The sequence below is a fragment of the Asticcacaulis sp. AC460 genome (assembly GCF_000495795.1).
In the GTDB taxonomy this organism is placed as follows: domain Bacteria; phylum Pseudomonadota; class Alphaproteobacteria; order Caulobacterales; family Caulobacteraceae; genus Asticcacaulis.
In genome coordinates this window covers 1-115343 of the sequence record NZ_AWGD01000019.1, presented here as the reverse complement: position 1 = coordinate 115343, position 115343 = coordinate 1, and the positions used below count along the sequence as shown (strand labels likewise).

Below are 115343 nucleotides of genomic sequence, written 5' to 3'. Positions count from 1 at the left end.
AGGGACGGGATCAGGATGACGGCCTCGACGATCAGGATAAAGCCGAAGGTCATGACCAGAAGCTGGCCCGACAGGCTGACGGCGAAACGGCGGGCGGCGTCGAAGGCGGTCAGGCTGTATTTCAGCGACAGCGCCGCCAGAAGGTTCAGAGCGCGCGCCAGGCGATCGGCATAGAAGCCCATCCGCTCCTTACGGTTGGCAGGCGGCTTACCGCCGCCGCGCCGCGAAGGACCGGTATCGAACTTTCCCGATTTGCCTTGATCGAACACTAAACCTTGTTCCCGTAAACATGGACCGTGACTCGGGTGGCCCCAACATACTATAACTGAATTAGGGCGCAAAACGTGCAAATAAGATTGACAAGCCGGATAGGCTGGATTATCCACCCGCCTCTTTGCAATTTTCGGCGTCTGCACGGGCGCCCCGATATCATCCGGAGTTACCCTCATGGGAACGAAGCGTACCTATCAGCCGAGCCGCCTGGTCCGCAAGCGCCGTCACGGTTACCGCAGCCGCATGGCCACCAAGAACGGCCAGAAGATTGTCGCCCGCCGCCGCGCCAAGGGCCGCAAGCGCCTGACCGCCTAATCAGAGGCTGAGATTCCGAATCTGTTTGAGAAGGGCCCTTGAGTTCGCTTGGGGGCCCTTCTTGCATGTCCGCACAGCCACCCTATTTCTCTCGCCAATGATCCACCTCCAGCACCGCGCCGATTTTCTCAGGGCCGCCAAGGCGCCCTACGCCGCCCGCACCGGCGTGGTGGTCCAGGCGAGGCCGCGCGAAGACGACAGCAGCGACATCCGGGTGGGCTTCACCGCGACGAAGAAGGTCGGCAATGCCGTGGTCCGTAACCGGGTCAAGCGGCGCCTGCGCGAGGCGGCACGAAGCTTGCTGCCCGATCTGGGCCGTCCCGGCCACGACTATGTCTTCATCGCGCGCGCCGGTACTTTCGACCGCCCCTGGCAGGCTTTACTTGACGATGTCAAAGCCGCCCTGATAAGGCTCGGCGCGAATAAACCGGCCCGCGCGGAGCCTTGAGTAACATCCGTCCCGCCATCAGGAAAAAGACGTTCTAATGAACAACAACGCGCCCGACACCAGGAACATGATCTATTTCCTGATAGCCAGCATGGTTCTGCTGTTCGGCTATCAGTACTTCGTCACCGGTCCGCAGCAAAAGAAGCTGGAAGCCCAGCGCGCCGTCGCGGCGTCGCAGTCGGCCTCCTCGTCCAGCGCCGCGGTCGCCGCCGGCCTGCCGGTGGGCGCTCCTGCCACCCTGACGCGGGAACAGGCGCTGGCGGCAGCGCCACGCGTCGCGATCGACACCCCCTCCCTGCGCGGCAGCCTGTCGCTGAAGGGGGCGATCATCGATGACCTGTACCTGAAGAAGTACAAGGACTCCACGCAGCCCAACTCGACCGATGTCGAACTGCTGCTGCCGCGGGGTTCGGAGCGCGCCTACTATATCCAGTCCGGCTATCTGGGGCAGAACATCCCGGGTCTTCCGGATGACAATACCGTCTGGACCGTGGCGTCCGGCGATGTCCTGGCCCCGGGCAAGCCCGTCGTCCTGACCTACGACAGCGGCGCCGGCCTGGTCTTCACGCGCAACCTGACCATCGACGACAACTACATGATCACCGTCGAAGATGCCGTCGCCAATACCGGCCCGGGCGCCGTGGCCTTCTCACCCTATTCGACGGTCATCCGTTATGACATGCCGCTGCACCCGGAACGCACCGGCGTCGTCCATGAAGGCGCCATCGCCACCTTCCCGAACAAGATCGAAAACGGCAAGGTCGACCGTTACAAAACCCAGTCCCTGAAGTACAAGGACATGGTCAAGAAGCCGGACGAAAAGCTGCTCAAGGACAAGCCGTCACTGGGTGGCTGGTTCGGGCTGACCGACCGCTACTGGATGGCCGCCGTCATTCCGGCCCAGGACCAGGCCGTCCAGTTCACCGCCAAGACGACCGTCCAGAACGGCAAGCCGATCTTCCAGTCCGGTTACCAGGACCAATCGGTTACCGTCGCCCCCGGCCAGACCTGGAAAAGTCAGTCGCATATCTTTGCCGGCGCCAAGCTGAACGCCCAGCTCCAGGCCTATGAAAAGGACCTGAAGATCCCGCGCTTCGGTTATGCCACCGACTGGGGTTCCCTGCAGTTCCTGACCTATCCGATGTACTGGCTGCTGGACAAGCTGTACGGCTTCCTCAAGAACTTCGGTTTCTCCATCCTGGCCCTGACCGTTATCGTCAAGCTGGTCTTCTACCCGCTGGCCCACCGCGCCTACGAGTCGATGACCAAGATGAAGCAGGTGCAGGACCGCCTGAAGCCCAAGCTGGACGACATCAAGAAGCGCTATCCTGACGATCAGCAGAAGCAGCAGGAAGCAACCATGAAGCTGTACCAGGACGAGAAGGTCAATCCGATGGCCGGCCTGGGCGGATGTCTGCCGATGCTGCTGCAGATCCCGGTCTTCTGGGCGCTGTATAAGGTCCTGCTGCTGGCCATCGAAATGCGCCACGCGCCGTTCTTCGGCTGGATCAAGGACCTGTCGGCGCCGGATCCGAGCTCCTTCGTCAACCTGTTCGGTCTGCTGCCCTTCACCCCGGCCGACGTCCCGCTGATCGGCGGCATCCTGGCCGGACCGCTGCACCTGGGCGTCGTCGCCATCCTGTACGGCGGCTCGATGTGGCTGAGCCAGCAGATGACCCCGACCGCCAATGTCGACCCGATGCAGAAGAAGATGCTGGCCTTCATGCCGGTCATCCTGACCTTCTTCATGGCCCAGGTCGCGGTCGGCCTGATCATCTACTGGATCTGGTCGAACATCCTGACCATCTTCCAGCAATGGACCATCATGCACCGCCTGAAGGTCGAAAACCCGATCGATAACGGTGTCGCCAAGATCAAGGCGCTGCTCGACAAGAAGAAGGCGGCGTGACCGAGTCCCCTTACGACGACGAAACCCTGGAGGCGGGCCGGCTGCTGTTTGCCCGCCCCGCCACCTTCGTCATGGGCGCCGCCAAGGTCGAGCAACTGCCCGACACGTCGCAGCCCGAAGTCGCCTTCGCCGGCCGGTCGAATGTCGGCAAGTCGTCGCTGATCAACGCCGTGGTCGGCATGAAGGCCCTGGCGCGGGCCTCGAACGAGCCCGGCCGCACGCGCGAGGTCAACTTCTTCAACGTCAACGGCCAGCTCCACCTGGTCGACCTGCCCGGCTACGGCTGGGCCAAGGCGTCGAAGGTAACGGTCAAGAAATTCCAGAATTTGGGCCGCGACTATCTGCGTGGCCGGCCGAACCTGAAGCGGGCCTATCTGCTGATCGACGCCCGTCATGGCCTGAAAGAGGTCGACAAGGAGCCGATGGACGCCCTGGACGTGGCGGCGGTGTCCTATCAGATCGTCCTGACCAAGGCCGACAAGATCAAGCCGGCGGAACTGGCAAAGGTCATCGAAGCCACCCAGGCCGGGGTCAAGAAGCGTCCGGCGGCCCACCCGCTGGTGCTGGCGACCTCATCGGAAGCCGGCTTCGGCATCGCCGAGCTGCGCGCCGAGATCATGCGGGTGTGCGAGGTTACACCGTAAATGGGCCTGGAAGCCGACAGCGTGTTGCTCACCGCTGACGGTCAGGTCGCCGTCAAAGCCCTGCTGGAAACCCATGAACTGATCCTGCGCGGTGCGTTTCGCAAGACCTTCGCCCGCAAGGATATCCTGCATCCCCGCGTCGAAGGCGACCGCCTGCTGTTCGAACACGGCGGCGAAACCTGGACGCTGAGCCTGCCGCCCGGCAAGGTCGGGGCCTGGGTGAAGAAACTGACGACACCTCTGCCGACCCTGGCTGCCAAGCTGGGCGTGGATGCAGCGCATAAGGTGCTGGTACGCGGCGATATTTCTGACCCGGCCCTGGCCGAAGCGCTGTCCGACGCCATAGCCATCGAGCCGGCGCAGGCCGTGCAGGGCGTCATCGTGGCGGACGGCGAAGACGCATTGACCACGGGGCTGGGCGACGTGATCGCCTTGCTGCCGGCGGCCCCGCTGTGGATCGTATATCCAAAGGGCGCCCGGTCCCCACTGCCTGAGGCCACAGTGCGCCGTCACCTGCATGCGCGGGGCTATGTCGATACGAAGACCAGTGGTGTTTCCGGCACCCTGACCGCCCTGCGCTTTTCGAAGCGGAAATAAAGCCCGCCGCCTACCAGACCATATGCGCCAGGACGTCGGCGGCGACGGCACTGCTCACCGTAATGACGTTGCCGCTGCTCAAAGAGATCAGCACATTCAGGCCCGACTGGGTGACCAGGCCGGCATTGGCGACGCCGTTGGTATAGGCGTGGACATTGATGCTGTCGTTCTGGGCCGCGCTGAAGTCGGTGACCGTATCGAGGCCGCTGGCGGCGTCGAACAGGAAGATGTCCGCCCCCAGCCCGCCGGTCAGGATATCCGCCCCGCCCTTGCCGTTCAGCGTATTGACGCCATCATTGCCGGTCAGGGTGTTGGCCAGGCTGTTGCCCGTGGCGTTGATATTGGCCGATCCGGTCAGGATGATGGTCTCGGCGTAACGGGCATTGAGGTTATAGGTCACGATCGAATAGATGACATCGGTCCCCGCCCCGCCGGCTTCGACGACATTGTCCGTCGCGTTCTGGACATAGTAGGTGTCGTTGCCGAGACCGCCGCTGAGGACGTTGACGCCGCCATTGCCGGTCAGGACGTTGTTGAGGTCGTTGCCCGTGCCGTTGATGGCGCCGCTCCCGGTCAGGTTCAGGTTCTCGACATTGGCGGCCAGGGTCCAGGTGACCGACGACTCGACCAGATCGCCGCCGCCGCCGGCGCCTTCGGTGATCGTATCGCCGGCATCGTCGACGATATAGGTGTCGTTGCCGGTACCGCCGATCAGACTGTCGGCGCCTGCACCGCCGTCGAGACGGTCATGGCCGGTGCCCCCATCCAGGGTGTTGACCGCGCCGTTACCGATAAGCACGTTGGCCAGGCCATTGCCCGTGGCGTTGATGGCGGCGGCCCCGGTCAGGGTGATGTTCTCGACCTGCTTGCCGGCCAGGCTGTAGGTGACCGACGCAAAAATGGTGTCGGTGCCCTCGCCCGTCAACTCGGTGACGACATCGCCGGTCGCGCCGACATAGTAGGTGTCGTCGCCCAGGCCACCGATAAGGGTGTCGTTGCCGGCGCCGCCATCCAGGACGTTATTGCCACCGTTGCCGGTGAGCACGTTGCCCAGGGTGTTGCCGGTGGCGTTGACGTTGCCGCCGCCCGTCAGGGTCAGGTTTTCGATCACCTGGCCGGCCAGCGAGAAGCTGACCGAGGCGCGGACCAGGTCTGTGCCGTTGCCCGAAATTTCGGTGATCACAACGCCCGTAGAGTTGACGATATAGGTGTCGTCGCCCGCGCCGCCGGCCAGGGTATCGGCGCCGCCACCGCCATCCACGACGTCGTTGCCGCCCAGACCGCTCAGCAGGTTGTTGCCGCTGTTGCCTTCCAGGACGTTGGCCAGATCATTGCCGGTGCCCGACGCGCCACCGTTGCCGGTAAGGATAAGATTTTCCAGATTGGCGCCCAGGATATAGTTGAAGCCAGCGTAGACGAGGTCATCCCCTTCGCCCGTCTGCTCGGTTATCGTATCGCCGGCATCGACGACATAGGCGTCGTTGCCAAGTCCTCCCAGCAAGCTGTCATTGCCGGCGCCGCCATCGAGATAGTCGTCTCCGGCCAGGCCGCTCAGGACATTGTTGCCCGCATTGCCGAACAGGAAGTTGTTCAGCCCGTTGCCGGTGCCATTGATATCGCCGTTGCCGGTCAGTTGCAGGCTTTCGACATGGTCGGTCAGGGTATAGCTGACCGAAGCCTCGACGCGGTCGTCGCCGTCGTCGCCCTGTTCCGTCACCACATCGCCGGCGGCATCGACGATGTAAGTGTCGTTGCCTTCACCGCCGATCAGGGTGTCGTTGCCGGCGCCGCCGTCCAGCCGGTCGTGGCCGCCACCGGTGGAGATGGCGTTGTTGCCGGCCGTCCCGGTCACCGTATCGGAGCCGTCACCGGTGATCGCGTTTTCGAAATTGACGTAGCTTTCGCTGGGGTAATCGGTGAGACCGGTGACCAGGTTGAGGGTATAGCTTCCTGAGAAAGAGGTGGTATCGATGGTATCTATGCCATCGCCGCCGTCCATGACTTCAAAAAAGTCCGTCAGGCCGGCATAAAGGGTGTCGTTGCCGATGCCTCCATTATAGGTGCCGTCACCCGAGGAGGTGATGACGTCATTGCCGTCGCCGCCTTCGACCGAGTCCATCCCGCTACCGGCAAGAAGCGTATCGTTGCCGCTGCCGCCGATCAGGGTATCGCTGCTCGCCCCACCGGAGATCGAATCGTGGCCCGCGCCGCCGTCCAGGACATTGCCTCCGCTGTTGCCGATGAGGACATTGGCCAGTCCGTTGCCGGTGCCGTTGATATGGCCAGCCCCTTCGGCCAGGGTCAGGTTTTCCACCTGCTTGCCCGACAGGCTGTAGGTGACGCTCGAGACGATCAGGTCGGTGCCGGCATTGCTGGCTTCGACGACGCTGTCGGCCGTGTTCTGGATGTAATAGGTATCGTTACCCAGGCCGCCGGTCAGGATGTTGGTCCCGGTGTTGCCCGTCAGCACATTGTCGAGCGCATTGCCCGTCCCGTTGAGATTGGCAGAGCCTGTCAGGGTCAGGTTTTCGACATAGTCTCCGAGGGTGTAGGTGATGGAGGATTCGACCAGGTCGATCCCCGTGCCGTCGATGAATTCCACCACGACATCTCCGGCCGCATCGACAACATAGGTGTCGTTGTAATTGCCGCCTTCCAGGGTGTCGTTGCCGGTGCCGCCATCCAGCCGGTCCTCGCCGCCATACCCCGTCAGCATGTCGTGGCCACCGCCGGCGGACAGCGTATTGTTGCCCTCCGTTCCGCGGATGTCATTGGCCAGGCCGTTACCGGTGCCGATAAGCGCACCTCCCGTCAGGTACAGGTTTTCAGCCTGCCTGCCGGCCAGAGAATAGTCGACCTCGGCGAAGATCAGATCGGTCCCGGCGCCGGCGGCTTCGATGACATTGTCTCCGGTATGCTGGACCGTGTAGGTATCGTTGCCCAGGCCGCCTGCCATCGTATCGGCGCCCGCCACGCCCTCGATATAATTATCCTGGTCGTTGCCGGTCAGGCTGTCGTTACCGGCGGATCCGGTCAGGTTACGGAAGTTGACCAAGGTATCCGTGCCGCCGCCCCCGGTGTTTTGCGCCGTGATCAGCGCCAGGGACACGGTGACACCGCCGGGGCCATCGACATAGCTTACGGTATTGATGCCACTGCCGCCATCCAGGCTGTCATCGCCGCCGCCGCCGAACAGGAAGTCGTCACCGGCACCGCCGAACACGGTGTTATTGCCCGCTCCGGCATAGATGGCATCGTTGCCGTCGTTCGGGTCCAGTTCCAGCGGCGGTGGTGTATTGCCCTTCAGCGAGACATGCAGGTTATAGGCCTGGCCCGTGGTCAGAGCCGAGGCGGTTGTGGCGGTCGCAAATTGGCCGACACGGATATAGTAGGTCCCGGCGGCGGCGAACTGATAGGTCAGGAAGGAATCCGCGGGGGTAAAGCTGCCGCTGGCGCCGTCGCTGACGGAGGAGTCATCGCTGAAGGCGATCCGGGTCCCCGACGCGTCGAACAGTTCGATGAACGAATCCAGACTGATTGACGTATCGATATCGAAGGTGCCGACAACGCCGGCAGCATCGACGGTGAAGCTGTACATATCGAAGGCGCCGCTGCCCCTTCCGAAGACCGTCGTGTGCGGGAACCAGGTCGCGTCGGCAACATCGGCATGGCCGGTCGTGCCGAAAGCGGTTGCCGCCAGGTTGAGAGCCGTGGCGATGGTGTCATGCACAGGCAGGACGGACTCGTTGATGCTCTGGGCGGTTCTGGTCAGGACGGCGCCATAGATGATATCATCGCCGCCCTGGCCGTAGAGGGCGTTGAAACCCGTGTTGCCGATGATGATGTTGGCCAGGCCGTTGCCGATGCCGTAGGCTGTCTCGGTGGTTGCCAGGGTCAGGTTTTCGACATGGTCGCCCAGGGTATAGGTGCTCCAGGCGACGACCAGGTCGGTGCCTTCGCCCGCTGCTTCGATCACGCTGTCGCTGGCGCTGTCGACGATATAGGTATCGTTACCGATGCCGCCTTCCAGGATATCCGGGGAGACATCGCTATAATCCTTCGTGCCCGCCGGGAGGGGGTTGTTCATCGTCAGGTGCAGGGTGTAGGCGCTGCCGGCGTCCAGCGGCGCTGAAGTTGTACCCGAAAGCCACTTTCCGACCCGAATGTAGTAGGTCCCCGCCTCGATGAAGACGATGTTCAAAAACGGATCGTCCTGGGTCGCGCTACCTGCGCCACCTTCGGTAATCGAGGCCTGATCGTCAGAATTGAAGCGCGTGCCCGCGGCATTGAAAAGTTCGATGAACGCGTCGAGATTGGCCGACTGATCGATGTCGAAAGTGACGACGGTGCCGGGTTGAGCCACGACGAAACTGTACATATCGTATGTACCATTGCCGGTGCCGGTAATCGTGGTGTGGGCCTGGCTGTCCGAGCGGAAGACATTGTCGTCCGGGTTCAGTCCGAAAACGGACGGCGCCAGGTGAATGGCATTGGCAAGGGTATCGTGTTGCGGAAGGCTGCTTTCGTCCAGGACCTGGGCCTGTTTCGGGACCAGGCTCGCTGCCACCAGCAGGTCGTCCCCGCCCATGCCCTTCAGGTAGTTGCTGGCCGTATTGCCGATGATGATGTCGTTACCGGAACCAGCGATGACGTTTTCAATCAGCGAACGCCCGTCGCCCTGATACAGCAGGGCATTCGCGACATTGCCGGGTTGCCCGCTAAAACCCTCCAGCTTCGGAATCGAGTCGCCCCGTTGCGCCTGGCTGAAGGTCGAGAACGCTCCCGGTTGCAGGTTGATCCTCTGGTTATCGCTGAAGTTGGAGAGGTCGTAGGTATCGACGCCGTTGCCGTCCCAGATGGTGCGGAAAATCTTGCCGATGCCGGCGACGCTGTCGAATTCCGGTGTGCCCTGGCCGATGCCATTGATGAACATTTCGCCGGTCAGGGCATTGAAGGTGTAGACCGAGTCCGTGGCGTTGCTGTTGAAATTGGCGCCGTACAGGAACTGCAAGGCCGCGATGTCCGACTGCATGTAGGTCTGCGGCTGGTTGAACTGCTCGCCCTGGAAGCCGCTGGTACCCGGCGTCGAATTGTAGGTCATGAGCGACCACGCCCAGCCGTCGTTGAACTGCGGCAGGGCGCGCGTGCCGTAATGCGGCCCTGGCCCGTCGAGATAACCGCCCGGCACCAGGTCGCTTGTCGTCAGGTCGCTCATGCCGTGCTTCAGCCCCATGGTATGGCCGATCTCGTGCATCACGGTCGCCATGCCCCAGTTGCCGATGGCCGGGGTCAGGTAGAAGGGCTGGTTGTTGTCACCGAACCAGATGTCGCCGTCCCCAGGGTCTGAGCCAGGGAACATGCCCTGCGCCGAGGGCAGGTTGGTATCGTCATTGGCCTGTGACATCCGGATGATGCCATGGGTGTCGGCGCTTTCCGTCACCTCGGTAAAGGTCAGGTTGGTATAGCTGGCCAGCAGGGCAAAGGCGTAGCGCGCCGCGGTCTGTTGCGCCGCGTTGAACGGGATGTGGTTGGCCAGGAAGGTGGGTTCGGCGTAAGGCGTGTCGTAGAATTCGGCCGTCGCCGGGAAGCTGTAGGTGATGTTGCTGACCGTCCAGCGTGAACCGAAGATCGTGGCGTCGACCAGTTGGTTGCCGGTATATTCGTAGCGCACATTGACCGGGTCGTAGGTGTAGGTCAGCACCTCCGAGATGCCGGGATGCGAGCCTTCGCGGATGCCGGCAGAGGACGAGGTTCCGGAAGCGCCTCCGGCATGAACATGACCGCCGCTCGTCGTACCTTCGGTGGCCGGAGCCGACTTGATATCTTTCAGGACCGTCGGCGTCAGAGTGACGGCGGCGGTAAATTTCTGTGCGACGGTATGCGATTCAAGGGGGGCCGTGATCTTGACGGCCGTCAGGACCGGCACCCCGGAGTCGGCCCGCAAGGCCACCCGTGCTTCCGATTCGTCCAGCCAAACGGCATCCTTATCGGCCTTGCGAAATAATCCCACGACACAGCCCCTTAAAAATATGGCGGCTCTTCGGCAGCCGTTAAAAAAGGGTAAAGTGGCACAGTCGTGAAACTAAGTCACGGTAAAGATTTGCCGCGCCACACACCGGCTATCCAGGGAGGATAGCCGGTGCGGGCAAATAGCCGGCTACCACACCATATGGGCAAGAACGTCGGCCTGGAGGGCACTGGTCACCGTAATGACATTGCCGCCGCCCAGCGAGATCAGCACGTTCGCGCCGGATTGGGTGACGAAGCCATTATTGGCCACGCCGCCGGTATAGGCATTGACGTTGATGCTGTCGTTCTGGACCGCGCTGAAGTCGGTGATCGTGTCCGTACCGCTGGCGGTTTCGAACAGGAAGATGTCCGCCCCCAGGCCGCCGGTCAGGATATCCGCTCCACCCTTGCCGTTCAGCGTATTGATGGCGTCATTGCCGGTCAGGGTGTTGCCCAGGCTGTTGCCGGTTGCGTTCACATTCGCCACGCCCGTCAGGATGATGGTTTCGGCAAATCGGGCGTTGAGGCTGTAGGTCACCGTTGAATAGATGACGTCGGTACCTTCACCGCCCACTTCGACGACATTGTCGCCGGTGTTCTGGACGTAATAGGTGTCGTTGCCCAGGCCGCCGGTCAGGATGTTGTTGCCGCCATTGCCGGTCAGCACATTGTTGAGCCCGTTGCCGGTACCGTTGATATTGGCTGCGCCCGTCAGGGTCAGGTTTTCGACCTCGGCGCCCAGGGTAAGGGTGATCGCCGATTCCACCAGGTCGGTGCCGGACGCGGCCGCCTCAGTGACCGTATCTGCAGCATCGTCAACGACATAGGTGTCGTTGCCCGTGCCGCCGATCATGGTATCGGCACCCGCGAGACCGTCCAGACGGTCATGACCGCCGCCGGCATCGAGCGTGTTGGCAAGAGCGTTACCGGTCAGGAGGTTGGCCAGCGAATTGCCAGTGGCGTTCAGTGCGACCGCCCCGGTCAGGGTCAGGTTCTCGACCTGCTTGCCGGCCAGAGAATAGGTCAGGGACGAGAGGATGGTGTCGGTACCCTCGCTGACACTTTCCATCACAACATCGCCCGCGTCATCGACGGCATAGGTGTCGTCGCCCAGCCCACCGGACATGGAGTCGGCCCCCGTACCACCAACCAGCGAGTCGTTGCCGCCACCGCCGTTCAGCGTATCGTTGCCGGTGCTGCCGCTCAGAACGTTGTTGCCGGCATTGCCTGTCAGCACGTTGTTGAAACTGTTGCCAGTGGCATTGACCGCGGCAAGGCCGGTCAGGGTCAGGTTTTCGATCTGCTTACCGGTCAGGGTATAGGTGATGTCGGTGCGAACCTCGTCGATGCCCTGGTTGCTGATTTCGGTGATGACGTCCGTGGCGTCGTCGACGACATAGGTGTCGTCGCCAAGCCCGCCCACCAGGGTATCGGAACCGCCACCGCCGGACAGAAGGTCATTGCCGCCCAGACCCGTCAGGGTGTTGCCGCCGCTGTTTCCGGTAATGGCATTGTTCGCCGCGTTGCCGGTGCCGTTGACCGCGGAGGCGCCGGTCAGGATCAGGTTCTCAAAATTGTCCACAAGCGTCCAGGCCAGGGCGGTCTGGATGGTGTCCGTGCCTTCACCGGGGCTTTCCGACAGGGAGTCACCGGCATCGTCAACGACGTAGGTGTCATCGCCCAAACCACCTGACATCTGGTCCTGGCCCGCGCCGCCGACCAGAGAGTCGTTGCCGAAGCCGCCGATCAGGGTGTCATTGCCGAGGCTGCCGGTCAGGACATTGTCACCGGCGTTGCCTTCCAGAACATTGTTGAAGTTGTTGCCCGTGGCATTGATCGCGGACGAACCGTTCAGGCTGAGGTTCTCGACCTGCTTGCCGACCAGACTGAAGGTGACGGTGCTGATGACCAGGTCGGTGCCCTGGTTGCTGATTTCGCTGACCACGTCGCCGGCATCGTCGACGATATAGGTGTCGTTACCCTGGCCCCCAAGCAGGCTGTCGGCCCCGATGTTACCGTCCAGGTAGTCGTTGCCGAGCAGGCCCGTCAGGGTGTTGTTGCCGATGTTGCCGAACAGATAGTTGGCGAGTTCATTGCCGGTACCCGACGTGTTGGCGGTACCGATAAGGCCCAGCTCTTCCAGATTGGCACCCAGCGTATAACCGATGTCGGCATAGACCAGGTCGTTGCCTTCATCCGCCAGTTCGGCAACCACATCCCCGGCCTCCGTGACGACATAGGTATCGTTGCCGATCCCCCCCAACAGGCTGTCATTGCCGGCGCCGCCATCCAGGACGTCGTCGCCGCCCAGGCCGCTCAGGCTGTTGTTGCCGGTGTCGGCATAGATCGTATTGTTCAGACTGTTGCCCGTGCCGCTGGTATTGCCGGCGCCGGTCAGTTCCAGGGATTCGAGATTGTCGCTCAGGGTGAAGCTGACCGACGCCTTGACCCAGTCATTGCCGTCATCTGCCTGTTCGGTGACGGTGTCGCCCGCCGAGTCGGCGACATAGGTGTCATCGCCTTCGCCGCCAACCAGGGTGTCGTTGCCCGCCGCCCCGTCCAGCGAGTCGTTGCCCGCTCCGGTGAAGATCCAGTTTCCGCCCGCCGTACCTGTCACCGTGTCATTGCCCTCGCCGGTGACGGCGTTTTCAAAGTTGTCGAAATCTTCGCCGTAATTTGTCAGCCCGGTCGCCAGGTCAATGACGTAGTATCCACCGAAGAGGGAGCCGTCGATGGTGTCGTTGCCGTCGCCGCCATTGATGATTTCGCTGAATAAGGTGACGCCGGCATAGACGTAGTCGTTGCCGATCCCGCCGTTATAGGTCCCGTCCCCGGAAGATGTGATCACATCGTTACCGTCACCTCCCTCAACCGAATCCATGCCGTCTGAGTTAGCGCCAGCGATGATGGTATCATTACCGGTGCCGCCGAGCAGGGTGTCGTTGCCGGCGCCGCCGACGATCGAGTCGTGGTTAGTCCCGCCGTCCAGCGCATTGTTGCCGCTGTTGCCGATGAGAATGTTGGCGAAACCGTTGCCGGTGCCGTTGATATTGCCGGTTCCGAGAAGGGTCAGGTTCTCGATCTGCTTGCCCGCCAGCGTGAACGTAATGCTGGAACGAACCTCGTCAGCGCCTTCACCCGCCGCTTCGCTGATCTGGTCGCCGACCGCATCGACCACGAAGGTGTCATTGCCCAGACCACCGGTCAGGGTGTCGTTGCCCGCGCCGCCATCGAGGATATCGTTGCCTTCGGCGCCCAGAAGCTGATCGTGGCCGCCGGCGCCGATCAGGCTGTTGTTGCCGCTGTTCCCGATGATGGTGTTGCTCAAGCCGTTGCCGGTACCGTTGAGATTGTCGCCGCCCGCCAGGAACAGGTTTTCGATCTGCTTGCCGGCCAGCGAATAGTCGATCAGCGAATTGACGGCGTCGATACCGGCGCCGGAGGCTTCCACGACATTGTCACCTGCCGACTCGACCCAGTAGGTATCGTCACCCAGGCCGCCGGCCATCGTATCGGCGCCGAACAAACCGTTGATCAAGTTGGCCTGGGTGTCGCCGGTCAGGCTGTCGTTATGGACCGAGCCGGTGAGATCGCGGAAGCCGCTCAGTGTGTCGATGCCGGCGCCGATCGTGTTCTGGGCGCCGCCCTGCAGGGCCAGGGATACCGTCACACCGGAGGCCGCCGAGGCGTAGCGGACCGTGTTGGTCCAGGCACCGCCATCCAGGCTGTCATTGCCCGCGCCGCCGTCAAGGATGTCGTCACCGGCGCCGCCCAGAAGCGTGTCATTGCCGTCGCCGCCTTCCATGAAGTCGCCGCCATCGGTCGGATCCGGGCCGGCGGCGGGCAGGGTATTGCCGGCCAGGGAGATTTGCAGCGTGTAGCTGTCGCCGGCATCCAGAGGCAGAGACGTTGAAGACGTGGAATATTTGCCGACGCGGATATAGTAGGTGCCGGCGGCCGTGAAGGTGTAGGACAGGAAGGAATCCGCACCGCTGGTGCTGCCGCCGCCGCCTTCCGTCGTGCCGGAATCATCGTCAAAGGACAGGCGTGTACCGCCGGCGTCGAACAGCTCGACAAAGGAATCCAGGCTGAGCGAAGCGTCGATGTCGAACGTGCCGATAACTCCGGCCGCGTCGACCGTGAAGCTGTACATGTCGTAGAAGCCGTCGCCGGTGCCGGTCACCGTGGTATGCGGCGCCGTCATGGAATCGGCGATATTGGCGTCGTAGTTCAGCCCGAATGACGCGGCCGGCAGGTTGACGGCGGTCGCGATGGTGTCGTGCTGCGGCAGGCCGGTTTCGTTCAGGGTTTGCGCCTGCGCCGGCAGGAGGCTGCTGCCGATGATCAGGTCGTCCCCGCCCAGGCCGTAGAGATTGTTATAGGCGACGGTACCGCCGGTGATGACATTGGCCAGATTGTTGCCGGTGCCGTCCGCGGCATTGCTGGTCGCCAGGGTCAGGTTTTCGACATCGGCGCTGAGCGTATAGGTGAAGGTGGTGACGACGAAATCCGTACCACTGCCCAACTCTTCAATCACGATGTCACCGGCGTCGTCGAGGAAATAGGTGTCGTTGCCGGCATTGCCGATGAAGGTGTTGTTGGCCTGGTTACCGACGAAGACGTCGTTGCCCGACCCGCCGATGGCATTTTCAATCAGCGAGCGGAGATCATTGTTATACAGCAGGGCATTGCCGATATTACCCGGTTGCGGCGTGAAGCCGGCCGTGAGCGGCCGCGAGTCGCCCAGTTGCGCCAGGCTGAAGGTCGAGAATGCGCCCGGTCGCAGGTCGACGACCTGGTTGTTGCTGAAGTTGGAGAAGTCGTAGGTATCGACGCCGTCGCCGTCCCAGATGGTGCGGAAGATCTTGCCGACACCGGCGACAGCGTCGAACTCCGGCACACCCTGGCCGACACCGTTGATGAACATCTGGCCTGTGGTGGAATCGAACGTGTAGACCGAGTTCGTGGCGTTGCTGGTGAAGTTGGCGCCGTACATGAACTGCAAGGCGGCGATATCGGCCTGCATGTAGGTTTGCGGCTGGTTGAACTGCTCACCCTGGAAGCTGGCCGTATAGCCCGGCGCCGAGCGGTAGGTCATGACCGACCACGCCCAGCCATCCTTGTCGGCAGGCAACGCCTTCGTGCCGTAGTGCGGGCCCGGCCCGTCAAGATAGCCCCCGACCGTCAGGTCGAAGGCGGTATAGTCGTCATGGCCGTGCTTCAGTCCCATGGTGTGGCCGATCTCGTGGATCACGGTCGCCATGCCCCAGTTACCGATCTGGGGTGTCAGGTAGAAGGGCTGGTTGGTCTGGCCGAACCAGATGTCGCCGTCCGACGCGTCCGAACCGGGGAAATTGCCTTCCGCCGAGCCGGCGCCATCCGCCGTGGTCTGAGACATCCGGATGATGCCGTGGGTGGTGGCGCTTTCCGTCACGGCGGTGAAGGTCAGGTTCGTATAGCTGCTGATCAGGCCGAAGGCGTAGATGGCGGCCGCCTGTTGGGCGGCGTTGAACGGAACCTGTTCCGCCGGATAGGCCGGGTCGTAATAGGGGGTGTTGTAGAATTCGCCGGTGGCCGGGAAGCTGTAGGTGATGTTGGTCACCGTCCAGCGCGAACCGAAGAGGGCGCCGTCGATCAGCTGGTTGCCGGTATATTCATAGCGGGCGTCGACCGCGTCGTAGGTGTAGGTCATGACCTCGGAAATACCGGCCATGGACGCGTCACGGATGCCGCCCGAAGATCCACCCGAATGAGCGTGACCGTCGCCAAAGCCGCCACTGCCCAGGGTGCCTGCGGAGGTGGCGCCGCGGGACGGTGCCGCGTCGGCCAGGTCCAGGGGCGCGAATTTCACGGCGGCGCTGCCCGTCAGCGACATCAGCTTGAACGCCGCGGTCACGGTGACCGGCGTTAAGGTCGGTGCGGCCGAAATCCCGGCCTGGAGAGGGGTGAGGGTCTGGCCGGTCGGCGCCGTCCAGATCGAGTCGTTCATATGGTCGCGTAAAATCCGGGCCATCTCAGCCTCCGTCAAAAATAACAATCAGGGAAAACTCGTTACAATGTGGCCTACTCTACACATTTCCATTCGGCTGTCACGGTAGGACCTTGCCGCAGGCGAAAAAGTGCAATCTCGTATCATGGCGGCACGGTGCCAGCCTCTGAGAAAGGGGGCTTCCCCATCCCATATCCGCTCATCTTTGGGGGAAGGATACGCTGATGCCGGGGCCTGTCAAATATGAGGCGTGGTTACCACACCATGTGGGTCAGGACGTCGGCCTGGAGGGCATTCAGCAATGTGATGGTGTTGCTCCCGCCCAGGGCGATCACGACATTGCCGCCGCTCTGGCTGACCAGGGCGACATTGGCGGTACCGACGGTATAGGCGTGGATATTGATCATATCGTTCTGTGCCGCGCCGAAGTCGATGACGGTGTCGGCCCCGCTTCCGATGTCGAACAGGAAGATATCCGCGCCCAGACCTCCGGTCAGGATATCCGCCCCGCCCTTGCCGTTCAGCGTATTGACGCCGTCATTGCCGGTCAGGGTGTTGGCCAGGCTGTTGCCCGTGGCGTTGGTATTGGCCGAACCCGTGAGGATAATGGTCTCGGCGTAGCGGGCATTCAGTGAATAGGTTACCGTCGAATAGATGACGTCGGTACCGCCGCTTCCCAGTTCGACGACATTGTCGCCGGTGTTCTGGACATAGTAAGTGTCATTGCCCGCCCCGCCGGTCAGGACGTTGTTGCCGCCATTGCCGGTCAGCACATTGTTCAGCCCATTTCCGGTGCCGTCGATGGCGGCGCCGCCCGTCAGGGTCAGGTTCTCGACATTGGCCGCCAGGGTGTGGCTGAGGGCCGTCTCCACCAGGTCGGTACCGGCGCCGGAGGTCTCCGTAATAACATCGCCTGCCGTGTCGACGACATAGGTGTCGTTCCCGCCGCCGCCGGCCAGGCTGTCGGCGCCCGCTCCACCGTCCAGGCGGTTGGCGCCGGAATTGCCGGTCAGAACATTGCCCAGACCGTTGCCTGTGGCATTGACCGCGGCCGATCCGGTCAGGGTGAGGTTCTCGATCTGGTCGCTTAAGGTCCAGCCCAGGGCCGTCTGGATCAGGTCCGTGCCTTCACCGTCAGCCTCGAAGGTGGCGTCAGCGATATCGTCGACGACATAGGTGTCGTCACCCAGGCCGCCGGCCAGGGAGTCCGCGCCAACCCCGCCAATCAGCGAGTCGTTGCCGCCCATACCGGCCAGGGTATCACTACCGGTGCTGCCGTTGAGCACATTGCCGGCGTCATTGCCCGTGACCAGATTGTTGAAGCTGTTGCCCGTGGCATTGATCGCCGCTACGCCCGTCAGCACCAGCGTCTCGACCTGCTTGCCGATCAGGCTAAAGGTGATCGATGACCGGACCGTGTCGCTGCCTTGGCTGCTGAGTTCGCTGACCACGTCGCCAGCATCGTCGACGACATAGGTGTCGTCGCCCAGGCCGCCCACCATACTGTCGGCGCCGCTGCCGCCCTCCAGCCAGTCATGGCCCCCCAGGGCGGTCAGGCTGTCATTGCCGGCGCCGCCATCCAGGCGATTGGCGCCGGTATTGCCTGTCAGAAGGTTGTTGCCGGTATTGCCGCTGCCGTCGATGTCAGCGGCGCCCGTCAGGGTCAGGATCTCGACCTCGTCCGCTAGGGTCCAGGTCACCGCCGACACGACCGTATCCGTGCCCTCACCGGCCAGTTCCGTCACCACATCGCCGGTTTCGACGACATAGCTGTCGTTACCGCCGCCACCGGCCAGGCTGTCGGAGCCGGCTCCGCCCGTCAAAGTGTCGTCACCATCGCCGCCGTTGAGATGATTGGCGCCGTCATTGCCGGTCACGGCATTCGCCAGCCCGTTGCCGGTGCCATCGACATCGCCGTTCCCCGTCAGGGTCAGGGCCTCGACCTCGCTCGACAAGGTCCAGGTGATCGCCGACAGGACGGTATCCGTGCCTTCACCGTCCAGCTCCGTCACCAGATCGCCGGTACCGACGACATAGGTGTCGTTGCCCGCGCCGCCGGCCAGGCTGTCCGCGCTGTCGCCGCCGTCCAGGTGGTTGTGACCGCCATTGCCGGTCAGAACATTGGACGTGGCATTGCCGGTGGCGTCGATATCGCTTGTACCTATCAGGGTCAGGTTCTCGATCTCTCGGCCGGCCAGCGACCATGTAACCGACGAGAGAACGGTGTCGTTGCCTGCGTTCGCCGCTTCGGTGACCGCGTCGTCGGGGCTGTCGACGACATAGGTGTCGTTGCCGACGCCGCCATTCAGCGCATCGATCCCGGCGCCGCCGTCGAGCCAATCACTCCCCAGGCCACCGTTCAGGCTATCTTCACCGTCTCCGCCGTCCATGGTGTCGTTGCCGTCCAGCAGCGGCGGCGGGGTATTGCCCGCCAGCGAGACCTGAAGGGTGTAACTGTGGCCCGCCAGCAGCACCGCCGACGTGGTGGCGTTCACGAACCGCCCGACCCGGATGTAGTAGGTCCCCGCCGCGGCAAATGTATAGCTGAGCAGCGAGTCGTTGGCGGCGTAGCTGCCGCCGGCGCTGTCGATGACGGCGGCATCGTCATTATAGGCCAGACGTGTGCCCGACGCGTCGTAGAGTTCGATGAAGCTGTCCAGAACCGCTGTCAGGTCGATGTCGAAGGTGCCGACGACGCCAACGGTCTCGACCACGAAGCTGTACATGTCGTAGGTGCCGCCGGCGCCGTTGCCTATGACGGTGACATGCGGCGCCGTCGTCGCATCGGCGATATCGGGATCGCTGTTGACGCCGAAGCCCGACAGGGCCAGGGCGGTGGCGATGGTATTGTGGGTCGCCAGATTGATCTCGTCGATCGTCTGGGCCGGTGTCCGGTAGTCGTAGCTGCCGATCAGGGTATCGTTGCCGTCCAGCCCGTTCAGGATATTGCTGCCGGCGCCGCCGGTGATGCGGTTGGCCAGGCCGTTGCCCGTGCCGTCAATGTTACCCGTACCGGTCAGGGTCAGGTTTTCAAGCTCTTCGCCCAGGGTGTAGCTGATCGTCGCGGCGACCAGGTCGGTGCCCTGGCCGGACATTTCGACGACGGCATCGCCCACGGCGTCCACGCCATAGGTGTCGTCACCGGCCCCACCGGTCAGCACATCGTCGCCCGCGCCGCCGTCCAGGACATCGTTGCCGTCATTGCCGGTCAGGGCGTTGGCGGCCTGGTTGCCGATCAGGATGTCGTTGCCCGAACCGGCAATGGCGTTTTCGATCAGCGAGCGGACATCACCCTGGTACAGCAGAGCGTTGGCGATATTGCCCGGCTGAGCGGAAAAGCCCGCCGTAAGCGGCCGTGAGTCGCCCAGTTGCGCCTGGCTGAAGGTCGAGAACTGGCCCGGACGCAGGTCGATCGTCTGGTTGTCGCCAAAGTTGACCAGGTTGTAGGTGTCGATGCCGTTGCCGTCCCAGATCGTCCGGAAGATCTTGCCGATACCGGTGGCGGCATTGATTTCGGGCGTGCCCTGGCCGACGCCGTTGATGAACATCTCACCCGTGGTGGCGCTGAAGGTATAGACCGAGTCCGTCGCGTTGGTGGTGAAGTTGGCGCCGTACATGAATTGCAGCGCGGCGATGTCGGCCTGCATATAGGTTTGCGGCTGGTTGTAGCGGTCGCCCTGGAAATTCGCAGTGTATCCCGGCGCCGAGCGATAGGTCATGAGCGACCATGCCCAGCCGTCCTTGTTGGCCGGAAGGGCCGCCGTGCCGTAATGCGGCCCCGGTCCGTCGAGATACCCGCCGTTGGTCAGATCCAGACCGGTATAGTCCTGATGGCCATGCTTCAGTCCCATGGTGTGGCCGATTTCGTGCATCATGGTGGCCTGGCCCCAGTTGCCGATGGCCGGAGTCAGGTAGAAGGGCTGGTTGTTGTCGCCGAACCAGATATCACCGTCGGATGCGTCCGAGCCCGGGAAGTTGCCTTCGGCCGACGGCAGGGTCGCGTCGTCATTGGTCTGGGACATGCGAATAATGCCGTGGGTGTCGGCGCTTTCGGTCACCTCCGTAAAGGTCAGGCCGGTGTAGCTGGCCAGCAGGGAGAAGGCGTAGCGTGCGGCGGTTTGCTGGGCGGCGTTGAACGGGATGTGGTTGGCCAGGTGGCCCGGCTGGTAATAGGGCGTCTCGTAGAATTCTGCGGTGGCCGGGAAGCTGAAGGTGATGGTGGTCACCGTCCACCGCGGCCCGAACAGGACGGCATCGACCAGTTGATTGCCGGTATATTCGTAGCGTCCGTCGACCAGGTCGCGGGTATAGGTCATGACCTCCGACAGGCCGGCGTGCGATCCTGCGTTGATGCCGGGGGGTGCGCTTTCGGTTGCGTCGGGGGCGTCAGCGGCCGTCGCCGACGTTGACGGTGTCAGGGTCGCCGACATCAGGGACAAGGTCGCCAGGGGCGCGGCGGTCACCGGGTTCAGCGCAACAGCGCCATCAGACTCGTCGCGCAGGAACCACGCCATACCCATCTCCAGACTCTAAACAGGGGGATGAGTCGCATAATACCACCGACAGTTAACCGGGCATTACCAGACGATGTGTGTCAGCACATCGGCCCGCACGGCGCTCTGGACGATGATGACGTTGCCGCCGCCCAGGGTGATCACGACATCGCCACCGTTCTGGGTGACAAGGCCGGCATTGGCGGTCCCGCCGGTATAGGCATGGACGTCGATCGTATCGCCCTGGACGGCGGAAAAATCGCCGATCGTGTCGGCGCCGCTTCCGGTTTCGAACAGGAAAATATCCGCACCAAGGCCGCCACTCAGGACATCCGCGCCACCCTTGCCATTGAGGATATTGTTGCCGTCATTGCCGTTCAGGGCGTTGGCCAGCGAATTGCCGGTCGCGTTGATGTGGGCCGAACCCGTCAGGGTCAGGGTCTCGGCATAGCGGCCGCTAAGGGAATAGGTGACGCTCGAAAAGATGACATCGGTCCCCTCCCCGCCCAGTTCGACGACCTTGTCGCCGGCCGTCTGGACATAATAGGTGTCGTTGCCCAGACCGCCGCTCAGGGTATCGTTGCCGCCCCCGCCGTCCAGCACATTGTTGCCGGCATTGCCGTTCAGCGCGTTGGCCAACGAATTGCCGGTGGCGTTGATATGGGCCGTCCCGGTCAGGGTCAGGGTTTCGACATAGCGCCCGGCCAGGTCGTAGGTGACGCTGGCGAAGATGGTGTCCGTTCCCTGGCCGTTGAGTTCGATCACCTTGTCGCCGACGGCATCGACATAGAAGGTATCGTCACCCATCAGGCCGGACAGGGTATCGTTGCCCGTCCCGCCGTTCAGAACATTATGCGCGTTGTTGCCGGTCAGGAGATTGCTCAGGCTGTTACCCGTGCCCGTGATGTCACCGGCGCCCGTCAGGATCAGGTTCTCGACCACCTGGCCGACCAGGCTGTAGCTGATGCTGGAAAAGATCAGGTCTGTCCCCTGACCGCTGCTTTCGATGACCCTGTCGCCGGCCGTGTCGACATAATAGAAATCGTTGCCCGCGCCACCCGACATGGTATCAGCGCCGGTTCCGCCATCCAGTGCGTTGCCACCGGTATTGCCGGTCAGGACATTGTTCAGCCCGTTGCCGGTGCCGTAAGAGTTTCCGCTGCCCGTCAGGATCAGGTTCTCGATCTCCGCCGCCAGCACCCAGCTGCGGCCGGCTTCGACTGTGTCAGTCCCTTCGCCGGCAAATTCGACGGTCGAGTCCGACAGACTCTCGACCACAAGCGTGTCGTCCCCCTTGCCGCCGTAAAGGGTATCATTGCCCGTCCCGCCGTCCAGCCGGTCATTGCCCTTGCCGCCGAACATTTCGTCGGCGCCACCCAGGCCGTTCAACGTATCGTTGCCGGTCAGCCCGACAACCTCGTCGCCATTGGCCGAACCGGTGACCAGGTCGTCGACCGCCGAAACCCGCGTGAACCCGCCGGCCGTTTTGGCGGTAAAGGTGAAGCTGTTCGTCCCGGCATTGTAGGCCCAGGCGGCATACTGGCTGCCGTCCTGGGCATTGGTGCCGTAAACGTGCTGGGCGGCGGCGATATCCAGCGCCGTCAGGTGCTGCGGCCCGCCCGGCTGCTGCGTCATGATGGTGTCGCTGCCGTTGTCGCCGGCCAGGACCTGGTCGTGAGTGACGCCCGAGGCGTAGTTGGTGAAGACCTCGGTAGGATGCTTGAAGCCCAGGGCATGGCCGATTTCGTGCAACAGCAGGCCGTAGTTGAACAGGCCGCCGCTGGTCGAATCCGTGTTCAGCAGGACATGGCCGGCGACATCGAAGCCGCCGTCGAAAAAATGCGGATAGCTGTAATAGTTCCAGTCGCCGAAGGGATAAAAGCCGACACCGTCACGGCCGTTATAGGGCGAGGCCGAGAAATCGTAGGACGAGAAGGTGATGTCGGAATTGCCGGCCGCGACCTCGACGGCGGTGACACCGCAGGCGGCCGCCCATTCCTGCATGGCGGCGCGGGCCTGATCGCGCTGGGCGTTGCTGAGCGCCAGGAAGGTGGCATAGGCGTCAGGTCCCATGACCGACAGGTCTGTGGGCAGGGCGACGGCGGCAAAGCTGAAGGTGACGATGGCCGGGGCGCTGCTCTGCTCCAGGCCGTTCCAGGAATCTCCGGATAACAACGCGGTATAATCGGACACAACGGGCATGGCACCCTCCAGCGGTCGATTGCGGTAGGATAAGGCTAGTCCCGGCGCAGGACCGGGTCAAGCCAGGTCCGAAACTATGGCTTTTGTATTATTCTGTGATGACAGCGTAAAACTTCTCAGCTATGGCGCGCGCCATGACCAAGATAACTTCCGACGCCACCTACACCGAAGAAGAGGAAAAGGGCTGGGCCACCGCCAAAACCCTGGCCGAAGCCCTTCCCTTCATTCAGATCTATGACCGCGAAATCGTCGTCGTGAAATACGGCGGCCACGCCATGGGTGAGGAAGCGACCGCGAAACTGTTCGCCTCGGATATCGTCCTGCTGAAGCTGCTGGGCATCCATCCGATCGTGGTCCATGGCGGCGGTCCGCAGATTTCGGCCATGCTGGGCCGCGCCGGGGTCAAATCGACCTTCGTCGACGGCCTGCGCGTGACCGATAACGCCACCATGGAAATCGCCGAAATGGTGCTGTCGGGCGCGGTCAACAAGGAAATCGCCAGTTGGATCACCCGCGCCGGCCAGGAAGCCGATGTCCGCGGCGTCGGCCTGTCGGGTAAGGACGCCGGCCTGCTGCTGGTCGAAAAGGCCACCCGGACCCGGAAGGACCCCGAGTCGATGATCGAACAGATCGTCGATCTCGGCTATGTCGGTGAGCCCAAGGTGGTCGACGACAAGCTGATCCGCACCCTGATCGGCGATCCCAACCATGACTATGTTCCGGTGATCGCCCCGATCGGCGTGTCGGACGAGGGCCAGACCTTCAACATCAACGCCGACACGGTGGCCGGCGCCGTGGCGGGCAAGCTGAATGCCAAGCGCATGCTGTTGCTGACCGACATTATCGGCGTGCTGGACGAGAACAAGGAACTGATCCGTCAGCTGACCGTCACAGAAGCGCGCGGGCTGATCGAAAGCGGCGTGGCGTCGGGCGGAATGATCCCCAAGCTGGAAACCGCGATTGCCGCGGTGGAATCGGGCGTCGAAGCCGTGGTCATCCTGGACGGCCGCCGTCCCCACGCCATGCTGGTCGAATTGTTCACCGAACACGGCGCCGGTACGCTGATCAAGGCAGGGTAAAGCGCCGCCCTTCCCGGGACGCTTACCAGATCATGTGCGCCAGCACGTCGCCGACCGAAGCGTTCAAGACGATGATCGTCGTGGCGCCGAGCTGGATGTTGATGTCGCCTCCGTTCTGCAACACGGCATCCGTCGCCACCGTACCGTGGGTAATGGCGCTGACATCGATCATGTCGTTTTCGAAGCCGTGGAGATCTGTAATGGTGTTCCAGCCCCAGTCCAGCTCGAACTGGAAGGTGTCCGCGCCCAGACCACCGGTCAGGAGATCGTCCCCGCCCTTGCCGTTGAGGAGGTTATTGCCGAGGTTGCCGTTCAACGTGTTGTTGGAACCGTTACCGGTCGCCGAAAGGCCGTCCCATCCGATCAGGGTCAGATTACCAATGGAGTCCGGCTCCAGGCTGTAGCTGACGGCGGCGAAGACATGGTCATCCCCATCACCGCCCACAATGATGTCAAAAGCTGAGTCGATAAAATAGGTGTCGCTGCCGCCCCCGCCGGCCAGGGTATCCTCGCCCATGCCACCGTCCAGCAGATTGTTGCCGGTGTTGCCCGTCAGGTAGTTGTTCCAGGCGTTGCCCGTGGCGTTGTAATATCCACCCTCCTGGAGCGTCACGCCGCCGGCAAAGTCGTTGCCGAGGCTGATCGTGCCCGAAGCCAGGATCAGATTGTCGCCGTAACTGTCGCTGACAACATCCTCCCAGGGATCGACATGATAGGTGTCGTTGCCGTCTCCACCCATCAGGGTATCGGGCCCCAAACCACCATCCAGCACATTGTTGCCGGCATTGCCGGTAAGCAGGTTGGCGAGACCATTCCCGGTGGCGGAGAGATCGCCGGAACCCGTCAGATGCAGGGCGAAGGCGCTGCCGCCTTGCAGCGTCCAGGACACGGAGGCGAATATCTGGTCGTCCGGACTTCCGTCGACGATCTGGTCGAAAGCTGAATCGACATAGAAGCTGTCCGCGCCTGCCCCGCCTTCCAGGGTGTCGTTGCCGGCGCCACCGTCCAGGCGGTTATTGCCGGCATTGCCGGTGAGAGCATTGTCGAAATGGTTCCCGGTGGCGTCGATATTGCCCGCTCCGATTAAACGCAGGGCGGCCAGGTAAGCCGGGCTGAGGCTGAAGGACACCGCGGCTTCGATGAGGTCGCCGCCATCGCCGCCGCCCGTGATGGTGTCATTGACGGAGTTAACGACAAAGGTATCGTTGCCACCGCCACCTTCCATGATGTCGACGCCGCCGCCGCCATCCAGCCGGTTATTGCCGGTATTGCCGGTCAGTATATTGCTCACCTCGCTGCCCGTGGCGTTGATATCGGACGTCCCGGTCAGGGTAAGCTGTCCGGTGAAGCCTGCGGTCAAGCTGTGGCTTACCGACGCGAAGACGCGATTGAAACCTGACGTGTCGATGATGACATCGCCGGACGACTGGACGTAATAGGTGTCGTCGCCGGCGCCGCCTTGCAGGGTGTCGTTGCCGGCGCCGCCGTCCAGCACATTATGGCCGTCGTTACCTACTATCAGGTTGTTAACGCCGTTGCCGGTACCCGACAGGTTCGCCGCGCCGGTCAGCACCAACGCCTCGATCACCTGACCCGCCAGCGAATAGCTGACCGAGGCCCGGACCTCGTCGCGGCCTTCGCCGGCAGCCTCGATTACCTTGTCCCCGGTGGAGTCGACATAATAGGTGTCGTCGCCCAGCCCGCCGGCCAGGGTGTCATTGCCGGCGCCGCCATCCAGGATATTGCCAGCCGAATTACCGGTCAGGCTGTTGTTGAGCGCGTTGCCGGTGCCAATGATCGCGGCCGTTCCGGTCAGAACCAGGTTTTCCAGTCCCGCTGCCAGGCCGTAGCTGAACGACGCCCGCACCAGCTCGACGCCGCCGCTGTCCTCGATCACGTCCAGCGCGCTGTCGATAACGAAGGTGTCGTTGCCGCTGCCGCCGCGCAGGGTGTCGTTGCCCACCCCGCCGTCCAGGCTGTCATTGCCGGCGCCGCCGTCCAGCACATTGTTGCCGCCATTGCCGAACAGGCTGTTGGCCAGGGAGTTACCGGTGGCGTCAATATGGGCCGTCCCGGTCAGGGTCAGGGCTTCTACCGTCCGTCCGTTCAGGCTGTAGGTGACCGACGACAGGATCAGGTCATTGCCTTCGCCCGACGCCTCGATGACCTTGTCGCCGGTGTTGTCGACGACATAGGTGTCGTCGCCCAGCCCTCCGGCCAGGGTGTCCGCGCCGGCGCCGCCATCCAGAACATTGCCGCCGCTGTTGCCGGTCAGGCTGTTGCCGAGCGAATTGCCGGTGGCGTTGATATTGGCCCCGCCGGTCAGGATCAGGTTTTCCACCACCTGCCCGGCCAGCGAGTAGCTGACCGAGGCATAGATCAGGTCCTTGCCCTTGCCGGACTGTTCCAGAACCTTGTCGCCGATATTGTCGACATAGTAGGTATCGTCGCCCGCCCCGCCGCTCAGCGTATTGGCGCCGCCGTTGCCTGAGATGACATTGTTCAGGTCGTTGCCCGTGCCGCTGATATTGGCCGTTCCGGTCAGTGTCAGGTTTTCGAAAGCGGCGCCCAGGGTCCAGCTCAGCGAAGACTGGATCGTGTCGATTCCGCCGCCGTCGGCTTCTTCGACCACGTCCGCAAGGCTGTCGACCACGAAGGTGTCGTCACCGGCGCCACCCTTCAGCGTGTCGTTACCGGCGCCGCCGTCCAGGCTGTCCGAGCCCAGGCCACCGTCCAGCACATTGTTGCCGCTATTGCCGGTCAGGGCGTTGCCGACGCCATTGCCGGTGCCGTTGAGATGGCCGGTACCCGTCAGGATCAGGTTTTCGATGACCTGGCCGGCCAGCGAAAAGCTGACGCCGGCGATGACCGTGTCGCGCCCCTGGCCCGACGCCTCGATCACCTTGTCGCCGGCGGCATCGACATAAAAGGTATCGTCGCCGGCCCCGCCGGTCATCGTGTCGTTACCGGCGCCGCCGGTCAGCACGTCGTTGCCCGCGCCGCCGTCCAAGACATTGTTGCCGCTGTTGCCGGTCAGGGCGTTGTCGAGATCGTTGCCGGTGGCATTCAGATGAGCGCTGCCGGTCAGGGTCAGGTTTTCGGCGGATTGCCCCGCCAGGGAATAGGTCACGGAGGCGATGACGCTGTCGCGTCCCGCCCCCGAGGCTTCGATAACCTGGTCGCCGGCCGCATCGACGTAATAGGTGTCGTCGCCGGCGCCGCCGCTCAGGGTGTCGTTGCCCGCGCCGCCGTCCAGCACATTATTGCCGAGGTTGCCGGTAAGTGTGTTGTTCAGGGCCGTACCGGTGCCGTTGATGTGCCCGCTTCCAGTCAGGACCAGGTTCTCATAACCGTTTTGCAGCACCCAGGTCAGCGACGAACGGATGGTGTCGTTGCCGCCGCTGTCTTCCAGGACGTCCGACGCCGTGTCGACGACAAAGACATCGTCGCCTTCGCCGCCTTTCAGCGTATCGGTACCGCCGCCGCCGTCCAGCGTGTCGTTGCCGGTACCGCCCTCCAGGACATTGTTGCCGCTGTTGCCGGTCAGGGCATTGTTCGCTGCGTTGCCCGTACCGTTGACAGAAGCGCTTCCGGTCAGGACCAGGTTTTCGACATCGTTCTGCAGCGTCCAGGTCAACGACGTACGAACCGTATCGTTGCCTTCACCGGCGGCTTCCTGAATCAAATCCGAGACCGTATCGATGATGAAGACGTCATCCCCTTCGCCCCCGGTCAGGGTGTCGTCTCCGAGGCCGCCATCCAGGGTGTCATGGCCTGCGCTGCCAATGAGGCTGTCATTGCCGTTGTTGCCGGTCAGGGCGTCCTGCCCCTCCCAACCGTTGATGGTGTCGTTATTGTCACCGCCGTACAGGGCATTGTCGTTGTAAAAGCCGGAAAAATTGAGCCCGGGTATGTCCGACAAGGCGAGGGTCGTGGTGTTGCTTCCGACCAACTGACCCACGTTGAAACCTGTGCCTGCCCCGACGATGTTTCGCCCGACCAGGTTCGGCAACGCAAAGTTGGTCGTCCCATTACCGCCATAGGTCGTGCCCAGAATCGAGAACAGCGCCGTATTTTGCGCAATCGGCAGGAGGCGGCCGTCGCACGGCAGAAAGCCGCTTGGTACGGAATTTCCCGCGAAGGCGACGATTTCGCCCAGCGCCAGGTATTCGCCAAGCGCAACGCCGTTGCGCACCGGAAAGTCGCCATGGACGGCAATCAGATATTGCAGCGCCAGCGACGGCTGCCGGTTGTCGAAACCTTCGCCACCGCCGCCCATGGCCACTGGCAGGTTGGCGTTGGTGATGACCACGTTGGAAGATCCCATGACCGTGCCCACCGCGACGCCGTTTCCGGCACCGACCACGGTACGGCCCCGCAGGTCGGGCAGCGCAAAGGTGGTGACACCGTTGCCGCCGTACCGGGTGCCAAGCACCGCATACAGAGCCGCATAGTCAGCGATATTCAGGACCTGGCCATAACATTTCATCCACCCGTCCGGCAGGGCGAAGCCGGCGAAGGGGCGCACCGCGCCTGTGACTTCAGCGGTGGCGGGAAAGTTTTCCTGCGACGGATCAAGACCGGCAACATTGATGCCATAATGCATGACCAGGGACGGTTCATAATTGTCCGCCTGCAGACGCGGGGCACCCTGCGATACATAGTTGTCGAGCTTGTACAGCGTCCCCATGGACGCCGAGCCGTATTGCCACCCGTAATAGCCGTCCGAGCCGGTGACGGTTCTGCCGATCAGGTTCGGCAGATTGAAGTTATTGCTCCAGTCGCCGCCATAGGCATTGTTGAGCATAATCCCCAGAATTTGATTTTGTTGATAGGTCAGCAACGCCCCATTGGCCGCGTAGGCGTCGGCCATGGTAAAATTGCCGGCGAAGGTGCGGACGGCGGCGATATAAAACATCCCGTTGGTGTAGGAAAACGCCCCCAAGGCCACGACCGACTGATTGAGAACCAGCCCGGCCTGGTAGTTGGAAGGCGAGGTCAGCGCGCCCACGATCGCCGCTGGAGCCTCTGCCGGCGCCGCAGTGGTCGCCGCATCGGCGGGTACATACTCCGTCACCGCTGCTCTGGCGACCGGAGCGCTGGTCTCGATCTCCTGCCATTGGCTGTCGGCGGCAGGCGTGGTCGCCAGGCTCGTCCCCGACAGGAGGCCAGAGGTATCGATCGATGTGTAGCTGCGCATGGCTGCCCCGGATTTTAAAATAGCCTTAAGAATACGGTAACAATGTACACGATCACCACCGCTTGACCACCCTGCCGAAGTGCTTTCAATTCAAACGGATATATAACAAGGATACGATAAAATAATACCACCACAGGTTAAACCGAAGAGACAAAAGACGATGCCGCCAGCCGATATGCGCCGGCAGCTTGACGGCGCTGTTAAAGCCTGACGTGAACCTGCCGCCTTGTGAGCGCCTGCGGCTTCTGATAGCCTGATCAGACTTCCCCGGGAAACCGTTGGATTGCCTGCCAGACGGACTGAAAACTTGCCCCTCCCCACCGCTCTTGCCCACGTCGACACCTGGATCTTCGATCTCGACCAGACCCTTTATCCGCATGAGGCCGAGGTCATGGCCCTGATCGAGGGCAAGATGACCGCCTTCGTGGCGCGCGAAACCGGCCTGTCCCAGCCCGAAGCCTATGATTTGCAGAAGTCCTATCTGTTCGAGCATGGCACCACCTTGGCCGGGTTGATGGCCCACCATGGCGTCGAGCCGCGCCGCTTCCTGGATGAGGTCCACGACGTGTCTTTGGACGGTCTCAAGCCCGATCCGGAGCTGAACGCCCTGCTGGCCGGCATGAAAGGCCGCCGCATCGTCTTTACCAATGGCGACGACTTTCACGCCGTTCGGATCCTGGCGAAGCTGGAGATGACCGACCTGTTCGACGGTGTTTTTCACCTCGAACACGCCAACTATGTCCCCAAGCCGAACCTGTCGACCTTCGAGCTGATGATGAAAGCGCATATCGTCAACCCGAAGACCGCCGCCTTCTTCGAGGACAGCCCGAAGAACCTGAAGACGGCTTTCGATCTCGGCATGAAGACCATCCTGGTCGGCCCGAAGGCGCAGGGCAATGGCGATGCCTGGGTCGATTTCCGCGGCCTGAATCTCAAGAACTTCCTGCGATCCCATTTCGCGTAAACTACGTGTTGCAACGCGAGAGCTAGGGCATTAAGGGACAGGCGAAATCTCTAGTCTGGAGCCTCCTCATGTCCGACCTCGCCGCCTTCAAGGATGATATCGAAGCCGCCTGGGAGGTCCGCGACACCTTGAACCCGGATTATCGCGGTCTGTACCGAGACGCCGTGGTCGGCGCGCTCGAACTGCTGGACAGCGGCCGTTTCCGCGTCGCGGACAAGGTCGATGGCGAGTGGCACACCAACCAGTGGCTGAAGAAGGCGGTGCTGCTGTCCTTCCGTCTGAACGCCAATGAGCTGATGCATACCGGCCGCGGCCTGTTCGAGCAGGCGCCGCTGGGGCCCTACTGGGACAAGGTGCCGAACAAGTTCGCCAAGTGGGGCGCCGAGGACTTCCAGAAGGCCGGGTTCCGCGCCGTGCCGGGCGCCATCGTACGTCAGGGCGCCTATGTCGCCAAGAACGTCGTGCTGATGCCGTCCTTCGTCAATATCGGCGCCTATGTCGATGAAGGCACCATGGTCGACGGCTGGTCGACGGTGGGTTCCTGCGCCCAGATCGGCAAGAACGTCCACCTGTCGGGCGGCGTCGGCATCGGCGGCGTGCTGGAGCCGCTGCAGGCCAATCCGACCATCATCGAGGACGACTGCTTCATCGGCGCACGTTCGGAAGTGGCCGAAGGCGTGGTGGTCGAGCAGGGTTCGGTCCTGTCGATGGGGGTCTATCTCTCGGCCTCGACGCGCATTGTCGACCGCGCTACGGGTGAGGTCTTCCGCGGCCGCGTGCCGGCCTATTCGGTGGTCGTGCCGGGATCCTATCCCGATCCGAAGGGTGGGCCGTCGCTGTACTGCGCCGTCATCGTCAAGCGGGTCGACGCCCAGACCCGGTCCAAGACCGGCATCAATGAATTGCTGAGGGACTGATGGATTCTGCCACGCTCGATGCCCTGGCCGGGTTTCCGGACCAGTTGGAAGCGCATTACCGCGCCATTCCGGATGGTTTCGAGCTCTGGACACCCTCATCCTGGACCGGCTGCCCAAGTGAGCCCTATTCGGCGCTGGAGCAGCTCTGTCACATCCGCGACATTGAGATCGACGGGTATCATGTTCGGTTTGTGCGAACCTTGAAAGAGGATCGTCCCTTTCTGCCGGGCGTCGATGGCGACCGGCTGAAGGTTCTGCGCAGTTATTCCGAGTCGTTCGCCCCTGATGTGCTGGATGACATCCGCCAGGCGCGCGAGGAGACCCTGGTTCTGCTGGCCACGGTTTCGGCCGAACAGTGGCGCCGGACGTGCGACTTCGAAGATTACGGCGTCACGACCCTGCGCGGGCTGGTGCATTATCTGTGCAGCCATGACCAGCAGCATCTCGCGGGATTACAGTGGTTAGCCGGGAAGATCGAGAGCAGCACTGTCGAGTAATGGGGTTTGGGGCCCGCGGCCCCAAGACTTCCCCTTCCTTCCTTTGACTTCGCCCTCAAAGGGGGCGAGGTCAAAGGAAGGAAAAGAAAGGTTTTGTGGGGTCGCAGACCCCACACCCCGTTAGTTGACAGTGGGCTTCCCGATCTGCAGTTCCTCCCCGTCGAACCCGACCTGGATCACATCGCCATCGCCGAACTCTCCAGCCAGGATCTTGCGCGCAATCCCGTCGACCAGGGTCTTCTGGATCACCCGCTTCAACGGCCGCGCGCCATAGGCCGGATCGAAACCCTTGTCCGCCAGATAGTTCAGCGCCGCATCATCGATGCTCAGCGTCATCTCCCGGTCGGCCATCAGCTTCTCCAGCCCCTTGAGCTGGATGCGGACGATGTCATGCATATGCGCCTTGTCCAGGCGATGGAACAGGATGGTCTCGTCAATCCGGTTCAGGAACTCCGGCCGGAAATGCCGGCGCACCACATCCATCACCAGCGGCCGCACGGTTTCCACCGACTCGTCATCCGCCATATTGACCAGCACGTCCGAACCCAGGTTCGAGGTCATGACGATCAGCGTATTGCGGAAGTCCACAACCCGTCCCTGGCCGTCGGTCAACCGACCATCGTCGAGCACCTGCAACAGCACATTGAACACATCCGGATGCGCCTTTTCGACCTCGTCGAACAAAACCACCTGATATGGCCGGCGCCGCACGGCTTCGGTCAAGGCCCCGCCTTCGTCGTAACCGACATAGCCCGGAGGCGCGCCGATCATCCGCGACACGGAATGCTTTTCCATATATTCCGACATGTCCAGACGCGTGATCGCCGTGTCGTCGTCGAACAGGAACTCGGCCAAGGCCTTGTTCAGCTCGGTCTTGCCGACGCCCGTCGGGCCCAGGAACAGGAACGACCCGATCGGCCGGTTGGGGTCCTTCAACCCTGCCCGCGCCCGGCGCACCGCATCCGACACCGCCGCCAGAGCCTCATCCTGACCGACCACCCGCTTGCGCAATTGATCTTCCATGCGCAGCAGCTTGTCGCGCTCACCCTCCAGCATCTTGTCGACCGGAATCCCAGTCCACCGCGACACCACCTGGGCGATCTGCGACGAGTCCACCACTTCCGGCGTCAAGGGCGCTTCCTGGGACGCCGTTTCCGCCGCCGCCAGTTCCTTCTCCAGAGCGGGAATCCGGCCGTACATAATCTCAGACGCCTTCGCCAGGTCGCCGGCGCGCTGGACATTGGCCAGCTCGATCCGCGCCCGGTCCAAGGCTTCACGCGCCCGTGCCGCCGAACCGACCTTGTCCTTCTCGGCCTTCCACTTCTTGGTCAGGTCCAGGGAGCGGAGTTCCAGGTCCTCCAGCTCGTCGGTCAGCTTGTCCAGCCGCGCCCGCGACGCCGCATCGGTCTCCTTGTTCAGCGCCTCGCGCTCGATCTTGAGCTGGACGATGCGGCGGTCCAGTTCGTCCAGCTCTTCCGGCTTGGAATCGACCGCCATGCGCACCCGCGACGCCGCTTCGTCGACCAGGTCGATCGCCTTGTCCGGCAAAAACCGATCGGCAATGTAACGATTCGACAGGGTCGCCGCCGACACGATGGCCGAGTCGGAAATGCGCACGCCGTGGTGAACCTCGTACTTTTCCTTCAGCCCGCGCAGGATCGAGATGGTGTCCTCGACCGTCGGCTCGGAGACAAACACCGGCTGGAACCGCCGCGCCAGGGCGGCGTCCTTTTCGACGTGCTTGCGATATTCGTCCAGGGTCGTCGCGCCCACACAGTGCAATTCACCGCGCGCCAGAGCCGGCTTCAACAGATTGGACGCATCCATGGCGCCGTCGGACTTGCCGGCGCCGACCAGGGTGTGCATCTCGTCGATGAACAGGACGATTTCGCCCTCGGCGGCCGTGACTTCGTTGAGCACAGCCTTCAACCGCTCCTCGAACTCGCCGCGGTATTTCGCTCCGGCGATCAGAGAGCCCATGTCGAGCGACAGCAGCTTCTTGTCTTTCAACGATTCCGGCACATCGCCATTGACGATGCGCTGGGCCAGGCCTTCGACGATGGCGGTCTTGCCGACGCCCGGCTCCCCGATCAACACCGGATTGTTCTTGGTGCGCCGCGCCAGCACCTGGATGGTGCGGCGAATCTCTTCGTCGCGGCCGATGACCGGGTCGATCTTGCCGGCGGCCGCCGCTTCGGTCAGGTCGCGAGCATACTTTTTCAGCGCGTCGAAACCGTTCTCGGCCGAGGCGGAATCCGCCGTCTTGCCTTTGCGGAAGGCCGTCTGGGCGTCCTTCAAGGTCTTGAGGTTGAGGTTGGCCGCCTTGAGGATGGCGCCACCATCACCGGTGTTCAACGCGGCGACCAGCAACCGGTCGGCGGTAACAAAGCTGTCGCCGGCCTTCTGGGCTTCGGTCTCCGCCTCGTTGAACAGCTTTGCGGTGTCGTTGTTCATGTACAGTTGGGTATTGCCGCCCGAAACCGACGCGATCTTGTTAAAGGCGGCATCGACCGCGCCGGCAAAGGCATCAGCATTGCCGCCGGCCAGGGCGACCAGACGCGAGCTCAGCCCGTCCTTGTCTTCGGTCAGGGCTTTCAGCACATGGACCGGGGTAAAATACTGGTGGCTGCTGGCCTGGGCCAGGCTCTGGGCGCTTTGGATAAGCTTTTGGGTTTTCTCGGAATATTTCTCGATATTCATGCTTGGGTTCCCCTGACGGCGGATGAATCTGACGGCCCTCGAAGTCAAGCGACCGCCACGCCAGCCGATATGGTGTGACCGTCACATCGCACAAGAGCCACCCCCGAAAATCGCTGGCGTGCGGCCCACAATCCGCCTATAAAACCGCCATGAAGTTGCTGGACGACAAGATTTTCTACCCCCTGGCCGCCGTCATCGCGATCGCCTTGATCGCGTTTGCCATGTCGTGGCCGCAGGGCCTTGGGACGCGCTCGCCTCCGCCGTTCGGCCACGCCGAGGAGCTTCCGGACTACTACCGCATGGTCAAGGAACGCGACGCCCGCCTGAAGCGCGAAGCCGTCGAGAAAGAGGAGCGTCGCGCCCAACAGGCAAGCGAGGCTTCGGTCGCGTCGTCCGTAATCTCCGAAGTCGCTGACAGCGCCGGCGTCGAGTGAACCTTCTCGTTTTCGGCTATGGCTTTATCGGTGCGGCCTTTGCCCGTGCTGTGCAGGGTGCCCGGATTACCGCCACTGCCCGCGATCCCGAAAAACGCGCGCATTTGGAAAGCCAGGGCATAACCGCCGTCGATCCCGTCGACAGCCAAGCCGCCTTCGAAGCCGCCGATTCCATCCTGATTACCCCTGCTCCCGGAGACGATGGCTGTCCCGCCTTTGCCGCCCTGCAACCTGTGCGCAGCGGCCAATGGATCGGCTACCTGTCGACCACCGGCGTCTATGGCGACCGTGACGGCGGTTGGGTGTGGGAAGACAGCGAGCTGCGCCCCACCTCCGCCGAAGGCCGCCGCCGGGTCCTGGCCGAAAGCCAGTGGCTGTCCGCCGGCGCCCAGGTCTTCCGCCTGCCTGGGCTTTATGGTCCCGGCCGCAATGTCATCGAGCGGCTTAAGGACGGCACAGCCAGGCGCATCCACAAACCCGGCCATGTCTTTTCCCGACTGCACCACGACGACTGCGCCACCGCCCTGCTGGCCAGCCTCAACCGGCCCCGGCCGGGCGGCATCTATAACCTGTGTGATGACGAACCCGCCCCGGCGGATGAGGTGCTGCTGTATGCGGCAGACCTGACCGGTTTGCCGGTGCCCGAACCGACCGCCTGGGACGATCCGCGCTTCCCGGCCATGCAGCGCTTCTACCGCGACAACAAACGCGTCTCCAACGCCCGCGCCAAGGCCGAACTGGGCTGGTTTCCGCGCTATCCGACCTATCGCGAAGGCCTGAAGGCGCTGGTTTAACGGATAACCACAATCTTTAGGTTCAACCCGACGTTCGCCCATGGCTTGTCGGCTGTCACCACGGTTGCCCGTTCCATCATGGCCACGGCGAGGCAGGCGCGATCCCCCAGCGACAATCCCAGAGCCTTGGTTTGCTGGCGCAGTTTCCCGGCCAGCAAAGCCTGGGGCGCGCTGAAGTCGACGATCGTCACGGACTGCTTGGCCAATACTGAGGCAACGACACCCGGATCGACGCTACGCTCGGTACACTTGGTGTAGACCTCGGCCAGATTGATGGTGCTGATCATGGCGTCGCGAAGATAGGTCTCGACGATATCGCAGCCCTTCTCCCGCCACAGCAAGGCCAGGACGGCGGACGAATCCAGGACTGCCGTCATTCGCGCGCTGCCTCGGCGCGCCGGTCGGCGATCAGCTCATCAACGATCGAACCGGTTCCGGTATCGACGGCCTGGATCATATCCTGCAGCTTTTTCAAGGCCATGGCCGGTGAGATGAGACGCAGTTCGCCATCGACCAGTTCCCCGGTCAGCCTGCGATCTTCGCCAATCATCATGGCCCGCCGTATTTCGACCGGTATAAGTATCCGGCCATCCGGCCCTATCTGCACAGGAAAATGGCTTGAAGGCGTAAAGGGGGCCTCGTCGAACCCCGGACCGTAGGAATAGGCTTCAGACATTTCAGCACCCGATTGTCGAAACAAGAACAATCTGACAGATTTATTCAGAAATGTCAATTATCGCGTAGATCGCCAACCATCTGCACCAGCAGGGCCAAGTCTTGTTCCCGCGACAGGCGATGGTCGCCGTCCTTGATCAGACGGATCTGGGCATCAGGTGTCGTAAACGTCTCCAGCAGGCGCACGCCATGCTGCCAGGGCACCAGATCGTCCTTCATGCCGTGCAGGATGCGCACCGGCCCATCAAACGCAATCGGCGCGTTCAGCACCTCATGGCCGGCGGCCTCATCGAAAAACGCCTGGCTCAGCGGCACCGGCCGGTCATAGCCGGGCATCATGTAGACGCCGGTCGTCTCCAGTTGCCGCCTGTCCTCCGGTGACAGGCTGGCCAGCATAAGCTTTCTGGCGAAATCGGCCGCCGGGGCCAGAAAACCCGCCGCCCGCACCTTGCCCGGCCGCTCGCGGATCAGCAGCGACAGCATATGCCCGCCCATGCTGGAGCCTACCGCCACCACCGGCCCCTGCGTGAGGGCATCAGCCACGGCCAGGACGTTGTCGCGCCACCGCCCGACCCGAGCCTGTTCGAAAACCCCGCCGGTTTCGCCGTGCGCAAAGTAATCGAAGCAGAGGAAATCCCAGCCGCGCTCCGCCGCCACGGCGCTGATCGCGGCAATCTTGCTGCCGTTCATGTCGGACAGGAAACCGCCCAGCCACAGGATGGTCGGGCCGTCACCGCGCAGATGACGATAGGCGATGCGGTCGCCCCCAGACGACTCAAGAAAAGAGGGCGTATCGAGAAAGGAAGGAGTCAACATGGTCTTGACTTAAAACGCCCGGAGACGGCAGACAAGGCTTATGACCACCTCTTCCTTCACCGGCTGCGTCTTGCAGGTCGTGCCTGAACTGGATACCGGCGGCGTCGAACAGACCGTGCTCGACGTCAGCGCCGCTATTCTGGCGGCCGGCGGACGCTCGATCGTCGCCACCAAGGGCGGCCGGCTGGTCGAACGCCTGGAAAAGGCCGGCGCCACCGTGGTGCTGATGCCGGTTCACAGCAAGAACCCATTCACGCAACTCAAGAACCACAATGCCCTGCGTGACCTGATCCGGCGCGAAAAGGTCGACATCGTCCATGTCCGGTCGCGCGCTCCGGCCATGGCAGCCATCGGCGCCGCACGCGCCGAAAAGATCCGCAGCGTCGCCACCTACCACGGTATCTACAACGCCAGGTCCGGCCTGAAGCGCTGGTACAACAGCCAGATGACGCGCGCCGACATGACGATCGCCAATTCGGACTATACCCGCGACCATATCCTGAAGACCTACAACCATGCCCTGCCGGAACGGGTGATCAGCATCCCGCGCGGCGTCGACCTGCACCGCTTCGATCCGGAAGGCTTCGACGTTCGCAAAATCATGAAGCTGGACGAGACCTGGGGCACGGGCGACAACGACACCCGCAACCGCTTCCTGCTGGCGGCGCGGCTGACGCGCTGGAAGGGCCAGGTCCTAGTCATCGAAGCGGCGAAACTGCTGAAAGAACAGGGCATCGCCGACTTCCTGATCCTGGTCGCTGGCGACGACCAGGGCCGCACCGAATATCGCGCCGAACTGGAAAAATTGATCGAAACCCACGCCTTGCAGGACAATGTCAAGCTGGTCGGCCATGTCAGCGACATGCCCAGCGCCTACAGCATGTGCCACTTCGCCCTGGCGCCGTCGCTCGAGCCCGAAGCCTTTGGCCGCACCGCGGTCGAGCCCCAGGCCATGCAGCGCCCGCCCCTGGCCGCTGATCATGGCGCCACCGTCGAAACCGTGGTCGACGGCGTCACAGGCTGGCTGGTGAAACCCGGCGACGCTGCGGCCTGGGCTGAGGCGATGAAGACCGCCATGGCGCTGTCGGATGAACAGCGCTTCGAGATGGGCGTGGCCGGCCGCGCCCGCGTCAAGGAACGTTTCAGCCTGGACGTGATGTGCGAACGCACCCTTGATGTCTATCGCGCGCTGCTTATATTGACGTCACGCAAGTACAACAGTCGCGCTAATTCCTGAAAATTTAACCGTTTCGGCATATTAGGAATTGCGGTTAGCCTTCCCTTTCGGCATAATCCCGCGCGACTCTGAAACGAGCCTCACCCTTATCGTCAACTGTGACAGGAGAACGACCTATTCGTCGCCCGATCCAAGCCCCGCCTCCCAAAGACGGCCCCCGCATCAATCAGGACATCAAGGTCCCGCGCGTATTGTTGATTGACCAGAACGGCGAAAAGCAAGGCATCATGCCGACCTCCGCCGCGCTTGAAGCCGCAGAAGAAGCTGGCCTGGACCTCGTCGAGGTCTCTCCGACGGCTGATCCCCCCGTCTGCAAAATTCTTGACTACGGCAAGTTCCGCTTCCAGGAGCAGAAGAAGAAGGCCGAAGCGCGCAAGAAGCAGAAGGTCGTCGAAATCAAGGAAATCAAGCTCCGTCCGAACATCGACATCCACGATTACGAGGTCAAGGCCAAGGCCATGACCCGCTTCTTCGAGGAAGGCGACAAGGTCAAGGTGACGCTGCGTTTCCGTGGCCGTGAAATGGCGCACCCGGAACTGGGTATGAAGCTGCTCAACAAGGTCAAGGCCGACTTCGAGCCCACCACCAAGGTCGAATACGAGCCTCGGATGGAAGGTAAGCAGATGATCATGATCCTGGCGCCGAAGTAAGGCGTTCAAGATCGATCCCGATCAGCCCCGCTCCGGCGGGGCTTTTTCGTATGTGAAGGAAGGTTTTAACACGAACAACACGAACCGCCGCTCTGCGGCGACACGAACTTCAGGACGACCTGGATTGGCAGGGCCCAGAGATACCTTATTCGTGGTTCCCCTCCCTTACGTAGATTTAGCCTTACTCGTCATCTCAAACTCATCCTGAAGTTCGTGTCGCCGCAGAGCGGCGGTTCGTGTGGTTCGTGTTAAAATTCTTACGAGCCTTTCCGCGCCTCCAAGCTTTACAACCCCGCCACGGCCAACCATATCCGCTCCATGGCCGAACCCACTCAATCCGTCCGTCTCGATGTCTGGCTGTGGCGCGCCCGCTTCTTCAAAACGCGCGCCCTGTCAGCCCAAATGTGCGAATCGGGCCATGTCCGTCTGGAACGCTTCGGCCTGGTTAACAGGGTGGACAAATCGTCGCAGGCGGTCAAACCCGGCGACCGGCTGATCTTCGCCCTGGGTACGCGCCTGATCGACATCGAAATCCTCGATACCGGCGAACGGCGTGGCCCGGCGCCCGAAGCCCGGACTCTCTATCAGGCTAAGGCTTCGGTTTAGAACAAATGGCTTTGCCGTCAGCGACATAGGCTTGACATTGGGGCCTTAAGTTTGCATGACGCACGTGTTCAAAAAGGCTTACCCGCTATGACCTACATCGTCACCGACCCCTGCGTAAAATGCAAGTTCATGGACTGCGTCGAGGTGTGTCCGGTCGACTGCTTCTACGAAGGTGAAAACTTCCTGGTCATCAACCCGGACGAATGCATCGACTGCGGCGTCTGCGAACCCGAATGCCCGGTCGACGCGATCAAGCCCGACACCGAGGACGAAGGCACCAAGTGGTTGGAAATCAACACGAAATATGCCGCCGTCTGGCCGAACATCTCGGAAAAGGGCACCCCACCCGCCGATCGCGAAGACTTTGAACGCGAGACCGAAAAATACGAAAAATATTTTTCAGAAAAGCCCGGCAACGGTAAATAAATACCGTGCAAACTGTGTAAACGGTTGAATCCGGCCTGTTTGCGGTCGCGAAGGGTCGCGGCTTACAGAGCCTTTATCTTGTCGCAAATTTGTGATATAAAGTTTGGTATTGCAAGAGTCGAACGGGTCAACCCATGTCTTTGCTGACATAAACCGGCCTTCACGATCCGCGCAACATCTTCTTTTGTTTTTTGCGTCCAGACCGGGCTAGCCCAGCCTGTGACGCGCCATCGACGCAGGTCGGATGCCAACCTTGTCTTAGTCTGGAATGATGCGCACATCGAGGCCAGAGGGCGAATGCCTTCCCGGTCTTTTTTCACGTGCGCCTTCGACATGTCTGCCCCCTCCCCGGAGCAGGCCTGCCGATTTCTGACACTCTAAGAAGACTATGGTTAACAGCCGGTTTTGCTTAACCTTGAGCGAAAGGGACGCACCCATGTCCGCAGACACCCTCAACATTTCCCGTTTTGACTTCTCCGTAGGCGACAAGGTCGTCTATCCGGCCCACGGCGTCGGTACCGTCGCGGCCGTCGAGACACAGGAAGTGGCCGGCTACGCTCTTGAAGTTTTCGTCGTCACGTTCGACCACGAGAAGATGACCCTGCGCGTCCCGACCAAGAAGGCCAAGACCGCTGGTCTGCGCCACCTGGCCGCCGAAGCCGTCATGTCGCAGGCTCTGGTCACCCTGAAGGGCCGCGCCCGTATCAAGCGCACCATGTGGTCGCGTCGCGCCCAGGAATATGAAGCCAAGATCAACTCCGGCTGCCTCGTGTCGCTGGCCGAGGTCGTGCGCGACCTGTACCGTTCGGACAGCCAGCCGGAACAATCCTATTCCGAGCGCCAACTCTATGAGTCGGCCCTGGACCGCATGGCCCGCGAAGTCGCCGCGATCGAAAAGATCGATCGTGACGCCGCCGTTGCCCTGCTCAACAAGAACCTGACCAAGGCGGCCTAAGCCGTCCCAATGTCGGATATGAATAAGCCTCTCAGGGAAACCTGGGAGGCTTTTTTATTGCCCCGCCATCCGGCGATAGATCGTGCTGCGATGGATGCCCAGTTGCCGGGCCGCGGCGCTGACACTGCCATTGTGCACGGCCAGTGCATTGCGGATCGTCGCCAGTTCCAGATCCTCCAGGGGCGTCACCACCGGCAAAGGCGCCGACGCCACACCATCGTCATCCAGCCGGGCGACGAATTCACGGCCATCACGACCGCGCAGAAGACCACTGCCCAAAGCTGTCGCCTCGAACACCTCTTCGAGCGCCAGGCTGTCCAGTCCGTCCCAGCTTCGCCCGACCAAAGAGAGGCCGCGACGGTTGGCCGCCACCACGACGGCGTCGCGGAACACCAAAATGCCTTCGCGCGCCGCGCCCAGCAGCGCGGGGTCGGTCTGGAAACGCAAGGTCTGACAACCTTCGAAGCCGCCCCGGAACAGCCGGTGCTCGATCTGCTCCACCGCCATGCGCACCATGCCCAGCATCTGTCCGGCCGGCAGGGTCGACGGCGTCGAGATGTCCAGAACACCCAGGGTGGCGCCGCGCGGATCGATAATTGGCGTGGCGGCGCAGCTCAAATTCTGGTGGCCGCGAAAATAGTGCTCGGCGCCGTTGACCACCACGGCGCGACGTTCGGCAATGGCCGTGCCGATAGCATTGGTACCCGTGCCGTCCTCGCTCCATTGCGCGCCCGGCCGCAACGCCACCTGCGCCGCCTGACCGGCAAAGGCCGGATCACCGACCGCGTCCAGTATCTCGCCCCCGGCATTGGTCAGGATGACAATGCCGGCCAGTTCGCGTGCTTCGCCGTACAGCGCGTCCAGCTCCGGCCGGCAAATCCGCCGCAAAGCCTCGTGGCGTTCCTGCAAAACCTTGAGTTCCGATCGGGTCGGTGCGGCAAAATCAGGGGTAGCAGCCTCGTCCAATCCCATGTCAGCGCAGCGAATCCACGATCGCAGGATGGCATGGCCGATCTGGTCGACAGGCAATCCCTTGCCCGCGAAGAAGGTCTTGCGGGCAGCTTCGATCTGATGCGGCTGGGCTGGGATCAAGTCCCGCCTCCCTGAAACTTTTTCGTTGAAACCGAATGAATGCCCATAGCCGCCCATGCGCAAGCCAAATCGCGCGGTATCACGGCAAGAGTGATGGTCTGCGTCGCAACACCTGTCGCAATTTGCGACACCGCCACGACAACCGCCGCAGCCCGCGACAGGGGCGCCTCAAACCGCTCGAAAACCGCGTCCCAACACCGCCTGCACGCCGGCTTTTGGTTGCCGCCTGCTGCCCTCAAGGCGCAGCCTCCTTGTCAAGCCGGGCGGGCTCAACCGCTTGGATAGAGCAGACGCCTCGTGTCGATCCAAAAAGTGGCGTCCACTTTTTGGCACGAGGCTCACAGGAGGAAACAATGACGAAATTCGAACGCCTGATCGAGGCCGGAACCCCGTTCCGCACGCGCTATGGCAACTATATCGGCGGCGAGTGGATCGAGCCGGTCCAGGGCCGCTACATGGACAACCTCTCGCCGGTCAACGGCCGCAAGCTCTGCGAAGTGCCGCGCTCCACGTTGGAGGATATCGACCTGGCGCTTGACGCCGCCCATCGGGCAAAGGATGCCTGGGGCCGGACCTCGGTGACCGAACGCTCCAATATCCTGCTCAAGATCGCCGACCGTATCGAGGCCAACCTGCCGCTGATTGCCGAGGCCGAGACCTGGGACAACGGCAAGCCACTGCGCGAAACCACGGTTGCCGACATCCCGCTGGCCATCGACCATTTCCGCTATTTCGCCGGCTGCATCCGCGCCCAGGAAGGCTCGATCGGCGAACTGGATAACGACACGGTCGCCTATCACTTCCATGAACCGCTCGGCGTGGTCGGCCAGATTATCCCGTGGAACTTCCCCATCCTGATGGCAGCCTGGAAGCTGGCCCCCGCCCTGGCCGCCGGCAACTGTGTGATTCTGAAGCCGGCCGAACAGACCCCAGCCTCGATCCTGGTCGTCGCCGAACTGATCCACGACCTGCTGCCGCCGGGCGTGCTCAATATCGTCAACGGCACCGGCATCGAAGCCGGTAAGCCCCTGGCCCAGAGCCCGCGCATCGCCAAGGTCGCCTTTACGGGCTCGACCGCCGTAGGCAAGGAAATTATGCGCTACGCCGCCGACAACCTGACCAACATCACGCTGGAACTGGGCGGCAAGTCCCCCAACGTCTTCTTCGCCGACGTCATGGCCGAAGACGACGCCTTCCTCGACAAGGCGCTGGAAGGTTTCGCCTTCTTCGCCCTGAACCAGGGCGAGGTCTGCACTTGCCCGTCGCGCGCCCTGGTGCATGAGTCGATCTACGACCGGTTTATGGAAAAGGCCCTGGCCCGGGTGAAGGCTATCACCCAGGGCGACCCACTCGACATGGGCACGATGATCGGCGCCCAGGCGTCGCAGGAACAGTTCGACAAGATCCGGCGCTATCTCGAAATCGGCCGTAGCGAGGGCGCCAAGGTGCTGACCGGCGGCGATATCACCCGGTTGGGCGGTGACCTCAATGATGGTTTCTACATCCAGCCGACGGTCTTCGAAGGCCACAACAAGATGCGCGTCTTCCAGGAGGAGATCTTCGGTCCGGTCGTGTCGGTAACCACCTTCAAGACGGTCGAGGAAGCCATCGAGATCGCCAACGACACGGTCTATGGCCTGGGCGCCGGGGTGTGGTCGCGCGACATGAACCTGGCCTACCGTGCCGGCCGCGGCATCCAGGCCGGCCGCGTCTGGACCAACTGCTACCACGCCTATCCGGCCCATGCGGCTTTCGGGGGCTACAAGCAGTCGGGCATCGGCCGCGAAACCCACAAGATGATGCTGGACCATTACCAGCAGACCAAGAACCTGCTGGTCTCCTATGCCCCGCAGAAACTGGGCTTCTTCTAAGACGGTGACTCCCACCCGTGCTTTAAGCCAGCCCCCGGACCTGTGTGCCGGGGGCTTTTTTGTGTTAAGAAGGCTGGCCTTGAGTCAGTCCAGCACAGTAAAAATGCGGTTTTGCCCTTGACCTGACGGCGGGGGTTGGTTATGGAACGCCCCTCTTGGCGGCCCGAGGTCCTCTGGCCGCCGAACCCTATTATCTTTATTCGAAGGTAGAACCCATGTCGCGTCGTTGCGAACTCACCGGTGTCGGTCCCATGGTCGGCCACAGCGTGAGCCACTCAAATGTCAAGACGAAGCGCCGCTTCCTGCCGTCTCTGCGTCAAACCGCCCTGCAATCAGAAGCGCTGGGCCAGGCCTATCGCCTGAAGATCTCGAACGCTGCCCTGCGCACGCTCGACTTCCGCGGCGGTCTGGATGCCTTCCTGGTCAAGGCCGACGATGCAGATCTGTCGCTGCGCGCCCGTCGCCTGAAGAAGCAGATCAAGGACAAGCTGGCCGCCAAGGCTTAAGTTTCCGACTCCTGGTCGAACACGCGAAAAACTCCGGTCGTCATGGTCCGGAGTTTTTTGTTGTCCAAATATATTAGCATTGACTAATGCATTAGCCATAGCTAATATGTTGCCATGACCGAAGCCGTTACCATGTCCAACCTTATGCGCGCCCTGGCCGATCCGACGCGGCGGACCGTGTTCGAAAGAGTCTTCGACAGCGAAGAAATCTCCGTCGCCGATCTGACCCGCGGCAGCGGCGTCACCCAGGGCGCCATCTCCCAGCATCTCAAATCGCTGAAACAGGCCGGCCTGGTCGCTGAACGCGCCGAAGGCCGCCACGTCTTTTACCACGCCGCTCCGGAAGGGCTGGAGCCCCTGGTGACCTGGATGGACCATTACGGCGTCTTCTGGCGCGACCGCTTCACCAACCTGCGCAGCCTCCTGAAGGAGATAGATCCATGACCGAAACGGTCCTGCCCACCGACACCCGCGACATCGTCATCGACGAGGTCTTTCCGCACCCTGCCGAAACCGTTTGGAAGACCCTGACCACGCCCGAACTGATGTCGCGCTGGATGATGCAGCCGACAGGCTTCAGAGCCGCCGAAGGCCAAGCCTTTACCTTCCAGACCAAACCGGCTGGGGCATGGGATGGCACCATCCGCTGCCAGGTCCTGGAGATCGTGCCCAAGCGTCGTCTGGTCTATGCCTGGAAGGGCGGTGACGCCGGCAATACCGGCTACGGCGCGCCGCTGGATACGGTCGTTACCTGGACACTGACCCCGGTCGAGGCCGGTACCCGCGTCCAGTTGGTCCATTCCGGCTTCGTCCTGCCGAAGAACGACAGCGCCTACCGCAATATGAGTGACGGATGGGTGAAGGTGATCGGCCGCCTCGACTCGGTCGCCGGCGAAAGCGAGTGACCTTGCCGAAAGGCAGGATCAGGGAATCCAGTCGTACATCAGCAGCCGCGGCCGGCCATCGTCGGCCAGGCTGTCGGAGATCAGGTACAGACGATACCCCGCCTCGGTCTTCACCGCCGCGACGCCTTCATAATTGTCGACCGCCAAAGGCGGCGCCACGACCGCCAGATCCTCGACCTTGACCAGGCGCCCGTCCTTCAACCTTAGCCGGCTTAAGGTCGAGCGCGGCGCGCTGAACGGCACAAAGTAGCGATACAGCGCCAGGACCTCATCATCGCGGCCGGGCACCGGCGCCAGCGACGTCAGCTTGTACATAAAACCCGGCACGGGCGGGCCTTCGACGGCCTTGCAGCCCGGCCTAGCGACACCGCACAGCCAGAACCCGCCCGATTCGGCACCGGCCAGCAGTTGCCCGTCCAGCCAGGCCAGGCCTTCCAGACCTTCATTGTTGGGCATACCCGGCAGCCCGGCCATCGGCAATTGCGTCGGCGTGCCGTTCCACTGTGTGCCCGGCGCAAAGACCATGACCCGATGCATGCGCTCATAACTGACATAGCGCGTGCCGTCGGGCCCTGTGGCCAGATCTTCGGAATCGTTAAAGTCCCGGTTGATCGAGGTCTTGCCGTCCCTGTCGCGCAGCAGGTCGATCTTCACCGGCCCGCCATTCAGCGAAAACCGCAGCGTGGTGCCGAAGTCGCTCAGGGCCGTCACCTGACCGTCGCTGCCAATTTCCAGGTCCGACAGTCCGGTGACCTGCGAAGTGCCGTGCGCAACGATCTCATAGCCGCCAACATAGCGCACCTTCGGATTGGCCGGTTTGGTATCTGTCACCGCCGGCAAAGGCTTCAAACTGACGCTCTCGCTGCCATAGGGGCGCAATTCCGCCGCGGCTGGACAGGCCAGTAAAATCGCGGCGATCGTCAGGTAAGGCCATTTCATGGTGCGTCTCGGTTTGTAATCCATCCGCCTTGCTGATATCATCTGCCGATGCAAACTGAACCTATAGAATACGAAATCGGTCTTTATCCGCGCGGCCCCAATAGCTGCCAATGGAAGATCTGGCCGAAAGCCGGCGGCACCCCCGTCGCAACCGGCGTTGAACGGAACTGGGCGGACGCGCAGAAGGCCTCTCAACGCGCCAAGGAACGTCTGCTCGCCAAGGGCTAACCCGCCCCCTGAGCGTCACTTCTCCTCAAATAATTCCGTCAGCTTATCCATAAGCCCGCCAGCGAGATGCTCGACGTCAATCAGCGTCAGGGCGCGCTTGTAATAGCGCGTGACATCGTGGCCGATGCCGATGGCGACAAGCTCGACCTTGCGCGCGCCCTCGATCTCGGCGATCACTCGGCGCAGGTGGTTTTCGAGATAATGCCCGTTGTTGACGCTCAACGTCGAGTCGTCGACCGGCGCCCCGTCCGAGATCACCATCAGGATCTTGCGTTGCTCCGGCCGGTTGGCCAGGCGCCCATAGGCCCACTGCAGCGCCTCACCGTCGATGTTTTCCTTCAGCAGACCTTCGCGCATCATCAGACCCAGGTTCTTGTGCGTCCGGCGCCATGGCGAATCGGCCGCCTTGTAGATGATGTGGCGCAAATCGTTGAGACGGCCCGGATTGGCCGGCTTGCCCTCACGCACCCACTTTTCGCGCGACAGCCCGCCCTTCCACGCCTTGGTGGTGAAGCCCAGGATCTCGACCTTGACACCGCAGCGCTCCAGGGTTCGCGCCAGAACATCGGCGCAGATGGCCGCGACCATAATCGGCCGCCCGCGCATCGAGCCCGAATTGTCGAGCAGCAGCGTGACCACCGTATCGCGGAACTCGGTGTCCTTCTCCTGCTTGAATGACAAGGGCGCCGACGGATCGACGATCACCCGCGTCAGCTTGGCGGCGTCCAGCACGCCCTCTTCCAGGTCGAACGACCAGGTCCGGCTCTGTTGGGCCATGAGCTTGCGCTGTAACCGGTTGGCCAGGCGCGACACGATGGTCGCCATGTTGGCCAGTTGCGCATTCAGAAATCCGCGCAGCCGCTCCAGTTCCTCGGGCTCACACAGTTCCTCGGCCGGCACGACCTCGTCGAACTGGCGGGTAAAGACGTCGTAGTCCTTCTTGACCTTATCAGCGAAGGGCGCTTCGTCGCGGACATCGGCCTCACCGGCCTCGCCGTCGGGTACTTCGTCGGTCGAGCTTTCGGACGCCATCTGCGGATCGCCCGACATCTGGGTGTAGTCGTCCTCGCCTTCCTGGGCCTGTTCCTGGCCTTGCTGGTCGGGTTCGGGCTGGTCAGGCTGCTGCTCGCTTTCGTCGGGCTGTTCGTCCTGTTCGGCGTCGTCCTGGGGGCTGTCGCCGTCATTCTCGCCCTCCTCGCCCTCGTCCTGCTTTTCCTCCTCGGCATCGAGGCTGTCGTCGACGAGATCGAGTGCGGTCAGAACCTTCCGCGCCTGCTGGGTAAAGGCCTTCTGGTCGTGGATCAGCCCGGCCAGCTTTTCCAGCCCGTCGCCGGTCTTGTCGGCGATCTCATGGCGCAGCATGTTGACCACGCGTTGGACCGACGCCGGCACGGGGTCGCCGGTGACGGCTTCGCGCGCCATCAGGCCCAGGATCTCGGGCAGGCCCAGATCGGCCTTGTCTTCCTTGCGCATCAGGCCCGACCGTTCCAGGTCATTCTCCAGCGCCGCCTGCAGGTTCAGCCGCACGCCTTGCATGGCGCGCGCGCCGATAGCGTCGAGGCGGGCCGCTTCCAGGGCGTCGAAGGCTTCGCCGGACAGGCTGTCGCGTGGACGGGCGCGAGCGTCGACGGCGGCATCGTGGTGGGCGCGGCGCAACGCCATGCGGTCGGCCTGGCCGCGCACCCGCTGGGCCAGCTTGGGCGCCAGGTCGCGTGGCGGATGTGGCAGGATCAGCTTGCTGCCGTCCAGACGCGGGCCGTCGGAGCCGAAGACGACCTCCAGCTCGGCATCCTCCGCCAGGGCGCGGGTCGAATGGATCAGCGCCTTCTTGAACGGTTCACTGAGGATGGTCGGCTTTTGCGCCATAGGACCGGAGAATCTTTCTACTTCTCCTCCCCATCTTGATGGGGAGGTGGCGAGCAAGTTAGCCCCCTTACGGGGCGAAACGCGTCGAGACGGAGGGGTCCATTCACAGCCGGCAAGATACCCCTCCACCGCTTCGCGGTCCCCCTCCCCACATGTGGGGAGGAGAGCTAGATAACCTTCACTTTGAGGGCGCTTTCCTTGACGTCGGTGCCGAAGGCGCGCTGATAGAATTCGGCCAGGGTATGGCGCTCCAGTTCGTCGCTCTTGTTGAGGAAGGACAAGCGGAAGGCCAGTTCCGGATCGTTGTTGAAGATCAGGGTGTTCTGGGCCCAGGTAATGACCGTCCGAGGCGACATGACGGTCGAGATATCGCCGTTGGAAAAGGCCGAACGCGACATGTCGGCGACGCGCACCATGGCATCGATCATGCCCTTGCGTTCGGGCGTATCGAACTCCGGCACCTTAGCCAGGACGATTTCGACCTCGGCATCGTGGGTCAGATAGTTGAGCGTGGTGACCAGCGACCAGCGGTCCATCTGGCCCTGGTTGATCTGTTGGGTGCCGTGATAGAGGCCCGTGGTATCGCCCAGGCCGATGGTGTTGGTGGTCGAGAACAGGCGGAAGAAAGCGTTCGGCTTCAACACCTTGTTCTGATCCAGCAGGGTCAGGCGGCCCGAAGCCTCCAGCACGCGCTGGATGACGAACATCACGTCCGGGCGGCCGGCGTCGTATTCGTCGAACACCAGAGCGACGGGGCGTTGCAGCGACCACGGCAGGATGCCTTCGCGGAATTCGGTGACCTGCTGGCCGTCCTTCAGCACGATGGCGTCCTTGCCGATCAGGTCGATCCGCGACACGTGGCTGTCCAGGTTGACGCGGATCATCGGCCAGTTCAGGCGGGCGGCGATCTGTTCGAGGTGGGTCGACTTGCCGGTACCGTGGAAGCCCTGGACCATCACCCGGCGATCGTAGGCGAAGCCGGCGCAGATGGCCAGGGTCGTCTGCGGATCGAAGCGGTAGGCTTCGTCGATCTCGGGCACGTGGCTGTCGCGATGCGTGAAGGCCGGCACCATCATGTCGGAATCGACACCGAAAACCTCACGGATGCTGACCTTTTTATCGGGCGCGAGCGACAGCAGGGGATCGTTGTATTCCAGTTCGGCGGACATGGCGGGATCAGGCTTTCAAAGCGAAATAACGTGACAGTCAGCTAAGACTTTGCGCCCCTGCGCACAACCCTAATGTTCGCAATCTGCGAACTTTTTTGTCGCAGGGTTCGTGCTATAGAAACGTAAGAAAACCATGGAAGCCCCGATGTCCCAGGATAGCAACCGCGAACTCATCCTCAGCTATTACAAGGCGCTGGAAGCCGGCGACGGCGAGGCGCTGTTTGCTGTGTATGACCCGGCCGTGATCCAGACCGAATGGCCCAATCAGTTGAAACCGAAGGGCGACCGCCGCGGCCTGGAAAAGCTGAAGAGCGATTTCGAACGCGGCAAGGGTGTGATGCGGTCACAGACCTACGACATCAAGACCCTGATCTGCACGGATGATTACGCCGCTGTCGAAGCAACCTGGGAAGGCGTGATCGCCGTGCCGCTGGGCAAGCTTCAGCCCGGCGATGTCATGACGGCACATATCTCGACCGTCTTCACCCTGCGCGACGGCAAAATCGTGAACCAACGCAATTACGACTGCTTTGAGCCGTTTTGAGGTTCATCCGGGTACTGATAGCTGACCAGCTTATCGAGGAAGGGCGCGGCCTCGATGTCCTCCATCGTCGTGCAACCGGGCCAGTCGTTGACATGGTCCATCCACGGGACGCGGCCTTCGATGCCGTACTGGATGTCCGGTACAATCCCCGCCGGATGGTCGAACGCCCCGATGGCCACCGCGACACCGTCGGGCGCTTCGTAGGTGAGCGGCGTACCGCATTTCGGACAGAAGCCGCGCCTGACCAAATTGGAGCTCTGGAACCGCGCCGGCTCATCCTTCGTCCAGGTCAGGATCGCCTCACGCACCGACACCAGCGGAGCGATGACATTGCCGAACGCCTTCTGGCACATTCGGCAATGGCACACCGAGGCCCTGCCGAGCGGGCCGCTCACTTCGAAACGCACGGCACCACACTGGCACCCGCCCTTATGGATATCGGTCATCATGGACTCCTTTTGTCTTCGCTCTACCCTTTTCCCGGACGGTTTGCGACAGCATCTTGACGCCCATGAGTCCCGGCCCTACTTCGGCGTCATGCACCCTTTGGACAACCCCGTCTGGCATGCCCTGACCAGCCGCCACGCTCACCTAGCGGTCGGAGCCCCGCCCGTTCTGCGCTACCCGCCCGAGGTGTCGCCCTTCGCGGCGCTGGAAACACCGCAAGCCCTGGCAAACCTGGGCGAGATTATCCCGGACGGCGGCAATAACCTGATCTGGGCCGATGCTGTGCTGGATGCGCCCGTCGGCCTGGAACGCCTGGTCGCGTTTCCGGTGCTGCAACTGGTCGCCGAAGACTTTCGCCCGGCGCCGGTGACGGTTGAGACGCGGCAATTGACGGCCGAAGATGTGCCGGCGATCCTGGCCCTGACCGAGTTAACCCGGCCGGGCCCATTCGGCACGCGCACGATCGAAAAGGGATATTTCGCCGGCACATTCGACGGCAGCCGCCTGATCGCCATGGCGGGCGAACGCATGTGCCTGCCGGGCTTTACCGAGATCACGGCCATATGCACGCATCCGGATTATCAGGGCCGCGGCCTGGCGCGGCAGATGATGGCTGTGGTCGGCAATCGCATCGTGGCGGAAGGCCGTACACCGTTCCTGCACTCGCTTCCGGACAACACGGCGGCGATCCGGGTGTATGACAGCGCCGGCTTCAAGCCGCGCAAACTGTGGCAGGTCAATCTGTTCGGCCGGGCCGGCGCCAGCACGAACAGCGACGGTTATTTCAAAGGACGGTAGCGCCGTTACTCCCCTCTCCCCGCCTGCGGGGAGAGGACGAGAGCGGAACGAAGTGAACGCGATCGGGTGAGGGGCTATTCGGACAATTCAGGTTCAGCGAGACTTACAAAAGCCCCTCACCCTAACCTCTCCCCGTGAAGAACGGGGAGAGGGGATGTCAGAGACATCCTCTCCTCATATCGTTGATCAGGTAAGATTCATTTTTTTGAGGACCTTGTAGGCCTTGATGACCCTTTGCAGCTTGTCCTCGGCCGAACGGTCGCCACCGTTGTTGTCCGGATGGCAGCGCTTCAGCAACTCAGTATAGCGCACACGCACCACCTCGGCGCCGACGCCAACTTCCAGGTCCAGGTCGGCAAAGGCCTGACGCTCGATCTTGCCGTACTGGCGCTGAGCCGGGGCGGCTTCGTCGCGCTTGGGGGCAGCACCGGCGCCGAACACCGAATGCGGATCGTAAAAGCCCTTGGACGTCGTGCCCTTGGCGGAGATATTGGCCGCCTCACGCGACAGGCGCGACGCGCGGAACGCCCAGGTCGGCCGGCCGCCGGTCATGATGGCTTCGCGGTGGCTGCGGGCCTCTCCCTCGCTCATACCGGCGAAGAAGTTCCAGTTTTTGTTGTATTCCGACGCGTGAGCGACGCAGAAATTATAGTACTCATTCATCATCTCGCGCGACTTGGGCGCACGGGCCGTCGCAGCCTTATGGCACTCGGGCCACTCACACGGCTTCTGGCCGGGCTTGAGATGCAGCACATCATCTTCAGGCCGACGCACATGCTCCTCACCCTCCTTGGGCGGACGAATGCGCATGTCCATGAATTTGGGCTTGTACTTAAATCCTTCGCTCATATGATGAAGATTACCTTGAAAACTTAACAAAACGTCGAAAATCTACACGGCGAAGAGGGCCGAATTATGGGAAGTGTCGCGGACCGCATCCGATCGAAGCTCGAACAGGCCTTCACGCCACAGCGTTTGGAGATTCTCGACGACAGCGCCAAACATAGTGGACATATGGGCGCGCGTGAAGGGGGCGAGAGCCATTTTTCCGTTGTGATCGTATCAAATCGCTTTGAAGGGCTGGGTCGTGTGGCCCGTCAGCGCCTGGTCAACACCGAACTGGCCGAGGAACTGGCCGGCCCGGTGCACGCCCTGGCGCTGAAAACCTTGTCCCCTGCCGAATCGAACGGTTGATTAAGCAGTCTGTGGCATACTGGCGCCTTATCAAAAGGCTGGGGCGCAAAAAGTGCTGCACGGACTGAAGCGGTTCTTCCGCAATACGCGGGGCAATGTCGTCATGATCATCGGCCTGGCCCTGCCGGTCGTGTTCCTGGCGATCGGCGGCGCCGTCGACTTCAGCCGCGTCTTCCAGCTCAAAAAGGAACTGCAGGACGCCGCCGATGTCGCCAGCGTAAGTTCTGTCGCGGTCAACTCCTACGCCTACAAGGCCAATGCCAAGGGTAACAGCAGTTTCAAGACGGGCGAAGACCAGGCCCTGGCCATCTTCAACTCCAATGTGAAGAAGCACGGCGATCTGAACAGCCTCAAGGTCAAGGCCCAGATCAAGAAACAGAAGACCAACCTGGTGTCCGAGGTCTCCGTTACAGCCAGTTACCGCCCCTACCTGCTGGGCCTGATGGGCATGAACAAGGTGCCGATCACGGTCAATTCGACCTCATCCTCGACCTTCCCGCCATTTATCGACTTCTACCTGCTGCTGGACAACAGCCCGTCCATGGGGCTGGGCGCGACCTATGCCGACATCGACAAACTGGTGAAGGCAACGCCAACCTCTATTTACGGCACCGAAGGTAACTGTGCCTTCGCCTGTCACGAAACCGGCGCACGTGCCGGTAAGGACTACTATACCCTGGCCAAGAAGATCGGCTTCACCATGCGCATCGACGTAGTACGCAAGGCGACGCAGAACCTGATGACGATGGCGGGGAATACCCAGACCCTGTCGAACCAGTACCGCATGGCCATCTACCATTTCGGGCTATCGGCGGAATCGATCGACGCCAAGAACCCACAACCCTATCTGGTCAGCGGCCTGACGACCGATCTGACGGCTTCGGCTTCAAACGCCGCCAAGATCGACCTGATGACCATCCCGCAACAGAACTACAATTCCGACCGGCAAACCAACTTCAAGTCGATGATGCTCGGTATGAACAAGGTGATCCCGTCTTCAGGCGACGGCTCTTCGTCCGCCAAGCCCCAACAGGTCCTGTTTTTCGTGTCCGACGGCGCAACGGACAGCTATGACTGCTCCCGGTCGGACGGCGGCACCTGCCGGCGGTTGGGCGGCATGGACACGACCCAGTGCAAGGCCATGAAGGCGCGCGGCGTCAAGATCGCCGTGCTGTATACGACCTATCTGCACCTCGACGGCAAGTATGACAATCAGTGGTACAAGGACAACATGGCCAAGTTCGTCGTGCCCAAATCGGAACTGGCCGCCAACATGCAGGAATGCGCCTCCGAAGGTCTGTTTTTCGAGGTCAGCCCCAGCGAAGGCATTTCCGAAGCCATGAATGCCCTGTTCACCAAGGTCATCTCGTCGGTGCGGATTTCGTCCTGACGCCTACTGGCACATGCCCATGATCGGGCCGACATCGTTCAGCGACGCGATCGTGCCGTCATAGATGTTGATGCCCTTTTCCTGGGCCACCCGCTCCAGCATCGAGCCCTGGGCCGCCTTGGGTCCGCTGAAATCATAAGCCGGATCGCTCTCCGCCTGTTCAAGGGTGACATACTCCACCCCTTCGGCCTCGAATGCGCTCAACACCTGGGGCAGCATCTCGCCGGTAAAGGCGCCGATATGGATCAGCAGGACGTGCGGGATGTCGCGGCCGTAGATCTTCTGCGACAGGCCGCGCGCGCGCTTCACCGACGCCACGACATCACTCATGTACTTCTGGCGCAACGTGGCGACCGCCGCCGTGTCGCCCTTGGCGGCGCAGCGGGCATAGGCGTCGGTATAGGCCCAGTCGTTGAAGCTGACGGTCACATCGGCGACCTTGTAGCCCTTGTCCTTGACGTACTGCATGATTTCGCCGTGGCTGGCGTCAGTGCCGGCGTTCAGGAACGGAAACCGCAGCCAGTGCCAGTCCTTGTCGCCCATCAGGTCTTTAAGGATCGGTTCATTGCCTTCGATGTCGCCTTCGAAGGCGGCCACCGTATTCTGTGACGCGTTCATATGGGTAAAGCCGTGATTGCCCAGCGGATGCCCGGCCGCCCGCCACGATTCCAGCACGCTATAGCTGGACGGATCGTCTTTCAGGCTCTTGCCATTGATGAAGCCCCAGGCTTCGGTCACGCCATGCGCCTTGAAGGCATTGAGGAAGTTGTCCGCCACCTGCTTACGCGTCGTGCCCGGCGGCAGGCCGCCATGCACCGTCAGGTCATCGACCGTGATCGCCAGCTTGAACCCGTCGCCGGCAAAGGCCGAACCGCAGGTGAACATCATCACGGCCGCGCCGGCAGCCAGCCATCGGGAAAAGCTCATCGGTGTCTCCTCAAATTCAGCTCTGACAGGCTGTTGGCGTGACAATGCCGCGCTTTGCCATCACCGGCAAGCGGGCGATTTGCCAAATCAGGGTTTCAATTGTAATCAATTGCCTTCCACAGAGCTTGGGAGGGCTCCAATGAACGGCAATTTGTTCCTGCGCACCAGCGCGGTATTCCTGTGTTGCGGTATCGGAATCGGCCTCTATATGGGCGCCACCCATGACTTCGTCCAAGCGCCGACTCACGCGCACATGAACCTGGTCGGCGGTGTGTGGATGTTCCTGGCGGGCCTGTTCTACAACGCCCATCCGCAGGTCTCGAAGCGCCTGACCACAATCCACTATGCGCTGGCGGTCCTGGGCCTGATCTTCTTTATCCCAGGCATATACGGCGCCCAGATCCAGGCGCCGTGGTTCGAACCCGTTGTGGGCATCGGCTCGGTCCTCACCGCCGCCCAGATACTGATGTTCACCGTGCTGATCTTCCTGGCCACGGGCAAGAAAACCGGCGTAGCCGAATAGCCCTTAAGCCGCCCGCGTGGCGCCGGCAAACTTGTCGGCCGCTGCCCGCGTCAGGTCTTCCAGTTCCGCAAAGCGGTCAGCATTCTGGTCGTGGAAGACGAAGCACGTCTTGCTGGTCGACAGCCGCTTCAGGCCCTCGGGCACGATCAGGTCGCGGCCTTCGCGCGCGGCCAGGGGCGGCAGGTAGTAGGACACATTGTTGCCGCTCATGCGCACGGAACCGAACCAGACCGGATCCTTGGAATTCATGATGTCGCGCGCCACGTTCAGGGTGAATTCACCCAGTGCATCCTTGCCGATCTGCATGGCGGGCGCCGCGCGCACCATCAGGCCACGCAGGGCGATATACAACGGATAATGGTCAGACATTCTTCTGCTCCCAATTTACATGAGGCGCGAGAAACCGCCGTTTCACAGCCTTTTGACTCCCCACTATAGCGGCAAAGTCCAAAAAAATTCCAAACGCGGCCCTTTCCGATTGCCAGATCTTAAATGCAGGTATAGTTTCAATAGATACAATTGCATTCGCAACGACTGGTGCCGATATGAGTTCCGCCATGAGCCCTCAGAGTCTGGATCTCCGCCCTGCCCCCGGCCTGATGGACACCCTGGCCGAACAGCCGCTGGACCCTATGCTGATGGTGCTGCACCTGCTGCGTAATGATCCGCGTCCGGACAAGATCGACCTGGGGATCGGCGTCTATCGCGACGACAGCGGCCACACCCCGATCCTGCAGTCGGTCAAGGCCGCCGAGCGCCACCTGATCGAAACCCAGACCAGCAAGGACTACCTCTCGCCTGAAGGCGATGCCGCCTTTGTCGCCGCGCTGGCGCCGATCGTGTTCGGCACTGAGCCCGACGACACCGCATGGGGCATGCAGACGCCCGGCGGCACCGGCGCCCTGCGCCTGGCGGCCGCCCTGCTCCACCGCACCAATCCGGACTGTCGCGTGTGGATCGGCACCCCGGGCTATGTCAATCACGCCATGCTGATGCAAGCGGCCAGCCTCGAGGTCATCGAACATCCCTTCTTCGACAAGCCGACACAGACGCTATTGTTCGACGCCATGATGTCGGCGCTGAATGAGGTCCGCCGCGGCGATGCCATCGTGCTGCAGTCGGGCTGCCATAACCCGACCGGCGTCGAATTCAGCCACGATCAGTGGCAGGTTCTCGCCCAATTCCTCAACGACCGCGGCGTCGTGCCGGTGCTCGACATGGCCTATCAGGGCCTGGGCAGCGGCCTCGACGACGACGCCTGGGGCCTGCGTCATGTCCTGACCCAGGTACCCGAAGCCCTGGTCTGCGTTTCGGGTTCGAAGAATTTCGGCCTGTACCGCGACCGCGCCGGCGCCCTGTGGGTCCAGGGCAGCAACCCCAATAGTGTCCGCCGCGCCCGCACCAATCTGAACCTGATGGCCCGCACCCTGTGGTCCATGCCGCCCGACCATGGCGCCGCCGTGGTCCGTATTATCCTGACGACGCCGCAGCTGAACGCCCTGTGGCGTAGCGAGCTGGACGTGATGCGGGAACGCCTTACCGGCCTTCGCCATGATTTGGCCACGGCCGTACCTGAATTTGAGACCGTAAAGAGACAGTCCGGCATGTTCAGTCTGCTGCCGCTGGATCGCGACCAGGTCACCCGGTTGCGAATCGAGCACGGCATCTACATGGTGGAGTCTGGCCGTATCAACATCGCCGGATTGAACCAGGGCAACCTGCCGGTGTTCGCGAGCGCCTTGCGGTCCGTTTTGTAGAGCTTCAAGAAGGAGACGGTTTCATGACCGCTAATCCCTTGGGCCTGGACGGATTCGCCTATGTCGAATTCACCGGCCCCGATACTGCGACCATGGCGCAGCAGCTGGAGTTGCTGGGCTTTACTGCCGCCATGCGCCATCCGTCGCTGGACATCGTACTCTACCGCCAGGGCCGTATCCGCTTCGTGGTCAACCACCTGGCCACGCCACACGCCCGAACCTTCGCTGCCGAACACGGCCCTTCGGCAAGCGGCATGGCCTTCCACGTCAAGCACGCGGCCAAGGCCTATGACCTGGCCCTGGAAAGCGGCGCCCGCCCGGCGACCGTAGGGGGCCTGCGTCCGGAGTTCGTGCTGGAAGGTATCGGCGGCTCGCTGCTGTACCTGGTCGACGGCGATCCTTTTGCCGGCTGGACGCCGATACCCGGCGCCGACGAAGCCGAAGCCAAGAACAGCGTCGGTTTCGACCTGCTCGACCATCTGACGCACAATGTGAAGCGCGGCGAGATGCGGACCTGGTCGGGATTCTACCGCCAGATCTTCGGCTTCGAGGAGCAGAAGTATTTCGACATCAAGGGCCAGGCGACAGGTCTGTTCAGCCAGGCGATGATCGCCCCCGACGGCGCCATCCGCATCCCGTTGAACGAAAGCCAGGACGACAGCTCACAGATCGAGGAATTCCTTCGCCAGTACAATGGCGAAGGCATCCAGCATATCGCCCTGACGACGCCGGACATCTATGCGACGGTGGAAAAGCTGCGCGCCCGCGGCGTGAAGCTTCAGGATACGATCGACACCTATTACGACCTGGTCGACAAGCGAGTCCCGGGCCATGGCGAGGACCTGGAACGCCTGCGTAAGAACCGCATCCTGATCGACGGCAAGGTCGGCGAAGAAGGCATTCTGCTGCAGATCTTCACTGAGAATACCTTCGGGCCGATCTTCTTCGAGATCATCCAGCGCAAGGGCAATGAGGGCTTCGGCAACGGCAACTTCCAGGCCCTGTTTGAGTCGATCGAGTTGGACCAGATCCGCCGCGGTGTCATCAAGGTCGCATAAGCCGTATGGTTAAGACGGTGATTCCCCACCACATCTGGTAGGGAACATCGCGGCAACCTGACGATGTCAGTGATTCTTACACGGTTTGTTTCCACGCCGTTCAGAGGACGGATCGATTCACGTTAACTCATCAATCAACAGTCCAATAGGTAACGCCAGCGGCACGACCTTTATCCTCCCCCGCTTGCGGGGGAGGTGTCGAGCAAGCGAGCCTTCTTCAGGCGAAGCGCGTCGAGACGGAGGGGGAGTCACGAGTTCCGAGCTTCCGGCTCCCCCTCCGCTTTGACGCGCTACGGCTTTGCCTTCGCTTGCTCAGCACCTCCCCCGCAAGCGGTGGAGGATAGGCGCGAGCAGTCCCAAAGGCCGTTGAATAAGTTCGCAATCGCACAGCAGGCGTCGATTTCTAACTCCCGCCGAACCAGTTATAACCCTGGTCCTCCCAGAAGCCGCCGGGATGATCATTGGTGACGAAGATTTCGGTAATGTGCTTAGGGTTCTTATAGCCCAGCTTCGTCGGCATGCGCAGCTTCATCGGATAACCATACCAGGTCGGAAGGGTGTGCCCGCGAAAGGTAAAGGCCAGAATCGTCTGGGCATGCAACGCCGTCGGCATGTCGATCGAAGTATGATAGCCGTCGGCGCATTTAAAGCCGACATATTTGCAGGTCGTATCCGCGCCGATCCTTTTCAGGAAATCGGAAAACACCACCCCGCCCCACTCGCCGATGGCGCTCCAGCCCTCGACGCAGATATGGCGGGTGACCTGGCTGACCTGCGGCAGGGCATACAATGCCGGCAGATCCCACGGCCGCTTGTCGGCGATCTTTCCCGCCAATTGCAGCCGGAAACTGTCGCCATCGACCTTTGGTACCTTAGCCAGCGGATAGAAGGCGTTATACGGAAACGGATTGGAGATATCCGATCGCGGATATTCCGGCGCCATGTCGTTAGGGTCGAACAAAGCCGCCTGGGCGCCGTCATTGAAGCGCGAAATCCGCTGCAGGATCTTTTTCACCGATTGCTCGTCACGGATCAGTATGCCCGTGGCCAGCGACAACCCGCCCAGGGTCAGCACATTACCCAGCAAACGGCGCTTGCCGGGATCCTTCAGCAGGCCGTTGGCCTCCTTCAGGATGGCGTCCTTGTCGCGGGCGACTTCGGGAGGCAGTTTCCGGTCCATCTCAACGTCCCCACAACATGGCCTTGATCGTCTTCGGCACCAGAAGCGCCATGACGACATGGACAACAATAAATCCGCACATGGCGACCATGGCGACGAAATGGATCAGCCGCGCGCCCTCGTAGCCGAACATCAGCATGCGCAGGATCGGAAACTGGACGTTCTTCCACAACACCAGGCCCGACAGGATCAGCACGGTGATATCCAGCATGACGAACAGATAGGCGGCCTTCTGGACGTAATTATAGATGCGCAGATCGGTATGGCTCAGCTTGCCGGTGAACGTGGCCTTCAGGTCGCGGAAGATGCCGGGAATGGACACCGGCCAGAACTTGCGCTGCCACCGGCCGGTGACAGTCGCCATGACGAGATAAAAGACGGCCACGCCCCACAGCAGCCACATGGCGGCGAAGTGCCATTGGATGCCACCACCCAGCCAGCGCCCCAGGGTGACTTCGCGCGGGAACTTGAAGCCCATGAAGCCGGTGGCGTTATAGATCTGCCATCCGCTGAGGATCAGGATGATGACGCCGGCGGCATTCATCCAGTGCACCATGCGCAGCCACCACGGATGCACGGAACTTTTGTCACTTTCCTCAGCCATGCACGCATAAACCTTTCAAGGTCATCCCGCTTTCTCCTCCCCGCTTGCCGGAGAGGAGAAAGAATTTGTGGCTAACAACTGCCTGGGTTCGGAAAAAACGACAACGACAGCCCCAGCACCAAATCCATATCACCAATACGTCCTACAACGAAATCGGGTTACACGGCTTGAATTTTGTACTGAATTGCATATTAATGGCCAACGAGAGGTAGCCCATGGCCAATGCAAAACTGTTCCGGATGATCAACTGGTACCCGCCGATGCTGGGCGCCGGGATCAAGGTGGTCGCCACCAATGCCGATGTCACCTCGATCACGGTCGAGATGAAGCTGCGCTGGTGGAACAAAAACGTCGTCGGCACCCAGTTCGGCGGCAGCCTGTACATGATGTGCGATCCGTTCTTCATGGCCATCCTGATGACCAATCTGGGCCGCGACTATATCGTCTGGGACAAGGCCGCCTCGATCCAGTTCCTGAAACCCGGACGCAAGCACGTCCGCGCCATATTTCACATCCCTCAGGAGGAAATCGCCCGCGTCCGCGCCCTGGCCGATGCCGGCGAGAAGGTGACGCCGGAATACGATGTCGACATCCTGGATACCGACGGCGTCCTGATCGCCAGGGTACGCAAGGTGTTGTACGTCCGCCGCAAACCACCGAAAGGTGAAAAAGCCGACTGAGTTTCGTTTCCAGACTTCGGCGAACATGGTAGCGTTCCGCCAGAGGGGATAATGCCATGAAACGCTTGTGGGTTTTGGGATTGCTGGCAACGGTCGCGGCCTGTTCGACCAAGCCTGTACCGCCGGTCACCGTGCAACCCCCGCCCCCGCCGCAGTCAGGCCCGAAGGCCGTCGAAGCCCGCCTCTACGACGACGAAGCCGCCGCGCTGAAAGCCTATCCCAAATTCGCCCGGCGCGAGGGCGACAAGCTGGTGCTCAGCTATGACGGCCGCGACATCGTCCGCCTGACCAGCACCCCGGAAAGCGCCTGTGAAGGTTGGGAAACCTGCAGCCTGTGGTCTTTCGCGGGCCTGATCCAGCTCAAGGACGGCCCCGTGGCCGTGGTCTATCGCGAACATGGCGAAGGCGACAACTATATCCTCTTTGATCGCTCCGGCAAAAGCCAGTGGCTGGCCGGAGCTCCCATGGCATCACCCGGCGGGCGCTACATTGCCAGCGGCATTATGGCCTCACCGCTTTCCGACGGCTTGATTGAAATTGTCGACTGGCATGCGTCACCGCGCGCCATCGTGGACAGCGATTCCTGGTGCGAGCCGGTTGCGTGGCGCGACGCCCTGCGGCTGAAGCTGCGGTGTAACCGTGACGGCGAAAACCAGGCCCCGGCGTTCGAGGCGGAAGCGGTACTGACCGGCAATGCCTGGCAGCTGACTTCCGCCCAGCCGGTCCTGCCGTTCAAACCCCGTCCACCCCAGACGGCGCAGGAGCGGGCCGAAAGCCATACCTGGGAAAAGGACGTCGGGATCGAACGTCTGCCCTAAGGCAGAGCAAACCCCTTCTGCACCGCGGGACGCGCACCGACCCGGTCCAGCCAGGCCAACACGTTCGGGTACTTTTGCACCAGTGGCTCGATATGGTCCTTCACCCGCGTGCGGTATTGCGAAATCCACGGCCAGATCGCCATGTCGGCAATGGTGTAGTCGTCGCCACCGACATAGGCCGCTTCCGACAACCGCTTGTCGAGAACGCTCAGCAGACGTTCCGACTCCTTGGCATAGCGTTCGACACCCTTGGGGGTTTGCTCCTTATCGGACACGACCCACCACCCCAATTGCCCGAACATGGGGCCCAGGCCGCCCATCTGCCACATCAGCCACTGGATGGCGGTGTAGCGCGCCGGGCCCGAAGCCGGCAGGAACTTGCCGTACTTGTCGGCCAGATAGATCATGATGGCGCCGGATTCGAACAGGCTCAGCGGCCCGCCCTCGGCCTCATCGTCGACAATGGCGGGGATCTTGTTGTTGGGTGAAATCTTGAGATAGGCCGGATCGAACTGTTCGTCCTTGCCGATATTGACCGGGTGGATGTCGTAGGGGACGCCCAGCTCTTCCAGCATTATGGTCAGCTTGCGGCCATTGGGGGTACCCCAGGTGTACAGGTGGATCATGATCGGCTCCTCTCAGATGGGTTTCAGATGGGAGCGGGTTGAACCAAGGCAAGAGCAGCCGGTAAATTATGCACGATGACGTTAGGATCAATTGCCGCATTGCCCACCGGACAAGCAGTGCTAATCTCCAAGCCATGAGCGAGGGGCCACCGATCCAACTGGTTTATGACGGCGACTGTCCGTTCTGTACGGCGTCGGCCAGAATGGTCCGCATCAAACAGGCCGTCGGCGCATTGCAGATTCTCAATGCCCGCGAGATCGGCGGGACACCCCTGGACGCCGAAATCGCCGCCCGTGGTTTCGACCTGAACCAGGGCATCGTCGTCAAATTCGAAGACCGGCTCTATCATGGGGAAGAGGCCCTGCACCTCCTGGCCATGATTGGCTCGGAGCGGGGTTGGCTGAACCGGTTGAACGTTGCCCTGTTCCGTAACAAGGCAACCGTCACCCTGTTCTATCCCGCCATGAAGGCGGTCCGCCGGCTGATGCTGAAGCTCAATGGGAAAAGGCCGATATGACCCCGATCTTCGCTAAAGCCTTCGGCGACCAGTGGGACGCCCTTCCGCCGCCGATCAAGGCGCACTATGCCAACCGGCCCTTCACCCGCGACGTCGTCACCCATGAAGGCGCGCTCGACATCACCCTGTCGCCGGTCATGCGCCGCTTTTCGTGGCTGCTGAAACTGGGCGGGCTTCTGGTGCCGTTCGAAGGCAAGGCCGTCCCGGTCACCGTCTACACCCGCAGCGACGCGAAATCCGACAGCTATCTCTTCGAACGCCATTTCTTCCCGCCTGGCCGCCCGCCCCATATTTTCACATCGGAACTGGTCGTCACCGGCCCGCACGAGGTCATCGAATATTTCCGCTTCGGCGGCGGCTGGAAGGCTGACTACAGCGTCGAAAACGGCAAGGTCGTTATCAGCCACAAGGGCTTCACCTGGCGGCTGTTCGGCCATCACATCCCCCTGCCCGGCCTGCTGAAATACCTGTTTGGTACTGGCGGCGCCTGGGAAGCCGCCGTCGACGAAAACAGCTTCGCCATGCAGACCGCCCTCACCCACGCCCTGCACACGGGCCCTCTGATCGGCTATGCCGGGACCTTTCGCATTACGCAGGTGAAGCTTGACGGGTGAAGTTCTGGTCCTCGGCGGTTACGGCAATTTCGGCAAACGCATCTGCGCCGGCCTGAGCCGCCACAACATCCCGGTCATCATTGCCGGCCGCGACGCCGCCAAGGCCGACCAAATGGCGGCCACCCTGCCCCGCGCCCGCGGTCTGGCCGTCGACATTACCCGCGACCTGGCCACTGTCCTGGAACGCGAAAAGCCCGCCGTGGTCGTTCATACCTGCGGCCCGTTCCAGGGCGCCGGTTTCGACGTCGCGCGTGCCTGCATCGCCGCGGGGGTGGCCTATATCGATCTCGCCGATGGCCGCGACTTCGTTCGTGATTTTGTGAAACTCGACGCCGAAGCCAGGGCCGCCGGCGTGCCCCTGATCACCGGCGCCTCGACGGTGCCCGGCCTGTCCTCGGCGGTGATCGAACACTACTGCCCGCAATTTGCCCGCCTCGAGAGCATCGACTACGCCATCACGCCGGGCCAGAAGACCGAACGCGGCCTGGCCACAATCCGCGCCATCCTGAGCTATGTCGGCAAGCCCCTCCAACCCTTCGCCGGTCACCCGAAGGCCTATGGCTGGCAGGATATGCGATCCTGGACGTTTCCAGTTTTTGGGAAGCGGTGGTTGGCCAATTGCGACATTCCGGATCTCGATCTGCTACCGGTAGCTTACGGCATAAGGGATATCCGCTTCGGTGCCGGGGTCGAACTCGGCTTCATGCAGTGGTTCCTGTGGCTGCTGTCCTGGCCGGTGCGCTGGGGATGGCCGCTGAACCTGACGCGCTTTTCCGGCCTTTTGCTGACCGTCAGCCGATGGTTCGACATCTTCGGAAGCGACACCGGCGGCATGTATATGCGCCTGCGCGGCACAGGCCACAACGGCCAGCCGCTGCAGAAGACCTGGACCATCGTTGCCGAAAATGGCGACGGCCCCAACATCCCGTGCATTCCCGCCATCGTCCTGGCACGGCGCATCCACGAAAAAGGCTCCGGCCTTGAAGCCGGAGCCTATCCTTGCGTCGGCAAGGTCAGTCTCGAAGATTACCTCGCGGAGTTGGAACCCTTCGCCGTAAAGACCTTCGAAAATTAAAAGCGGTGCGCCAGGGTAAACGACAGGCCGTCGACATCGCTGCCATCCAACTGATAGCGGGTGTAGTCGACACGGAACCCGTTGGCGCCACCATCCGGAAACACCTTGACGCCGATGCCCGAAGCAGCTCCGTCACCGGCATCGGCTTCCTTGTAACCGGCATATTCGACCTTGAGCTCGGTCTTCGAATAGCCCAAGCGGCCAACCAGGGTGATCTTGTCCGACAGAGGGTATTCACCGGTCAGGAAGAGGCCGGCGCTGTAACCCATCTTGGCGTCGATATCGTAACCGCCGTAGGTGATCGACTGTTCGTTCACCCCGAACCCGGCTTCGACCTCGGCCCCGAAATAACGGTTGAACTTCGTGCTGGCCCGCGCCGTCAAGGCGTTGAAACTGACCTTGTAGCCGTCGGAGTATTCGGCCCGGCTGACACCCAGCTCAACCGAATGCTTCGCCCCAGACTCGTCTGCGGCGGCGGTCTGGGCGAAGGCGCCAGCGGCAAGAGCCACGGCCGCCGCGAGAATGAATTTGCTCATGGATTTTCCCAATCTTCCCAATGTGCGTGAAAAGGCCCCGGCGCGAACGCCGGAGCCCCGTTCATGCGGCGTGAAGCAGCTTAGAACTTGCGACCAAGGGTCACCGAGACCGCATCGACATCGCCGTCTTCGATCTGATAACGCGACACGTCACCACGAACGACATAGTTGCCGCTCTTGGTGGTGTACTTCAGCCCGACACCGTAAGCGGCGCCGTCGCCGCTGGCGCTTTCGGAATAACCGCCGGCGCTGGCCTTGATCTGGGTCTTGGCATAGCCCACACGGCCCGTCAGGCCGACTTGTTCACCGACCGGTACTTCGGCGGTCAGGAAGGCGCCGATCGAATATTCCAGCTTGGTGTCGATGTCGTAGCCACCGAATTCAACCGTGTCTTCGTTGATGCCGACACCGGCTTCGAATTCGGCGCCGAACGTCTTGTTGAACTTGGTGCCGATACGGCCGGTCAGGACATTGTAAGAGGTGTCGATGTCCGACGCGCTGGCGCGGGTCAGTCCCACCTCGAACGTGGTATTGCCGGCAGCGGCAGCTTCATCGGCCGAAGCCTGGCTGGCGCAGACAAGCGCGCACGCGGCGGCAGCCGCGCTGAGCAGTATTTTATACATAGGAATTTCCCCTACCTCGAATCGCGCAAGATTGCGCACCGCCAGCTAAGCGGAAATAGCAACGATTTCAACCGGGTGGACGCGATCCCAACCTTAGCGGGTATGCAATGGCTCCCGAACGTGTCAATTCCGACACGCAGTGTGACCGAAATATGGCGTTTCGGGAGCCAAAAATCTCAGACTCAGCCGCCGAGGAAGTCGGGCTTGCCCAGGGGCACGCCCGAGTGGCGCAGGATGGCGTAGGCCGTGGTGACGTGGAAGAAGAAGTTGGGAATGGCGAATCCGGTCAGATAGCTAAGGCCGGTAAATTCCATCGTCCGGTTCGGGAACTTCAGCACCAGCTCGCGGCTTTCGGAGCCTTCGAAACCGGCCTCCGGCACCGACTTGATAAAGTCGATCGTCTTTTGCAGACGTTCATGCAGTTCGGCGAAGGTCTTTTCGTCATCGGAATAGGACGGATTCTCGACATTGCCCAGGCGCGCCGCAACCCCCTTGGCATTGTCGCTGGCAATCTGGATCTGTCGGGCCAAGGGCAGCATGTCCAGCGCCAGGCGCGCGTTCAGCACCGTCTCTTCCTTGACATTGCGCTCGGCGGCCCAGGCCTCGGCCTTGCCCAGTATGGTCTTGAGGTTGGTCAGGGCACGCAGCACGATCGGCACGGACGCCTGGTACATATCGATCTTGGCAATGGTAATGGCGGTATCTGGCATGGAAAGCCCTCCTTGGTGGTTATCCGTTGTCGGATGGCCGCCATATGGGGATCAGTTCGCCGGTTGGGAAGACTTGCGCTGCTGCGTGATGTAATCCAGTTCCGCCTTGGCGGTGCTGTTATCCGGCTCCAGGCGCAGCGACTCCTTGTAGGCGGCCTCCGCCTCGTCATTGCGATCCAGCTCGATCAGGGTATAGCCCCGCTTGCGCTGCAGCGCCGCCAGTTCGTCGTCTTCGAGGTCCGGATGGCCGGCGATAAAGGCGTCGAGCAGGTCCAGGGCCTCGCGGCTGCGGTGCATATGGGCCAGGGCCAGGCTGTCTTCCGCGACCAGAACATAGTCGTCCGGATTGTTCAGCCGCCCCTTGGCATAGGCACGATGGGCGGCGCCAAAATCCTTTTTTTCATAGTAGAGCCAGCCGACGATAAAGCCCAGGCTGCCGTAAGGCAGGGCCTCGTGCTGCACGACGGATACGTTTTTCAATTCGGGTGTGCTGGTAACATAGGCCGTCATGGCCAGCAGGAGCATCATATCGTCGTCATAGATGTGGATGGTGTCACCGCAGCGTTCGGGCAAAGACGGTACGTCCGGCGCCCGCGCCAGTGCGGCCTCCAGTTCGGGCAGCAGCCGCCAGGCCCTGTCGACACCACCGGCATTCATGGCTTCCAAAGCCTTCAGCGTCAGTTCGGTATCCTTCTTCTCCTGGGCTTCGTCGTGCGTACGGCAATCGACCACCTGGATATTTTTCAGCGCACCCGCATCGGCATGCGCCATCGGCGCCGCAGCCAGGGCCGTCACGGCCAACAGTCCGGCAAAGAGTTTCGATATCACGGCAATTCCCCCCTTGTTCAGATCGTCAGACAAGCACAAGATAGGTATGTCGGCAACGTAGTTCGCCTTATGGCGGCCACGAAACAAAAATAAAGTGCCGAAGAACTCCGGGGTCGGCCTTGCATGGCCAAACAGTAATCACTATTGTTACATTTATAGTTTGATCCAAGCCACAGAGGAACTCCCCCGTGAAACATCTGACCTCCCTTATCGCCGCTTCGGTTCTGGCCCTGGGCCTCGCCTCCGCTCCGGCCTTTGCGGCCGACACCTACGCGCTGGACGCCCGTCACACCTCGGTGACCTTCCAATATACCCATTTCGGTCTGTCGCGTCCGACCGGCAAGTTCATGAACGCCGTGGGCAAGGTCACCCTGGATGACGCCGCGCCCGCCAATAGCTCGGTCGAGGTCAGCTTTGCGCTGGACGGCCTCAGCACCGGCGTCAAGGAACTGGACGCCCACCTGCTGAGCCCGGACTTCTTCGACGCCGCCAAATATCCGACGGCGACCTTCAAGAGCACCAAGGTCGAGCTGACCGGCGCCGATACCGCCAAGGTAACCGGCGACCTGACCCTGCACGGCGTCACCAAGCCCGTCACCTTCGACGTCAAGCTGAACAAGCGTAGCGACGACAAGAAGAAGGCCGGCTTCTCGGCCACGGGTTTCATCCTGCGCAGCGAGTTCGGAATCACCAAGTATATTCCCGGCGGCAGCGACCAGATCGACCTCTATATCGAGGCCGAATCCGTACTGCAGTAGCCATGCGCGCGCTGTTGGTCATGATGGCTGTCGGGGGTTTAGCGCTCCCGGCCGCCGCTGCCGATACCTACACCATAGAGCCGAAGCACAGCTCGGCTCAGTTCACCTATCCGCATTTCGGCCTGTCGCATCCGACAGGCAAGGTGATGGGGGCGCAGGGCTCCCTGGTGATCGACAGCGATGATCCGGCCAAGAGTTCGGTGACGGCCTCGCTCGACATGGCCACCCTGACCACGGCCCTGCCCGAGTTCGACGACCTGCTGAAAAGCGATAAATATTTCGACGTCACCCAGTTTCCCAAGGCGACCTTTGTCAGCACTCTGGTTGAGCCGACCGGCGAAAAAACCGCGAAGGTGACCGGCGACCTTACAGTCCATGGCGTCACCCAGAGCGTGGTGCTGGATGTCACCTTCAACCGCAAAGCCTTCAATCCGGCCCTGTTCAAGACGGGGGTGGGCTTTACCGCCACCACCCAACTCAGCCGCAAGGCCTTCGGCCTCGGCAATCTGGAGCCGGTCGTCGGCGACGACATCGGCCTCCTCATAGAAGTAGAAGCTTACTGATGACGACTCCTACCGTTTATATCCCCCACGGCGGCGGGCCGTGCTTTTTCATGGACTGGAACCCGGCCGACATGTGGGACAACATGGGCGCCTACCTGAAGCGCCTGCCGCAGGACATCGGTGAAAAGCCCAAGGCCATCCTGGTCATTTCCGCCCATTGGGAAGCGTCCGAGTTCACCGTCCAGACCAAGCCGGCGCCCGGCCTGCTGTTCGACTATTACGGCTTTCCACCCCATACCTATGAACTGGCCTGGCCGGCGCCCGGATCGCAAGCCCTGACCCAGCGCGTCCAGGAGCTGGCGAAAGCCGCCGGCATCACGGTCGCCACCGACAATGAACGCGACTTCGACCACGGCGTCTTTATCCCCCTGCTTCTGGCCTTTCCGGAGGCCGGAATCCCGACGATCCAGCTTTCCCTGAAGCATGGATTGGATGCCGCCGAACACCTCGCTCTGGGCCGTGCCCTGGCGCCGCTGCGTGACGAAGGCGTTCTGATCGTAGGTTCCGGCATGAGCTATCACAGCATCCCGCGTCTGATGGGGCGCGGCGGCAACAGCGGCCCGGCATCGCACGCCTTCGATGCCTGGCTGGACTCGACCCTGGCCGCGGGTCCCGATGGCCTGACCGGCTGGGCGAGCGCGCCGAATGCCCGCGACTGCCACCCGCGCGAGGAGCACCTGCTGCCGCTGATGGTGGTGGCCGGCGCCGGCCGCGGTGATCCCGCCCGCCGCACCTATCACGAGGACAGCCTGGGCCAGACGGGCATCGCCATCAGCGCTTACCAATTTGGCTGATTTGCTCTGCCGATTGGCAGGAAAGCCATATGGCCATTTTATCGGAGTCAGAGTTAGTTGCCGCCAAATCTGACGGAGGCTCCCATGGCGTACGAACTGCATATCGGCAACAAGAACTACTCGTCCTGGTCGCTGCGGCCGTGGGTGCTGCTCAAGGCGCTGGACATCCCGTTCACCGAACACCAGCACTTCTTCAAACCCGACAATTCCAGTTTCCGCGATTTCTCGCCGACCGCCCTGGTACCGGCCCTGGTCGATGGCGACGTGACGGTATGGGACTCGCTGGCCATCGCCGAATATGTCGCCGAAACCTACCCCCAGGTCTGGCCGTCGCATAAGCCCGCCCGCGCCTGGGCGCGTTCGGCGGCTGCCGAAATGCATTCGGGCTTCAGCGCGCTGCGGACCTATTGCTCGATGACCATCGGCGTGCGGGTCAAGCTGTTCGACACCCCGCCCGCCCTGATCCGCGACCTGGCCCGCCTCGATGCCCTGTGGACGGATGGCTTTACGAAGTTCGGCGGGCCCTACCTGGCCGGCAGCGCCTTTACGGCGGTCGACGCCTTCTTTGCCCCGGTGGTGTTCCGCGTCCAGACCTATGGTGTCGGCTTCGACCTGAGCAAAACGTCGCGCGCCTATGTCGACCGGATGCTGGAGGAACCTGCCATGCAGGCCTGGTATGCCGGCGGCCTGGCCGAAACCGAACGCGACACCCCGCACGAGGCCGAAATTGCCCAGGCCGGCGAAATCATCGCCGACTACCGGGCGTCATAATTCCCTTTTACGGGTAAACCACCTTCCACGACAAAGTGGCTTGCGGAATAATGTAATACAAAATAGGAATTCCTGAAGAAAACAATCAGGGAGCCCGACATGTCACGTCTTTCCGTAAGCCTTCTGGCGCTTTCCGCGGCCTTGAGCGCCGGCGTAGCCTCGGCCGAAACCGTCAAGGTGACCTCGCCTAACGGCCGGATCGCCATCAGCTTCGACCAGTCGCAGAGCGGCCTGACCTACACGGTCGAGCAGGACGGCAAGGCGATCATCGGCCCCTCCCCCATCGAATGGCGGCTGGACGTCGCCTATATCGGCTCGGGCTCGACCATCACCGGCCACAGCGAAACCAAGGTCGACTCAAGCTGGAAACCCGTCGTCGGCAAGAACGCCGTCGTGCCCGACCGGTATAGCCAGAGCGACATCGCCCTGACCGCCGGCGGCGGCAAGTTCAAATTCAACGTCATCATCCGCGCCTACGACAACGGCGTCGCCCTGCGCTACGGCGTCCCGGCCCAGGACGGCGTCACCGGCTTCAAGGTGATGAGCGAGAACACCCAGTTCTTCTTCCCGGCCGACTACACTTGCTGGGGCGCCAATATGGGCGCCATGAACACCAGCTTCGAAGGCGAATATGATGCCATCAAGGCGTCGTTGATCCGCGAGCACAACAATTACATCGCGCCGCTGGTGTGCAAGACCGGCGACGGCGCCAAGACCTTCGCCATCGCCGAGTCCGACATCAAGGACTATCCCGGCTTCTACATCTCCGGCCGCGGCGATGGCGGCATCGGCGTGCGCACCAACCTGCCGCCACGCTTCGACAACGACCGCAACTACCGCTTCCGCAAGACCGTCGTCGCCGACGTCAAGCTCGATGCCGATGGCTTCCAGACGCCGTGGCGCGTGGTCATGATCGGCGACCAGCCGGGCGATCTGACGGGTTCGGACCTGATCACCACCCTGGCCACCCCGTCGCAGATTACTGACACCTCGTGGATCCGCGGCCGTAAGACGGCGTGGGACTGGTGGAACGACTGGGCGCTGGACATCCCCGACGCCGGCATCAACACAGCCAGCTACAAGGCCTATGTTGACTTCGCCGCCTCGATGAAGCTGGACGACATCCTGATCGACGAAGGCTGGTCGGTTGGTTCGGACATCGAGCCCAACCCCGAAGCCGACATCACCAAGGCCAAGCCGGTTCTGGATATGCCGGAACTGCTGCGTTACGCCAAATCCAAGAATGTCGGCGTCTGGGTCTGGGTGCAGTGGCACCAGCTCGACGCCCAGATGGAAGAGGCCCTGGCTGCCTATGAGGCGTGGGGCCTGAAGGGCATCAAGGTCGACTTCATGAACCGCAACGATCAGGAGATGGTCGACTACTATCACCGCCTGATGGCGGTCGCGGCAAGGCACCACCTGCTGGTCGACATGCACGGCGCCTATCCGCCCAGCGGTCTGAACCGGACCTGGCCGAACTACATCACCCAGGAAGGCGTGATGGGCGCGGAATACAACAAGTGGAGCGGCCGCATCACCGCCACGCACAATGTCACCCTGCCGTTCACGCGCCAGATCCTGGGGCCGCTGGACTATACGCCGGGTGGTTTCCGCTCGTTGCCGCCGGCGGAATTCGCCAGTCAGCGCCGCAACAAAGCGCCCTTCGTCCAGACCACCCGCGGCCAGGCCGTGGCCATGTATGTCGTCTTCGACTCGCCGTTCCAAATGGTGGCGGATTCCCCGTCTGCCTATAAGAAGGCGGACGGCTCCTGGGCCGATGGCGCGGAGATCCTGCAGATGGTGCCGACCACCTGGGACGAGACCCGCGTGGTGCAAGGCGATATTGGCCAGTATATCGTCTCGGCCCGCCGCAAGGGCGACACCTGGTATGTCGGCGCCATGACCAACGAAAGCGGCCGCGACGTGACCGTGCCGTTGAGCTTCCTGGGCGATGGCAAGTTCACGGCGAAAACCTGGCAGGACGGCGCTGATGTCAACAGCCTGAATGTGGCATCGAACGCGACCGACAAATCGGGCAGCCTGACGCTGAAACTGGCTCCGTCGGGCGGTGCCGTGGCGGTGATCACGCCGGAAACGCCTGCGAAGGGTAAGAAAAAGAAGAAGTAATATCTGCCAAGAGTTTGAAGGCGGGGACCGGGACGGCGGTCCCCGCCTTCATTTTACCACGCACCCATCCGGGGGAGACCTGCGCGTGGAAACAGAGAGACCTCAGCAGCTGTGGTGAGGCACGCGCGTCATCCCTGCCACCCTGCGCCTGTATCCCGCAACCGCACTCCGCCAAACGGGACTTGCGCCTCGCCAGGCGGAGCCTAAGGCGTAGATGGTTTCATTTATCAGGTTTTTCCTCGCGTCTGCGAGACAATCGGCCTATATCCGGCCCATGTCCGAGCGTACCCCAGAAACCGTTGCCGAAACCAAGGCCCCGCCGTTTGCCGAGTTCGTTGCCCTGATCGCCATGCTGATGGCCCTGGGCGCCCTGGGCATCGACGCCATCCTCCCGGCCCTGCCGACCATCGGCAAGGACCTCAGCGTCGACGTGCCCAATCACCTGCAGTGGCTGATCTCGATCTATTTCCTCGGCATGGGTGCGGGCCAGCTCACCTTCGGTATCCTGTCCGACTGGCTGGGACGCAAGCGCATCCTGATCGGCGGGGTCATGCTCTATGTCCTGTTCGCCCTGATCGCCGCCTTTGTCCACGACTTCGGCCTGCTGCTGGTCATCCGCCTGCTGCAAGGCTTTGCCGTCTCAACCTCGGGCGTCGTGACACGCTCGATCATCCGCGACCTCTACAGCGGCGCCAAGATGGCCAAGGTGACCTCGATCAGCCTGGTCGTCTTCCTGCTGGTGCCCATCCTGGCCCCCAGCTTCGGCCAGTTGGTGCTGCTGGTGGCGCCGTGGCCGGTCATCTTCCTCAGTATGGCGGCCTTCGGCGTCATAGCCGGCCTGTGGGCGTGGCTGCGCCTGCCCGAAACCCATCCGCCGGAAAAGCGCCGCAAGCCCGACCTGGGTCATCTGCGCCGGGTCGCCTTCTTTGTGGTCACCGAGCCAGGCTCGCTCTACTACACCCTGGGCATCACCTTCCTGATCGGCTCGCTGCTGGCCTATGTCTCGCTCATGCCCCAGATCTTCGAGGACGTCTTTCAGCGTCCGGACCTGATGGCCGGCATCTTCGCCGCCTGCGCCGCCACCATGGGCGGGGCCTCAATCCTCAATGCCTCGATCGTCGAAAAACTGGGCACCAAGCGCATCTCGCACACCGCCCTGATCGGCTTCATCGCGGTGACCCTGGTCCACCTGGCCTGGACCGCGGCGGGCCTTGAAACCATCCTCAGTTTCGTCATCCTGCAGTCCCTGACCATGGGCCTGATGTCGCTGACGACATCGAACTTCGGCGCCATGGCGATGGAAAAGGTCGGCCACGTTGCCGGCACGGCCTCTTCGCTGCAGGGCGTGGTCTCGACCATCGGCGCCGGCATTATTTCCGGGCTGATCGGCCAGGCGTGGAGCGGCGGCATCTGGCTGCTGCCACTGGGGGCCGCCGGTTGCGGCTTCGTCGCCCTGGGCTTTGTGGCGCTCAAGCACCGCAGTCGCCTGGAACCCAAACCCTCCTGAATCTTACGCGAATTTAATTTGCCAAGCATCATGTAAAACCATATACCTTGCATCACAAAGTATATGGTTATGCACATGCCCCCACCGACCGACAAGACTCCGGAAAGCCGCCGCACCCAGATGTACAAGGGCGTGCTGGAACTGGCCCTGATGAGCCTGCTGGAACTAAAGCCCCAATACGGCCTGCGCATTCTGGACGAGCTGCGCGACGAGGCCGGGCTCGACCTCGCCGAAGGCACGCTCTACCCGCTGCTGCATCGGCTCGAAAAGGCCGGCTTCATCCAGGCGGAATGGCGCCACGAAGCCGGCGCCTCGCATCCCCGTAAATATTATGGCCTGACGCCCTCCGGCGCGGCCGACCTGGCCGACCAGCGCCGGGTGTGGCTGGACCTGACCGGCCGTCTCAACGCTTTTCTGCAAAGGACCTGATGTCATGACTGACCGGGACACCATCGAAACCTGGCTTAAGGCCCTGGACACCGCCCTGACCGCCCTGCCCGACGCCCAGCGCGCCGATGTGATCGCCGAAGCGCGCGGCCATCTGGAAGAACGCCTCGCCGCCGGACTATCGGCCGACTCCGCCCTGCACGGCTTCGGATCCGCCAAAACCTATGCGCAGGGATTTGTCGATCACCACGCGCTCGATACGGCGCTCTCTTCGAAAAGGATTATTGTCATGGTTACCACGCTGGCCGGCTTCACCTCGCGCAGCATCATCGCCTTCTTCGGCCTGATGGGGGCGCTGTTGTTCGGCGGCATCGCCCTCGGTTCGGTCGTTTCGGTCGTGCTCAAGATGATCAATCCGGCTGCCGTCGGACTGTGGAAAGAGTCCGACACCACCTTTACCCTGGGCACGGTCAACAACCACATCGGCGCGAGCGAACTCGCCGGCAATTGGGTCTACCTGATCTTCCTGGCCCTGATCCTGGTGGGCGGTTTCCTGGCCCGCGGCAGCCTGATCGCCGCCATCCGCAGCATCAAGAACGAAACCATCGTCGGGTAGAAGCGTGCTAACCTGAAGGCGCCGATCCGATCGGCGCCTTTACGATACGGCGCCCGCCAGGAACGATTTGGCAGCCTCAGCGGCCTTCTTGACGTCCTGGGCACGCGACAGCGGCGAGATAAGAATCCCCGACGGCGTCGACACCACCATGATATCGGCCATGTCGATGATCGCAACGATCGGCCCACCGTCATTGCGGACCAGGCAGTTCGCGGAGTCGATCAATATGGCGTCGCCCTTGACGTGGTTGCCGGCCGGGTCCTTGCCGCCCAGGCGCCAAAGTTCGCGGAAGCCGCCGACATCGGCCCAGCCGATATCGCACGGCACCACGGCCGACCGCGTCGTATGCTCCATGACCGCATAGTCGATCGAGGTCGACGGCACCTGACCGAACAGACCGTCATCCAGGTCGACGGCCACGCCGCGCCGGCGAGCCGCACTGTAGGCGGCGCGACAAGCCTTCAGCACCTCCGGCGCGTGTTGCTCCAGTTCCTCCAGCATGACCTGGGGCGAGAACAGGAAGATGCCGGCATTCCACACATGGGCGCCGCCATCGACATACTGCGTCGCCGTGGCCAGGTCGGGCTTTTCGAGGAAGCGCGCGATTTCGTAATGGCCCGGCGACAGCTCGGCCCCGCGCTCGATATAGCCAAAGCCGGTCTCGGCATAGCTGGGCTGGATGCCGAAGGTGACGATCCGCGTCTGCGCCGTCTCGGCGGCGGCCAGCACAACCTCATGGAAGGCCGCCGGCTGAGCGATGACGTGGTCGGCGGGCACCATCAGGATCAGGGCATCGGGCGCCAGGGCCAGGCCGCTCAGCGCCGCCATGGCCGCCACCGCCGCGGTGTTGCGGCCGAACGGCTCCAGAATCACTTCCTGGGGCGAATGACCGATCGCGTCCAGTTGCGCCGTCACCAGCTCAAAATGGCTGCGTCCGCAGATCGCCACCGGCTTCAGGAAACCGTCGCCGGCCAGGCGCAGGACCGTTTCCTGGATCATGGTATTGGCCGTGGCCAGGGCATGGAATTGTTTCGGCGCCGTCGGCGTCGACAGAGGCCATAACCGGGTACCGGAACCGCCGGACATGATGACGGGTAAAATCTGAACGGACATTCTCACGCAATCCTGTTGCGAGCGCTAAGCGCTCAGGTGTCAAAAAACGTCTGCAAAAGTGTGCCATCCTGGCGTTGCGCCACGGCGCACGGGCAGGCGTTCCCTCTTATTAACCAATGATATTGTGCAGCGCGCAACACAATTTTTTGCGACAGCTAAATTTCTTTTCAAAACCCGTTTCAGGATTTACAACGACACCCAAAAAGGGAATGACCATAGGGTGTTGTAAAAATTAATTTTAAAACAAAGCCTTACATTGAGCGATAACGCTATATAATTATTTATTTCATCCTTGTGAAAATATATCATTGCGATGCATTAAGAAAATTGGTGCGGTGCGAAAAAATGTGTCATAAGCTTTTGTTAAGTTTGCGTTTACGATTTTTTGAGCCTTTCCGGGGATTTGACTATGACTACAGTGACCAAGCCGCGCGTCAGCATTTTTGGCATCGGGTATGTGGGTGCCGTTACCGCCGCCTGTATCTGCAAGGATGGTTTTTCCGTTCATGCGGTCGACGTGAACCAGGCCAAGGCGGACTCCCTGGGCAAGGGCATCTCCCCGATCGTAGAGCCCGGCCTGCCGGAACTGCTGAAGGGTGCCGTCGATAACGGTCTCCTGACCGCCGGCACCAGCGCCGTCTACGCCATCGACAATACCGACCTCACCATCGTCTGCGTCGGCACCCCCAGCCTGCGTAACGGCAATCTCGACCTGTCCTATGTCGCTGCCGTCGCCGAAGACATCGGCAAGGCTATCGGCAACAAGGCCGGCTACCACTCGGTCGTCATGCGCTCGACCATGCTGCCGGGCTCGATGGACAAGACGGTGATCCCGATCCTGGAACGCGCCAGCGGCAAGAAGGCCGGCGTCGATTTCGGCATCGCCTACTATCCCGAATTCCTGCGCGAAGCGACCGCCATCGCCGACTACGAAGATCCGGCCGTCATCGTGCTGGGTGTCAAGGACGACGAAACCCTGACCCGCCTGCGCGCCATCAATTCCAAGCTGGCCTCGCCGGAATTCATCGTCGACATCAAGACCGCCGAAGCCATCAAGTATGCCAACAATACCTGGCACGCCGTGAAGATCTCGTTCGCCAACGAGATCGGCAACATCGCCAAGGCGGCCGGCATCGATGGTCACAAGGTCATGGAAGCCGTCTGCGCCGACAAGCGTCTGAACATCTCGACCGTCTATATGAAGCCGGGCATGGCCTATGGCGGCTCGTGCCTGCCCAAGGACCTGCGTGCCCTGCGCTACAGCGCCCGCTCGATGGAAATCTCGACCCCGCTGCTGGACGCCGTCGCCGACTCCAACGACAACCAGATCGACCGCGCCTTCAACATGATCGCCGCCACCGGCAAGAAGAATGTCGCGATGTTGGGCCTCAGCTTCAAGGCCGGTACCGACGACCTGCGTGAGTCGCCGCTGGTGGAAATCGCCGAGCGCCTGCACGGCAAGGGCTTCAAGGTCAAGATCTACGACGAGAACGTCCGTTACTCGGCCCTGACCGGCGCCAATCTGAGCTATGTCCGCGCCCACCTGCCGCACCTGGCCGACCTGCTGGTCGCCTCGATCGACGAAGCCAAGGAAGACGCCGACATCCTGGTCGTCGGCAACAACGACAAGCGTTTCGGCGAAGCCATCGAAGGCAAGCGTGACGATCAGCTGGTCGTCGACTTCGTCCGCGTGTCCAAGGAAGTCCGCAGCAACAACCAGGATTACGCGGGCCTGTGCTGGTAAATCCGGCACAGTAAGCGCAGGAGCGCACATTCATGACGGGCCTACTCGGGTACGCAGTTCTGCTGCTGGCCATCAGCTTGGCTATGCCGCAGGAGCTGTTCAACCAACAATCGGCGCACTTCCTCCTGGCGATCGGGCTGATAGCCTCGTGGCGTTATATCTGGGCGGCCACCCATCTGGTGCGCTCGCTGATCTATCGCCACATCGTCTTCCCGCGGCTTCGCCGTGAGGCAGATGCCATGGGCCCCGAGGGCATGCCCAGCCATGCCTATCTGCTGCTGACCAGCTTCCGCATCGACACCGAAACCAGCACGGATGTCTACCGCGCCGCCATCGAAGAGGCGGCGCGGACCAACATCCCGGTGACACTGGTCGCCTCCCTGGTGGAGATGGCCGACCAGCGCCTGGTCAAGCAGTTGTTCGTTGCGATGGATCCGCCGCCGCACGTCAAGCTGGCCTTTATCCGCATCGGCGGCACGGGCAAGCGCGACGCCCTGGCGCAAGGTTTGCGCACCATCCAGATGATGCGGCCGCCGGCCGGCGCCATCGTCGCCGTCATCGACGGCGATACCGTGCTGGAGCCCTACTGCCTGCAGCGCAGCCTGCCCTTCTTCAAGGTCATGCCCGACATCAGCGCCTTCACGACCGACGAGGTCTGTGAGGTGCGCGGCGCGCGCGTGTTCCACGACTGGTACAATATGCGCTTTGCCCAGCGCCAGATCCTGATGTGCTCCATGGGCCTGTCCAAGCGCGTCCTGACCCTGACCGGCCGCATGTCGGCCTTCCGCGTCGAGGTCGCCACCGATCCGGGCTTCATCAAGCAGCTCGAGTCCGACACCATCGACCACTGGCGCCTCGGCCGCTTCTCGTTCCTGACCGGCGACGACAAGAGCACCTGGTACTGGATCCTGCGCCACGGCGGCAAGATGGCCTACATCCCCGACGTGACCGTCAGCACCGTGGAATCCCCGCCCGACAACGACTTCGTCCGGGCCTCGACCATGCTGATGGTGCGCTGGTTCGGCAACATGCTGCGCAACAACAGCCGCGCCCTGGCGCTGGGGCCGCAAAAGATCGGTCTGTTTGTGTGGTGGACGGTCCTGGACCAGCGGGTCAGCATGTGGACGGCCACGGTCGGCCCGACCGCCGCGGTCCTGCTGACCCTTTATTACGGACCGATGTCGCTGGTCGTCTATGCCTACTGGATCGCGGTGACGCGGTTCATCCAGACCCTGGCCTTGCTGACGGCCCGCAAGGACGTCGCCTGGACCTTCCCCTTCCTGCTCTTCTTCAACCAGGTCTACGGCTCGCTCGTCAAAACCTACATCTTCTTCCGGCTCGACCGCCAGAAGTGGACGCGGCAGAACACGACGGTCAGCCGCAACCTGGGGGACTTCTCGAAACAGGTCATCAACATGACCTCCTGGTCGATGCACGCCGTCGCCATCCTTCTCTTCCTGGCCTGTGTCGGGACGTATCTGGGCGTGTTCAAGCCCTTCTCCTTTTTGCCTTTGCTGTGAGGACTATGAATGTCGTTGAAAATTGTTCATGAGGCCTCGTCCCAACGTCAGCACGTGAGACTGCGCGTTCCCATCACCGTGACGATCGGCGACGAGACCTACGAGGCCAGCGACTGGTCGGTGGCCGGCCTGGGCGCCGGTCCGTTCGCCATCGTGCCCGCCGTCGGCCAGATCGTGCCGCTGACCCTGATCTTCAAGTTCGAGGGCTTCGCCTTCGAACTGGCGATCAAGGGCGAGGTGAAACAGGCCAATCCTGAAACCAAGTTTGCCGGCTTCGCTTTCGTCGACGTCCAGCCCAATTCGCTGGCGCTGCTGCAGTATCTGATCGGCGCACAGTTGTCGGGTGAGATGGTGACCTCCGGCGACGTCCTGGCCATCATCAAGCGCGAGAACTTCACCGGCGCCCGTATGCAGGCCAAGGCAGACGCGGGCCAGAAGAAGAGCGTTCTGCCGACGGTGCAACGCCTGATCCTGCTGGCCATCCTGTGGTCGATCGGTCTCGGCCTGGTCGGTTATATCGGCTACAGCGCCTTTGCCCGCGGCTTCGTCGTCCGCGCCGACGGCGTCCTGGCCAGCCCCGACGCCCAGATGCTGCGCGCCCCCAAGGCCGGCACCGTTTTGTCGGTCGACGCCAAGCCGGGCGACCGCGTCCTGCCCAACCAGAACCTGAGCAGCCTGGAAGCCATCGACACCTCGGTGGTCAACATCGCCAGCAACTGCGATTGCATCATGGGCGAAACCCTGGCAGCCCCCGGCGCCTTCATCGCCCGCGGCGCTCCGATCGCCCAGATCGTCCCGACTTCGGGCCGTATCGGCGGCGAGTTCATCGTTCCGCTGGAAGCCGCCCGCCGCATCCGCCCGGGTGACCATGTGGTGGTCGATATCTTCGTCGGCGACCGTTATTACAATGGCCGCGTCGAAAAGGTTGTCCTGCCGACCTTCGGTGAAACCAACGCCTATGCCCGCGTCACCCAGGGCGTGATCCAGCTGTCGGCCGTGGTCCGCGTCACCTTCGACCGCAAGCTGCCTGCCTCCATGGTCGGCCAGCCGGCTTCGGTCCGCGTCAGCACCCTGCGTCTGTTCAACCAGGACAAAAAATAATGAAAACGGCAAGCCGAATCCTGCGCGCCGGCCTGGTCTCGGCCGCCACCCTGGCCGTCGCGATGGGGGCGGGTTATGCCGCCGCCGTCGAAACCTGCCCGGCCCGCCCGCAGGCGGCGCCGTCCGGCAAGGCCTCGACCAAAAAGCCGAACCTGGCCAGGATGTCGCCATCGGCACGCCGGCTGTACAACGCCGACCGCGCCTATGACGCCGGCAACTATGGCGAGGCCGAGGCGCAGCTGCTGAAGCTGACCAAAACACCGCGCGACAAGAACGACACCGCCCACCGTGCCATGCTGCGCCTGGCCCGTGTCCGCATCCAGCAAGGCCGCTTCGACGACGCCCGCGCCCTGGCCCGCCAGGCCTCGACCTCGCGCGACGCCAAGGTCAAGACCCAGGCTGCCAACATGCTGAGCGACATCGACTACCGTCAGGGCGTCGCCCTGGCGCGTGGCCGGTTCGACCAGGCCGATACTTTGCTGAAGGCGGGGAATCTCACCGACTCCGAGCCGCAGTTCCTGGCCCTGCTGGATCAGCCCTGTCCGCACCCCGAATATTTTATCGATCGCACCCGCCTGCGCCTGGCTACCGTCAATGCCAAGCAGAACGAGTTCGATGAAGCCGACCGCTGGCTGGCCGCCATCGACCGCACGGATCCCGATATCGCTGCCGCCGCGACCGAGCTGGAAACCGGCCTGGTCCAGAAGCGCCTCGATTTCACCGCCCGCGCCGCCTTCGACGCCGCAGCCGCCAAGGCTGAGGCCGGCGACCTGGCCGGTGCGGTTGCCGCCGAGCAGCAGGCCCTCGCGACCTACTCCACCGCCTCCGCCCCGGTGCGCGTCGGCGGCCAGATCCGTCTGGCGGACCACCTGTCGCGCCAGGGCCGCTTCGATGAAGCCCGTTCGGTGATCACATCGGTCCAGGTCGATGCCTCCGAGCCCGACCTGGTGGCGCGCCGCGACGAGATCGCCGGCCGTATCACGTTCCGCGAACTGGATGCCCAGGCCTCCGACCTGCTGGCTCAGGCCGACGACCTGTCCGCTACGCGCCAACCGCAGAAGGCCATGGCGATCTATGACGGCGTGATCAGCAACACCGCTTACGCACCGGAATGGCATCAGCGCGCCCAGCTGCGCAAGGCAACCCTGCTGCGCCGCGGCTACGACTTCGCCGGCGCCAAGGCCCAGATCGATGCCGTCGCGGCAGCTCCGGCCACGCCGGCCATGGCGGCCAGCGCCGCCACGGCCAACGAGAACTTCACCGCCGCGACCCCGGTCCAGGCCTTTACCGGCACCCTGGCCGGCGGCCTGCAATATGATGACAACGCTCCGGCCCTGGTCGCAGCCATCCCCGGCGAAGAGGGCACGGCGCCCTACGACCCGCAGCAGAGCTACAGCGACACCGCGACCGTGGTGACCGCCGGCGCCGAATACCGCCATCGCCTGGGTAGTTCCTACAACTATCTGACGGCTTCGGGACGCGCCACGGTCACCGACCAGTGGGAACTGGATCCGATCGACCGGGTAAAAGTCGACCTGAATATCGGCGCCGTCATCTACCTGCCGTCCCTGTCGGGCAAACTGGAAGGCGGCCTGCTGTATGATCGCAGCCATCGTGGCGGCAAGCTGCTCAATTCGGGCTTCGGCGTCTATACCAGCTATAGCCAGCTGGCGCTGGGTCACCGCCTGACCGGCCGCTACGAAGGCGTGGATATGAAGGACCGCCGCCCCGGCCGTGACGGCTGGCGCCATACCGTGTCGTTCGACGTCGCCCCGGCCACCGGAGACTACGGCCTTGCCGGCGGGGTCGAGCTGTTCCGCGACCTGCCGTCGGACGTCACCCTGCGCCAGTCCGCGGTGACGCTTTCGGCCGGCTATGTCTGGCCGGTGGCGACGCGCGGTTCGTGGCAGATCGACGGTAGCGTGGCCGGTTCGCTGCGCACCGGACGCTATGATGCCATCAGCCAATCGGCCTCCGGCGCCGATGAGCACCGCAAGATCGTCCGCACCCGCTTCGAGGTCGGCCCCGTCGCCACCTGGAAGGAAAACACCCAGGTGCGGGTGACCTATGCCTATCTCGATATTGACGACAGCAAGGTCAACTTCAATCGCCGCGACAACCAGGTTCGCATCTCCGTTTCACGCCGGTTCTGACCGCATCGAAAGGGAGGTCGACATGTTTTTATCACGGCGCGATCTTCTGGCAGCCAGTGCGGGCGCCTGCCTGCTGCCCGCCACGGTTCAGGCCGCCGGCAAGCGACTGGTGCCGCCTTTCGCCGTGCCTGTGGCCTCAGGCCTGGCGCCCAAGGCCAAGACCCTGCCCAAGACAGAGCCGTTGCGCGAACTGGCCAACGAGTCGCGCTACAGCAAGGACGATCCGTCGCGCTCGACCGTCGATCCGGAACTGTCGGAAGCCTATGAGCGCTCGGTCGCGCCGCTGCGCACCTTTTCGCAGGCGGTGTGCAAGACCGCCAACCGCTATGTCGCCTCCTGCGGCAAGGACCTGAAGTCGGCCGCCGAGGCCGGCGGCGTGCTGGCCGCCTGGGCTAATGCCGACGCCCTGAAGGTGGTCAACGGGGAAACCGCGGTGTTCAGCCGGCTTTCGGCGCTTGGCCCAGCCGCACTGGCCATGCTGCAGGTCGAGGCCACGATCAAGCCCGAGACCCGCACGAAGATTTCCGACTGGCTGGCCGACCGCGCTTCCGACACGGTCCGGCATTATTCCACGCTGAACACCAAGAGCGCCGCCAACAATCACCGCTACTGGGCCGGCCTGAACGTCCTGTCGGCCGGTATCGTCGCCAACCGCCGCGACCTGTTCGACTGGGGGGTGAATTCCGCCCGCATTGGTCTGGCCCAGGTGACCGCCGACGGCGCCCTGCCGCTGGAACTGGCGCGCAAGCAGCGCGCCATCAGCTATCACGCCTTTGCCCTGGGTGCCCTGGTGATGATCGCCGAAGCCGCCGCCCGCAACGGCGACCTGAGCCTCTACAAGGACAATGACGAGGCCCTGCATCGCCTGGTCGCCTTCACCCTGAAGTCGTTCGACAATCCCGCCAAGGTCGTACCCCTGGCCGGCGCGCCCCAGGAAGCCGTGGCTGACGGCAGGCTCTACGATGCCGGCGACGTCGCCTGGCTCGAAATCTACGAGTCCCGCTTTCCCGGCCGCAGCCCATGGAGCCGGCGTTTGTCTGGTATGCGCCCGATGAAGACCAGCAATCTGGGGGGCGATGTCACCCTGCTTTTCGGCCCGAAGCCAAAACCTGGCAAATCCCCAAAGAAGACCACAAAGAAGACGACGTGATGGAGACGAACATGACCCTGACCACCCTCCCCAAATCTAAGACGCGCAGAGCCCTCATCACCGCCCTGATCGGCGCGGCCGCCGTGCTTCCGATGCACGCCGGCGCCAAGAACGCCGATGCCGGCCTCTATGCCGCCGCCCCGCCGCCCAATTCGGTGTTTGTCCGCGTCGTCTCGATCGTCGCCGACGGCCAGCCGCTCAACGCCTATGTCGGCAAGACCAGCTACGCCGTCCCGGCGGGCTCGGCCACCGCCTATAAGGTCGTTCCGGCCGGCCAGGCCCAGATCAAGCTCGACAGCCACGGCCGCACCGTCAGCCTGACCGACGGCCGTTACTACACCGTCGTCATCTCCGGTCCGCGCAACCAGCCGCGCGCGCAGCTGATGGAAGACCCCAAGCTTGATAGCAAGGTCAAGGGCTTGATCGCCTTCTATAACCTGACCGGTCGGTCGGCCCTGTCGCTGAAGACCGCCGACGGCTCGGCCGCCGTGGTCGACGCCGTAGCGCCCGGCACCGTCGGTTCGCGTCCAGTCAACTCGGCCACCACCGGCTTTGCGGTCTTCGACGGCGCGTCCCAGATCGGCCAGGTCCCGCAACAAACCATCGAACGCGGCAATGCCTATTCGTCCATCGTCACCGAGATTGGCGGCAAGCTGAAGGTCGTCTGGGTTCGTTCCGAAACCACCAACTGATCCGTCTCTAACGCCACTCTCGCCGGGAAAGGAGGGCAAAATGGTATTTTCGTCCAATATCTTCATCTACCTGTTCCTGCCCCTCTTCCTGGCAGCCTACTACCTGACGCCCGGGCGGTGGAAGAACATCACCATCGTCCTGGGCAGCTATGTCTTCTACGCCTGGTGGCGGGTCGACTTTCTCATTCTGCTGATCGTCTTCACCCTGTGGAACTATCTGATCGCCATTGTCATCGACAAGGCGGCGACACAACGAAGGCGTAATCTCTTCCTGGGTGTCGGCGTCGTCATCAACGTCCTGACCCTGCTGTACTTCAAGTACATGAACTTCTTCGTCGAGAACTGGAATCTGCTGGCGAAGCAGGTCGCCGGTACCGATCCGTTCGTGACGCACATCATCCTGCCGATCGGCATTTCCTTCTTCGTCTTCCAGGCCATCAGCTACCTGGTCGATGTCTGGCGCCGCGATGTCGAGGCCACCACCAGCCTGGTCGACCTGGCCGCCTTCAAGGCCATCTTCCCGCAACTGATCGCCGGCCCGGTCCTGCGCTACAAGGACCTGAAGGACCAGTTCCGCGGCCGGGTTCATACGGTCGACAAGTTCGCCGAAGGCGTGCGCCGCTTCATCTACGGTCTGGCGACCAAGATCCTGCTGGCCGACTCGGTGGCCCCGATCGCCGACCAGTTGTTCGGCTCGCCATCGCCGTCCCTGACCCAGTCGTGGCTGGGCGCGGTCGCCTATTCGCTGCAACTCTTCTTCGATTTCAGCGGCTATTCCAGCATGGCCATCGGCCTGGCCCTGATGATGGGCTTCGTCTTCATCGAGAACTTCGACAATCCCTATGCCTCGCGCAGCATCACCGAATTCTGGCGGCGCTGGCACATTTCGCTGTCCACCTGGCTGCGCGACTATGTCTACATACCGCTGGGCGGCAACCGCAAGGGCGAGGCCAAAACCTACCGCAACCTGATCCTGACCATGCTGATCGGCGGTTTCTGGCACGGCGCCAATTGGACCTTCCTGCTGTGGGGCGGCCTGCATGGCGGCGTCATGGCGCTGGAACGCCGCTTCAACCTGGCCGCCAAGGCGCAAGGCACGGCTTTGAAACTCCTGGCATGGGTGGCCACCATTTTGATCGTCCTGGCCGGCTGGGTGCTCTTCCGCGCCGCCAACCTGGGTGAAGCCCTGACCGTCTATGCCGGCATGCTGGGCTTCCACGGCCTGGCGCCGGCGGATGGATGGAGCGTCAGCCTGACCCAGGTGACCTTCCTGGCCATCGCCCTGACCGTGGTGGGCTTAGGCGTCCGCCAGGCCTGGACCGGCCGTGGCTATGTGCCGGCGCGCGGTTCACGCCTGGAGCTGTTCGTCCTGCCGCTGTTGCTGATCCTCAGTCTGACCCGGCTGAGCGCCTCCAGCTTCTCACCCTTCCTCTATTTCCAGTTCTGAGGGGCGATCATGCAGGACACACATATCGCGAAGAACGGAAAGCCAGCGGCCATACTGGGCGTGGTCCTCGGCGCGGCCGTTCTGGTCACTGGCCTGATCAACCCGGCCCTGCGCGGCCAGGACGCGCCAAAGCCAAGCTTCGACAGCCTGTTCCACGGCAAGTGGGCGGAAGAGTTTTCCAAAACCTTCGACAAGCAATTGCTGATCCGCGACCCGTCGACCCATGGCTGGACGGCGGCCTCCTGGAGCCTGTTCCATGAAGGCCGCGACGGCGTCGTGGCCGGCAGCGAGTCCTGGCTGTACACCAAGGAAGAGTTCGAGGCGCCGCGCCTCAAGACCGGCATCAGCGATACCGTCGCCAGGGCCACAGCCGCCCGAAAAATTCTTGAAGGCCAGGGTGTCCGTCTGGTCATCGCCATCGTCCCCGCCAAGTCGCGCATCTACAGCGAGCATCTCGGCCGCTATGCCTGGTCGCCAGCCCAAACCGGCTTCTACGACAACCTGTTGACCAGCCTGCAACAGGCCGGGTTCGACGTCATCGACCTGCGTCCATCGCTTCAGGCGGTCAAGGACAGGGAACCGGCCTATTTCCGCACCGACACCCACTGGACGCCCGCCGGCGCCCAGGCCGCGGCGCAAACCATCGCTGCCCGGGTCGCGACGTCCGGCGGCCTGAGCACAAGGCGCCAGGGCGAGGAGATGCGCGTCACCTTCAAGCCGGCGCAAGCCTTGACGGGCGATCTGATGACGTTCCTGCCCCTGGGTCCGACCTTTAGCGCCAACGGCCCGCAGGCCGAAACCTTCACCCAGCCGGCCTTCGAATATGTCGCCACGGACGACACGTCCGGCGACGGCGGCCTGCTCGGCGACGCGGCGACCCCCGTCATCCTGGTCGGCACCAGCTACAGCGCCGACGAGCGCTGGGGCTTCGCCGGCTTCCTGGAACAGAATCTGGGCGCGGACCTGGTCAATGTCGCCGACAAGGGCGCCGGACCGTTCGTGCCGATGAACAAGCTGCTGAGCGGCAGCACCCTGACCGAGGCGACGCCGGAACTGGTCATTTGGGAAATTCCGGAACGATACGTTTGGATGCGTCCGAACGAGACTGAAGGTGGTAAAAAGCAATGAATTTCAAACCTTTCAAGTCAGGGACGACCGCCGGGGTGTTAAGCCTCGCGCTTTGTCTCACCGTTCTGGGTGCCTGTACCCAGGGCGCCGGGACCAAGCCTGCCGCCTCGTCGCCGGACGCAGCCCGTGCCGCGGCAGCCTACACCCAGGCACAAAAGCTTACCGATCCGGTGCAACGCGAAGCCGAACTGGCCAAGGCGATCCGGCTGTACGACCAGGCCACCCTCTCGGACCCCACCCTCGGCAGCTCGGAAGAATTCTCGCGCCTGCTGAAGGACTATTCGACCTCCCTCAGCCGGCGCGGCGGCGATACCGCCCTGGCCATCGAAACCCGGCGCGAACTGCTGACCAGCGCCCGCTTCATTTCTGAACGCCAGCCCGACCCCGCCACCGGTGCGCGCGAACTTCTCTCCATCGCCCGTCAGCAGATCGGGCTCGGCGACTATCGCGCCGCCGTCGACACCCTGACCGCCGGCTATGTCCGCATCTCGAAACTGCCGGCCGCGCAACGTGATCCGATCGTCGGCGACATGGCCAACCTGCTGGCCCTGGCCGCCGGTCAGCGCGACCGCGCCACCGCCTGGGCGACAGAAATCACCGATCCCGTCCGCCGCGGCGCCGCCGTGTCGAACATCGCGCGCTGGAAGCTGCGCACCGGCGACTTCCCCGCGCCGGAACTGGCGTCATTCCGCGGCCAGACGGTCGCCGACCTGGACCGCCGCAGCACCGAACTTCTGGAGGCCGCCGAAACCCTGCGGGTCAACGGCAAGACCGAAGCCGCCCTGGCCGCCGCCCTGTCAGCCCGCATCGGCACGCCGGACCGCGACAACCTGCTGCTGACCCTGGTCCAGGAAGCCACGACCAACGAACAGCGCGACGCGGTCGAGACGGCTGCCTTCGGCATTTCCGGGGCCGTTCAACAGAACGAAGCCCTGTTCGCCCTAGCCATGGGCAATACCGACAGCCCGCGCCTGTCGATCGCCGAACGCCTCGGCAACAGCCTGACCGACCCGGCTCTGAAGGCCCAGGTCGTGTCCCAGATCGCCGCCGGCTACGCCCGCTCCCACGTCACCCAGACAGCCAAGGCCAAGACGGAAGAGGCGATCAAGATCACTTCCTTCTTCATGCCGCGCGCCGCCAAGTCGCGGATCAATGCCAACCTGGCCACCGTGGAAATTCATTTCGGCGAATATCCGCGCGCCCTGACCTATGCCAACCGCATCGGCGAGAACGGCCTCAAGGCGCAAACCCTGCAGGAACTGGCCCGGCGGGCCACCGGTTCGCGCGACTGGGCGACGGCGGAAAAGGCGATCAACGGCGTCAAGAGCCTGGGCCAGCGTGACGAAGCCGCCCTGCTCCGTGCGATCCTGCTGGCGGCGAAGGAACAGCCTGACGCCCTCGCCGGCCTGGCCCGGCAACAAAAATCGCCTGGCATCAAGGCCTGGGTCTTTGCCTATGCCGCCGAGGCCTACGCCAAACGCATCGAGCCCGACAAGGCTCTGGCCATGGTGGCCCAGGTCGAGGCCCTGCGCGCCAAGGCGTCCTCGGTCAAAGAGCTGCAACAGACCGCCTCGGCGGCGGTGTTTGCCCTGTCGGCGACCGGCCAGCCCCTGAAAGCGGAAACCTACCTGCTGGAGGCCATGGCCGACGACAATGTCCACTATCTCAACGCCCTGACCCAGCTGGCGGCCTCCTGGGCAAAGGCCCGCGATACCGGCCGCATCGACCAGGCCCTGACCTGGGCGCTGGACGAGCACCAGGCCTCGGACATGCTGCAGCGCGTCGTCGATGTCCTGTCGGACAAGCACGAATATGAAGTCGCCGCCCTCTATGCCCGCAAGATTCCCGACTACCAAAACCGTGTCCGCGCCATGCACCAGTTGGCCGCTGCCAGCGCAGAGGCGCTCGACATCTACGGCGTCCTGGACGGCAGCGTGGTGACCAACGGCGACCCGGCCAATGAGCGCCAGGTCATCCTGAAGGGCAATGCCGCGACCTATTACAATATCGACTCCAAGGTCGGTCAGGCCATTCCGACCCCGCCCAACCTCAACCGCTACAGCCGCCAGACGGTCAGCGACAACATGCCGGTGCCGACCGATGGCGCCGTCTACGTCATCCCGATGGAGTACAGCTACTACAACACCAAGTTCGTGTCGCAGGTGAACAACACCTTCCGCCAGATCGGGGAAAAGGTCTTCCCGGTCCAGGCCCAGGGCACGCGCTATCCGCGCTATATCCATATCGAATCCGGCGTCCTGACCCTGGAAAGCCTGGCACGCCACCTCAACAGCATCGGCGAAGGCGAGCTGCTGGTCCGCAAGGGCACACGCTATACCCTGAACGTGCCCCTGCTGGTCGGCCCCCAGGCCAGCCTGGTCGTGTCGGGCACCGATGCCGAGGAACTGCGGCTGAACGCCAATACCGGCGTCTTCATCGTCAATGCCGGCAAGCTGTGGCTGCACGATATCACGGTCGCCGGCTGGGACGCCGCCAACAAGGCCTATCCGGACATGGTGTTCGAGACCCGCAACCAGTTCCGCCCCTTCCTGATTTCCTGGGGTGGCTCGCAGATGCATGCCGACGGCTCGCACTTCCATCACCTGGGCTTCAACGGCGCCAAGGGGTACGGCTTCTCCTACTCGCAGGGCCCAATCCTGGTGCAGCAACACCGCCCGGGCGCGCTCAACCGCCCCACCGGCGTGGTCGTCGGCAACAGCTTCGACAACATGTATTTCGGCTTCTTCACCAACGCCGCCGACGACATCGCCCTGATCGGCAACGAATACCGCGACAACCTGATCTACGGCGTCGACCCGCACGACTATTCCAAGCGGCTGATCATCGCCTACAATGTCAGCTACGGCACCCACAAGAAGCACGGCATCATCGGATCGCGCGAGGTCGATGACTCGTGGATCGTCGGCAATATCGTGTTCGAAAACCACGGCACCGGCATTATGCTGGACCGGATCTCCTCCGGCAACCTGGTCTATGCCAACCGCGTCTGGGGCAATGGCCAGGACGGCCTGGCCGTCTATGAAAGCCCGTGCAACATCCTGGCCGGCAACCGCGCCTTCGACAACCACGGCGACGTCGTGAAGGTGCGCAACAGCACCGACATCGGCATCTTCCGCAACCACCTGGCCACCAGCCAGCGCGCCGGCGTCAACATCTATGTCGGCGACCCGAAGGAGGTCCAGGGCTTCCCGACCCGCGACGCCAAGAAAGACCCCTACACCAAGTTCGTCACCGTCGCCGTGGTCGACAATGTCATCGACAAGCGCAACGGCGCCGGCATCACCGCCACAGGCTTCGGTACGGTCGCCGTCAAGGGCAACCAGTTCTTCGGCTCGACGAAGAAGCTGCTGCAGGGCGACCTGGAACCCTTCGGCCGCGAAATGCTGCGGCTGCAGAACGAAGGCGTCGTCGTCCGGTCCAGCTGCAAGGCGGTCAATGTCCCCAAGGTCTGCCCGTTCATGACCCAGGGCTATCTCAGCGGCGTGGTCGAGGAACTGCCACCCGCCGGCGCCGGCAGGGTCTGCACCGGCCTTGACGATCCCGACCAGGAAACCGCCGAAGCCGGAACCGAATTCGACGCCGAGGAAGGCCACGAGTCATGACCAAATCAGCTTTTTCCCGATGGGCGGCCTTTTCCATCGCCCTTACCGCTGCCGCTGGTGCCGGCGCCGTCGGCATGACCGTCTGGCAGATGCGCCCCGAAGCCAGGCTGCGCGCCGTCGTCCTGGCGGCCGACCAGGCGGTCAAGGACCGCAAGCCGAAAGCCGCCTGGACCCAGATCGAAAGCCTGCGCGCGACCAATCCGTGGGCCGCCGACTTCTACCAGGCCAGGCTGCTGTTGCGTTCGCCGGAACTGGTCGCCCCAGGTGCGGCGCCGGGCCAAGCGGCTAAGTTGCTGCGCCGCGCCGCCTCATCGCCGCAATATGCCGACCGTGCCCGTGTCGCCCTGGCCGAGCTGCTGCTGGCCCATCCCGAGCAGGCCCGTTCGCCGGACGAAGCCATAACCGCCCTTCGCATCGCCGCCCAGGGTGGTAACCGCAAGGCCGCCACCATGCTGGCCGGATACCTGGCCCAACGGCCCGATTCCGACAAGCTGGAGGTCCTGCGCCTGCTGACCGAGGCCTCGGAGACCAATGCCGGCGCCGCCAAGACCCTGATCACGATGATCGAAGGCCGGTCCCTGCCGGTCAAGAGCCGCGCCCTGGCCGACGATATCCGCTACCGCCAGTTCACCAGCAGCCTCTTTGAGGCCAAGGGGGGCAATGTTGACGCCATGGTCCGCGTCGGGGACGCCTATCGCAACGGCGCGGGCGTCGCCAAGGACATCGCCCTGGCCAGCGAATGGTACAACCGCGCCGCCGGCCTCAACAGCAACACCGCCCGCATGCGTCAGATCGACGTCCTGCGCCTCGAAAACACCCCTGCCGCAGCGCAGAAGGCCCACGCCATGGCGCTGGATGCCGCCAAGGATGGCACCTCGGTCGGCGCCCTGAACGAACTGGGCGTCGATTTCAAGATCGGGCGCGGCGTCACGGCTGACCTGGCCAAGGCGGAATCCTACTTCCGCCGCGCCGCCGCCATGGGCTCGGCCTCGGCCAAGTACGAACTGGCCGACCTGCTGTTGAAGCGCGAGCCGGCCAAACCGGCGGAAGAGGCCGAAGCCATCGCCCTGCTCACCGACGCGGCGCAGGCGGGCAATCCCGGCGCCGCCTGGGTGCTTTATGGCCTCTACGACAAGGGCCAGCGCGGCCTGACGGCCGATCCCGTGCGCGCCTTCGCCTATCTGACCCAGGCCGCCAAGGGGGGGCGCACGGCGGCCCGCACCGAACTGGCCAGCCGCTACAGCAGCGGTGACGCCGTCGTCCCGCGCAGCGACGCCGAGGCCTTCCGCTGGGCCGGCAGCGCCCTGGACAGCGGCGCGACCTCTACCAACCTGCTGCTGATCATGGCCGACGGCTATGCCCGCGGCGAAGTGGTCAACCAGGACCGCCTGCGCGCCAAGGGCTATCTCGAAGCCGCCGTGCGCCGGGGCAGCCCGCGCGCCATGCGCAAGCTGGGCGCCCTTTACTTTACCCTGCAACAGCCGGACGCGTCGCAGAATGCCGTCAAATGGCTGCGCGAAGCCTCGCTGCACGGCGAGACCGACGCCTATATCGACCTGGGCCGGGCCTATGCCAGCGGCGCCGGCGTGCCAGTCGACGCGCCCCGCGCCTTCAGCTTCTTCGAGGAAGCCGCCAATGCCGGCAACCTGGTCGGCCTGGTCGAGATGGGCCGCAGCTACGCCACCGGTTATGGCGTGGCCCGCAACCCGCAACGCGCCGCCGAACTGTATCTGCGCGCCGCCAATGCCGGCAGCGCCGAAGCCATGATCATGCTGTCCTACAGTTACGAGGTCGGCGACGGCGTGCCGCAATCCCTACCCCAGGCCCGGGCCTGGCTGAAGCGCGGCGCCGACTCCGGCGATGCCGAGTCGCAGTACTGGTTGGGCCTCTACCTGCTGGAAGGCAAGGGCGGTCCTGTCGACCGCGCTGGCGCCCTGGCCCTGTTCGAGCAGTCCAAGGCCGGCAAGTTCAAGCCCGCCGGGGCCATCCTGAATCAGATGAAGCCCAAGCCTGTGGCGCCCCCGCCAGCCGCAACGGCGCAGCCGCATACCGCCCCCGCACCGCTGCCCGCGCCTCAGGTCGCCACTCGGCCACCTCTCTCCGTAAAGGCAAGATCATGACCTTGACGACCACCCCAAACTGGCGTCATGCCCTGCTGGCCGGCCTGATCGCGGCCCTGGCCGTTCTGGTCGCGGGCTTTATCCTGCTGGCGGTATCGCGCCTGACCCAGCCCGTGCCCACCCTGAAAAGCGCCTTCGCTGCTGGCCACCTGGTGGCCGACGAAGCGGCCCACCGATCCTTCGCCAGGCTGGGCCGTGTCCGGGCCGACTGTGAAACGGCCGGGCTTGTGATCGCCGTCGAAAAGTCGTTCGGCCGCTACATGCTGGCGCCGCAACTGCCCAAGGATCCCGAAGAGGTCCTGAACACCTGCCAGACCGTGCGCGATCTGGCCTATGGCGATCCCGGCTTTCAGGCCGACACCCGCTCCGCCAAGGTCAATCCGATCGCGCTTCGCGGTATTACGCGCCTGGCCCTGGGCTTTATCCCGCTCCAGATCTGGCAGATCGCCCTGGCCGTGATCGCCCTGGCCATCGGCGGCGCCACCGCCTTCTTCCTGGTCCGCGGCCGCCGCGCCACGGTGGTCAAGCTGGCCGTTCTGGGCGCCGCCACCGTGGCGGCCGCTGTCTTCGCCGCTACCAGCCTGTCGCTGGGCATCGGCGCCCTGCTGTGGCCGGCCTCCATCGCCGCTGCCTTCTTTGTCACCGACACATCGCCCTGGCGACGGCTGGCGGTGTGCGGTCTGCTCGGCGCCGGCGCCATCACCTTCGATTACGGCTCAGCCCTGGGTGTGACCGTACTGCTGTCACTGCTGTTCGGCCTGGCGGTGCAGGAAACCAAGCCCGCCGATCTGCTCTCGGCCCTTGCCGCCTATCTCGCCGCCGCCGCGACCACCGTGATTGTCCTGGCCCTGGCCCAGGCCAATGCCCGCGGTTTCGCCATACTGGATACGGCCGGGTTCATCATCGAACGCTTCACCGATGGCATCCTGCTGCTGGGCGACAATGGCGCCGCCATCGCCAACCGGTCCGGTGAGCGTATCGGCAAGCTACTGGCCCGCTATGACGGCTGGAGCGGCATCATCCTCTATGCCGGCCTGTGCGCCGTGGCCTTCAGCGGCTGGGCCCTATGGCTGAAAGGCCAAAAGGCGCTGGGCCTGCTGATCCTGGCTTCGGGCGCCGGCCTCCTGCTGTGGAGCCTGTTCGCCTTCGACCGGCTGTTTGCCAATCCGCTGCAATTCGCCTCCCTGCCCCTCCTCCTGCTCGCCTACACCCTGGTCTCGGTCGTCGCAACCTTGGCGTGGAACCGCAAAGAAAACCTGGAAACTGCGTTATGATCAAAGCCCGTTTCGCCCGCTTCGCACGCAATTTGCAGGCTGGACTCATGATGGTCGCCGGAACGGCCGCAACTGTTCCGCCGGCCATTGCCGCTCCTGTGGTACAGGCCTCGTCTCAGCCGTCGCCGGCATGCGGCCAACTGGGAGACGCCCAATATTATTCCGACGAAAGTTTTCTGTTTATTCGCAAGGGAAAGGGTGACTGGCTGTTTCGAAGCCGTACCGATTTTAATGTCTTCCCGCCTGTGGCGTCCCCTCTGGTAGAGAACTTTACCCGTCTCAATAAGAAATTGAAGGCCTCCAACGTCCGTCTCGTCGTGCTGGTAACTCCGCCCCGTGGCGCAATGATGCGCGATTTCATCGAGCCCGGCACCCCGGGTACTGAACGGTATTCACCCGACGTCGCGATGCAAGCCTATCAGAGGTCACTGGATCGGCTGCGTGGTGCGGGCATTATCGTACCCAATGTCACCGCGACAGCGCGCGACGCCGGTTTGACCCTGCCCGGACGGGACAGGCAATTCTATTTGTCTGCAGATACGCACTGGACGGATTATGGCGCCTATGTCTCGGCCAACGCCACGGCACGCGAATTGGCGCCGCTTGCTGAATACAGGAACATGCCGAAGGTTGAATTCAAGACCGTCCCGGGTGCGATCGGCGATGAACAGCAACTGTTACGACGCGAAGCTTCCCGTATATGCAAGACAACCTATCGGGCCGACAAGATCAAGGTATTCGAAACGACGGAGGCTCAGGGCACGGGTGCCAGTCTTCTCGACGGCGGCGGGGTTGATGTCGCCCTGGTCGGCACCAGCTTCAGCGCCAGAACCACCGCGAACTTCGGTGGCTTTCTGCGCCAGGAGCTTCACACCAATGTCGCAAATTATTCCATCAGCGGCGGAGGGTTCGAAGCTTCAATACTTTCGTATCTCCTGTCGAATGACTATCGCAACGCCAAGCCCAAGTTACTCATCTGGGAGATGCAGTATCACAATCTGGATGCGACCGAAGGATTTCCGCTCATACTCGGAGCCGTGGACGGCGATTGCGGCAAAGCGGCTTTGGTTAGTTCCAAGCCTGTACCGGTGAAATTGGGCCAGACGTCGGTCGCGTCGTTCGACAACGGCCAGCGTTCAAAGATCAAAGGCGCAGCCAATCTGGTGGTCAACCTGACCTCTCCGGACGCAAGGCGTTATCACGTCTATGCACACTACACAGACGGGCGTCAGGATCGCTTCAATATCGATGCCAGTCGCTGGACGTATCCGGCGAACAAAATGATCATCCGCCTGCCGCGCGACGGCGGCGACCTGGCCGGGGTCAGCCTGGTCCCGGACCAGCGCCTGTCAGGCACGGTCTCGGCCCACGTTTGCCGCGCCTCGGCGTAAGGACAAGTGCGGGGTTGACCTATCTTATCCTCCACCGCTTGCGGGGGAGGTGCTGAGCAAGCGAGCTTGAAAAGCGAAGCGCGTCGAAGCGGAGGGGGAGCCGAGAGCTCGAAATTCAGAGTTCGTAACGCCCCCTCCGTCTCGACGCGCTTCGCCCTGAAGAAGGGCTCACTTGCTCGCCACCTCCCCCGCGCGCGGGGGAGGATAAGAAGCAGAGCTTAAAACACTCACGCCAGCTCCGCGCCGAACAGCAGGGTCAGGTCGCCGCCCAGCCGGTGTGCCACCAGCGGCCGGTAGTCCTTCATCCACAGCGTCAGGCTTTCGTCCTTGAACCGGGCATAATAGGGCTCCATCCAGGCCAGTTGCGTCTCTTTCAACGTCCCGTCGAGGTCCTGCTTTTCGCCGGCGCGTTCGGCGAAAATCGCCGGATCACGCAGCCCGCTGACCACAAAACCGGCCAGACGTTTCACAGCACCATCGTTCAACCCATAGGCATCCGCCTGGCCGTTGGCGATCAGCGCCTCGGCATGCAAGACCAGCGGCCCCAGCGCGAAATTATGATAATGCAGCGCCTTCCTGCGGCGTTCCATCTCCAGCGGCAAGACACCGTCCGGCTCGACCTGAGCGCAGGCCCGTTCGAACCCGGCCTTCGCCCAGGCAAAGGATTCGGCGTCGTCCTGCGCGATGGCCGTGGCACATACCGCCCAATTGGCCCAGTACCGGTGGTTATTGGACCGGCTCTTCTTGTCCTGGCGCGAATCGAAATTGGCGATGACCAAGCCATTGAGCCGGCCCAGCCAGTCCAACACCTCGCGATTGGCCGACGGGCTGAGATAGGGATCGCTGCGGATCTTGAGGTAGCTTCCGGCCAGGCTGGCCAAGGCCCAGGCCTGGACCATGCGCCCCTGCTCGGTGACACCTTTTTCCAGCGCACCGGCCTGCGCCCAGCCGCTCAACCAGTGCAGGGCGCATTGGGCGATCTCGCTGGCGCGCGGCTGCGAGCGGACATAGCGGTCGGAGATGCGCGTCAGCGGATTGTAAAAGCCGCTGACTTCCTTGAGCTTTTCCTGGTAATCTTCCTCGCGGTCGGAATCCTCGACCGACGAATTGGTCCCGGGCTTGTACTTCGACTCATGGTCCAGCACGGTGACCGGCTTCGGAGCCTTGTCGCAGTCCAGGTCGGTCGCCGGCTCGCCGCGCAGGCTGCGCGCGGCTGCCACATCGAACGGCGAAACCAGACCGGCAAACTGCAGGTCTGGCGTCGTCGGATCATAAGCCGATACGGCCGCTCGGGCACCCCGGCATCCCCCGCCCGCGGACAGGGCTGCCATGCTCATGGCGACAAACGCCCGGCGACCGATTGTGGACATGCTGACACCACGGGTTGGGGCCGAAACCCCATATTCGACAAGGAAAACGACCATTGTGCGTCGCACAATTTTGTGGCCAATTCGTGTCAAATTCTGTGGTGTTAACCTTTTTACACAATCAGGAAGTCGGAAAACGTGATCACCGGCGTCCCCTGCAGCAGGGCGAACTGTACGGCCGCTTTCACGCCGCTGCCATCCGCATCATAAGAGAGCACCCCCGAGACGGGATTGTAGATGATCCTGTGGTCAAGGCTGGTCGCCGCCGTGCCGATGGCGAAGGCCTTTTCCGTCCCGGCGCCGACATCCAGGGCGGTGAAGACCAGGTGATCGAGCACGATCTGGTCCCAGCGCGTCTTGAAGTCGGTGACCGTGTCGACATTCTTCGATGCCGACAATGCGGTGTCGAAGACAAACCGGTCACGCCCGGCCCCGCCGGTCAGGAGGTCGTTGCCGCCCTTTCCCGTCAGGATGTTGTCGCCGGCGCCGCCAACGATACGGTTGTCGATGCTGTTGCCGGTGGCGGAAACAGCGCCCGTCGCGACGATGTAGACATCCTCGACATAGTTGCTGAGCACGATATTGGCCGAGGTCCGCACGACGTCAAAGCCGCCTGTGCTGGCCTCGACGATCTTGTCCAGATCGCTGTCGACATAGTAGCTGTCATTGCCCAGCCCGCCGGACATGGTATCCGCCCCGGCGCCGCCGTCGATCGTGTCATCCCCGCCATTGGCGGTCAGCGAATTGTTCGCCGCATTGCCAAACAGACGGTTGTTGAGATCGTTGCCTACGCCCGACACCGCCGTGCCGGTCAGGGTCAGGTGCTCGACATTGTCACCCAGCTTGTATGACACGCTGCTGATGACCTGGTCGTTACCGGCCCGGGCCATTTCGATGACCTTGTCGCCGGAACTGTCGACATAGTAGGTGTCGTTGCCTTCCAGCCCCTGCATCTCGTCACTGCCGGCGGCACCGTCCAGCGCATTGGCGCCCTTGTTGCCGATCAGCACGTCTGAGTTCTTGTTACCCGTAGCGTTGATATCGTCGGTGCCAGTCAGTTTCAGGGTTTCGACATTGACCGGCAGGGCATAGCTGACCGAGGCATAGATGATGTCGGCGCCTTCACGGATATATTCGACGACTCTGTCGGAAATATTGTCGACGATGTAGACGTCGTCCCCCGCTCCGCCCAGCATATAGTCGGCGCCAGCGCCGCCGTGCAGGCGGTCTATGCCAGCCCCGCCGTACAGCTTGTCGTCGCCGTCGCTGCCATTGAGGATATCGTCCCCCTCAAACCCATACAACACGTCGATATCGTCACCACCGCGCAGGACGTCGTCCCGCACTGTGCCGTTCAGCGAAAGCCGCGCCTGGGCCAGGGCGATGCTGGCCAGCCCCCCCAGGCCCTGCCCGGCGCCATGACCGAAATCCAGGGCATAGAAGGCAGCGATACCTTCGCCGGCGCCCGTGGATTCATTGACGCCGAGATAGACACCGCTCTTGAAGTAGAAGCTGTCGCTGGCCCAGGCGCTGTTGATCTTCGTCACGGAACTATAGGTCTGACCGTCGGCATAGACGATGACGGTCAGCACATCATCCTTTGCCGTGATGCGGTAGGAGAATTTTTCACCCAGATCGACATCCGGCGCATCGCCGGCAGCATTCAGGAGCGCGAACTTGGTTTCAATGTTTAAAACTCCGGCACAGTCATTGACGAAGTAAAGCGTACCGTTGTCGTAGTAAAGACGAACCAGCTCCTCCTCCGTGCCGTGGATCTGGCCGATCACGATCCGTCCCATCGTACCGTCCGTCAGGGTTGGACAGCGATTGACCGACAAGGTTGCCGTCAGAGTGCCGCCCTGATCCAGCGTCCATTCGGCGAGGCCGCTATCGTTCATTTCGCGGAGTTCGCTGCGGGCCTTGGTCGAGCCAGGAGTCGTTGCCCCGTTGACCGACGCCCGGAATACCATCGCATTGTCAGGAGCGACATAGAAGAAGCGGTCGTCATTGTAGTCGACCAGGTTGAGAACTTCGACGGCCTTTCCGTCATTTTCGCCATCGGCGTCGATGGGCAGGGTTAATTTCCAATGTACGAGATTGAAGTAGTCTGAATTAAAACTCATCACTTATACCCTTATGATGCAGGGCATGATTGTTCTGAAACCTGTGTTTTTTAAGAAAACAAACAATGTAAACGTAAAATAATATACTTGGAAAATAAGGAATTTATTCTCAAGGTTAACGTCGAATTAATACAGCAAATTCGTTAAACAGGCGAAACAACGTAGTTTTTCGCTGATGCAATATCGCTATTGCGATATCGATTACATCGCACCGCAACATCTAATTGTGCGCATTCCTTGATTTTTCTTATCCGAATTTTCATTCGCAGGTGCTATTGTGCGCAAAAAAGATGCATATCGGGAACGGATACATGCCACATAGCCGCGCTACCACGCCGAAACACACCCAGGTTACTCAGCCGATCCTGTACAGTGCTGCAGAATATTATGCCAAGGCCGCCCGTGACAACGGGTCAGCCGTGACGGACGTCCACGATTTTTTTGCACAAATCTGCGACGAACTTACCGGCCAGGCGGAAGTGGTGATTGTCGGCAACAGTGAAAGCGTGGGAAATTTCCATAATTTCGTTCAGATCCATGCGTCCCGTTTGGCCGCCATCATCAGCTATGAGATCGCCGCCGACCTGGATAACGGCCAGTTTGCCGTCTTTACACGGGACACCTCGTCCGACAACTGACCGCGCTTAGTGAGCTGTTCCGCTCTTAAGTAGCGTTTCCATCCAATCCATGTCGTCGTCCGACAGCCCGAAATGGTGGCCGGCTTCGTGGATCAGGATGTGCGCGATGAGGTCCTCGAGAGTCACCCCGCCCTCGGCCCATTCGTCCAGTATGGGGCGGCGGAACAGATGGATCATCGACGGCATGTCGCCGGTCATGGTCTCCAGTTCCGCCGGCCGGCCGGTGTAGAGCCCGGTCAATTCGAACGGATCCTCGATTCCCAGTTCCTGCAGCATGTCGGCGTTGGGAAAGTCCTCGACGATCACCACGACGTCGCGCAGGTGCCTGTCGAACGGATGGGGCAGTTTCTTGAGCGTGGAACGGGCAACGATCTCGATGTCGTCGAGCGTCGGCGCCTCACCGTAGGATTTGATGGTCATTCGGCGGCGGTCTGCTTGGTATCGGGGTGTACCTCGACCGGCTTTTCACCGTCCCAGACAACCCAGTACTGGCCCAGCTTGCGCTTACGGTCGATAGCCTCTACCACCGCATCCCGAAGGGCAGCGGAGATAGCGTCTGACTTTTTCTTAGCGTCAGGTGGCACGGGCATCAGTTTAAACCTGCAAGACTTTCAAGCTGAAGATAGACATCACGATCTCGAATAACGAGGGCTTGGCCATACCTTTCGAAAATCAGGTGGGTCAGGAACTCGGTGTTGAGATAACAATGGCACTCATCCACTTTCATACTATAGTCATTCAACAAATTTCGCAAACTACGCGGATATCGTCGGATAATGTCGGTTGACGGAATATGATGACCGCCGTGCGCAACGCGTTCAGCCACGCGCGAAATCGACATGTCTGCGCTGGGTAAGGCCAAATAGATAAGCTCGACCGCCCATCCTGATGCCTGTAAACGCTCAATGAGCTTAAGATACGCCCTGCCTGACAAGGTGGTCTCAAAAGCGAAATCGCGCCCTTCTGCTATACATTTCTCGATCTGTTCGAGAAACAACCGACCTGCTGCAGCGGCCTGCTTTTCAGGCGCAAAGGGCGAGAGGCCCGACGCGATCATATCCGCGTTGAGAAACGTCTCTACCCCTTGGCGCGGCAAGTATTTGAGCGCAAACGTCGTCTTGCCGGCGCCATTGGGTCCCGCGATGATGAAACACCGCGGCATCCGCTTACATCTCCATATCGTCGGGCAGGCCGACCACATGGAAGCCGGCATCGACATGGACGACTTCGCCGGTCGTGGTCAGGCCCAGATCCGAAGCCAGCCACAGGGCAGCGCCGGCGACGCCTTCCATGGCGGTGTCTTCCTTCATCAGCGAGAAGGCCTTGCCCTTGGAATGCAGGGCACGGCCGCCGGAAATCCCGGCCAGGCTGAGCGTGCGCATGGCGCCGGCCGAGATGGCATTGACGCGGATGCCCTTCGGTCCCAGGTCACGGGCGATGTAGCGGGTCGAAGCTTCCAGCGCCGCCTTGGCCACGCCCATGGTGTTGTAGTTGGGAATGACGCGCTCGGAGCCGAGATAGGTCAGGGTGATCAGCGAGCCGCCGTTCGGCATCAGTTCGGCGGCGCGGCGCGCGCTGTCGACGAACGAGAAGGCCGACACATTCATGGCCAGCAGGAAGCCTTCGCGGGTGGTGTTCTCGACGAACGAGCCCTGCAGCTCGTTCTTGTTGGCGAAGGCGATCGAGTGGACCAGGAAGTCGATCTCACCATAAATCTCCTTCAACTTGGCGAAGGCCGTGTCCATCGAGGCGTCATTGGTGACGTCGCATTCGATCAAGTGCTGGATGCCGATCGACTGGGCGAGCGGCTCGACCCGGCGCAGCAGGCTTTCGCCCATATAGGACAAAGCGATGTCGGCGCCCTGGGCGGCCAGTTGGCAGGCAATGCCCCAGGCGATGGACTTGTCATTGGCCACGCCCATGACCAGGCCCTTCTTGCCCTTCATCAGGTCGCCCTTGGGGAAGTTCCATTCATCGGCCATGCTCAAATCCTCGTCTGCTCGTGCTCATCGCCTCCCCGTTCACGGGCAGGATACGGCCGTTAAGAGCAAATTATGCGCGCAATGGCAAGGGCTTAAGGCGGGGGCCTACAGGTCTTCGCGGCTGAGGATGATCGAGCCGTTGGTGCCGCCGAAGCCGAACGAGTTCGACATGGCCGTCCCGATCTTGCCGTCGTGACGCTGGCGCAGGATCGGCATGCCGTCGAATTCCGGATCGAGGTTCTCAATATGGGCGCTTTCGGCAGCGAAGTCGTTCTGCATCATCAACAGGCAATAGATAGCTTCCTGGGCGCCGGCAGCCCCCAGCGAGTGTCCGGTCAGCGACTTGGTCGACGACACCATCGGGCCATTATCGCCGAAGACATTGCGCACTGCGCCCATCTCTTTCGAATCCCCGACCGGCGTCGACGTGCCATGCGGATTGAGATAGTCGATCTTGCGGCCGCCGGCCTCGGCCAGGGCCAGCTTCATGCAGCGTTCCGCCCCCTCACCCGACGGCGCGACCATGTCATAGCCGTCGCTGTTGGCGGCATAGCCGACGATTTCGGCGACTATATTGGCGCCGCGCGCCTTGGCGTGCTCGTACTCTTCCACGACCACCAGACCGGCGCCGCCGGCGATGACGAAACCGTCGCGGTCGCGGTCATAGGCTCGCGAGGCGACCGCCGGACGATCGTTGAAATTACTCGACATGGCGCCCATGGCGTCGAACATGTCCGACAGCGTCCAGTCCAGTTCCTCGGTACCACCGGCGAAGATGATGTCCTGCTTGCCCATCAGGATCTGTTCGGCGGCGGCGCCGATGCAGTGCACACTGGTCGCACAGGCCGACGAGATCGAATAGTTGATGCCGCGGATTTCGAACCAGGTGGCCAGCGTCGCCGACGGTCCCGACGACATCGCCTTGGGCACGGCGAACGGCCCGATGCGCTTGGGCGAATTCTTTTCGCGCGTGGTGTCGGCGGCGTCGACGATGGCGCGGGTCGAAGGCCCGCCCGAGCCGAAGATGATGCCGGTGCGCTCATGCGAGATTTCCGACTTTTCCAGGCCGGACGCCGCGATCGCCTGTTCCATGGCGATGTGACCATAGGCCGTGCCGGGCGCCAGGAAGCGGGCGGCGCGGCGGTCGACCATCTTGGTCCAGTCCTCGATCTTCGGCGCCGCGTGAACCTGGCACTTGAAGCCCAGCCGGGCATAGTCCTCGGCGGCCACGACGCCTGAGCGCGCCTCGCGCAGGGACTGGGTAACCTCGTCGACACCGTTGCCGATGGAGGAGACGATTCCCATACCTGTAATGACGACTCTACGCATGCCTAGTCCTTGCGATCCCACCAGATTCATGACGCGGACGGGTCTTTTAGCCCAGGTCCTTGGCGTCGAACAACCCAACTCTCAGGCCCGACGCCTGATAGATAAGCTTGCCATCGGCTTCGACAACCCCGTCGCCGATCCCCATGATCAATTTGCCCGACATGACGCGCTTCATATCGATCTTGTAGGTCACTTTTTTGACATCGGGGGTCACCTGGCCGGTGAACTTGACATCGCCGACACCCAGCGCGCGACCGCGCCCGGGATTGCCGCGCCAGCCGAGATAGAAGCCGACCAGTTGCCACATGGCGTCCAGCCCCAGGCAGCCCGGCATGACCGGGTCGCCGATGAAGTGGCAACCGAAGAACCACAGGTCCGGGCGGATATCCAGTTCGGCTTCGATATGTCCCTTGCCGTGGGTGCCGCCATTGTCGGTGATTTCGATGATTCGATCGAACATCAGCATCGGCGGTGCCGGCAGCTGGGCATTGCCCGGGCCGAACATGTCACCGCGCCCGCAGGCCAGCAGGGCTTCGTAGTCATACGCGTTGGGGCGATCCGTCATCCGTCCAATGGGCTCCATGTCACGCACCCGCACTCCCCGTAAGTGCGATCACGATCTGTAACTTAAGTGGAGAGTGCGTTACACGACACAGCGTCGGGGCTCAATCGTTTTTTGTAACCGATTGCGAACGCTTAACGTTCGGCCAGCGGATTGGGCCGGGCGCAGACCGCCGTCGTCTGCATGCCCCACAGGACATTCTTCGGCGCCCAGCCGGTCTGGCCGGCGACGGAAATCCGGCACCAGGCGTCCTTGCACTTTTCCACCGAGGCGACGACGCGCGGCCGCACAATCGCCTTGACGTCGGCGTCCGGCTTCGGATCGGTTCGTAATTCCAGCTTCTGGGGCGGCGTGATGACATTGCGCGGCGACCGCAACATGCTCTTCTTCACCCAGGCGACACCGCCGGCGGGATCGCAGATCAGCCGCCAGTCGCGAGTCTCGGAGATAATCTGCACCGGAATGCCGGCCTTGCGGTAGGTCCACACCTTGCGGTTATCCAGGCTCGGACCATTGCGGGCATTGACCTCGTTCTTGCCCAACATGGCCCAGCGCGGCACGGCCGCCTTGGACGGCGTGTCATATTCCACGGGTTCGCCCGCCTGCGCCGGCACGGCCAGCGCGATCAGCACGGCAAAAGCCGCCGCGGCAGGCCAAAAACGGCCGGGAAGGGCTTGAACTGACTGGGTCAACGCGTTTATGTCGGGGCAGCGGTTATCAAACATGGCTTGGAAAAGCGTGTGGGAGCGCCGGATCGGGCGCCGTGTTGCGTGCCATTCTTGGCGGGCATGGTTCAGATTTGGTTAACCGGAAGATAATTCGCCATCAAACACATGCATCGCCGTTCCGCCGGTTTAGGGAAAGAACCGGAATACGGACGCGGCGAAAAGACATAAAAGGCTTTTATGAGCGCGACGAAACTTAAGGTGGTCCTCACCGTCAAGCTGCCCGAACCCGTGGAAACGCGGATGCGCGAGCTGTTCAACACCACCCTGTGGTACGACCTGTCGCAGATGCCACGCGACCGGCTGCTGCAGGCGGCCCAGGACTGCGACGTCCTGGTGACCTCGATCAACGACCGCATCGATGCCGAATTCTTCGACGCCGCCCCGGAGCGGCTGAAGATGATCGCCAATTTCGGCGTCGGCTACGACCATATCGACGTCGTCAAGGGCGCCGAAAAAGGCATCATCATCACCAACACACCGGGCGTCCTGACCGAAGACACGGCCGAAATGACCATGGGCCTGATTCTGGCCGTGTCGCGCCGCTTCGTCGAAGGCGCCGAGATCGTCCAGAAGGGCGAGTTCTCCGCCTGGTCGCCAACCTTCCTGCTAGGCCGTCGCGTCTATGGCAAACGGCTGGGCATTATCGGCATGGGCCGCATCGGCCAGGCCCTGGCACGCCGTGCCCGCGCCTTCGGCATGAGCGTCCACTATCATAACCGCAAGCCGGTGTCGGCGCGCATCTCGGACGAGCTGGGCGCCACCTACTGGGACGACCTGGATCAGATGCTGTCGCGGATGGACGTGATTTCGATCAACGCGCCGGGCGGTTCCAGCACCTATCACCTGCTCAGCGCCGAACGCCTGGCCAAGCTGCAACCGCACGCCTTGCTGGTCAATACGGCGCGCGGCCAGATCGTCGACGAACAGGCCCTGGCCGCCATGTTGCGCGAGAAACGCATCGCCGGCGTCGGGCTGGACGTCTATGAGCGCGAACCGGCCATAAATCAGGAACTGATCGGTTTGCCCAATGCCATCCTGCTGCCGCACATGGCGTCGTCGACGATCGAGGCGCGCACCGACATGGGCGACCGGGTAATCCTGAATGTAAAGACCTTCCAGGACGGCCACCGGCCGCCGGATCGGGTCATTCCGGCCATGCTGTGAGGCTCAAAAAGTTTTTCACAGGTTTCGGAAAATAAGCACTTGCGCGCCATCCGGCCTTCTGGCTATAAGGCGCGCCTCTCCGGCGGGTTTCTCCCGCGTTTACGGACATGAGCGGGCGTAGCTCAGCGGTAGAGCGCCACCTTGCCAAGGTGGATGTCGAGAGTTCGATCCTCTTCGCCCGCTCCAATTCCTCCCCAGGATATCATCCTAAGGCCGTCCGTCCTGACGCTCAGTGCAGCTTCAGCTTCGGACGGATAAACCGGTTGATGTGTCCCACCGAGATCACCGCCAAGCCCTTTATCCAGCCGTGCACGGCCAGGATATGCATCCGGTACAGCGACATATAGACGAACCGGGCCAGCCGCCCCTCGACCGCCATGCGCCCGCCCAGCAGACTGCCCATCAGCGAGCCCACCGTCGAGAACCGGCTCAGCGACACCAGCGAACCGTGGTCGTGGTAGGCAAACTCGACCAGAGGCTTTCCCTGCTGCAACCGAACCAGATTGGCATAGGCGGTCTCTGCCATCTGGTGCGCCGCCTGGGCGCGCGGCGGTACCGGCCGTTCCTGCCCCGGCAATTTGCAGAAGGCGCAATCGCCTATGGCAAAGACACGGTCGTCACCGACAACCTGAAGCGTCGGCCGGACCACCACCTGGTTGGTCCGTGATATCTCAAGCCCATCCAGACCCTGGCGGATCGGCACCGCCTTGACGCCGGCGGCCCAGACCTGGAGATCGGCCGGAATCTGGCCCGCACCCGCTGTTTCCATGCCCGACGGCAGCGACGCCGTAACGGCGGTGCCCGTCCTGACCTTGACGCCCAGCGCTTCGAGCTCCTGATGCGCCGCCTCGGCCAAACGCTCCGGCAAGGCCGGCAGGATGCGCGGCCCAGCCTCCAGCAGGGTCACATCCAGCCGGCTGCGGTCGAACACCTCCAGGCCGTAATAACCCAGGGCATCGGCGGCATTGTACAGTTCCGCCGCCAGCTCGACGCCGGTCGCTCCGCCACCCACGATGACGACCCTGACGTGGGCGTCGGACGCCGGATCGGTCTGCATGGACCGCGAGACCCGTAGACATTGATCCAGCAACTGATCGCGAAAGGCATCGGCCTGACCGCGGCTGTCCAGGAAGAGGCAGTTCTCGGCCACACCCGGCGTGCCGAAATCGTTGGTCATCGAGCCATAGGCCAGGACCAGATAGTCGTAGCGGACCGAATGGGCCGCGACGACTTCGCGCCCCTTGGGATCGAGCACGGGCGCGATATGCACGCGCCGCGCCGCGCGATCGATCCGGTCGAGCGTGCCATAAAGATAACGATAGCCCCAGCGGTGACAGTGGCCGCGATACCCGACCTCATCCAGGCTGGCGTCGAGCGATCCCGCCGCGACTTCGTGCAGCAGGGGCTTCCAGATATGGGTGCGATTGCGATCGATCAGGATGATGTCATGGTCCCGCCGCCCGAACCGTGCCCCCAGCCGCCGCACCAGTTCCAGCCCAGCGGCGCCGCCACCGACCACGACGATCTGAGTTTTGGGTGTTGAGCGGACGGACATTTCGGTTCTCCAGGCCCGGTTAAACGACAGGCAGAGCTCCATCTGAGCCGCTTCCCGCGCCCAGTGTCAAAGAACTTGATATTTCAAATTGCTGCACTGCACAAATTTATCTATTCGGAGGACGTGGATCGCGATTTCGAAACCGTTCCCGTCACCGCAGGTGCTTCGTCTCAACAAGCGAGCTAAGCCCCGTGCGCGACCCGCGGCAAGGCTTCACCCGCCAGATATCCCGGAATATCCCCGGCCGGCATGGGCCGGGCAAACAGATAGCCCTGCGCCAAGTCCCCATTCAGCCCCGACAACGCCCCCAGTTGCGCCTCCGTCTCCACGCCCTCGATCACCGAAGTCAGGCCGAAATCCAGGCACAACGACGTCAGGCTCTTGACGATCTTGCGGCTGGCCGGATTGCTGTCCAGGTCGGCGACGAAACTGCGATCGACCTTGATGCGGTCCAAAGGCAGCCGGTGGACATAGCTCAAAGACGAATAGCCAGTGCCGAAATCGTCCAGCGACACCTGACACCCCAGAGCCTTCAAAGCGATGACCGACTGGCGGGCGCGCTCGAAATCGGCCGCCATGGCGGTTTCGGTGATCTCGAAATCGATCCGCCGCGGGTCGATCCCGCTGGCATTGACGATGGCGATCAGCCGCACCACGCCTTCGGCGGCGCATATGTCGTGCGCCGAAAGGTTGAACGACAACGCCAGGGCTTCCGGCCAGGTCCGGGCCTCGCGCAAGGCCTTTTCCAGCAACGCCCGTGTCACTGTGCCAATCAGCCCGGTCCGCTCGGCGACGGGGATAAACACCCCCGGCGCCATCCGTCCCAGAACCGGGCTGTCCCACCGCGCCAACGCTTCGAAACCCACCGTCGCGCCGCTGCGCAAATCGATCATCGGCTGATAGACCAGCGATAGTTCGGTACCGAGGTCTGCGGCCTGCAGGCTGCGCTCGACCACACTCTGGTTGAGGATCTCCGCCTGATGCTCGGCCGAAAACAGAACGGTTTGGCCGCGCAGATGGCGCTTGGCATGATACAGCGCATAGTCGGCGCATTCGAACAGGCTTTCGGCATTGGCCCCGGACTGCGGCCACAGCGCGAAACCGATCGAACAGGCCATCTGGGCATAGGCGCCGCCCGCCGCAAACGGCCGCGCCGTCGTTCCGGTCAACCGCCGCCCCAGGTCCTCCAGTACACCCTCAGCCAGGTCGCCCTGAACGACCAGACCGAACTCGTCCCCGCCCAGCCGGTAGACCGTGGCGGCCACCGGCCCGGCCTCCACGACGGCGCTTTGAAACCGTTCCGCCGCCTCGACCAGCACCCGGTCGCCGGCCGCGTGCCCAAACGTATCATTGACCGGCTTGAACCCATCCAGATCGATTACCCCGATGGCCATCGCCCTGCCGTTCGCTTCCGCGGCGGCGAAGGCGGCATCGGCATCGTGAAAGAACCGCCGCCGGTTGGGCAGGCCCGTCAGGGCATCCAGATTGGCGATACGGAAATTCTCGTTGGACAGGGCCTGGGTTTCCACCTGTTTGGCCGTCAGGTCCCGGCGCGAGGCGATCAGTTCCTTGAAGTCGCGATAATGGGTCAGCAGCACGCTGATCATCGCCATGCAGACCAGACCCAGATTGATGGCGATGGCGCGCTCGGTCGGCCCGCCTTCCGCCATCAGGAAGACGATATAGGGGACGATGACGATCAGCGTCACGGCAATGGCCGCCGACCTCAAATGCATCAGGCAGAAGATGCAGCCGATCACGGTCAGCGCCATGTAGAAGATGACGTGGCCCTGGGCAGGGTCGTCGCCATAGCCATACAGATTGAGGCCCCAGCAGGTAAGGCCGGCCGACAGCAGCGACGCCAGAACGTTCGTGTGCTTCAGGTGAAGCAGGGCGACGTCGTCGGATACCGGCGTCTTGCCGGCGCGAATCCACCAGAGGAACCGCCCGACGCAGACCAGGCACATCGCCATGGGCAGGTAGACCGACAACCACAACGGCGCCCGCGACGAAAAGGTATAGCTGACGGACAGGGTGCTGACGGTCAGGATAAAGTACAGGGTGGGCATCTGTTTGCAGAAGGCGCGAAACTGCGCCTGCACCAGCTCCGGACTGTCACCGGAAACGGTAAATAATCGCCTCAGCCTGTTCAGGAACGCCTTCAACCCTGTGCCATCCATTCTGGATTAGGCGAGGAGTTTAGCAGACTGATATAAAAGAGGACTTAATGGTCCGACATTAGGGATTGCCCCGACCAAAGTTGACTCCCGCCGTCGTTTGCGCCATACGGCAGGCATGACCAACCTGCGCGCCACCATTTCGTCAAGTCGCAGCTCGCTCTAATAGCGGGTCGCTGACCCGCGTCCGGCGGGTGGCGGCCATGGTGGTCAAACAGTCTTGAAAACTGCGCCAACGTATTGAACGTTGAGGGTTCGATTCCTTCACCCGCCGCCAATTGAGGACGGTAAACCAGACAGGGTTTGGGATCGCCTGCTAAGCGCATCGAACGGGAAACCGTTTGTGGTTCGAGTCCACTGCCGTCCGCCAACTTTTCGCTCCCCCGAGAGATCTCGCTCAACCGTTGCGCGAAGCTCATGGAACAAGGGAAAATTTCATACTTCCTTCTCCTCCCCATCTTGATGGGGAGGTGGCGAGCAAGCGAGGCCCCCTATGGGCTGAAGCGCGTCGAGACGGAGGGGTCCTCTAAACGGCCTCTCGCGCTGCGCAGCAGGAGGACAAACGGACGTTTTCATAAAGCGGAAGCATCGTCCCAGTATCGCGCTAGCTTGGTTTTCTCCCTCGCGGATTGCGCGCGATGACCTCCTCCACATCCAGCAGCTCGTAAGTGGTTTCCGGCGCAGCAAAGGCTATCTGCAATTCGGCTTTGAGGCACACAAATCGTTCCGCCTCAGGGCTTTTCTTGTCACGCAACAGGCTGGTTAAGCGCATATCTAGTGTCAGGGTGTTACCTGTGACATTCGACCTGGGCATCGCACACTCCGCAATCCATCAGAAAAATACTGTCGGCAAAGTATTCTGTTGTTACCGATCGGACCGAACAACTGAAGCCTCAGCCTAATGTTTCTGCTGCCGCTTTACCGCGCCCCTAGCTCCACCGGGCCGACGTCAATCTCATCGCCTCACCACACGATGTGTCCGAGCACCTCCGCCTGACCGGCATTCAGCACCGTAATGGAGTTGCCGCCACCCAGGTCGATCAAGACGTCGCTACCAGCCTGGCTGACAAGAGATTCATTGGCAATCCCTGTGGTGTAAGCGCTGATATTGATCGAGTCATTCTGCCCGGCGGAAAAATCAACTATCTTGTCTTTGCCGCTGCCGGCGTCGAACAGAAACAGATCGCTACCTAGGCCACCGGTTAAAAGGTCCGCGCCACCCTTGCCGTTCAGACTATTGTTACCCGAGTTTCCACTCAGGATGTTACCGACTCCGTTCCCCGTGGCAGAAAGGTCATCGCTGCCCGTCAGGTACAGGTTTTCAACGACCCGCCCGTTCAGGGAGTAGGTGACTGTGGAATAGATAGTATCCGTACCCTGGCCGCTGGTCTCGACGACGGTGTCACCGACGTTTTGAATATAATAGGTGTCGTTACCCAATCCGCCGTTCAAGACATTGTTGCCGCCGTTGCCAGTCAGGATGTTGCCCAAGCCGTTGCCTGTGGCGTTAATATTGCCGGCCCCAGTCAGTGTAAGGTGCTCGACATTGTCGCCCAGGCTGAAGGCAACCGCGGATTCGACGAGGTCGCTTCCCTGGCCAACAGCTTCGGTGACGGTATCTCCTGCAGAATTGACAACATAGGTGTCATTGCCGCCTCCGCCGCTCATACTGTCATTGCCGGCAAGTCCATCAATCCGGTTGGCGGCACTGTTGCCAGTCAGGACATTCCCCAGGCTGTTACCGGTGGCGTTGAGGACCGCCGTCCCTGTCAGGGTCAGGTTTTCGATCTGAAGGCCGCTCAGCGAAAAACTAACCGAGGCCTGCACGGTATCGCTGCCTTGGCCGCTGGCCTCGACAACCACATCTGCGACGTCGTCGACGACCAGGGTATCGTTGCCCAGGCCCCCAACCAGCCTGTCCGCCCCGCCCTTGCCGTCCAGCACGTCGTCGCCAGCCAATCCGGTCAGGACGTTGGCTGCCCCGTTTCCGGTCAACAGGTTGGACGAAGAATTTCCCGTACCGTCAACCGCCGCTGAGCCGGTCAGGGTAAGGTTTTCGAAAAATTCACCCAACACCCAGGTAAGACCGGTCTGCACGGTGTCACCCCCTTGGCCGGCAGCTTCAACGATCACGTCGCTAAGACTGTCGACGACATAGGTGTCGTCGCCGAAACCACCAGTCAGGGTATCATTGCCGGAGCTGCCATCCAACCGATTGCTGCCATTGTTGCCGTTCAACTGATTGGCGAAGCTGTTTCCGGTGATGCTGACGTTCGCCGAACCCGTGAGATTCACCACCTCGATGTAGCGCCCGGCCAGGCTGAAACCGACGCTCGAAAAGACGACGTCGATACCGTTGTTGCTGCTCTCGCCCACCAGGTCACCCGTGTCATCAACATAGTAGGTGTCGTTTCCTGCGCCCCCCGCCATGCTGTCGGCGCCGAAATCGCCTTTTAGTTCGTCGTTGCCGTCACCGCCCAATAGCGTGTCATTGCCATAGCTGCCACTCAGCGCGTCACTGCCGCCATTGCCGGAAAGGTAATCGTTGCTGGCATAGACATAGTCGACCGTACCCAAAGTATCGTTGCCGCTGCCGCCCACAATCGTCAGCTTGTCGGCATATTGGGAGGCAAACACCACAGTTCCGCCGGCAGATATCGTATAGGTCGCGTACACTCCAGCCTGAGTAGACATATCCGCCGTCAAGGCGCTACCGTCAGCGACCAGGTGGTCTTCACCGTCCCCCCCGTTCCAGTAATCGGCAAAACCGAGGTCCAGATGCAAGCTGAGCGTATCGTTTCCAACGCCGGTCATAAGCCGCTCGACGCGCTCGACGTTGCGGATGAAGGTGCCGTTTGCCAGCGTCGTGCCGTCTGAGGAAGAAGCGGCATCCAGGTTGAAGGCGATGGCACCGCTGAAATAGCGCAGATCCATGATGACGGTATCGACGTCGTCGCCGCCATCGATCTGATCCGCACCGTCGTCATAGTAGCCACCCGATAAAGCAGACGCACAGACGATATAGTCGTCACCCGAACCACCGTTCAAACTGTCTGACCCCATGTCGCCCCAGATAGCGTCATTCCCGGCATTGCCGTTAATAACATCGTCATAGAACCAGCCAACCAGGCTGTCGTTCGCCGAGCCGCCGTAAATAAAGTATTTCGCAATACCACCGACCCGGACATAGACATCGGGAGAGGTTGAGTAAAATCGGTGCTCATAGCCGGAACCATTAAAAGCAATCCCCACGCCGACCGGCGTTGTCATCGTGCTGTAGTCGGCGATCAGCCAGTCGTCGCCATCCCCAAATACGTTTTCTTCGGAGTCCGGGCCAATAGAAAAGGTCGTCATGAAAATCTCCTGATGAAATGTGGGTAATGCGGAACCGGCCAGTCAGAGATTCGTGCAACGCCGACCTGCGCCCGATGCGGCGGAATCAACTCAAAAGCGAAAATATGTCGCAAATAGGGTTAAAACGGCACTGTACGGCTATCCGTTTATCGAAATAGATGACGTGTCTTTAAAGCAACGCTCCACCACTGCGAGCAGGCTCGTGTGCGTTGGCCGCGGCAATAGAAACCTGCAACACCGAATTCGGCGGGTATGGCGCGCCAGAACGAAAGCTGCCGGGCGCAAACGAGAATCAACCGCGCAGGTTCATTCGCAATAAAAGAGTCAGAGGCAAAAAATACCGCCTTGCCTGTCCAGAAGCACCTCACTCATGCCTCAATGACGCCGACACCGAGACCTTTCCGACCGTCAGCGCCGAGTGCGCCGCAACGGTAACCAGCGCAAACACCACCGCCGTCACCGCTGCGCCGACAAACGACAAACCCGATAGCGGGATATGCTCGGCAAACGAACTGAGCCAACTCCGCAGAACCAGCCACGCCGCCGGCCAGGCGATCGCATTCGCAATCAGCAGCGGCACAAAGAACGGCGTCAGGCGCTGCACGAAGATGTCCTCGAACGTCGCTCCCAGAGCCCGCAATATGGCGATCTCCCGCGCCTGGCGCCGGGTCAGGAAGATACACAATCCCGTCAGCCCCAGGGTCGATAACACGATCGCCACCCCCGCCACCAGGTTGAACACCTGCATCTGCTGACGCAGGTCGTGGTACTGCTCCAGCAGGTAATCGCGGTAGAACCGCCGCTCGATCGGCATCACCCCGCCGGTGTCGCGCTGCCACAGGGCATCGATCCGCCCCAATGTGCCGGCGACATCCCTCTCCGAAACCCGCACACTGGCCTGGGTGAAGAATCGCGAGAAACCATCGTAGATCATCGGGCCGCTGGGGTCATACACCGTGGCAAAGCGCAGATCCGGCACCACCCCGACAATGCGCGACCGCATCCGCAGCCGATCTGTCTCATAGTCCAGGTCCCGGCCCACGGCGTCCTGCGGCGAAGCAAACCCCAAGGCCTTCACCGCCGCTTCATTAATCAGGATTTCTCTCGGTGTTTCCCGGTCCGAATAGATCCCCGACAGGCGCCGCCCGGCGACCATAGGTACGCGATAGACGGTGAAGAAGTCGGGGGCGGTGGAAATCCGCGTCAGGCTGATCATCGCCCGGCCCGGCCTGCGGATCCAAGCCGGCCGGGCCAGGTCCGTGGTCGGTGTGCCAAAGGATTCCGCCACGGCCTCGACACCCGGCACCGTTCGCAGATTTTCCGCAAACACCCGGCTCGCCACCGGATCATCGCTGAACCGGATCATCACCACATGGTCGCCGTCGAAGCGCAGCGCATCGCGGGTGGCGAACTGCCATTGCCGGCCAATGGTATGTGAGGCGATCAACAGCACGATCACCAGCGAGATCTGCGCCACCACCCAGCCACGCCAGGGCAATACCCCCGACGGATCGGGCCGCGTCTTCGCCGCCGGGCGCGACACGGCGATCGCCGGATACAGCCCGCTCAGCACCGTCACCACCGCTGCGATCGCCATCACCACCGGCAGGACGATCCAGGGCTGCTTCCACAGGTGTAAGTCGACACCCAGGCCGGCATTCAACCCCGGCAGCAGCCGCTCCACCGCTGCCAACCCAAGGCCCAGCCCGATCAGATTGACCCAACAGGCTTCGCGCAAAACCTGGCCGATCAGGTCGATCCGCCGCGCGCCCAGGGCGGTGCGGATGGCCATCTCGGCGCCGCGTTCCTGGGTTTCGGCCAGGATCAGACCCGACAGATTGATTCCGGCAAGGGCCAGGATGGCGGCCGCTACTGCGACTACGGCCAGGATCGAGCCGACATGGCCGCGCGGCTTCAACTCGCCGTCGCCGTGAGGCCGAAAATGCAGATCCAGCAAGGGTACCAGTTGATAGCCACCGGGAAGGTTATGCACGCCACGCCAATGGCGGGTACTGATGTCGATCAGCCGCCCTTCCACCGCCTTCACGTCCGTGCCCGGCTTGAAGGTGACATAGATATAGGCATTGGCCCATTGGTACTCAGGGTGCAGGTCAAGCACGTTCAGCATGGCATAGCTGCCGCGGCCCGAGACGAAGATTTCCCGGTCCAGGTGCGAATTGGCCGGTATGTCCTTCAGGATGGCGGTCACTGTCAGCGGGATTCCCCCCTTCGTGGTCAGCCTTTGGCCGATGGCGTCCTCACGGCCGAAATAGGCCCGTGCCATGCGTTGCGTCATCACCACGCTGTCAGGTTTCTGCAAGGCCGTCGACAGATCGCCGTGCACCGCCGGCAGTTTCAGAATCTCGAACACATTGGGATCGGCCCAGTAGAAGCGCTCCTTGACCTGGCGACGGGCGCTGCGCAGCGGCCATTCGACAGCGTTCAGCCGGGTGACGCGCTCGATCTCGGGAACGTCGGCGGCCATCCAATTGGCCATGCCGGCGGGCGTGCGATCGCTGGCCAACAGCGGCCGTCCCTGCGGTCCGTAATCAGCCGACAGCAGATAGACCCGGTCGGCGCCGGGCATGAAGCGGTCATAGGTCAGTTCATCATGGACAAAGAGGGTAACGACGATGGCAGCAGCATAGCTGAGCGTCAGTCCGGCCACCATCAGCAGATACACACCCCATCGCGCGGCGATAACGCGGACCAGGTGCATCAGAGGGAACAGCAGCGGGCTCACGACAGCCTGCGGCTGGAAATGTGGATACGGCCGTCATGCATCTCGACCACGCGCGAGGCCTGGTCGGCCTGGCTCAGCGCATGGGTAACGATGATCAGGGTGGTGCCCTTGTCGTTGAGTTCCTTAAGGATCCCCAGGGTCTGGGCTGCGTTACGAGAGTCGAGATTGCCGGTGGGTTCGTCGGCCAGCACGATGACGGGATGGCCGACAATGGCCCGGGCTATGGCGCAGCGCTGTTGCTGCCCGCCGGACAGTTGCCGCGGCAGGTGGTCGGCGCGGTGGCCCATGCCGACGCGGTCCATGGCCTCTACGACCAGGTCGCGGCGGTTCTTCAGATTGTCACGGCGATAGCGCAGGCCCAGTTCGATATTCTGATAGACGCTGAGGTGGTCGATCAGGTTGAAGTTCTGGAACACGAAGCCGATCTGCGTCGCCCTCAGGTGGGCCAGGTCGCGGTCGGGAATGGTGGTGATGTCGCGGCCGTTGAACTCGCACCGTCCGGCGCTGGCTTTTTCGAGCGTGCCGATGATGTTGAGCAGGGTGGATTTTCCGCATCCGGACGGGCCGGTGATGGCGACGAACTCACCGGCGTCGATATCGAGCGTCACCCCACGCAGGGCATGAACCGCCCGTTCCGTGCCGGTATAGGTGTGATGAATATCCTGGAGACTGATCAGGGGCATGACAATGCCAATTGGAGACGCTCGCGCCCTCCTGGTCCCGCTGTGGACTGACAGAGGAAGCTCTGCAGGGTCATGACCAAAACAGCCGGTAACGCCCACTCCCT

The 115343-nt window shown here is 62.4% G+C and carries 97 protein-coding genes and 2 tRNA genes (1 of these 99 running past the window's edge); 57 read left to right on the top strand and 42 right to left on the bottom strand.

What is annotated here, in order from left to right:
* A protein-coding gene (locus ABAC460_RS34935; RefSeq protein WP_023453332.1) for a sensor histidine kinase crosses the window boundary here: on the bottom strand, positions 1-269 show its start. The gene continues 1330 nt to the left of window position 1, outside the view; 269 of the gene's 1599 nt are visible here — the first part of the coding sequence; the start codon lies at positions 267-269; its stop codon lies off the left edge, out of view.
* 178 nt (positions 270-447) lie between these two features.
* Here ABAC460_RS34935 and rpmH point away from each other — a divergent pair, with 178 nt between their 5' ends.
* The 5 genes from rpmH to ABAC460_RS34910 all read left to right on the top strand — a co-directional run bounded on the left by rpmH (position 448) and on the right by ABAC460_RS34910 (position 4186).
* Positions 448-588, top strand: coding sequence for a 50S ribosomal protein L34 (gene rpmH / locus ABAC460_RS34930; protein WP_006272248.1), 141 nt, complete (start codon positions 448-450; stop codon positions 586-588).
* 97 nt (positions 589-685) lie between these two features.
* Entirely contained in the window at positions 686-1036 is a 351-nt protein-coding gene (gene rnpA, locus ABAC460_RS34925) for a ribonuclease P protein component (protein ID WP_023453331.1), read from the top strand.
* 37 nt (positions 1037-1073) lie between these two features.
* A complete protein-coding gene (gene yidC, locus ABAC460_RS34920) occupies positions 1074-2945 on the top strand; it encodes a membrane protein insertase YidC (protein ID WP_023453330.1) in 1872 nt (623 codons plus the stop codon).
* A complete protein-coding gene (gene yihA, locus ABAC460_RS34915) occupies positions 2942-3589 on the top strand; it encodes a ribosome biogenesis GTP-binding protein YihA/YsxC (RefSeq protein WP_023453329.1) in 648 nt (215 codons plus the stop codon). Before yidC ends, yihA begins: the two co-directional genes overlap by 4 nt.
* Positions 3590-4186: a hypothetical protein gene (locus ABAC460_RS34910; RefSeq protein WP_023453328.1), complete on the top strand. Its 597-nt coding sequence runs from the start codon at positions 3590-3592 to the stop codon at positions 4184-4186.
* Positions 4187-4196: 10 nt separating this feature from the next.
* Here ABAC460_RS34910 and ABAC460_RS50790 read toward each other — a convergent pair whose 3' ends face one another.
* From ABAC460_RS50790 to ABAC460_RS48950, 4 genes are all read right to left on the bottom strand, one after another.
* Positions 4197-10196, bottom strand: a complete 6000-nt coding sequence (locus ABAC460_RS50790; protein WP_023453327.1) for a M10 family metallopeptidase C-terminal domain-containing protein — start codon at positions 10194-10196, stop codon at positions 4197-4199.
* 147 nt (positions 10197-10343) lie between these two features.
* Positions 10344-16208 carry a M10 family metallopeptidase C-terminal domain-containing protein gene (locus ABAC460_RS50785; protein WP_023453326.1) on the bottom strand — a complete coding sequence of 1955 codons (5865 nt, stop codon included), beginning with the start codon at positions 16206-16208 and terminating at the stop codon, positions 10344-10346.
* A gap of 230 nt (positions 16209-16438) precedes the next feature.
* Positions 16439-20698 carry a M10 family metallopeptidase C-terminal domain-containing protein gene (locus tag ABAC460_RS48255; RefSeq protein WP_023453325.1) on the bottom strand — a complete coding sequence of 1420 codons (4260 nt, stop codon included), beginning with the start codon at positions 20696-20698 and terminating at the stop codon, positions 16439-16441.
* A 63-nt stretch (positions 20699-20761) separates the two neighbouring features.
* The gene (locus ABAC460_RS48950) at positions 20762-22879 is read right to left on the bottom strand and encodes a hypothetical protein (protein ID WP_023453324.1); all 2118 of its coding nucleotides are present in this window, start codon (positions 22877-22879) and stop codon (positions 20762-20764) included.
* A gap of 134 nt (positions 22880-23013) precedes the next feature.
* Here ABAC460_RS48950 and argB point away from each other — a divergent pair, with 134 nt between their 5' ends.
* The gene (argB, locus tag ABAC460_RS34885; RefSeq protein ID WP_031236717.1) at positions 23014-23958 is read left to right on the top strand and encodes an acetylglutamate kinase; all 945 of its coding nucleotides are present in this window, start codon (positions 23014-23016) and stop codon (positions 23956-23958) included.
* A 22-nt stretch (positions 23959-23980) separates the two neighbouring features.
* On the opposite strand, the gene ABAC460_RS51130 is transcribed toward argB, so the two are convergent.
* Positions 23981-29158, bottom strand: coding sequence for a tail fiber protein (locus ABAC460_RS51130; RefSeq protein ID WP_023453322.1), 5178 nt, complete (start codon positions 29156-29158; stop codon positions 23981-23983).
* Positions 29159-29465: 307 nt separating this feature from the next.
* On the opposite strand from ABAC460_RS51130, the gene ABAC460_RS34875 reads away from it, so the two are divergent.
* The 3 genes from ABAC460_RS34875 to ABAC460_RS34865 all read left to right on the top strand — a co-directional run bounded on the left by ABAC460_RS34875 (position 29466) and on the right by ABAC460_RS34865 (position 31536).
* Complete coding sequence (locus ABAC460_RS34875; RefSeq protein ID WP_023453321.1) at positions 29466-30122, top strand: pyrimidine 5'-nucleotidase; 657 nt, start codon at positions 29466-29468, stop codon at positions 30120-30122.
* 68 nt (positions 30123-30190) lie between these two features.
* Positions 30191-31039 (top strand): 2,3,4,5-tetrahydropyridine-2,6-dicarboxylate N-succinyltransferase, encoded by an 849-nt coding sequence (gene dapD, locus ABAC460_RS34870; RefSeq protein ID WP_023453320.1) that lies wholly within the window; start codon positions 30191-30193, stop codon positions 31037-31039.
* Positions 31039-31536 carry a DinB family protein gene (locus ABAC460_RS34865; RefSeq protein WP_023453319.1) on the top strand — a complete coding sequence of 166 codons (498 nt, stop codon included), beginning with the start codon at positions 31039-31041 and terminating at the stop codon, positions 31534-31536. Before dapD ends, ABAC460_RS34865 begins: the two co-directional genes overlap by 1 nt.
* 120 nt (positions 31537-31656) lie before the next feature.
* Here ABAC460_RS34865 and clpB read toward each other — a convergent pair whose 3' ends face one another.
* Complete coding sequence (clpB, locus tag ABAC460_RS34860; protein WP_023453318.1) at positions 31657-34236, bottom strand: ATP-dependent chaperone ClpB; 2580 nt, start codon at positions 34234-34236, stop codon at positions 31657-31659.
* 149 nt (positions 34237-34385) lie between these two features.
* On the opposite strand from clpB, the gene ABAC460_RS34855 reads away from it, so the two are divergent.
* Together ABAC460_RS34855 and ABAC460_RS34850 are read left to right on the top strand one after the other, a co-directional pair.
* Positions 34386-34670, top strand: a complete 285-nt coding sequence (locus tag ABAC460_RS34855; RefSeq protein WP_023453317.1) for a hypothetical protein — start codon at positions 34386-34388, stop codon at positions 34668-34670.
* On the top strand, positions 34667-35464 hold the full coding sequence (locus ABAC460_RS34850) for an SDR family oxidoreductase (RefSeq protein ID WP_023453316.1): 798 nt from the start codon (positions 34667-34669) through the stop codon (positions 35462-35464). The genes ABAC460_RS34855 and ABAC460_RS34850 overlap by 4 nt, the downstream gene beginning before the upstream one ends.
* Here ABAC460_RS34850 and ABAC460_RS34845 read toward each other — a convergent pair.
* The 3 genes from ABAC460_RS34845 to ABAC460_RS34835 all read right to left on the bottom strand — a co-directional run bounded on the left by ABAC460_RS34845 (position 35461) and on the right by ABAC460_RS34835 (position 36955).
* Complete coding sequence (locus ABAC460_RS34845; RefSeq protein WP_023453315.1) at positions 35461-35841, bottom strand: type II toxin-antitoxin system VapC family toxin; 381 nt, start codon at positions 35839-35841, stop codon at positions 35461-35463. The genes ABAC460_RS34850 and ABAC460_RS34845 overlap by 4 nt on opposite strands.
* Positions 35838-36014: a hypothetical protein gene (locus ABAC460_RS50115; RefSeq protein ID WP_162150314.1), complete on the bottom strand. Its 177-nt coding sequence runs from the start codon at positions 36012-36014 to the stop codon at positions 35838-35840. The genes ABAC460_RS34845 and ABAC460_RS50115 overlap by 4 nt, the downstream gene beginning before the upstream one ends.
* 179 nt (positions 36015-36193) lie before the next feature.
* A complete protein-coding gene (locus ABAC460_RS34835) occupies positions 36194-36955 on the bottom strand; it encodes an alpha/beta hydrolase (RefSeq protein ID WP_023453313.1) in 762 nt (253 codons plus the stop codon).
* 40 nt (positions 36956-36995) lie between these two features.
* Between ABAC460_RS34835 and ABAC460_RS34830 the strand changes: the two genes are divergently transcribed.
* From ABAC460_RS34830 to fdxA, 4 genes are all read left to right on the top strand, one after another.
* Positions 36996-38192, top strand: coding sequence for a glycosyltransferase family 4 protein (locus ABAC460_RS34830; protein ID WP_023453312.1), 1197 nt, complete (start codon positions 36996-36998; stop codon positions 38190-38192).
* A 128-nt stretch (positions 38193-38320) separates the two neighbouring features.
* Positions 38321-38842: a translation initiation factor IF-3 gene (gene infC, locus ABAC460_RS34825; protein WP_031236714.1), complete on the top strand. Its 522-nt coding sequence runs from the start codon at positions 38321-38323 to the stop codon at positions 38840-38842.
* Positions 38843-39160: 318 nt separating this feature from the next.
* Positions 39161-39448 carry an RNA-binding S4 domain-containing protein gene (locus ABAC460_RS34820; RefSeq protein WP_023453310.1) on the top strand — a complete coding sequence of 96 codons (288 nt, stop codon included), beginning with the start codon at positions 39161-39163 and terminating at the stop codon, positions 39446-39448.
* 87 nt (positions 39449-39535) lie between these two features.
* Complete coding sequence (gene fdxA / locus ABAC460_RS34815) at positions 39536-39874, top strand: ferredoxin FdxA (RefSeq protein ID WP_023453309.1); 339 nt, start codon at positions 39536-39538, stop codon at positions 39872-39874.
* Positions 39875-39936: 62 nt separating this feature from the next.
* Here the strand turns inward: fdxA and ABAC460_RS49610 are convergent, their stop codons facing one another.
* Positions 39937-40209 (bottom strand): hypothetical protein, encoded by a 273-nt coding sequence (locus tag ABAC460_RS49610; RefSeq protein ID WP_155914622.1) that lies wholly within the window; start codon positions 40207-40209, stop codon positions 39937-39939.
* 101 nt (positions 40210-40310) lie between these two features.
* Between ABAC460_RS49610 and ABAC460_RS34810 the strand changes: the two genes are divergently transcribed.
* On the top strand, positions 40311-40829 hold the full coding sequence (locus ABAC460_RS34810) for a CarD family transcriptional regulator (RefSeq protein WP_023453308.1): 519 nt from the start codon (positions 40311-40313) through the stop codon (positions 40827-40829).
* 54 nt (positions 40830-40883) lie between these two features.
* Here ABAC460_RS34810 and ABAC460_RS34805 read toward each other — a convergent pair whose 3' ends face one another.
* Positions 40884-41921 (bottom strand): sigma-54-dependent Fis family transcriptional regulator, encoded by a 1038-nt coding sequence (locus ABAC460_RS34805; protein ID WP_023453307.1) that lies wholly within the window; start codon positions 41919-41921, stop codon positions 40884-40886.
* Between the two features lie 353 nt (positions 41922-42274).
* Here ABAC460_RS34805 and exaC point away from each other — a divergent pair, with 353 nt between their 5' ends.
* The 4 genes from exaC (at position 42275) to ABAC460_RS34780 (ending at position 45203) form a co-directional block, all read left to right on the top strand.
* Positions 42275-43792 (top strand): acetaldehyde dehydrogenase ExaC, encoded by a 1518-nt coding sequence (gene exaC, locus ABAC460_RS34795; protein WP_023453305.1) that lies wholly within the window; start codon positions 42275-42277, stop codon positions 43790-43792.
* A gap of 215 nt (positions 43793-44007) precedes the next feature.
* Entirely contained in the window at positions 44008-44298 is a 291-nt protein-coding gene (gene rpmB / locus ABAC460_RS34790; RefSeq protein ID WP_006272220.1) for a 50S ribosomal protein L28, read from the top strand.
* A 114-nt stretch (positions 44299-44412) separates the two neighbouring features.
* Complete coding sequence (locus ABAC460_RS34785) at positions 44413-44742, top strand: ArsR/SmtB family transcription factor (RefSeq protein WP_023453303.1); 330 nt, start codon at positions 44413-44415, stop codon at positions 44740-44742.
* Positions 44739-45203, top strand: a complete 465-nt coding sequence (locus ABAC460_RS34780) for an SRPBCC family protein (protein WP_023453302.1) — start codon at positions 44739-44741, stop codon at positions 45201-45203. The genes ABAC460_RS34785 and ABAC460_RS34780 overlap by 4 nt, the downstream gene beginning before the upstream one ends.
* Positions 45204-45221: 18 nt before the next feature.
* Here ABAC460_RS34780 and ABAC460_RS34775 read toward each other — a convergent pair whose 3' ends face one another.
* Entirely contained in the window at positions 45222-46142 is a 921-nt protein-coding gene (locus ABAC460_RS34775) for an esterase-like activity of phytase family protein (protein ID WP_023453301.1), read from the bottom strand.
* A 48-nt stretch (positions 46143-46190) separates the two neighbouring features.
* Between ABAC460_RS34775 and ABAC460_RS49605 the strand changes: the two genes are divergently transcribed.
* Entirely contained in the window at positions 46191-46370 is a 180-nt protein-coding gene (locus ABAC460_RS49605) for a hypothetical protein (RefSeq protein ID WP_023453300.1), read from the top strand.
* Positions 46371-46385: 15 nt separating this feature from the next.
* On the opposite strand, the gene cobT is transcribed toward ABAC460_RS49605, so the two are convergent.
* A complete protein-coding gene (cobT, locus tag ABAC460_RS34770; protein ID WP_023453299.1) occupies positions 46386-48236 on the bottom strand; it encodes a cobaltochelatase subunit CobT in 1851 nt (616 codons plus the stop codon).
* Between the two features lie 167 nt (positions 48237-48403).
* Positions 48404-49405: a cobaltochelatase subunit CobS gene (cobS, locus tag ABAC460_RS34765; RefSeq protein ID WP_023453298.1), complete on the bottom strand. Its 1002-nt coding sequence runs from the start codon at positions 49403-49405 to the stop codon at positions 48404-48406.
* A 145-nt stretch (positions 49406-49550) separates the two neighbouring features.
* Here cobS and ABAC460_RS34760 point away from each other — a divergent pair, with 145 nt between their 5' ends.
* On the top strand, positions 49551-49949 hold the full coding sequence (locus ABAC460_RS34760) for a nuclear transport factor 2 family protein (RefSeq protein ID WP_031236713.1): 399 nt from the start codon (positions 49551-49553) through the stop codon (positions 49947-49949).
* Here ABAC460_RS34760 and ABAC460_RS34755 read toward each other — a convergent pair.
* Positions 49925-50395 carry a GFA family protein gene (locus ABAC460_RS34755; protein ID WP_023453296.1) on the bottom strand — a complete coding sequence of 157 codons (471 nt, stop codon included), beginning with the start codon at positions 50393-50395 and terminating at the stop codon, positions 49925-49927. The two genes, ABAC460_RS34760 and ABAC460_RS34755, sit on opposite strands and share 25 nt — an antisense overlap.
* 43 nt (positions 50396-50438) lie before the next feature.
* Here ABAC460_RS34755 and ABAC460_RS34750 point away from each other — a divergent pair, with 43 nt between their 5' ends.
* Positions 50439-51194 (top strand): GNAT family N-acetyltransferase, encoded by a 756-nt coding sequence (locus ABAC460_RS34750; protein WP_162150313.1) that lies wholly within the window; start codon positions 50439-50441, stop codon positions 51192-51194.
* A gap of 186 nt (positions 51195-51380) precedes the next feature.
* Here the strand turns inward: ABAC460_RS34750 and ABAC460_RS34745 are convergent, their stop codons facing one another.
* Complete coding sequence (locus ABAC460_RS34745) at positions 51381-52043, bottom strand: J domain-containing protein (RefSeq protein WP_023453294.1); 663 nt, start codon at positions 52041-52043, stop codon at positions 51381-51383.
* 66 nt (positions 52044-52109) lie between these two features.
* Between ABAC460_RS34745 and ABAC460_RS34740 the strand changes: the two genes are divergently transcribed.
* Both ABAC460_RS34740 and ABAC460_RS34735 read left to right on the top strand, forming a co-directional pair.
* On the top strand, positions 52110-52388 hold the full coding sequence (locus ABAC460_RS34740; RefSeq protein WP_023453293.1) for a BolA family protein: 279 nt from the start codon (positions 52110-52112) through the stop codon (positions 52386-52388).
* A gap of 52 nt (positions 52389-52440) precedes the next feature.
* On the top strand, positions 52441-53778 hold the full coding sequence (locus ABAC460_RS34735; protein WP_023453292.1) for a TadE/TadG family type IV pilus assembly protein: 1338 nt from the start codon (positions 52441-52443) through the stop codon (positions 53776-53778).
* A 3-nt stretch (positions 53779-53781) separates the two neighbouring features.
* Here ABAC460_RS34735 and ABAC460_RS34730 read toward each other — a convergent pair whose 3' ends face one another.
* The gene (locus ABAC460_RS34730; RefSeq protein WP_023453291.1) at positions 53782-54705 is read right to left on the bottom strand and encodes a polysaccharide deacetylase family protein; all 924 of its coding nucleotides are present in this window, start codon (positions 54703-54705) and stop codon (positions 53782-53784) included.
* 139 nt (positions 54706-54844) lie between these two features.
* Here ABAC460_RS34730 and ABAC460_RS34725 point away from each other — a divergent pair, with 139 nt between their 5' ends.
* Positions 54845-55228, top strand: coding sequence for a hypothetical protein (locus tag ABAC460_RS34725; protein WP_023453290.1), 384 nt, complete (start codon positions 54845-54847; stop codon positions 55226-55228).
* Positions 55229-55231: 3 nt separating this feature from the next.
* On the opposite strand, the gene ABAC460_RS34720 is transcribed toward ABAC460_RS34725, so the two are convergent.
* Positions 55232-55597 carry a hypothetical protein gene (locus ABAC460_RS34720; protein WP_023453289.1) on the bottom strand — a complete coding sequence of 122 codons (366 nt, stop codon included), beginning with the start codon at positions 55595-55597 and terminating at the stop codon, positions 55232-55234.
* Positions 55598-55785: 188 nt separating this feature from the next.
* Here ABAC460_RS34720 and ABAC460_RS34715 point away from each other — a divergent pair, with 188 nt between their 5' ends.
* Together ABAC460_RS34715 and hppD are read left to right on the top strand one after the other, a co-directional pair.
* Positions 55786-56985, top strand: a complete 1200-nt coding sequence (locus tag ABAC460_RS34715; protein WP_235075800.1) for an aromatic amino acid transaminase — start codon at positions 55786-55788, stop codon at positions 56983-56985.
* Between the two features lie 23 nt (positions 56986-57008).
* Positions 57009-58043, top strand: coding sequence for a 4-hydroxyphenylpyruvate dioxygenase (hppD, locus tag ABAC460_RS34710; RefSeq protein ID WP_023453287.1), 1035 nt, complete (start codon positions 57009-57011; stop codon positions 58041-58043).
* Positions 58044-58446: 403 nt separating this feature from the next.
* Here the strand turns inward: hppD and ABAC460_RS34705 are convergent, their stop codons facing one another.
* Together ABAC460_RS34705 and ABAC460_RS34700 are read right to left on the bottom strand one after the other, a co-directional pair.
* A complete protein-coding gene (locus ABAC460_RS34705) occupies positions 58447-59223 on the bottom strand; it encodes a molybdopterin-dependent oxidoreductase (RefSeq protein ID WP_023453286.1) in 777 nt (258 codons plus the stop codon).
* 1 nt (position 59224) lies between these two features.
* Positions 59225-59827, bottom strand: a complete 603-nt coding sequence (locus tag ABAC460_RS34700) for a cytochrome b/b6 domain-containing protein (RefSeq protein ID WP_023453285.1) — start codon at positions 59825-59827, stop codon at positions 59225-59227.
* A 215-nt stretch (positions 59828-60042) separates the two neighbouring features.
* Between ABAC460_RS34700 and ABAC460_RS34695 the strand changes: the two genes are divergently transcribed.
* Positions 60043-60507 (top strand): DUF4442 domain-containing protein, encoded by a 465-nt coding sequence (locus ABAC460_RS34695; protein WP_023453284.1) that lies wholly within the window; start codon positions 60043-60045, stop codon positions 60505-60507.
* Positions 60508-60563: 56 nt separating this feature from the next.
* Positions 60564-61325 carry a hypothetical protein gene (locus ABAC460_RS34690; protein ID WP_023453283.1) on the top strand — a complete coding sequence of 254 codons (762 nt, stop codon included), beginning with the start codon at positions 60564-60566 and terminating at the stop codon, positions 61323-61325.
* Here the strand turns inward: ABAC460_RS34690 and ABAC460_RS34685 are convergent.
* Positions 61322-61951, bottom strand: coding sequence for a glutathione S-transferase N-terminal domain-containing protein (locus ABAC460_RS34685; RefSeq protein WP_023453282.1), 630 nt, complete (start codon positions 61949-61951; stop codon positions 61322-61324). The two genes, ABAC460_RS34690 and ABAC460_RS34685, sit on opposite strands and share 4 nt — an antisense overlap.
* Positions 61952-62085: 134 nt before the next feature.
* Here ABAC460_RS34685 and ABAC460_RS34680 point away from each other — a divergent pair, with 134 nt between their 5' ends.
* From ABAC460_RS34680 to ABAC460_RS34670, 3 genes are read left to right on the top strand one after another with little or no spacing between them, the layout of a single operon-like run.
* A complete protein-coding gene (locus ABAC460_RS34680) occupies positions 62086-62469 on the top strand; it encodes a DCC1-like thiol-disulfide oxidoreductase family protein (protein ID WP_031236709.1) in 384 nt (127 codons plus the stop codon).
* Positions 62466-63083: a DUF4166 domain-containing protein gene (locus tag ABAC460_RS34675; protein ID WP_023453280.1), complete on the top strand. Its 618-nt coding sequence runs from the start codon at positions 62466-62468 to the stop codon at positions 63081-63083. Before ABAC460_RS34680 ends, ABAC460_RS34675 begins: the two co-directional genes overlap by 4 nt.
* Positions 63073-64158, top strand: a complete 1086-nt coding sequence (locus ABAC460_RS34670; protein WP_023453279.1) for a saccharopine dehydrogenase family protein — start codon at positions 63073-63075, stop codon at positions 64156-64158. Before ABAC460_RS34675 ends, ABAC460_RS34670 begins: the two co-directional genes overlap by 11 nt.
* On the opposite strand, the gene ABAC460_RS34665 is transcribed toward ABAC460_RS34670, so the two are convergent.
* The 4 genes from ABAC460_RS34665 to ABAC460_RS34650 form a co-directional block, all read right to left on the bottom strand.
* Positions 64155-64694 (bottom strand): outer membrane beta-barrel protein, encoded by a 540-nt coding sequence (locus tag ABAC460_RS34665; protein WP_023453278.1) that lies wholly within the window; start codon positions 64692-64694, stop codon positions 64155-64157. The genes ABAC460_RS34670 and ABAC460_RS34665 overlap by 4 nt on opposite strands.
* 80 nt (positions 64695-64774) lie before the next feature.
* A complete protein-coding gene (locus ABAC460_RS34660) occupies positions 64775-65317 on the bottom strand; it encodes an outer membrane beta-barrel protein (RefSeq protein WP_023453277.1) in 543 nt (180 codons plus the stop codon).
* 182 nt (positions 65318-65499) lie between these two features.
* Positions 65500-66027 carry a DUF1993 domain-containing protein gene (locus ABAC460_RS34655; RefSeq protein WP_023453276.1) on the bottom strand — a complete coding sequence of 176 codons (528 nt, stop codon included), beginning with the start codon at positions 66025-66027 and terminating at the stop codon, positions 65500-65502.
* Between the two features lie 51 nt (positions 66028-66078).
* Positions 66079-66855: a hypothetical protein gene (locus tag ABAC460_RS34650; protein WP_023453275.1), complete on the bottom strand. Its 777-nt coding sequence runs from the start codon at positions 66853-66855 to the stop codon at positions 66079-66081.
* A 188-nt stretch (positions 66856-67043) separates the two neighbouring features.
* On the opposite strand from ABAC460_RS34650, the gene ABAC460_RS34645 reads away from it, so the two are divergent.
* The 8 genes from ABAC460_RS34645 to ABAC460_RS34610 all read left to right on the top strand — a co-directional run bounded on the left by ABAC460_RS34645 (position 67044) and on the right by ABAC460_RS34610 (position 74378).
* Positions 67044-67613 (top strand): YceI family protein, encoded by a 570-nt coding sequence (locus ABAC460_RS34645; RefSeq protein WP_023453274.1) that lies wholly within the window; start codon positions 67044-67046, stop codon positions 67611-67613.
* Positions 67614-67615: 2 nt separating this feature from the next.
* Positions 67616-68176, top strand: coding sequence for a YceI family protein (locus ABAC460_RS34640; RefSeq protein ID WP_023453273.1), 561 nt, complete (start codon positions 67616-67618; stop codon positions 68174-68176).
* On the top strand, positions 68176-68970 hold the full coding sequence (locus ABAC460_RS34635) for a DODA-type extradiol aromatic ring-opening family dioxygenase (RefSeq protein ID WP_031236707.1): 795 nt from the start codon (positions 68176-68178) through the stop codon (positions 68968-68970). The genes ABAC460_RS34640 and ABAC460_RS34635 overlap by 1 nt, the downstream gene beginning before the upstream one ends.
* 84 nt (positions 68971-69054) lie before the next feature.
* Positions 69055-69741 (top strand): glutathione S-transferase family protein, encoded by a 687-nt coding sequence (locus ABAC460_RS34630; RefSeq protein ID WP_023453271.1) that lies wholly within the window; start codon positions 69055-69057, stop codon positions 69739-69741.
* 99 nt (positions 69742-69840) lie between these two features.
* Entirely contained in the window at positions 69841-71868 is a 2028-nt protein-coding gene (locus ABAC460_RS34625) for a glycoside hydrolase family 97 protein (RefSeq protein WP_023453270.1), read from the top strand.
* 274 nt (positions 71869-72142) lie between these two features.
* A complete protein-coding gene (locus tag ABAC460_RS34620; RefSeq protein WP_023453269.1) occupies positions 72143-73375 on the top strand; it encodes a multidrug effflux MFS transporter in 1233 nt (410 codons plus the stop codon).
* A gap of 75 nt (positions 73376-73450) precedes the next feature.
* The gene (locus ABAC460_RS34615; RefSeq protein ID WP_035426124.1) at positions 73451-73804 is read left to right on the top strand and encodes a PadR family transcriptional regulator; all 354 of its coding nucleotides are present in this window, start codon (positions 73451-73453) and stop codon (positions 73802-73804) included.
* A gap of 4 nt (positions 73805-73808) precedes the next feature.
* On the top strand, positions 73809-74378 hold the full coding sequence (locus ABAC460_RS34610; RefSeq protein WP_023453267.1) for an HAAS signaling domain-containing protein: 570 nt from the start codon (positions 73809-73811) through the stop codon (positions 74376-74378).
* Between the two features lie 39 nt (positions 74379-74417).
* Here ABAC460_RS34610 and ABAC460_RS34605 read toward each other — a convergent pair whose 3' ends face one another.
* Positions 74418-75491 (bottom strand): mannose-1-phosphate guanylyltransferase, encoded by a 1074-nt coding sequence (locus tag ABAC460_RS34605; protein WP_023453266.1) that lies wholly within the window; start codon positions 75489-75491, stop codon positions 74418-74420.
* Positions 75492-75900: 409 nt separating this feature from the next.
* On the opposite strand from ABAC460_RS34605, the gene ABAC460_RS34600 reads away from it, so the two are divergent.
* From ABAC460_RS34600 to ABAC460_RS34560, 12 genes are read left to right on the top strand one after another with little or no spacing between them, the layout of a single operon-like run.
* The gene (locus tag ABAC460_RS34600; RefSeq protein WP_023453265.1) at positions 75901-77235 is read left to right on the top strand and encodes a nucleotide sugar dehydrogenase; all 1335 of its coding nucleotides are present in this window, start codon (positions 75901-75903) and stop codon (positions 77233-77235) included.
* A 32-nt stretch (positions 77236-77267) separates the two neighbouring features.
* Entirely contained in the window at positions 77268-78755 is a 1488-nt protein-coding gene (locus ABAC460_RS34595; protein WP_023453264.1) for a glycosyltransferase, read from the top strand.
* Positions 78756-78764: 9 nt separating this feature from the next.
* Positions 78765-79856, top strand: a complete 1092-nt coding sequence (locus ABAC460_RS34590; RefSeq protein ID WP_023453263.1) for an HlyD family efflux transporter periplasmic adaptor subunit — start codon at positions 78765-78767, stop codon at positions 79854-79856.
* Entirely contained in the window at positions 79856-82009 is a 2154-nt protein-coding gene (locus tag ABAC460_RS34585) for a tetratricopeptide repeat protein (protein WP_023453262.1), read from the top strand. The genes ABAC460_RS34590 and ABAC460_RS34585 overlap by 1 nt, the downstream gene beginning before the upstream one ends.
* A 22-nt stretch (positions 82010-82031) precedes the next feature.
* A complete protein-coding gene (locus ABAC460_RS48240) occupies positions 82032-83159 on the top strand; it encodes an alginate lyase family protein (protein WP_023453261.1) in 1128 nt (375 codons plus the stop codon).
* Between the two features lie 11 nt (positions 83160-83170).
* Positions 83171-83851 (top strand): alginate O-acetyltransferase AlgF, encoded by a 681-nt coding sequence (locus ABAC460_RS0124485; protein ID WP_162150312.1) that lies wholly within the window; start codon positions 83171-83173, stop codon positions 83849-83851.
* 40 nt (positions 83852-83891) lie between these two features.
* A complete protein-coding gene (locus tag ABAC460_RS34580; protein WP_023453259.1) occupies positions 83892-85298 on the top strand; it encodes an MBOAT family O-acyltransferase in 1407 nt (468 codons plus the stop codon).
* A 9-nt stretch (positions 85299-85307) separates the two neighbouring features.
* The gene (locus ABAC460_RS34575; protein ID WP_023453258.1) at positions 85308-86426 is read left to right on the top strand and encodes an alginate O-acetyltransferase; all 1119 of its coding nucleotides are present in this window, start codon (positions 85308-85310) and stop codon (positions 86424-86426) included.
* On the top strand, positions 86423-90049 hold the full coding sequence (locus tag ABAC460_RS48235; RefSeq protein WP_023453257.1) for a right-handed parallel beta-helix repeat-containing protein: 3627 nt from the start codon (positions 86423-86425) through the stop codon (positions 90047-90049). Before ABAC460_RS34575 ends, ABAC460_RS48235 begins: the two co-directional genes overlap by 4 nt.
* Complete coding sequence (locus ABAC460_RS34570) at positions 90046-92169, top strand: tetratricopeptide repeat protein (RefSeq protein WP_023453256.1); 2124 nt, start codon at positions 90046-90048, stop codon at positions 92167-92169. The genes ABAC460_RS48235 and ABAC460_RS34570 overlap by 4 nt, the downstream gene beginning before the upstream one ends.
* The gene (locus ABAC460_RS50110; RefSeq protein ID WP_023453255.1) at positions 92166-93443 is read left to right on the top strand and encodes a hypothetical protein; all 1278 of its coding nucleotides are present in this window, start codon (positions 92166-92168) and stop codon (positions 93441-93443) included. Before ABAC460_RS34570 ends, ABAC460_RS50110 begins: the two co-directional genes overlap by 4 nt.
* On the top strand, positions 93440-94834 hold the full coding sequence (locus ABAC460_RS34560; protein WP_023453254.1) for an alginate O-acetyltransferase AlgX-related protein: 1395 nt from the start codon (positions 93440-93442) through the stop codon (positions 94832-94834). The genes ABAC460_RS50110 and ABAC460_RS34560 overlap by 4 nt, the downstream gene beginning before the upstream one ends.
* A gap of 227 nt (positions 94835-95061) precedes the next feature.
* Here the strand turns inward: ABAC460_RS34560 and ABAC460_RS34555 are convergent, their stop codons facing one another.
* Positions 95062-96204, bottom strand: a complete 1143-nt coding sequence (locus ABAC460_RS34555) for an alginate lyase family protein (protein ID WP_162150311.1) — start codon at positions 96202-96204, stop codon at positions 95062-95064.
* A 110-nt stretch (positions 96205-96314) separates the two neighbouring features.
* Positions 96315-98324 carry a polysaccharide lyase family 7 protein gene (locus tag ABAC460_RS48230; RefSeq protein WP_023453252.1) on the bottom strand — a complete coding sequence of 670 codons (2010 nt, stop codon included), beginning with the start codon at positions 98322-98324 and terminating at the stop codon, positions 96315-96317.
* A gap of 311 nt (positions 98325-98635) precedes the next feature.
* On the opposite strand from ABAC460_RS48230, the gene ABAC460_RS34550 reads away from it, so the two are divergent.
* The gene (locus tag ABAC460_RS34550; RefSeq protein ID WP_155914621.1) at positions 98636-98962 is read left to right on the top strand and encodes a hypothetical protein; all 327 of its coding nucleotides are present in this window, start codon (positions 98636-98638) and stop codon (positions 98960-98962) included.
* 6 nt (positions 98963-98968) lie between these two features.
* Here the strand turns inward: ABAC460_RS34550 and ABAC460_RS34545 are convergent, their stop codons facing one another.
* The 7 genes from ABAC460_RS34545 to ABAC460_RS34520 form a co-directional block, all read right to left on the bottom strand.
* Positions 98969-99382: a metallopeptidase family protein gene (locus tag ABAC460_RS34545; protein WP_023453250.1), complete on the bottom strand. Its 414-nt coding sequence runs from the start codon at positions 99380-99382 to the stop codon at positions 98969-98971.
* Positions 99379-99552: a hypothetical protein gene (locus tag ABAC460_RS50370; RefSeq protein ID WP_023453249.1), complete on the bottom strand. Its 174-nt coding sequence runs from the start codon at positions 99550-99552 to the stop codon at positions 99379-99381. The genes ABAC460_RS34545 and ABAC460_RS50370 overlap by 4 nt, the downstream gene beginning before the upstream one ends.
* Positions 99552-100124 carry a zeta toxin family protein gene (locus tag ABAC460_RS34540; RefSeq protein ID WP_023453248.1) on the bottom strand — a complete coding sequence of 191 codons (573 nt, stop codon included), beginning with the start codon at positions 100122-100124 and terminating at the stop codon, positions 99552-99554. Before ABAC460_RS34540 ends, ABAC460_RS50370 begins: the two co-directional genes overlap by 1 nt.
* Positions 100125-100128: 4 nt before the next feature.
* Positions 100129-100944, bottom strand: coding sequence for an enoyl-ACP reductase FabI (locus tag ABAC460_RS34535; RefSeq protein ID WP_023453247.1), 816 nt, complete (start codon positions 100942-100944; stop codon positions 100129-100131).
* 105 nt (positions 100945-101049) lie between these two features.
* Positions 101050-102273: a beta-ketoacyl-ACP synthase I gene (fabB, locus tag ABAC460_RS34530; RefSeq protein ID WP_031236700.1), complete on the bottom strand. Its 1224-nt coding sequence runs from the start codon at positions 102271-102273 to the stop codon at positions 101050-101052.
* 46 nt (positions 102274-102319) lie between these two features.
* The gene (fabA, locus tag ABAC460_RS34525) at positions 102320-102838 is read right to left on the bottom strand and encodes a 3-hydroxyacyl-[acyl-carrier-protein] dehydratase FabA (protein ID WP_023453245.1); all 519 of its coding nucleotides are present in this window, start codon (positions 102836-102838) and stop codon (positions 102320-102322) included.
* A 131-nt stretch (positions 102839-102969) separates the two neighbouring features.
* On the bottom strand, positions 102970-103467 hold the full coding sequence (locus ABAC460_RS34520) for an SH3 domain-containing protein (RefSeq protein WP_235075799.1): 498 nt from the start codon (positions 103465-103467) through the stop codon (positions 102970-102972).
* A gap of 273 nt (positions 103468-103740) precedes the next feature.
* On the opposite strand from ABAC460_RS34520, the gene ABAC460_RS34515 reads away from it, so the two are divergent.
* Positions 103741-104727, top strand: a complete 987-nt coding sequence (locus ABAC460_RS34515; RefSeq protein WP_023453243.1) for a 2-hydroxyacid dehydrogenase — start codon at positions 103741-103743, stop codon at positions 104725-104727.
* A gap of 111 nt (positions 104728-104838) precedes the next feature.
* Positions 104839-104913 (top strand) — tRNA-Gly (locus ABAC460_RS34510).
* A 43-nt stretch (positions 104914-104956) separates the two neighbouring features.
* On the opposite strand, the gene ABAC460_RS34505 is transcribed toward ABAC460_RS34510, so the two are convergent.
* Together ABAC460_RS34505 and ABAC460_RS34500 are read right to left on the bottom strand one after the other, a co-directional pair.
* Positions 104957-106282 (bottom strand): NAD(P)/FAD-dependent oxidoreductase, encoded by a 1326-nt coding sequence (locus tag ABAC460_RS34505; RefSeq protein WP_023453242.1) that lies wholly within the window; start codon positions 106280-106282, stop codon positions 104957-104959.
* Between the two features lie 182 nt (positions 106283-106464).
* On the bottom strand, positions 106465-108351 hold the full coding sequence (locus ABAC460_RS34500) for a putative bifunctional diguanylate cyclase/phosphodiesterase (protein WP_235075798.1): 1887 nt from the start codon (positions 108349-108351) through the stop codon (positions 106465-106467).
* A gap of 297 nt (positions 108352-108648) precedes the next feature.
* Between ABAC460_RS34500 and ABAC460_RS49600 the strand changes: the two genes are divergently transcribed.
* A tRNA-Ser gene (locus tag ABAC460_RS49600) sits at positions 108649-108736 on the top strand.
* 327 nt (positions 108737-109063) lie between these two features.
* Here the strand turns inward: ABAC460_RS49600 and ABAC460_RS34495 are convergent.
* The 4 genes from ABAC460_RS34495 to ABAC460_RS34480 all read right to left on the bottom strand — a co-directional run bounded on the left by ABAC460_RS34495 (position 109064) and on the right by ABAC460_RS34480 (position 115239).
* Entirely contained in the window at positions 109064-109273 is a 210-nt protein-coding gene (locus ABAC460_RS34495) for a hypothetical protein (RefSeq protein WP_023453240.1), read from the bottom strand.
* Between the two features lie 149 nt (positions 109274-109422).
* On the bottom strand, positions 109423-111813 hold the full coding sequence (locus ABAC460_RS34490) for a beta strand repeat-containing protein (protein WP_023453239.1): 2391 nt from the start codon (positions 111811-111813) through the stop codon (positions 109423-109425).
* Between the two features lie 364 nt (positions 111814-112177).
* The gene (locus ABAC460_RS34485) at positions 112178-114556 is read right to left on the bottom strand and encodes an ABC transporter permease (RefSeq protein ID WP_023453238.1); all 2379 of its coding nucleotides are present in this window, start codon (positions 114554-114556) and stop codon (positions 112178-112180) included.
* Positions 114553-115239 carry an ABC transporter ATP-binding protein gene (locus ABAC460_RS34480; protein WP_023453237.1) on the bottom strand — a complete coding sequence of 229 codons (687 nt, stop codon included), beginning with the start codon at positions 115237-115239 and terminating at the stop codon, positions 114553-114555. The genes ABAC460_RS34485 and ABAC460_RS34480 overlap by 4 nt, the downstream gene beginning before the upstream one ends.
* Positions 115240-115343 lie beyond the last annotated feature (104 nt).

Bases quoted from the DNA above. Each gene is read 5' to 3' on its own strand.
- rpmH (WP_006272248.1), top strand. From the start codon at position 448: ATGGGAACGAAGCGTACCTATCAGCCGAGCCGCCTGGTCCGCAAGCGC.
- rnpA (WP_023453331.1), top strand. From the start codon at position 686: ATGATCCACCTCCAGCACCGCGCCGATTTTCTCAGGGCCGCCAAGGCG.
- yidC (WP_023453330.1), top strand. From the start codon at position 1,074: ATGAACAACAACGCGCCCGACACCAGGAACATGATCTATTTCCTGATA.
- ABAC460_RS34910 (WP_023453328.1), top strand. From the start codon at position 3,590: ATGGGCCTGGAAGCCGACAGCGTGTTGCTCACCGCTGACGGTCAGGTC.
- ABAC460_RS50785 (WP_023453326.1), bottom strand. From the start codon at position 16,208: ATGGCCCGGATTTTACGCGACCATATGAACGACTCGATCTGGACGGCG.
- ABAC460_RS48255 (WP_023453325.1), bottom strand. From the start codon at position 20,698: ATGGCGTGGTTCCTGCGCGACGAGTCTGATGGCGCTGTTGCGCTGAAC.
- ABAC460_RS48950 (WP_023453324.1), bottom strand. From the start codon at position 22,879: ATGCCCGTTGTGTCCGATTATACCGCGTTGTTATCCGGAGATTCCTGG.
- argB (WP_031236717.1), top strand. From the start codon at position 23,014: ATGACCAAGATAACTTCCGACGCCACCTACACCGAAGAAGAGGAAAAG.
- ABAC460_RS51130 (WP_023453322.1), bottom strand. From the start codon at position 29,158: ATGCGCAGCTACACATCGATCGATACCTCTGGCCTCCTGTCGGGGACG.
- dapD (WP_023453320.1), top strand. From the start codon at position 30,191: ATGTCCGACCTCGCCGCCTTCAAGGATGATATCGAAGCCGCCTGGGAG.
- ABAC460_RS34865 (WP_023453319.1), top strand. From the start codon at position 31,039: ATGGATTCTGCCACGCTCGATGCCCTGGCCGGGTTTCCGGACCAGTTG.
- clpB (WP_023453318.1), bottom strand. From the start codon at position 34,236: ATGAATATCGAGAAATATTCCGAGAAAACCCAAAAGCTTATCCAAAGC.
- ABAC460_RS34855 (WP_023453317.1), top strand. From the start codon at position 34,386: ATGAAGTTGCTGGACGACAAGATTTTCTACCCCCTGGCCGCCGTCATC.
- ABAC460_RS34845 (WP_023453315.1), bottom strand. From the start codon at position 35,841: ATGACGGCAGTCCTGGATTCGTCCGCCGTCCTGGCCTTGCTGTGGCGG.
- ABAC460_RS50115 (WP_162150314.1), bottom strand. From the start codon at position 36,014: ATGATTGGCGAAGATCGCAGGCTGACCGGGGAACTGGTCGATGGCGAA.
- ABAC460_RS34835 (WP_023453313.1), bottom strand. From the start codon at position 36,955: ATGTTGACTCCTTCCTTTCTCGATACGCCCTCTTTTCTTGAGTCGTCT.
- ABAC460_RS34830 (WP_023453312.1), top strand. From the start codon at position 36,996: ATGACCACCTCTTCCTTCACCGGCTGCGTCTTGCAGGTCGTGCCTGAA.
- ABAC460_RS34820 (WP_023453310.1), top strand. From the start codon at position 39,161: ATGGCCGAACCCACTCAATCCGTCCGTCTCGATGTCTGGCTGTGGCGC.
- fdxA (WP_023453309.1), top strand. From the start codon at position 39,536: ATGACCTACATCGTCACCGACCCCTGCGTAAAATGCAAGTTCATGGAC.
- ABAC460_RS49610 (WP_155914622.1), bottom strand. From the start codon at position 40,209: ATGTCGAAGGCGCACGTGAAAAAAGACCGGGAAGGCATTCGCCCTCTG.
- ABAC460_RS34810 (WP_023453308.1), top strand. From the start codon at position 40,311: ATGTCCGCAGACACCCTCAACATTTCCCGTTTTGACTTCTCCGTAGGC.
- exaC (WP_023453305.1), top strand. From the start codon at position 42,275: ATGACGAAATTCGAACGCCTGATCGAGGCCGGAACCCCGTTCCGCACG.
- rpmB (WP_006272220.1), top strand. From the start codon at position 44,008: ATGTCGCGTCGTTGCGAACTCACCGGTGTCGGTCCCATGGTCGGCCAC.
- ABAC460_RS34785 (WP_023453303.1), top strand. From the start codon at position 44,413: ATGACCGAAGCCGTTACCATGTCCAACCTTATGCGCGCCCTGGCCGAT.
- ABAC460_RS34780 (WP_023453302.1), top strand. From the start codon at position 44,739: ATGACCGAAACGGTCCTGCCCACCGACACCCGCGACATCGTCATCGAC.
- ABAC460_RS34775 (WP_023453301.1), bottom strand. From the start codon at position 46,142: ATGAAATGGCCTTACCTGACGATCGCCGCGATTTTACTGGCCTGTCCA.
- ABAC460_RS49605 (WP_023453300.1), top strand. From the start codon at position 46,191: ATGCAAACTGAACCTATAGAATACGAAATCGGTCTTTATCCGCGCGGC.
- cobT (WP_023453299.1), bottom strand. From the start codon at position 48,236: ATGGCGCAAAAGCCGACCATCCTCAGTGAACCGTTCAAGAAGGCGCTG.
- cobS (WP_023453298.1), bottom strand. From the start codon at position 49,405: ATGTCCGCCGAACTGGAATACAACGATCCCCTGCTGTCGCTCGCGCCC.
- ABAC460_RS34760 (WP_031236713.1), top strand. From the start codon at position 49,551: ATGTCCCAGGATAGCAACCGCGAACTCATCCTCAGCTATTACAAGGCG.
- ABAC460_RS34755 (WP_023453296.1), bottom strand. From the start codon at position 50,395: ATGACCGATATCCATAAGGGCGGGTGCCAGTGTGGTGCCGTGCGTTTC.
- ABAC460_RS34745 (WP_023453294.1), bottom strand. From the start codon at position 52,043: ATGAGCGAAGGATTTAAGTACAAGCCCAAATTCATGGACATGCGCATT.
- ABAC460_RS34740 (WP_023453293.1), top strand. From the start codon at position 52,110: ATGGGAAGTGTCGCGGACCGCATCCGATCGAAGCTCGAACAGGCCTTC.
- ABAC460_RS34730 (WP_023453291.1), bottom strand. From the start codon at position 54,705: ATGAGCTTTTCCCGATGGCTGGCTGCCGGCGCGGCCGTGATGATGTTC.
- ABAC460_RS34725 (WP_023453290.1), top strand. From the start codon at position 54,845: ATGAACGGCAATTTGTTCCTGCGCACCAGCGCGGTATTCCTGTGTTGC.
- ABAC460_RS34720 (WP_023453289.1), bottom strand. From the start codon at position 55,597: ATGTCTGACCATTATCCGTTGTATATCGCCCTGCGTGGCCTGATGGTG.
- ABAC460_RS34715 (WP_235075800.1), top strand. From the start codon at position 55,786: ATGAGCCCTCAGAGTCTGGATCTCCGCCCTGCCCCCGGCCTGATGGAC.
- hppD (WP_023453287.1), top strand. From the start codon at position 57,009: ATGACCGCTAATCCCTTGGGCCTGGACGGATTCGCCTATGTCGAATTC.
- ABAC460_RS34705 (WP_023453286.1), bottom strand. From the start codon at position 59,223: ATGGACCGGAAACTGCCTCCCGAAGTCGCCCGCGACAAGGACGCCATC.
- ABAC460_RS34700 (WP_023453285.1), bottom strand. From the start codon at position 59,827: ATGGCTGAGGAAAGTGACAAAAGTTCCGTGCATCCGTGGTGGCTGCGC.
- ABAC460_RS34695 (WP_023453284.1), top strand. From the start codon at position 60,043: ATGGCCAATGCAAAACTGTTCCGGATGATCAACTGGTACCCGCCGATG.
- ABAC460_RS34690 (WP_023453283.1), top strand. From the start codon at position 60,564: ATGAAACGCTTGTGGGTTTTGGGATTGCTGGCAACGGTCGCGGCCTGT.
- ABAC460_RS34685 (WP_023453282.1), bottom strand. From the start codon at position 61,951: ATGATCCACCTGTACACCTGGGGTACCCCCAATGGCCGCAAGCTGACC.
- ABAC460_RS34680 (WP_031236709.1), top strand. From the start codon at position 62,086: ATGAGCGAGGGGCCACCGATCCAACTGGTTTATGACGGCGACTGTCCG.
- ABAC460_RS34675 (WP_023453280.1), top strand. From the start codon at position 62,466: ATGACCCCGATCTTCGCTAAAGCCTTCGGCGACCAGTGGGACGCCCTT.
- ABAC460_RS34665 (WP_023453278.1), bottom strand. From the start codon at position 64,694: ATGAGCAAATTCATTCTCGCGGCGGCCGTGGCTCTTGCCGCTGGCGCC.
- ABAC460_RS34660 (WP_023453277.1), bottom strand. From the start codon at position 65,317: ATGTATAAAATACTGCTCAGCGCGGCTGCCGCCGCGTGCGCGCTTGTC.
- ABAC460_RS34655 (WP_023453276.1), bottom strand. From the start codon at position 66,027: ATGCCAGATACCGCCATTACCATTGCCAAGATCGATATGTACCAGGCG.
- ABAC460_RS34640 (WP_023453273.1), top strand. From the start codon at position 67,616: ATGCGCGCGCTGTTGGTCATGATGGCTGTCGGGGGTTTAGCGCTCCCG.
- ABAC460_RS34635 (WP_031236707.1), top strand. From the start codon at position 68,176: ATGACGACTCCTACCGTTTATATCCCCCACGGCGGCGGGCCGTGCTTT.
- ABAC460_RS34630 (WP_023453271.1), top strand. From the start codon at position 69,055: ATGGCGTACGAACTGCATATCGGCAACAAGAACTACTCGTCCTGGTCG.
- ABAC460_RS34625 (WP_023453270.1), top strand. From the start codon at position 69,841: ATGTCACGTCTTTCCGTAAGCCTTCTGGCGCTTTCCGCGGCCTTGAGC.
- ABAC460_RS34620 (WP_023453269.1), top strand. From the start codon at position 72,143: ATGTCCGAGCGTACCCCAGAAACCGTTGCCGAAACCAAGGCCCCGCCG.
- ABAC460_RS34615 (WP_035426124.1), top strand. From the start codon at position 73,451: ATGCCCCCACCGACCGACAAGACTCCGGAAAGCCGCCGCACCCAGATG.
- ABAC460_RS34610 (WP_023453267.1), top strand. From the start codon at position 73,809: ATGACTGACCGGGACACCATCGAAACCTGGCTTAAGGCCCTGGACACC.
- ABAC460_RS34605 (WP_023453266.1), bottom strand. From the start codon at position 75,491: ATGTCCGTTCAGATTTTACCCGTCATCATGTCCGGCGGTTCCGGTACC.
- ABAC460_RS34600 (WP_023453265.1), top strand. From the start codon at position 75,901: ATGACTACAGTGACCAAGCCGCGCGTCAGCATTTTTGGCATCGGGTAT.
- ABAC460_RS34595 (WP_023453264.1), top strand. From the start codon at position 77,268: ATGACGGGCCTACTCGGGTACGCAGTTCTGCTGCTGGCCATCAGCTTG.
- ABAC460_RS34590 (WP_023453263.1), top strand. From the start codon at position 78,765: ATGTCGTTGAAAATTGTTCATGAGGCCTCGTCCCAACGTCAGCACGTG.
- ABAC460_RS34585 (WP_023453262.1), top strand. From the start codon at position 79,856: ATGAAAACGGCAAGCCGAATCCTGCGCGCCGGCCTGGTCTCGGCCGCC.
- ABAC460_RS48240 (WP_023453261.1), top strand. From the start codon at position 82,032: ATGTTTTTATCACGGCGCGATCTTCTGGCAGCCAGTGCGGGCGCCTGC.
- ABAC460_RS0124485 (WP_162150312.1), top strand. From the start codon at position 83,171: ATGACCCTGACCACCCTCCCCAAATCTAAGACGCGCAGAGCCCTCATC.
- ABAC460_RS34580 (WP_023453259.1), top strand. From the start codon at position 83,892: ATGGTATTTTCGTCCAATATCTTCATCTACCTGTTCCTGCCCCTCTTC.
- ABAC460_RS34575 (WP_023453258.1), top strand. From the start codon at position 85,308: ATGCAGGACACACATATCGCGAAGAACGGAAAGCCAGCGGCCATACTG.
- ABAC460_RS48235 (WP_023453257.1), top strand. From the start codon at position 86,423: ATGAATTTCAAACCTTTCAAGTCAGGGACGACCGCCGGGGTGTTAAGC.
- ABAC460_RS34570 (WP_023453256.1), top strand. From the start codon at position 90,046: ATGACCAAATCAGCTTTTTCCCGATGGGCGGCCTTTTCCATCGCCCTT.
- ABAC460_RS50110 (WP_023453255.1), top strand. From the start codon at position 92,166: ATGACCTTGACGACCACCCCAAACTGGCGTCATGCCCTGCTGGCCGGC.
- ABAC460_RS34560 (WP_023453254.1), top strand. From the start codon at position 93,440: ATGATCAAAGCCCGTTTCGCCCGCTTCGCACGCAATTTGCAGGCTGGA.
- ABAC460_RS34555 (WP_162150311.1), bottom strand. From the start codon at position 96,204: ATGTCCACAATCGGTCGCCGGGCGTTTGTCGCCATGAGCATGGCAGCC.
- ABAC460_RS48230 (WP_023453252.1), bottom strand. From the start codon at position 98,324: ATGAGTTTTAATTCAGACTACTTCAATCTCGTACATTGGAAATTAACC.
- ABAC460_RS34550 (WP_155914621.1), top strand. From the start codon at position 98,636: ATGCCACATAGCCGCGCTACCACGCCGAAACACACCCAGGTTACTCAG.
- ABAC460_RS34545 (WP_023453250.1), bottom strand. From the start codon at position 99,382: ATGACCATCAAATCCTACGGTGAGGCGCCGACGCTCGACGACATCGAG.
- ABAC460_RS50370 (WP_023453249.1), bottom strand. From the start codon at position 99,552: ATGCCCGTGCCACCTGACGCTAAGAAAAAGTCAGACGCTATCTCCGCT.
- ABAC460_RS34540 (WP_023453248.1), bottom strand. From the start codon at position 100,124: ATGCCGCGGTGTTTCATCATCGCGGGACCCAATGGCGCCGGCAAGACG.
- ABAC460_RS34535 (WP_023453247.1), bottom strand. From the start codon at position 100,944: ATGGCCGATGAATGGAACTTCCCCAAGGGCGACCTGATGAAGGGCAAG.
- fabB (WP_031236700.1), bottom strand. From the start codon at position 102,273: ATGCGTAGAGTCGTCATTACAGGTATGGGAATCGTCTCCTCCATCGGC.
- fabA (WP_023453245.1), bottom strand. From the start codon at position 102,838: ATGACGGATCGCCCCAACGCGTATGACTACGAAGCCCTGCTGGCCTGC.
- ABAC460_RS34515 (WP_023453243.1), top strand. From the start codon at position 103,741: ATGAGCGCGACGAAACTTAAGGTGGTCCTCACCGTCAAGCTGCCCGAA.
- ABAC460_RS34505 (WP_023453242.1), bottom strand. From the start codon at position 106,282: ATGTCCGTCCGCTCAACACCCAAAACTCAGATCGTCGTGGTCGGTGGC.
- ABAC460_RS34500 (WP_235075798.1), bottom strand. From the start codon at position 108,351: ATGCCCACCCTGTACTTTATCCTGACCGTCAGCACCCTGTCCGTCAGC.
- ABAC460_RS34495 (WP_023453240.1), bottom strand. From the start codon at position 109,273: ATGCCCAGGTCGAATGTCACAGGTAACACCCTGACACTAGATATGCGC.
- ABAC460_RS34490 (WP_023453239.1), bottom strand. From the start codon at position 111,813: ATGACGACCTTTTCTATTGGCCCGGACTCCGAAGAAAACGTATTTGGG.
- ABAC460_RS34480 (WP_023453237.1), bottom strand. From the start codon at position 115,239: ATGCCCCTGATCAGTCTCCAGGATATTCATCACACCTATACCGGCACG.